Below are 110175 nucleotides of genomic sequence, written 5' to 3'. Positions count from 1 at the left end.
CCCTACGAGGAGCGGGTGGGTTTCCGAACATCTCCTTGCCTTGGCACATGTTCGGCCATGGCGGTCACATCTCGCGACCGGCAGGGCCTGTATGCCTCAATTACAAAATGCGGGTCGCCGATCCGATGCAGCAGAACCTCGACGCAAGTAATTTCAAGTGCATTATCGATCCGGTCGAGGTCACGAAAGTGGGCGTGCATCACTTCCAAACACGTTCCTACGGCGACAGAACCGCAAATGATGCGGGGAAGGTGGTATCAAAGAAGAAGCGGAAGGCTGCCGAATTTTACTCAGCGGAGTTCGTACAGCTCAACCATTATTACGCGAAGTCGATCGAGGAGCTGAAGGAAAAGACAGACAGAGGCTGGTCTTTCGACGGATCTGCAGAGAAATACCGCAACAAGGTCGCTACCACCATCAAGTATATTGAATCCAACGTCGTCGAAGACCGCAGCATGCTCGAATTCATCGACCAAAATGGAATCGACCTCGGTCAGTGATTTGAGCCGCGCGGAATGAAGTAAGCGTCAGATCGGAGTTCAGGCTTGCAAGATAAAGCGATGACAACGTCGAACACGACCTGCGTATGGGCGGTGGCGGAAAGCAAGGCGGGAACGCTTACGCAGTGCCTTGGCGTTGGAAAAGAGTTTCACCGGGAACCCGTGGTCAAATTGATCAGTCGGGCCCGCGGCCTGAGGAAGCTGTTCGAACCCAGACTCTTTCGCAAAAAGGAACAGCGTCCCGAGTTGGTAATCTCCTGCGGTTTTCGGGCTGAGCCGGCAGTGCTTGACATTAAGGCGGCCTATGGCGGCAAACCTCTGACCGTGCACCTCCAACGTCCGCGCATCGAAGGATATGATCTCGTTTTCGTCTCTCGTCACGATTGGGTCGACGAATTGAACGAGCGGCCGAACTATCATTCAATGGTCGGAGTACCGCATCAGATTACCTGGGCGCGGTTGGCGCCTCTCAGGGATGCCGCGCGCAGACGACTCTCGCCGGACGGACGCCCAATAGCCGCCGTCTTCGTAGGCGGCTCGAATGGCGCATATGTATACGACGACAGAACCCACCAGAATATAAGAAGCGCCATCGAGCAATTGGAGAAAGAGGGTTGGCGCATCGTTGTGTCGGTCTCGCGCAGATCTGAAGACCACACGCAGCAGGCCCTGTCGGCACTCAACAGCGAAAACATCGCCGTGTGGGACAGGCGAAGCGAAAACCCATATCTCGACTACATGGCCGCCGCCGACGCGTTCTTGATCGCAAAGGACTCGATCACAATGCCCTGCGAGGCACTGGCGACGGGCAAGCCGGTCTTTACACTTGACTTAAGTCCAGTTGTAGGCCCGCGGCTGGACAAGTTCGAGCGCTATCACCGGGACCTGCATGAGACACTGCGGCTAACGCGGCCGTTCGAAGGAAAGCTCGAATCCTACAGCTACGAGCCTCTCGACGAAACGCGCCGGATCGCCTCGGTAATCCGTTCGCAGCTCTACCGCCCGTAGGACGCTGCTGCAAAGTGCTACAGCGTCCTTTGTGCGTCCGAAAGGAGCCGCACGCTTATTCGCGCCAGTGCTCGGCCACCCAAGGCGTCGGACGAATATAGTGTCGGAGATATTGCAGCGCGCCTTTGTTCTTTCGTTGTTTCGTATCGAAGATGCCCGCTATGTGTTTGAAAGCCGTCTTGCGGGGACCCTTGGTTCCATATCGCCCCTCGATCGCATGCTGTGGATGCAGGCCTCGCGGGAAAATAACGACACGTGCATCGCTCGGCAGACGTGGGGCAAGAAAGTAGTTGAGTGGGAATGGCCAACGGCAGTCCTGGCGAAAATGGAGAACCCATTTTCGTGGGAAGAATGTTATGCCCCCGGGGGCGTTGCGGCTTACGAAGCGCTGCTCGTAACGGTACTCGTCGGCTACACCCTGTGGATCTGATCGAAATTTTTCCTGCAGCGGCACGAGCTTCCCAACGGGAAAGCGGAAGAGCGACGTTTGCCCGAGGCGCTCAAAGGGCGTGGTTTGATTTCTCGCCATGACGATGTCATCCGCCTTGCCAATGTCAAAAAATGCGTCGAGCGAGGAAACGATCACGAGATCCAGATCGAGAAAAAGAACTGGACCTCTCAGCTTTCCCAGCGTTGCCCCCCAGAGTCGGGCCTTTGGCCAAATGCCTCTGGTATTTGTAGGCATGTTCGCCACGTCGAGCGGTGGCAAGTCTTCGCAAAGTATTTCGGAGTGCAGACCTGCACGGTTGTCGGTAAAGCAAGTGAAGGTGAATGGCGGCGTAATGTTGCGAGCCACCATCGCGTAAAGTCTATTTATGAATGGGGCTCCATACTTCGTTCCCCAATTGATGCAGATCACTTGCTTAACGCCGCCGCTGGCTGCCAAAACATTCGTGGTCATTTGCTCCATTCCTCGCCTGCTGCGCATTTCTGCAGAACCGGTTCTTCGCGTGCTCTTTCAACGACGCCGAGGCGGCCGCAGTGGGTGTGTACGAGCGACTTGCATGACGTAATTACTTGCCAGCGGCGCCCCCGCCAAGTCTGAGTGTTTCCGATCAACTGAGCATTCGCCGTCACAGCATGCGCGAGATAGAGATAAGCACCCAGATCACTGTTACCACCGCCCAACATCGCCTGCGACGCTGCCCGGCTTGGCCTGAAGCCAGGACTCATTATGCGGGTGGGGAACGAGCATCTGGGGCGCTTCATCCGGGACCAGCGCCTGGCGCGTGGCGTCGCATCAACAGACATACCCGATGGCTGACTGACAGCGGAGAGATCGGCTCGCCGTCGCTGCCGCAATACGAGCGAGTTGCCATATCACATTGTTATATGATGCGAAGTCAAACATCATGCCGGACGGTTGAATTCGCAAAACACAACATGCCTGCGCCATGTCCCGGATCCTGATCATTGTCGGACTTGTTATCGTCGCGGTCGGTATTCTCTGGCCGTGGTTGACGCGCATTGGCCTGGGCCGGCTGCCCGGCGATATTCTGATCCAGCGAGAGAACTTTACGATTTATGTTCCCATCACAACCGGGCTGCTTTTCGGCATTGTGCTTTCGGCGATCCTCTGGTTCCTCAATCGCTAGGGGACAGAGCGACTGACGCCGAACGGGCCGACGTTCCCTCGCTCGACGGCTGGCGACGCGGTCCTGAGTCAGGCCATTCCTCTGGCATTGCGGCGGACCGTCTGGGGCGGTTGCCCCAGGACCCGGACAAAGGCCCGGCGCATTCGCTCCCGGTCGGCAAAGCCGGCCTCGCGAGCGATCACATCCATGGGATGACGCCCTTCTTCCATCATGACGCGTGCAGCCTCGACACGGAGATGCTCGACGGCCTTCGCCGGCGACTGGCCCGTTTCCGCACGAAATGCGCGGCTGAACTGACGCGGGCTGAGGCGGGCGGCATCGGCGAGCTCCTCCACCGACAGCGTGTTCCGCAGATTCCGCCGGGCATGGCTGAGCGCGCTCTGGATCCGATCCGACTTCGGATCGAGTTCGAGCAGCGTCGAAAATTGCGACTGGCCCCCGGCCCTTCGATGATAGACGACCAGTTTCCGCGCGACGGCGCGCGCCACGTCCTGACCGTGATCCTTCTCGACCATGGCAAGCGCAAGGTCGATGCCCGCGGTCATTCCCGCCGAGGTCCAGACCGGCCCGTCTATCAGGTAGATCCGGTCTTCCTCCACCTTCAGATCCGGGAAGCGATTTTGCAGGTCGCGGGCGAAGTACCAGTGGGTGGTTACGCGTCGTCCCTTGAGAACGCCCGCATCCGCGAGGACGAAGGCGCCGGTGCAGGGCGCGGCGATGCGGCGCGCCGTTTCCATCGAATGCCGGACCAAGGCGACAAGGCCGGGCGACGAAGGCTCGATCTCGGTTCCGGCGCCGAAAACGACCGTGTCGAACGTCGCATCGCCGAACGCCTCTGTGTCGACGCTGAAGCCCGCCGACGAGCGCATCGGTCCGCCTTTCTCCGAAAGCAATGTGATCGCGTAAACGGGTGTGCCAAGATGGATGTTCGTCACCTCGAACACCGTCAGGACGGACAGGCTCATGACCTGAAATCCGGGAAAGACCACGAAACCGAGACGATGCATCGGGATTCTCCTGCATGTCCTAAAAGGTGGTGTATACGATCTTCAGGACTTGACCGGAAGAGCCTGTACGAAGCGAACAGACGCACGCCCGGCTAATTGCCTGCCCGGCAACGGTCTAGCCGGATGCCGCTCGAATTCAGCGACCAAACTCGAGAGTGGTCACCGACGCCATCATCGCTCGACCAGCGCCTTGAGCCGCGTCAAGGCCTCGTCCCATTGGGCGGAAACCCTGTCGAGATACGACCGTGCCTCGGCTACCGGCTCGGGGCGGTAGCCGAACTGGCTTTCGCGGCCGACGCGGACACTTGCCACGAGACCGGCGCGTTCCAGCACGTGCAGGTGTTTGGTCACGGCCTGCCGCGTCAGCTTCGTGTCGGTCGAAAGCGTGGCGATCGACCGCGTTTGGCCATCGCTGAGCTTCGTCAGAAGCGAAAGGCGGGTCGGGTCGCCGAGCGCGGCGAAGACCTCGACGGGGCCGGGATCGCCAAGCTCAGGCTTCGACATAGGTCTTGATGTTTCCCGCCTGAATCTCCCATCCGCCTTCATTGCCGCGCAACGCTTCCATGCGGCGATCCTCCGGCAGCGTCTCGAAACCGGACTCGACGATGGTCAGGCGCGTGCCCTTCACCATCGGTTCAAGGCGGAATTCCACGAGCGTGGTGGGTGACGTCGAGAGATCGGCGTCGGGATTCTCCGCATGCGGCCATCGGAAGGAAAACAGTGTCGGCGCCTCCATCCGCTCCGTCACAGACCTCCACTTTGTGCCCTCATGACCGGGATAGGTCATTTCGCCGGTTGTTTCTTTTCCGACGGCGAAGGGCCCGTCGAGCCTTACCCGGAACCATTCGCCGAATGCCGTGTGGTCCGTGAGCGCATGCCAAACCTTTTCGACTGGCGCGTCCATTTCGATACTCTTTTGAATGCGATCCGTCATGATGCAACCTCCAGGTTGCCAATATCTTCGCAGGTCGAAACGAAAAAGGCAACCGAAAGGTTGCCTTTTATCCGTATGTGCGCTGTCTGGTGGCCGTTGTGCTCAGTCGGCTGCTTCGTCCGGCCGCACCGTCAGCCGGTTCTCGACGCTCGTGACGCCGATGACCGAGGCGGCGGCCTCTCCGGCGCAGGCAATGTCTGCCTCTTCGGCGACATTGCCGGAGAGCACGACCATGCCGCCAAGCGCCATGACAGAAATCCCGCTCGTGTCCACGAAGGTTGCGTAGCGAATGAAGCGCAGTACCTTCTCGGCCAGATCGTCATCCGTCAGATGCGGATCGTCGTCGCGATGCGAATAGAAGGACTTATCTGTCGCCATCAGCGTTTTCCCGTCGTCTTTCGGAACGCTTGCGCCGGCGGAATGTTCCGCCTGCAATATCTCCCGGAGCCGGTGCCGCGGCCTGTCCCGGAATGTGCCCTTGAGAGTGTGCCCTCACGAATGCGCCCTTGCCTCGATCGATCGAACGGGTCTATGCCTCTAGCACCCACCCAAGGCTCACCATGTCCGATATTTTCCTGAATGTTCTCCCGATCTTCGTTCTGATTCTGACCGGCTGGCTGGTCGTGAAGCTCGGTTATCTGAAACCGGCCGTCGGCGATGCGCTCGGCGACTTCGTCTTTCGCGTCGCGGTGCCGGTTCTTTTGTTCCGTACGATCGCCGAGGCCGATTTCAAGGAGGGCTCGCCCTGGCCGCTCTGGGTCGCCTATTTTTCCGGCGTCGCCGTGACCTGGACGGTCGGCCATCTGGCGGCGACCTTTGCCTTCGGCCGCGATGCGCGCATGGGCGTGCTCGCGGGTGTGTCGTCGGCCTTCGCCAACACCGTGTTCATCGGGCTGCCCCTGGTGTCGCGCGTGGTCGGCGAGGATGGGGTCGTGGCGTTGTCGATCCTGCTTTCCGTCCATCTGCCCGTCATGATGATCGCCGGCACGGTGTTGATGGAGCGTGCGGACCGGAAAACGAGCGGCAGGCCGGGGCAAAGCCCCTTGAAGCTGCTTGCCGGCGTCGCGCGCAATCTCGTTCGCAATCCCTTGGTGATCGGTCTCGCCTTTGGCGCACTCTTTCACCTCCTGGAGCAGCCGCTTGGGGGACCGGCGAAGGCCGTCGTCGACCAGCTCGCCGGCACGGCGGCGCCAGCCGCGCTCGTGTCGATCGGCATGGCGCTCGACAAATATGGTCTGGCCGGAAATACCGGTCTTGCGGCCGTCACCAGCACGCTGAAGCTGCTTGTGCTGCCGGGGGTCGTCTTTGGCGCCTGTCATCTGCTGGGGCTCAACGAGAGTTGGACGGCCGCGCTCGTGCTGACCTCCTCCGTCCCGACCGGCGTCAATGCCTGGCTGATCGCCAATCATTTCAACGTCGGTCATGCGCTCGCCTCGTCGACGATCACGCTGACGACGGCGCTGGGCGTGCTGAGCGTTTCGGCCTGGGCCTATCTGCTGATGTGACCCGGAAAAGAAAAAGCCCGGCCAAAGGCCGGGCTTCCAAAATCAGATCTCTCGTCTGGCGACTTGGAGCAATTCCGTAACGGCTTTCCGCCCGGAACTGCGTCGTTTCAGAGAGTTAGTTCGCCGGTGCGGGTGCCGGGGCCTGACCTTCCTGAGCGGTCTGACCTTCCGCGGGCTTTGCTTCGCTGGAGCCGGAATCGCCGGCTGCTGCCGGGTCCGGAAGCGGTGCAGGGCTATCGGCCTGTTCGCGCAGCCAGGCGATCAGGTTGGCGCGCTCGTCGCCTTTCTTGAGACCGGCAAAGCCCATGGCCGTACCCGGGACATGTTTCTTCGGTGCTTCGAGGAAGAAGCTCAGGTGGTCATAGTCCCATACGACCTTGCCGCCTTCGGCGAAGGTCTGCATGCCGGCGGAATAGCTGAAGCCCTCATGCGACGCGACCGGGCGGTTGATCACGCCCCAGAGATTCGGGCCGACCTTGTTCGCTCCGCCCTTCTCGATGGTGTGACAGCTCGCGCATTTCTTGAACACGGCTTCGCCGGCAGAGGCATCGGCCTTGGCAAGCAGCGCCGCGATCGGTTCGGACTGCGCCTCTTCGGCGCCGGCACCGCCGGCTTCGGTCGCGGTTTCCTCGGCGACAATGGCGAAGCCTTCCTTCTCGGGAGCTTCGGAATGGAAAATGCCTTCCGATGCAATGGATACAGACATCAGAACGAAGACCGTACCCAGCAAGGCACCCACGCCCATGTTCACATATGAATTCATCTGCAAACGCTCCCTTTGCCACCGGCGTCAACAAAAACCCGGCCCATCTTGAAATCGCGCGGAACCTATGTCTTTTGGCTCTACGTTGCAACAGAGATTATGGCCCCTGAAGTGAGACTTTTTGACACTTTCAGCGGGGTTTTTTAAGGCTAGACAATGAATCGCGGAAATTCTGCCAAAGCTCTCGTGCTCATTCCTGCGCGGATGGCGTCCACACGCCTGCCCGGCAAACCTCTGGCCGACATTTGCGGCTTGCCGATGATTGTGCAGGTGGCCAAGCGCGCCGCCGAGGCGGACGTCGGGCGAATCGTCGTCGCCGTTGACCACCGCGACGTGTTCGAAGCGGTCAGCGATGCCGGTTTCGAGGCGATCATGACGCGGGTCGACCATCAGTCCGGCTCGGACCGTATCCATGAAGCCCTGCTGAAGGCGGACCCCGACGGGAATGCCGAGATCGTGATCAACGTTCAGGGCGACCTGCCGACGATCGAGCCCGGCCCGATCCGCGCGGCGCTCAAGCCGCTCGAAAACGCCGCGACCGATATCGCGACGCTCACCGTCGAGATCACCGATGAGCATGAAAAGGCCAATCCCAATGTCGTGAAGGTTGTCGGCTCGCCGATTTCCGAGAGCCGTCTGCGCGCTCTCTATTTCACCCGCGCGACCGCACCGCACGGCCCCGGCCCGCTCTACCATCACATCGGCCTCTACGCCTATCGGCGCAAGGCGCTTGAAACCTTCGTGTCGCTGAAACCTTCGGTCCTCGAAAAGCGCGAGTCGCTCGAACAATTGCGGGCGCTCGAGGCAGGGATGCGCATCGACGTCGAGGTCGTCGACTCGGTCCCCCTCGGTGTCGACACGCCGGAAGACCTCGAAAAGGCCCGCCGCATTCTCTCCGTGAAAGCCTGAGAAGGAATTCGAAAAGTGACCGTCAAGACCAACAGGATTTCCTTCCAGGGCGACTTCGGTGCCAATTCCGATATGGCTTGCCGCGACATGTTCCCGTCGATGGAACCGCTGCCGTGCCAGACCTTCGAGGATGCCTTCGTGGCGGTGGAGAACGGCGACGCCGATCTCGCCATGATCCCGATCGAAAACACCATCGCCGGGCGTGTCGCCGACATCCATCACCTGCTGCCGGAATCGCGCCTGCACATCGTTGGCGAATATTTCATGCCGATTCGCTTTCAATTGATGGTGCTGCCAGGCGTCTCCCGCGAAGAGATCCGTACGGTGCACAGCCATATCCATGCCCTTGGCCAGTGCCGCAAGATCGTTCGCGCCAACGGCTGGAAGCCGGTGGTCGCGGGTGACACGGCCGGTGCGGCAAAGCTGGTAGCGGAAACCGGCGACCGCTCCATGGCGGCCCTGGCTCCGCGCCTCGCCGCCGACCTCTACGGACTCGACATCATCGCCGAGAACGTCGAGGACACCGACAGCAACGTCACTCGATTCGTCGTGCTTTCGCGGGAAGAGCAGCGGATCGCGCGGACCTCGGACGATGAACTGATCATCACCACCTTCGTTTTCAACGTGCGCAATATTCCGGCCGCGCTCTACAAGGCGATGGGCGGCTTTGCCACCAACGGCATCAACATGACGAAGCTCGAGAGCTACCAGCTCGGCGGCAAGTTCGTCGCCACCCAGTTCTACGCCGATATCGAGGGCCACCCGGACGACACGCCCGTCCGTCATGCGATGGACGAGCTGCGCTTTTTCTCGGAGAAGGTGCGCATCCTCGGCACCTACCGGGCACATCCGATGCGCGGCGTACTCTAAGCGGACCATCGCGCCCGTCAGGCGATATCGGGGTGTAGAGCTGGCTCGATGCCTGCCCCCTTGACTTGTGATGATCCGGACTGCGCCAGGATTTTGGCAATCGAGGGCCCGCGGACGGAAAGATGGCGAAATTTCGTTAACTGGCTACGCGTCTGGTGCATGCCTAATTTGCAATCATGGAACTACTTAAATCTTAGGCAAATGCCTATTTGACCTTCATCAAGATATGGAGTGTCAAAGATGAAGATCCGCCAGAAGATCATGGAATACGCAAAGATGCGCCGCGCTGTCCGCGAGCTGAACGCTCTCGACGACCATGTGCTGAGCGACATCGGTATTTCCCGTTCTCAGATTCACGCTGCCGTTTACGGTCGCTAATAAAATGCCGCGCGCCAAGGCAGGCGGGCGGCGCTCTGGATGTTTCCTGAAATCGGAACCGATTTCAGGATGGAAACATGCAGCATTCAAAGCGACTTTGTGCGTCTGAAAGGACGCACGGCGCTGCAAGTCTTCCACACCCCGCCGGCCTCCCGCGCGGGGTGTGAGTGTTTTTATACCTCAGAACCGCCGTGCCCTTTTGGGCTTGTCATTCGTCGTAAAGACAGACCCGGGCGATGTCCGTCCAGATCGAGGGTGACGAATATGTCAGCAGTAGTCGCGCCCGCGCTTCAGCTCCGTTCCGGCCAGGCAAGCCAGTCGCGCATCAGCTGATGGGCGATGGCGCCCTTCGGCGGCGGAATGTGCTCGTCGCCGGTGTCGGCCACGCCGGTCGTGCGTTCGAGCATCGCTTCGGTCTCCGCCCGCGTGAACCAGCGGACGTCTTCGAGTTCCTGCTCGTCGCGCTTGATCACGGTCGATTTCGCTTCCGCGTAGCAGCCGATCATCAGCGAATGCGGCAACGGCCAGGGCTGCGAGGCGTGATAGCGCACCCGGCCGATGCGGATGCCGGACTCCTCCCGCGTTTCGCGGCGTACGGCGTTCTCGATCGTCTCGCCCGGCTCGACGAAGCCCGCGAGGCAGGAATACATACCCGGCACGAAATGCGGGCTGCGGCCAAGCAGGCAGAGATCGCGCTCGAGATCGATCGCCAGCATGATGACGACAGGATCGGTGCGGGGAAAGACCATGTGGTTGCAAGCCGTGCACACGCGACGGTAACCGCCCGCCGCGCCGTCCATCGGCCCGCCGCAGCGGCCGCAAAAGCGGTTGTTGGCGTTCCACACGATCAGGCTCGATCCCTGTGCGAACTGGCCGAGCAATTCTTCGGGCAGCATCTGCTGCCGGTAGAGCATGCGCGCGTCGGCAATCTTGAACGGCCCGGGCAGCGTTTCCTCGGTCAGCCCTGACGGCACGGCCAGCCGCGGCTCGCCATTCGGCAGGTATCCGAGCAGGATCGCCTCGTCGAGCGCCGGCTCCAGACCTTCGAGTTCATAGGGTGCGAAGAGCGGATCGATGATCTTCTCGTCGTGCTTGACGATCAGCTTCGCGCCGGAAAAGGCGAGGAAATGCGCGCCCGGATGTCTCGACGCCACCTCGACGCAATCGTCTGGGCGGTGCTCGGATTGCCGGTCCAGGTGGTTTTCCGCAAAGGCGACGAGGGTGCTCGGCTCCGGATGCGGGCTTCGAAGGTCAAAAATTGTTTTCGTCATCTTCAGAGATTTTCCAGAATGCGTGCTGTGAATGCCTGATGCTCGTCCGCCGGCCACGGCTCGGCCTTGCCGAAGCCCCACACCGGCCCTGGCCAGTTCGGATCGCCTTCCCGGCGGGCTATGATATGCACATGAAGCTGCCGGACGATATTGCCGAGCGCGCCGATATTGATCTTGTCGGCGGCTGTGACCTTTTTCAGCGCGGCTGCCACCATGTTGGTCTCGAAGGTCAGCATCGTCTGGTCGAGCGGCGTCAGCTCGAAAGTCTCTGAAATGTCGGGGCGCTGGGGAATGAGGATCAGCCACGGCCAACGGCGGTCATTCATCAGCCGCAATTGGCAAAGACCGATTGAGGCGATCGGTATGCCGTCGCGCTGAAGTCGCTCGTCGAGAGGAAAGGTCGTCAACAGGATATCCTCGGCTGGAGCGGGATGAGGAAAGTGTGTTCGGTTTTCCGCCCGCATCCCGCGTCAACTCTTTAGAACCAAGCACCTTTATGATTTTGGGCCGTTTTCGACCCAGAATCATCGTGATCCAGGGCGCGGATTCGCCCTTGTTTTGCATATCGATACCAGTTTTTTGAAGGCTTGGCTTGCATTTGCTTTCGATATTGCCGATATGAAAGCCGGGAGGTTGGTGGTGGACGAGCCACTCGCCAACCGGGTCAGGTCCGGAAGGAAGCAGCCCTAACGAGCCCCGGCACGGGTCATCGTGCCAGCCTCCCACCTTATCTTCGTGTCTCCGTCCTGTCGGGACAAGAGTTCGAGCAGCGGCAGGGTCGATGAGCGACGAAACGTCTTTTTCATCCGAACAAAAGCCAGCCGCCTACCGTGTTCTGGCGCGTAAATATCGGCCCAAGGACTTCTCCGATCTGATGGTCGGGCAGGAGCCGATGGTGCGTACGCTCACCAACGCTTTCGAGACCGGCCGGATCGCGCAGGCCTATATGCTGACAGGTGTCCGCGGCGTCGGCAAAACGACGACCGCCCGGATACTGGCGCGCGCGCTCAACTATAAGACCGCTGAGATCGACAAGCCGACGATTGATCTGCGCGTGCCGGGCGAGCATTGCCAGGCGATCATGGACGGCCGCCATGTCGACGTGATCGAGATGGACGCCGCGTCGCACACAGGCATCGACGATATCCGCGAGATCATCGAGCAGGTGCGCTACCGCCCGGTTTCCGCCCGCTACAAGGTCTATATCATCGACGAAGTGCACATGCTCTCGACGCAGGCCTTCAATGGCCTGTTGAAGACGCTCGAGGAGCCGCCGGAGCATGTGAAGTTCATCTTCGCGACCACCGAAATCCGTAAGGTTCCGATTACTGTCCTGTCGCGCTGCCAGCGCTTCGACCTGCGCCGCATCGGGGCGTCGGACCTCGTCGGTCTCTTCTCCACGATCCTGGCCAAGGAAGGCGTGCCCTTCGATCCCGAGGCGCTGGCCATGGTCGCGCGCGCGGCCGAAGGCTCGGCACGCGACGGCCTTTCCCTGCTGGACCAGGCGATCGCCCACGGCGGAGGCTCGGTGGAGCTTGAAACCGTGCGTTCCATGCTCGGACTTGCCGACCGTGCCCGCATCGTCGATCTTTTCGAGCATATCGTCAAAGGCGACGTGACGGCGGCGCTTCAGGAGTTCGCTGCGCAATACGAGGCGGGCGCCAATCCGACTGTCGTGCTTACCGACCTTGCCGATTTCACCCACCTCGTCACCCGGATGAAATATGTTCCCGACGCAGCCAGTGACCAGTCGCTGAGCGAGATAGAGCGCGTGCGCGGCGCCGAATTCGCCGGCAACGTCGCGGTGACCGCGCTTTCGCGCATCTGGCAGATGCTTTTGAAGGGCATTCCGGAGGCGGAAAGCTCGTCGCGCCCCGCCGGTGCCGCGGAAATGGTGCTGATCAGGCTCGCCCATGCGGCCCATCTGCCGTCGCCGGAAGACGCTGCACGCCGGCTGCTGGAGCTTTCGGACGGCGAGGGAGCCGGCGATCGCCCCATGCCACGCAGCAATGGCGGCGGAAATCAGGCCCAGGCAGGCCCCTCCACGCAGGCGCGTTCCGTTGAGACGGCGCCCGTTCACCGATCGTCGGGCAATGGCGCCACCATGCTGCGTGCCGTGCCGGATGCAGCGCCTCAGCCGATGAGTGTCGGCCGCATCGAGGAGCGGCCCGCGCCGGTGAGCGCCGCAAAGCCGCAGCCGAAGGTTCCGGTCAACTCCATCAGCGACATCGCCGATCTCTGCGGGAAGAACAGGGACATCAAGCTGAAGACGCTGGTGCGCGGTTTCCTGAGGCTCGTCCATATCGAGCCCGGCCGGCTCGACGTCAACGTGCCGGACGACGCGCCGAAAACGCTGCTCGGCGAGCTCGCCGTCAAGCTCAAGGAATGGACCGGCATTCATTGGGTCGTCAGCTATAGCCGCGAGACGGGCGAGCCGACATTGATCGAGGCGGAGCAGCGCGCGCAGGAGCAGCGGGTCAACGACGCCCGCCAGGACCCGGATGTCGCGGCAATTCTCGCGCGCTTTCCGGGCGCCAGGATCACCGACGTGCGCATCCGCGCGGCGGAACAGGAAATCGAAAGTGTCGCTCCGGCAGCGGCCGAATCGGAAGACGGCGATATCGTCCCGGGCGACGACATCGAATAATCCACTACTGCGCCGTGCCTCTTTTCAGACGCACAAAGGTCGCTGTAGCGCTTTGAAATCGCTGCATGTTTTGAGTCGGCTCCGATTCTAGGACACGCAGTAGCTTCTTGGAAGAGAATACGAAGGACAGGAGACGACGATGCGCGACATCATGGGCATGATGGGCAAGGTCAAGGAAATGCAGGCCAAGATGGAGAAGCTGCAGGCGGAGATCGCCGCGCTCGAAATCGACGGGACATCCGGCGGTGGCCTCGTTACCGTCCGTCTCGATGGTAAGGGCCATATGAAGAGCCTGAAGATCGATCCTTCCCTCTTCAAGGAAGACGATGTCGAGATCCTCGAGGATCTGATCGTCGCCGCGCACAAGGATGCCAAGGACAAGGCCGAGGCCGTACAGGCGGAAAAGACCCGCGAATTGACCGCTGGCCTGCCGATTCCGCCCGGCATGAAGCTGCCCTTCTGATTAAGCGGCTCTTCTAAGTATGCGGCTACGGTACTCCGCCGAGCGGGTGGTGGCACAAGCAAAAAGCGTGCTACCTTGCCGGCCCACAGCGCCGCCCGCCCTAATCAGGCGCGCAAGGAACATTGTAACACTTTGAATTGCTGCATGTGTCCTTGAATCGGCTGCGATTTAGGGAATGCAGGAGGGAGCAACAGGCCGTGAGTCTTGCGTCACTGCTCGTCTTTGCGGGAGCGTTGCTGATTGCAGCCGGATCACCGGGGCCGAGCATCGCGGCGCTTGTCGCCCGTGTGCTTTCCAAGGGGGCGCGCGACGTGCTTCCCTTCCTCGCCGCCATGTGGATTGGCGAGGCGATCTGGCTTTCCTTCGCCGTTGCCGGCCTTGCGGCGATCGCCGAGACCTTCCACTGGATGTTCGCCGCAATCAAATGGGCGGGTGTGGCCTATCTTCTGTTCCTCGCCTGGAAGATGTGGTCGGCTGAGCCGGAACTGCCGGGCGACAACCTGCCGGAAACCCGGTCGGCGTCGAAGCTCTTCTTCGCCGGCCTCACAGTCACGCTTGGCAATCCCAAGATCATGATGTTCTACGTGGCGCTGCTGCCGTCGATCATCGATCTCGGTTCGGTCACTTTCCTCGGCTGGACGGAACTGGTGGCGACAATGTTCGTCGTGCTCGTCGCGATCGATCTCGGCTGGGTGGTGATGGCCGCCAAGGCGCGCCAGTTCCTGAGAAGCCGCCGTGCGGTCCGGATCGCCAACCGCGCCAGCGCCGGCACGATGGCCGGCGCTGCGGTCGCAATCGCCGTGCGCTGATCGGCGTCAAATCGATTCCGTTCGCCAATGAATTGAGCTAAAAGCCCGGCATGGCAAAGCGAGTCACCGGCCCCGAAATCGAAAAACTCATCCAGCTTCTGGCGAAAGTGCCGGGCCTCGGCCCCCGTTCCGCCCGCCGGGCGGCGCTGCACCTCGTCAAGAAGAAGGAGCAACTGCTCGGACCGCTGGCCGAAGCGATGGGCGAGGCGCATCGCAAGGTCCGCGTCTGCTCCTGCTGCGGCAATGTCGACACGATCGATCCCTGCACGGTCTGCACAGACGAGCGGCGCGACCAGTCGGTTATCATCGTCGTCGAGGATGTCGCCGACCTCTGGGCGCTGGAGCGCGCAGGAGCGATGAATGCCGCCTATCACGTGCTCGGCGGCACGCTCTCGCCGCTGGACGGCATCGGACCGGACGACCTCAACATCAAGGGCCTGGTGGACCGTGTAGCAAAGGGCGGCGTGCGAGAGCTGATCATCGCTGTCAATGCGACGGTCGAGGGACAAACGACGGCCCACTACATCACCGACCAGCTCGAAGGCATGGATTTGAAGATCACCCGTCTTGCCCACGGCGTTCCGGTCGGCGGCGAGCTCGACTATCTTGACGAGGGAACGTTGACGGCCGCCTTGCGGGCGCGCACCACAATCTGACGCTGTGCGCCTCGTGCGCGACACCTCATTTCAGGAAGCCAGATGCTGAAACTCCTTTCTGCCTTGATCCTTTCTCTTACCTCTTTTGCCGGTCTTTCCTTCGCGGCTTCGAAAGCCGACGTGGAGGGGCAGTTCCGGCAATGGCTGCAGAACGACCTCTGGCCCGAGGCGCAGAAATCCGGCATCTCGGTGACATCCTTCAAGGCGGCCTTTGCCGATGTGACGCTCAATTGGGATCTGCCCGACCTTGCGCCTCCCGGTTTTCCCAAGGCGAAGGAGCGCAAGCAGAGCCAGGCGGAATTTTCGTCGCCGGGCGCCTACTTTTCGGAGAAGCGACTGCAGGGATTGGCGGCGACCGGCCGAAGCCTCGCCTCCGCCCACGCCCCGACCTTGAAGCGCATCGAACGCACATACGGCGTTCCCGGGCCGATCGTACTGGCCATCTGGGGTCGGGAATCCGGCTTCGGGCGGGCGAAGATCCCGCATCCGATCATGGACGTCCTGGCGACCAAGGCCTTCATGTCGACGCGGCCCGAGCTTTTTCGGCGCGAACTGATTGCCGCGCTGCACATTCTCGAAAGCGGCGACGTCCGGGAGACGCAGATGCGCGGCTCCTGGGCCGGCGCCATGGGCCAGCCGCAATTCCTGCCGTCGAGCTTCCTGAAATATGCCGTGGATTTCGACGGCGACGGACGCCGCGACATCTGGAATTCGGTGCCGGACAGCCTGGCTTCGATCGCCAACTACCTTTCGAAGAAGGGCTGGCAGGGCGGTCGTGACTGGGGCTTTGAAGTCCTGATCCCCGAGGGCGTTTCCTGCGCCCAGGAAGGGCCGGATCTGGCGCGCCCGATCACCGACTGGGCCGGCATGGGCATCGCCCGCATCTCCGGCAAGGCTTTTCCGCCGGCGGAACGCTCGGCGTCCGGCATGATGCTGGTGCCGGCCGGGATCCATGGACCGCAATTCATCGTCACGCCGAATTTCTACGTGATCAAGGAATACAATAATTCGGATCTCTACGCGCTCTTCATCGGCAACCTGGCCGATCGCATCGCTTCCGGCGCCGGCGCCTTTCGGGGAGAATGGGGTGCTGTCGGAAACATGCTGCGTTCCGACGTGCTGGCGATGCAGAAGGCGCTCGTCTCTAAGGGCTACGACGTCGGCAAGGTGGATGGCCTGCCGGGCTATAAGACGCGCCGGTCGCTCGGCGACTGGCAGGCGAAGAACGGCTTGTCCGCCACCTGCTTCCCGGCTGCCTCGCTGAAGGCGCAGCTGCGCTGACTTTGGGTCTCGTGGTGAAAACTGGACCCTTCGGCCCGACGCAGACTCTGCTTTGGGTGGACAGTCGCCCTCTGGTAAACCGTACTAGGCGGACGCTTGTCGCACGATCTTCGCGACGAAATCAGATTTGCCGCCAGTGTAGAATTTCCAGTCGCCGTTTGCCTCCGCTGCCAGTTTGCGCTTCAAAGCGGCATATTCGGCAGCGTCAACCGGATGAGCACGGAGCCAATCGCGAAATAGCATGCGTTTGAAGTGCGTGGGGTTCTCCGGCCCGCAGAGATAGAGCCGAGTGCCATAGGAGCCGTGGCCTGAGGTGAAGGTCCACATACCATCACTGTATGGATCGCCGTGGAAGGTAAAGTCGGAGCACACCTTCACTCGCTCGACTGCCTCGACAACCATCGCATTGCTGCGAAGCACTGCGTCGATGTCAATTTTGGGCTTCGCACAAAGGCCGACGACCGATGTGCTCCCGACATGGTGAATCTCATCCACCATGCCACCGATCAGTTCCATGATCCGACTCTTTCCCTCCTCAAATAGACCGGGCCATGCTGGGTTGTAATCAACAATCTCTATCGCTCTCATCGGTGCAGTCACTCGGTTCGATTTTGATTGTAGAATGCCTGGTTGCTGGGTGGGGATGTCCTAAGGGCAAAACCGGAATTTCCTCCCCGGTACTAAGTGCGAGATTTTCGTATCCGCACCTCAATGCATTTCGACCGGCCGCTTGTACCGCTCATAGTGTTCCGGAACGATGGTCTGCCGTTCGATCATCCGATGGACGCGCGGCGGAGCGGTGCCCCGGTGCAGCGCCGTCAGCTTGTCGCCGACCGCCGCGTCGGCCTGCGTGCGCCGCTGGTTGTGGCGGACATATTCGACCCAGGTCGGCACATGATAGGTCTCGGTCCAGGTCGTCGGGTTTTCGAGGTCGCGCATCAGCGCCCAGTGCCCCGCGCCGTCGCGGATGCGGATGCGCCGGCGTTCCGCCATGGTCGTCAGGAATTCGGGGATGTCAGGTTCGTGGATCTCGTAGTCGATCATGATGACGATCGGGCCGCTGCGCGGCTTGAGATCGAGTTCGAGCGGCGGCTCGTTGAAACGGTTGAGCGGGTCGAGGTTCAGCGACCTGAATTCCGGCAGGGCGAAACGTAAGCCGACGGCCGCTCCGGCAAGCATGAGGAGACAGGAGCCGATGAGCGCGTTGGCGGCCCCGTATTGCTCGGCGGCAACGCCCCAGAGCCAACTGCCGCCGGCAATCCCGCCGAAGGTCATGGTCTGGTAGAGGGAAAGCGCCCGCCCGACCACCCAGCGCGGAGTCGAGAGCTGAACCGTGGTGTTGAACAGCGACAGCGCCAGCACCCAGCAGGCGCCGGAGACGGTGAGGCCGAGCGAGGTCAGCCACGCCTCAGTGCTGATCGCCGTAATCGCCGCGCTTACGGCAAAGCCGGCGAAGGCGTAGCGCACGATCGCCTCGCTTGACAGGTGTTCGCGAAGCCTGGCGCTGAGGAGCGCGCCGCCGATCGCGCCGAACCCGAAGGCACCAAGCATGATGCCGTAGGTGAGCGGACCGCCGCCGACCAGATCGCGGGCGACAAGCGGCAGCAGCGCGAGGATGGCGCTTGCCGACAGGCCGAAGACGAAGCCTCGCAGCAGGACCTTGCCGATGTTGGGCGACATCGCGACGTAGCGAAGCCCGGCCGAAACCGCCCGGCCGAGTGTTTCTCGCGGCAAGGAGTTTTCCGGAATGTCCCGTTTCCAGCGGGCAACGGCGAAGAGGATCGCGAAATAGCTGAGTGTGTTGGCCGCGAAGGCTGCGGCGGCACCTGCGGCTGCAACGATCGCGCCGCCGATCGCCGGACCGACGCTGCGGGTAATGTTGAAGCCCATGCTGTTCAGCGCCACCGCCGCCGGCAGGTCATCGCGCGGCACCATGTCGCCGACCGAAGCCTGCCAGGATGGATTGTTGAGCGCCGTGCCGCAGCCGATCAGGAAAGTGAAGAGCAGAAGGAGCCACGGCGTGATCAGGCCGAAATAGGCGCAGACCGTCAGCACGGCCGAGACGCTGAGCATGAAACCCTGTGCGATGAGCATGATCCGCCGCCGGTCGAAATTGTCGGCAAGCGCACCCGACACCAGCGAGAAAAGCATGATCGGCAGCGCGGTGGAGGCCTGCACCAGCGCCACCATGTTCACCGACTGCGAGATGGAGGTCATCAGCCAGGCAGCGCCCACCGCCTGGATCAGGCCGCCGAAATTGGAGGCAAGACTGGCGATCCAGATGATCCGGAATGTGTCGTGTTTAAAGGGGGCCAGGGGCGACATGCGGTTCGTCACCTCGTCTTCTCTTTCGTTTGACCAAAGCGTAGCGAAGCGGATGCTTCCTTATAGACTGCGAAATGTGGCGTGCCAGCCGCTGAAATTTACAATCGGACCGGAAAGCGACCCCGCTCTCGGCCGCCGTCCCCGGGCCGCGGCCACAAGCCTTGCAATTTGCGGCGATGAAGCGTATATGAGCCTCAAATTCTTGATCGGTTAGATGAAGAGTGGGCCCGACAGGACCCGCTCTTTTTTATTCGCCGGTCCGATGAGGAGACGATCGTTTGTCCGATAAGACAACGGCTGAAAACGCAAATGAACCGCGGTTGATCACCGAAACCGGTCTCGATCAGCGTGTTGCAGACATCATCGAGCCCGTGCTCGTGCAGATGGGCTTCCGCCTCGTGCGCGTCCGCATGTCCGGCCAGAACGGTTTGACGCTGCAGATCATGACGGAGCGCAACGACGGCACCATGACCGTCGAGGATTGCGAAGAGGTTTCCAAGGCCATTTCGCCTGTTCTCGATGTGGAAGATCCGATCGACAAGGCGTATCATCTGGAAGTGTCGTCGCCGGGCATCGACCGCCCGATGGTGCGCAAGTCCGATTTCTTCCGCTGGCAGGGCCACCTGATGAAATGTGAGACTTCGGTGATGGTCGACGGTCGCAAGCGGTTTCGCGGCAAGATCGTGTCGGTGGACGAGGACGGCTTCCGTCTTGAGCGGGACCAGCCCGCCTATGGCGAGGAGGCGGTTGTCGCAATCCCGTTCACGGCGCTTTCGGATGCGCGCCTGATCCTGACTGACGACCTGATCCGCGATGCGCTGACGGCCGACAAGAAGGCGAAGGCGGCGCGCGCCGCCAACGAGAATTTCGAAGACGAAGATTCACCTATCGAATAAGGCAGGGCGCGCTTCAAGGCCCCTGCAACCAGACGGAGACAAGACATGGCAGTCAGTGCTAACCGGCTCGAACTTCTGCAGATCGCAGATGCTGTGGCACGCGAAAAGGTGATCGACCGCGAGATCGTTCTGGCCGCGATGGCGGATGCGATCCAGAAGGCGGCTCGTTCGCGTTATGGCTCGGAATCGAACATTCGCGCGGACATCAATTCGAAGACCGGCGAAATCCGTCTGCAGCGCCTTCTGGAAGTGGTCGAGAAGGCTGACGACTATTCGACGCAGATCCCGCTGGAGCTTGCGCGTGATCGCAATCCCGACGCCAAGATCGGCGATTTCATAGCGGATCCGCTGCCTCCGATGGATTTCGGCCGCATCGCCGCGCAGTCGGCCAAGCAGGTGATCGTGCAGAAGGTTCGCGAAGCCGAGCGTGACCGCCAGTACGAGGAGTTCAAGGACCGCGTCGGCGAGATCGTCAACGGCACGGTGAAGCGCGTCGAATACGGCAACGTCATCGTCGATCTCGGCCGTGGCGAAGGCATCATCCGCCGCGACGAGATGATCCCGCGCGAAAACATGCGCTACGGCGACCGCGTCCGCGCGTTCGTCTACGATGTCCGCCGCGAACAGCGGGGCCCGCAGATTTTCCTGTCGCGCACGCATCCGCAGTTCATGGTCAAGCTCTTCACCATGGAAGTGCCGGAAATCTACGACGGCATCATCCAGATCAAGTCGGTTGCTCGCGATCCCGGCTCGCGCGCCAAGATCGCCGTTGTCTCCAACGACTCGTCGATCGATCCGGTCGGCGCCTGCGTCGGTATGCGTGGCTCCCGCGTTCAGGCCGTCGTCGGCGAGCTTCAGGGCGAGAAGATCGACATCATTCCGTGGTCGCAGGATCCGGCCTCGTTCATCGTCAACGCGCTGCAGCCGGCGGAAGTCGCCAAGGTGGTTCTCGACGAGGATGCCGAGCGCATCGAAGTCGTGGTTCCGGACGAGCAGCTTTCGCTTGCCATCGGCCGCCGCGGCCAGAACGTCCGCCTCGCCTCCCAACTGACCGGCTGGGATATCGATATCCTCACCGAGCAGGAGGAAAGCGAGCGCCGTCAGAAGGAATTCAACGAGCGGACCCAGCTCTTCATGGAAGCGCTTGACGTCGACGAGATGGTCGGCCAGGTGCTCGCCTCCGAAGGTTTTGCCCAGGTCGACGAACTCGCCTATGTAGAGCTCGACGAAATCTCATCGATCGATGGCTTCGACGATGAGACAGCGACGGAGATCCAGACCCGCGCCCGCGAGTACCTGGACAAGATCGAGGCGGAGATGGACGCGAAGCGCAAGGAACTCGGCGTCGCCGATGAACTGCGCACGATCAACGGGCTGACCAGCCAGATGCTGGTTGCGCTCGGCGAAGAGGGCATCAAGACCGTCGAGGACTTCGCCGGTTGCGCCGCCGACGACCTCGTCGGCTGGACCGAGCGCAAGGACGGCGAGACCAAGCGCTTCGAGGGCATCTTCTCGAAGTTCGAGGTAACCCGCGAAGAGGCCGAGGCGATGATCGTCCAGGCGCGTCTGGCAGCTGGCTGGATCACCGAAGAGGATCTGGCGAGCGAGGCGGAAGAGCCGATCGAGGTCGCCGAAGGCGCCGAGCAGGACGCCTGATCACGATGATTGCGGAAACCGATGCTGACACCCTGCCTTCGGACAAGGGTCCGAAGGATCGGAGCGGCAGCAGCCGGACCTGCATCGTCAGCCGCGAGAGCGGGTCGCCTGACGAGTTGATCCGCTTCGTTGCCGGTCCCGACGAGCGCGTCGTGCCGGACCTGAAGCGACAGCTTCCCGGGCGCGGATGCTGGATCAAGGCGGAACGGGCGCTTGTCGAGAAGGCGGTGGCGAAGAAGCTCTTCGCCCGTGCTCTCAAGGCCGACGTCAAGGCGGACGCCGCGCTGGCGGACGATATCGACAGGCTGCTCGCCGAGCAGCTTGCCGGAATGATGAACATGGCGCGCAAGGCGGGCCAGTTCATCTCCGGGGCGACGAAGACGGAACAGGCGGTGCGGGGTCTCGCGGCGCTCGCTGTCTTCCATGCCATCGATGCCGCCGCCGACGGGGTGCGCAAGATCGATCAAGCCCGCAAGGCGATGAGTTTCGTCGCCGAAGACGGAAAGGAAATAGCCGCGTTCCGCCCCTTCACGGGGGCAGAAATGGACGGGCTTTTGGGAAGTAATGCTTTTATCCATGCCGCAGCGCTTGCAGGGCAGGCGGGTGAGGGTGTAGTGAAGCGCGCAATCATGCTCGAAAAGTACCGAGGATCTGTCCCGGTCCGGGCCGAAGGCGGCGCTGGCAAGCCACAGCAATGACACGCGTCACCGGCAAAGGCCGGCATCGCGAGCATTGTTTGAGACAATTTGGAAGACAGGGTCAGGTGTTTCGTATCCGGCCCTGATCGCTAGGAACGGAACGGAATGACCGACAACAAAGACGACAAGACAATCAGCGTAGCGGGCAAGAAGACGCTGACCCTGAAGCCCTCCGGGGTTCAGCAGGGGACAGTGCGTCAGGATATGGGCCGCGGCCGCACCAAGGCGGTAGTGGTTGAAACCAAGAAGCGGCGTCATTCCCGTCCGGAAGACGAACGGCCCATTACGCCCGTCACGCCTGCAGCGCGTGCGCCGGAACAGCGCCCGATGCCGCCGCAGCCGTCCGGCCGCCCGGCGCCGCAGCCGCAACCGCATCAGCCGCGCCAGGAGCAGAACCGCCCGCGCGTCGGCGTTGTGCTGAACGATCTTTCCGCAGGTGAGATGGAAGCCCGCCGTCGCGCCTTGGCGGAAGCCCAGGTTCGCGATGCCGAGGAAGCCAAGCGCCGCGCTGAAGAGGAAGCCCGCCGTCGGCGCGAGGAAGAAGAGCGTGCTGCCCGCGAGCGGGAAGAGGCTGCTCGCCGCGCCGCCGAAGAGGCCGCACGTCCGGCAGTTGCCGCTGAAAAGGTCGAGGAAGCGCAGCCGGCCGCTGCCGCACCGACCGTCACTGCGGAACGCCGTCCTGACAATCGCCCGCAACCACCGCGTCCGGCTCCCGCAGCGCCGTCGGCGCCCGCCGCAGCCGCGCCTCGCGGCCGTCGCGCGGGTGACGAGGAGGTGGAGGAGCGCGGTGCACGCGGCGCCGGTCCCGTGCGAGGCAAGGTCGTGCGTCCGGAACCCGCAAAGCCGGTCACGCGTCCCAAGGGCGATGACGGCCGTCGCCAGGGCAAGCTGACATTGACGGCTGCCGTCGACGAAGACGGCGGTCAGCGCGGACGTTCGCTCTCGGCGATGCGTCGCCGGCAGGAAAAGTTCAAGCGGAGCCAGATGCAGGAGACCCGCGAGAAGATCTCGCGCGAAGTCGTTCTGCCGGAAACGATCACCATTCAGGAGCTGTCGCAGCGCATGTCCGAACGCGCCGTCGACGTCATCAAGTTCCTGATGAAGGAAGGCCAGATGATGAAGCCGGGCGACCTGATCGATGCCGATCTCGCCGAGCTCATCGCCGGCGAATTCGGGCACACGGTCAAGCGCGTTTCCGAATCCGACGTCGAGGAAGGCATTTTCAACATCTCCGACACCGAAGAGAACATGGATTCACGTCCGCCGATCGTCACGATCATGGGTCACGTCGACCACGGCAAGACGTCGCTGCTCGATGCGATCCGCCACGCCAATGTGGTTGCCGGCGAAGCGGGTGGGATCACCCAGCACATCGGCGCCTATCAGGTCGAGCAGAACGGTCAGAAGATCACCTTCATCGACACTCCCGGCCACGCCGCCTTCACGGCCATGCGTGCTCGCGGTGCCCAGGCGACGGACATTGCCGTCCTCGTGGTGGCGGCCGATGACAGCGTGATGCCGCAGACGATCGAGTCGATCAACCACGCCAAGGCGGCCAACGTGCCGATCATCGTGGCGATCAACAAGATCGACAAGCCGACGGCGAACCCGCAGAAGGTTCGCACCGAGTTGCTGCAGCACGAAGTCTTCGTTGAATCGATGGGCGGTGAAGTTCTCGACGTCGAAGTCTCGGCGAAGAACCATACCAACCTCGACAAGCTGCTCGAGGCGATCCTGCTGCAGGCCGAAATCCTCGACCTCAAGGCCAATCCGAACCGGACGGCCGAAGGAACGGTGGTGGAAGCCGAGCTCGATCGCGGCCGCGGTGCGGTCGCCACCGTTCTCGTCCAGAAGGGTACGCTTGCCCCCGGCCAGATCATCGTCGCCGGCGACCAGTGGGGTCGCGTGCGCGCTCTCGTCAACGACAAGGGCGAGCATGTGAAGTCCGCCGGCCCGTCGACGCCGGTTGAAGTCCTCGGTCTGTCCGGTACGCCGGCCGCCGGCGACAAGTTCGCGGTCGTCGAGAACGAAAGCCGTGCGCGCGAGATTTCCGAATATCGCCAGCGGCTTGCGCGTGAAAAGATGGTTGCGCGCCAGTCTGGCTCGCGCGGTTCGCTCGAGCAGATGATGACCCAGCTCCAAACCTCCGGCATGAAGGAGTTCCCGCTGGTCATCAAGGGCGACGTGCAGGGCTCGATCGAAGCGATTGCCGGCGCTCTGGAGAAGCTCGGGACCGACGAGGTGCGCGCGCGCATCGTGCATTCGGGCGCGGGCGGTATCACCGAGTCGGATATCTCGCTTGCCGAAGCCTCGAACGCCGCGATCATCGGCTTCAACGTCCGCGCCAACAAGCAGGCGCGCGATGCGGCCGAACGCGCCGGCATCGAAATCCGCTACTACAACATCATCTACGATCTGGTGGATGACGTGAAGGCGGCGATGTCCGGTCTGCTGTCGCCCGAACGGCGCGAAACCTTCCTCGGCAATGCCGAGATCCTGGAGGTGTTCAACATCACCAAGGTCGGCAAGGTCGCGGGTTGCCGTGTCACCGAGGGCAAGGTCGAGCGTGGCGTGGGCGTCCGCCTGGTGCGCGACAACGTCGTCATCCACGAAGGCAAGCTCAAGACGCTCAAGCGCTTCAAGGACGAAGTTTCGGAAGTTCAGGCCGGCCAGGAATGCGGCATGGCCTTCGAGAACTACGAAGACATCCGCGCCGGCGATACGATCGAGTGCTTCCGCGTCGAACATGTGACGCGCACACTCTGATATCCGTCCGGTTGAGATCGTGCGAGCGCCGACTGAGCTTCGGCGCTCGCGCTTTTTGGAGCGGGACGAGAAGCGCGGGCGGTCTCCGCCCGCATCCCGCGTTTGATTAGATATCGATCCCGTTTGTGATTTTGAGCTAATTCAATCCAAGATCACGACGTGATCCGAGGTAAGCATGATGACTAAATCCACATCCTCCGCTCCTTCCCAGCGCATGCTGCGCGTCGGGGAACAGGTGCGCGCCGCGATCACGCAGGTCCTGCAGCGTGGCGAGGTGCGCGATCCGTTGATCGAAAAGACGGTGATTTCCATTTCCGAGGTTCGCATGTCGCCGGATCTGAAGATCGCTACCGCCTATGTCACTCCGCTCGGCATGACCGATCATGGCGCGGTGATCGAGGCATTGAACCGCAACGCGAAGTTCATTCGCGGACGGCTCGGACCGCAGCTCCGTCAGATGAAATACATGCCGGACGTCCGTTTCAGGGACGACACGAGCTTCGACAACTATCAGAAGATCGATGCGCTGCTGCGCTCGCCCGAGGTGAGCCGCGATCTCGATCCCGATGCCGACGACGAAGAATAGAACAGGCAACGATGTCCAAACCACGCAAACCGAAGGGGCGCCCGGTCTCGGGCTGGCTTATTCTCGACAAGCCGCTCGATTTTGGTTCCACCGAGGCCGTTTCGAAGATCAAGTGGCTGTTCAAGGCGCAAAAGGCGGGCCATGCCGGCACGCTTGATCCGCTGGCCTCCGGCATGCTGCCGATCGCGCTTGGCGACGCGACGAAAACCGTCCCCTACGTGATGGATGGCCGGAAGATCTACGAGTTCACCGTCGCCTGGGGCGAGGAGCGGACAACCGACGATCTCGAGGGCGAAGTCGCCCGTTCGTCTGCTGAACGGCCGACGGAAGAGGCGATCCGCGCGCTGCTGCCGAAATATACCGGCGTGATCAGCCAGGTGCCGCCGCAATTCTCCGCGATCAAGATTGACGGCGAACGCGCCTACGATCTCGCCCGCGACGGGGAGGCGGTCGAAATTCCGGCCCGCGAGGTGGAGGTCTTCCGGCTTTCGCTGATCGGATGCACGCCGCATCTCGCGCACTTCGAGATCGAATGCGGCAAGGGAACCTATGTCCGATCGCTTGCCCGCGATATGGGCCGCGACCTCGGCTGTTTCGGTCATATCGCCTCGCTGCGCCGCACTTTCGTGGCCCCCTTCGGCGAGGACGACATGGTGGCGCTTGCCGATCTCGTTGCGCTGGAGAAGGTCGAGGACGAGGCCGAGCGGCTCGCGGCGCTGGACGATTTCTTGATCGAGACGGGTCAAGCTCTTTCCGGATTGCCGCACATTGCCGTCAGCGATGACCAGGCCCATCGCCTAAAGATGGGCAATCCGATCATCCTGCGCGGCCGCGAGGCACCTCTGCCCACTCCCGAGGCCTATGCGACGGCGCGGGGCAAGCTCGTGGCGATCGGCGAGGTCGCCGAAGGCGAATTCCGACCGAAGCGGGTATTTGCCACGTCTTGAACATGCAACAATTCCAAATGTTACAGCGTCCTTTGCGCGTCTGAAAAGACGCGCGCCGCTGTAGACGGTTTGCGTTTGGCGGAACGCTGACGCATGATCGGCTGGTGACGATTCGATCTGTTCGGCGCAAGCTGCGGATATGGCCATTCGTGGCAGTCGAGGCCAATCCGAGATCGCGATTACGCCATTCGCGTCAACCCGTAGCGGTTGTATGGCCGACGCGTGGAGTGCACGGGACCCTTGTCATGGTCACCGGGGCACGACAACAGACGGTGAGAGGCGGCCCGGGTGACTGAGGTGTCAGGGAAAGACCAGGGAGAAGCTTCGCGCGGCGGCCTGCAGGCTGCGGCGGCGTTCGTTCGGGACCGTCTGCGCCGGCCGTTCAGCTTTTACCTCATCTCGCTGCTGCTGATCGCGATCGTGCCTTCCTTCATCTTCGCTTTCGTCATCTTGAAGCGCAGCGTGGATGCGCAGGAGCAGGTCGTGACATCGCTCCTGAAAGCCTCGACGGGCTCAGTGACGCGCATCGTCGAGCGCGAGATCGAGGGCATGCTGACGACGCTCAAGGTGCTGTCGGCATCGAGTGCGATCGAGCTTCGCGACATGCGTGTCTTCTACGATCAGGCTTCGGTCGCCTTGGCCGACAGCGATTCCGATCTGGTCGTCATAGACAGGAATCACCATCAGAGACTGAATACCCGCCTTCCCTTTGGCGCACCGCTTGGACGGGCATCGGATCCGGAGTCGATCGAACTTGCCTTCAAGAACAAGGGTCCGCTCGTCTCGGGCGTGTTCTTCGACAATACCGACGGGCGATGGGTCTTCAACGTCTATCTTCCGGTGAGCTTACCGACAGGGGAGAGCTATCTGCTGGGCTTGACGCAGAATGCCGCGGGCATGGCCAAGGCCGTCAATCGCAACACGCTGTCGCCCGGCTGGAATGCCGCATTGGTGGACGGCGAAGGCAAGGTGATCGTTTCTTCGGATGCCGCCGTCAAATCGGGCGAAGTGTTCTTCCTGGACAAGCTGCCGGCGATCAGCATCGGCGTCGCCAATATCAGCGAAAACGGCACGGACTATCGCGTCGCGACGGAATTCTCCGTGGTGACCGGCTGGCGCATCGCCGCCTGGGCGCCGCGAGCGGTCGTCGACGCGCCGATACTGTGGTCGTTCTTGTGGCTGTCGCTTGGCGGCATCATCTTCGCGAGCATCGCCGTGGCGGGATCGTTGACCGTCGCCCGCCTGCTCTCGCAAGGGGTGAAGCTGCTTGCCATGGACGCACGACGTCTCGGTGCCGGCGAGCCGATCAAACCACGTCGATACCTGATCACCGAGGTCGAAGACGTATCGAGCGCCCTCGCCAGGGCGGCGGCGGCCCGCAGCAAGGCCGAAGGGGAAATCCGTTTTCTGATGAGAGAGGTCGCGCACCGCTCGAAGAATCAGCTCACCGTCATTCAGTCGATGTTGAACCAGTCCGCCTCTTCCACCGAGAACGCATCGGAATTCGCCGAGGCATTTCGAAAACGTATAGCGGGCCTTGCCCGATCGACCGACCTGATGGTCGCAAACGCCGCCCTCGGCGTGGATCTCCGTGAACTGGCGCAGAACCAGCTGCAGCCGTTTGCACCCGACGATCCGCAACGCATCGTCCTCAGCGGTCCCGCCTTGCGGTTGGAAACACAGGTGGCGCAGATGCTCGGCATGGCGCTGCATGAACTTGCGACCAACGCGACCAAACACGGCGCACTGGCCAACGCGACCGGTGTCATCAGGCTCGATTGGTCGGTGTCGGATGGAATGATCGCCATTCGCTGGCGCGAGGAGGGGGCGGATATCGCCGCGCCGCCCAAGCGAGCACCCGGGCAGGCGCCGGCGCGAACGGGCTTCGGAACGGTCGTGCTCGAGCGCATGCTCGGCATGGCGCTCGGAGCCGAACTCGAAAGGACCATGCACCCCGACGGCATCGAGTGGACCATCCGGATTCCGCGCGGCGGCAGGGACGACGGAGCGGCCGAAACCGGAAATTGACGACGCCCTCAACGCTTGGGTCTCCTGCATGTTTCCTTGGATCCTGGCCGATTTAAGGGTGAAGACAGTCAGCAATTCGAAGTGCCACAACGTCCTTCGCGCGTCGGATAAGACGTGCGGCGCTATAGCCCGTGCCCCCGCGGCAAATCGGCAATTGAAGCATGGCGAGTGCGCTTCGTATCGCGGGTTTCATGACCCTTTCCTTTTCGATACATTTCGTTTATAGGCACGCCAGCGAAAGGCGCTGCCTCTTCGTATTAACGGCCGCGGCTGGACGACATCCCGGCTGCCGGCGACCCGAAATCCTCGAACTGAAAGGATCATCCGATGTCGATTACAACAGAGCGCAAGGCTCAGCTCATCAAGGAATTCGCGACCGCTGAAGGCGACACCGGTTCTCCGGAAGTCCAGGTTGCGCTCCTGACGGAACGGATCAACAACCTGACCGAACACTTCAAGGGCCACAAGAAGGACAACCATTCCCGCCGTGGTCTTCTCGCGATGGTTTCCAGCCGTCGTTCGCTCCTCGACTATCTGAAGAAGAAAGACGAAGCGCGCTACACCAAGCTGATCGGTGCCCTGGGCATCCGTCGCTAAACGACTTTGTCCGGCGGGCCGCTTGCGGTCCGCCGGCTTTTTTTCTACAGCGCCGTGGGTCTTTTCAGACGCACAAGGTCGTTGTAGCACTTTGAAATCGCTGCATGTTTTGTACTTGGATCGGTCGGTTTAAGGAAGCATGCAGCAGGGCGTTTGATCGCCTTGATTATCTCTCCTCGGGCGCCGGAGGCGCAGGACCGGGAGAGAACGTCCAGCGGACCGGATGGGCCGGTATCGCGGATCAACCGATGGCCCGTCATGGGGCAGGATTGCAGGATGCTTCGGCGCCTGCTTGCCGGAGCGCTGCCACACGGGCAGCGCGGCAAAGCGGTAACGAGCCGGTTCTTTTTGAAGCCTCCCGTTGTCTTGCCCGTGATGCGCCACCACCAAGCGGCATTCAGATCATCCGCGCTGCAACAGCCGCGGAAGGTCTCCCGCACACGAAGGACAGAACATGTTCGAGACCCACAAGGTAGAAATCGAATGGGCAGGGCGTCCGCTCAAGCTCGAAACCGGCAAGATCGCACGTCAGGCTGACGGTGCCGTTCTCGCGACCTACGGCGAAACCGTGGTGCTTGCCACCGTCGTTTCGGCCAAGGCGCCGAAGCCCGGCCAGGACTTCTTCCCGCTTACCGTCAACTACCAGGAAAAGACCTATGCTGCCGGCAAGATTCCCGGCGGTTATTTCAAGCGTGAAGGCCGCCCGAGCGAAAACGAAACGCTCGTTTCCCGTCTGATCGACCGGCCGATCCGCCCGCTCTTCCCGGAAGGCTACAAGAACGACACCCAGGTGATCGTCACGGTCATGCAGCATGACCTGGAAAACAATCCGGACGTCGTTTCCATGGTCGCCGCCTCCGCCGCGCTGACGCTTTCCGGCATTCCGTTCATGGGGCCGATCGGCGGTGCCCGTGTTGGCTACATCAATGGCGAATATGTGCTGAATCCGCACCTGGACGAGATGGACGAATCCTCTCTCGACCTCGTCGTCGCAGGCACGCAGGAAGCCGTGCTGATGGTCGAATCGGAAGCCAAGGAGTTGCCGGAAGACATCATGCTCGGCGCTGTTGTCTTCGGTCAGAAGGGCTTCCAGGCGGTGATCGACGCGATCATCAAGCTCGCCGAAGTCGCTGCCAAGGAACCGCGCGAATTCGAACCGGAAGATCATTCCGCGCTTGAGAACGCCATGCTCTCGATTGCCGAAGACGAGCTGCGCAATGCCTACAAGATCACCGAGAAGGCCGCCCGCTACGCTGCGGTCGATGCCGTCAAAGCCAAGGTGAAGGAACACTTCCTGCCGGAAGGCATCGAGAACCCTGCTCACACGGCCGAAGAGATCGCTTCGGTCTTCAAGCACCTGCAGGCCAAGATCGTTCGCTGGAACATTCTCGATACGCAGAGCCGTATCGATGGCCGCGATCTCGTCACGGTCCGCCCGATCGTCGCCGAAGTCGGCATCCTGCCGCGCACGCACGGTTCCTCGCTCTTCACCCGCGGTGAAACCCAGGCGATCGTCGTTGCGACCCTCGGCACTGGCGAAGACGAGCAGTATGTTGATTCCTTGACCGGCATGTACAAGGAAAACTTCATGCTGCACTACAACTTCCCGCCCTTCTCGGTCGGTGAAACGGGCCGCATGGGTTCCCCGGGACGCCGCGAAATCGGCCACGGCAAGCTCGCTTGGCGCGCCATCCACCCGATGCTGCCGACGGCGGAACAGTTCCCCTATACGCTGCGCGTCGTTTCCGAAATCACCGAGTCCAACGGCTCCTCCTCGATGGCCACCGTCTGCGGCACCTCTCTGGCGCTGATGGATGCAGGCGTCCCGCTTGCCAAGCCCGTCGCCGGTATCGCCATGGGCCTCATCAAGGAAGATGACCGCTTCGCCGTTCTCTCCGACATTCTCGGTGACGAAGATCATCTCGGCGACATGGACTTCAAGGTTGCAGGCACCGACGCCGGTATCACCTCGCTGCAGATGGACATCAAGATCGAGGGCATCACCGAAGAGATCATGGGTGTAGCGCTCAACCAGGCGAAGGGCGGCCGTCTGCACATTCTGGGCGAAATGGCCAAGGCCATCTCCGAGAGCCGTGGCCAGCTTGGCGAATTCGCGCCGCGCATCGAAGTGATGAACATCCCGGTCGACAAGATCCGCGAAGTCATCGGCTCGGGCGGCAAGGTCATCCGCGAAATCGTCGAAAAGACCGGCGCCAAGATCAACATCGAGGACGACGGTACGGTCAAGATCGCATCCTCCTCCGCCAAGGAGATCGAAGCGGCCCGCAAGTGGATCCACTCGATCGTTGCCGAGCCGGAAGTCGGCCAGATCTATGAAGGCACGGTCGTCAAAACCGCCGACTTCGGTGCTTTCGTCAACTTCTTCGGCGCCCGTGACGGCCTCGTCCATATCTCGCAGCTCGCTTCCGAGCGCGTCGCCAAGACGACCGATGTCGTCAAGGAAGGCGACAAGGTCTGGGTCAAGCTGATGGGCTTCGACGAGCGCGGCAAGGTTCGCCTCTCCATGAAGGTCGTCGATCAGGCGACCGGCAAGGAAGTCGTCGCCGAGAAGGCCGAGAAGAAGGACGGCGGCGAAGCGGCTGAATAAGCCGGCCCCGCCAAGGTGCTCGGGGGCGCGGAGCGGATCGCTTCGCGCCCCCTTTCTGTAAGCAAAGAACGGATTCGATCCCATGAGCCGCGACGCACTGAAAACCCTGTTCCACCCTTTCGATACCGGTGTCATCGATCCGCCGGGGGAGGGCGAGCGCGTGCTTTTCCTTGGGGCGGAGGCGGGCTACAGGCTGCCGCGGGACTTTTCCGCGTCGATCGCCGCCGTGCAGCCGCTCAAGTCTCTCTATCGCGCGCTGGAAGCGGCGCGTGCCGACGTGACGCCTCTTGCCGAGGGCGAGGGCTATGACGCGGCACTGGTGCTCTGCGGCAAGCACAAGGGCGAGAACGAGGACCGGATCGCCGAGGCGCTTAAGCGCACCCGCGGTGGCGCGCTGATCGTGGTGGCAGGCGGCAAGGAGGACGGCATCCAGCCGCTGCGCAAGAAGATCGGCAAATTCGGCTGGGACGGGGATTCTCTGCCGAAATACCATGGCGTTGCCTTCTGGTTCACGCGGCCTGAAGATGTCTCGGAAGCCGTGTCGGCGCTCGCCAAGGTGCCGGTGCGTGTCGATGGGCTGTTCGAGGCGTCGCCCGGCATGTTCTCCCACGACCGCGTAGATGCGGGTTCCGAGCTTCTTGCCTCCCGCCTGCCCAAAGATCTTACCGGCCATGCGGCGGATTTCGGTGCCGGTTGGGGTTATCTGTCGGTGATGCTCGCCCATGCCTCGCCTGGGCTGAAGGGCATCGATCTCTTCGAGGCGGATTATGAAGCGCTGGAGGCGGCGCGCATCAACATGATGGCGAACGCACCCTCGACGCCGGCCCGTTTCTATTGGCACGACCTGACCACCGAGGAGACGCGCGACAAGTACGACCTGATCGTTATGAATCCGCCCTTCCACGAGGGACATGCCGCAGAACCATCGCTCGGCGCCGCGATCATCAAGTCCGCTGCCAAGGCTCTAAAGCACGGTGGCAAGCTGATGCTGGTCGCCAATCGCGGCCTGCCCTATGAGCAGGTTCTCGCGGAAAATTTCAAGGAGAGCGGCGAGACCTGCCGCAACGCGCGCTTCAAGGTGCTCTGGGCAAAACGGTAGAGCAATTCAGGTCGGCTTGCGCCGCTTTGCAGCGGCGTGCGTGCACAAAGGGCGCGGAGTGCTGCTGTATGTCTGACTCCGATTTAAGGCGTTACGCTAGCGGTTGATCCGGTCTGTCCGGATGGCGTGTCGCTTCCTTGTGACGCGCCGCTTTCCTGTTGCCAGAAAGAACGATCGGGCACACCATGTTGATGTCGGCCATGGTGACCGTAGAGGAGCAGGCTATGGGATTTGGACCCGCTCGACCCCCTATGATGGAAGATGTTGAAGAGGTGATCGCGCGCGATATCAAGAACGCCGAGGGACATGGCGCTACGGCGGAAGTTCCCTTGCCGTTCTTGCGCAGTCTCTATCGCGTGCCGCTGGTGCCGGCAAGACTGAGATACATGCGCGGCGCGTCCACCGTTGTCGGGCTCGCGCTGGCGGCTATCCTGCTGGGATTGGTTTGGGCTTGGACAGCGGCCTGATCCGGGTTGCGACAACCCGGATCGGCTACCTTACTCCGCGTCGGCCGTGCGCAACGCCTCGAGCGTCGGCATCGAGGTGATGTTGTAGCCGGAATCCACATAGTGGATCTCGCCGGTCACGCCGCGCGAAAGGTCCGAAAGAAGGTATAGCGCGGAATTGCCGACGTCGTCGATCGTCACGGTGCGGCGCAAGGGCGAATTCTTCTGCTGCCAGGAAAGCATCGCGCGTGCGTCCGAGATGCCGGCGCCGGCGAGCGTGCGGATCGGCCCGGCGGAGATCGCGTTGACGCGGATGCCGCGCGTGCCGTAGTCGGCGGCGAGATAGCGCACCGAGGCTTCGAGCGCCGCCTTGGCAACACCCATTACGTTGTAGTTCGGCATGACCCGTGTCGAGCCGCCATAGGTCAGCGTCAGCATCGTGCCGCCTTCGCTCATCAGCTCGGCGGCCCGCCTGGCGATCTCGGTGAAGGAGAAGCAGGAGATGACCATGGTGCGGCTGAAATTGTCGCGCGTGGTGTCCGCGTAAAGACCCTTCAACTCGCTCTTGTCGGAGAAACCGATCGCGTGGACGACGAAATCGAGTCGGCCCCAACGCTCCTTGATGGCGGCAATGACCGCGTCGACGGAGGCGATATCCTCGACGTCGCAGGGCAGCAGGAAGTCGGAACCGACCTCGGCGGCGAGCGGCTTCACGCGCTTGCCGAGCGCTTCGCCCTGATAGGTGAAAGCAAGTTCGGCGCCCTGCGCGGCCAGTGCCTTGGAGATTCCCCAGGCAATAGAATGGTTGTTGGCCACACCCATGATGAGGCCGCGCTTTCCGTTCATCAGTCCGTTCATTGTGTTATCCGTTGTAGCGCTGGAAGACGAGCGTGGCGTTGGTGCCGCCGAAACCGAAGGAGTTCGAAAGAACCGTGTCGATCTTTGCGTTGTCGATCCGCTTGCGAACGATCGGTACGCCTTCGAACTCGGGGTCGAGCTCGCTGATATGCGCGCTTTCGCCGATGAAGCCGGCCTGCATCATCAATAGGCCATAGATCGATTCCTGCACGCCGGCAGCACCCAGGGAGTGGCCGGTCAGGGACTTGGTCGACTGGATGTGCGGCATGTTGGTGCCGAACACTTCACGAATGGCGCCGATTTCCTTGGAGTCGCCGACCGGGGTGGAGGTTCCGTGGGTGTTGATGTAATCCACGTCGCCCTTCACCGTGGCGAGCGCCTGACGCATGCAGCGCACGGCACCTTCGCCGGAGGGAGCGACCATGTCGTAACCGTCTGAGGTCGCGCCATAGCCGACGATTTCGGCGTAGATCGTGGCTCCGCGGGCCTTGGCACGCTCCAGCTCCTCGAGCACCAGCACGCCGGCGCCGCCGGCAATCACGAAACCGTCGCGGTTGACGTCATAGGCGCGCGAGGCCGACGACGGCGTCTCGTTGAACTTCGAGGACATCGCGCCCATGGCATCGAACAGGTTGGACATGGTCCAGTCGAGATCCTCGTGGCCGCCGGCGAACATCACGTCCTGCTTGCCCCACTGGATCATTTCCGCGGCATTGCCGATGCAATGCGCCGAGGTCGAGCAGGCCGACGAGATCGAGTAGTTGACGCCATGGATCTGGAACCAGGTCGCAAGCGTGGCCGAGGCCGTCGACGACATTGCCTTCGGGACCGCGAACGGGCCGATGCGCTTCGGGCTCACGTTCTTGCGAGTGACGTCGGCAGCCTCGACGATGGTGCGCGTCGAGGGACCGCCCGAGCCCATGATGATGCCGGTGCGTTCGTTGGTGATGTCGCCGGCCTCGAGTCCCGAGTCCGCGATTGCCTGCTTCATCGCAACGTGGTTCCAGGCACCTCCCTGGGACAGGAAGCGCATGGCACGCCGGTCGACGAGTTCCGTCGGGTCGAGCGACGGCGCGCCCCAGACCTGGCACTTGAAGCCATTCTCGGCGAAATCCGGGGAAAACGTGATGCCCGACTTCGCATCGCGCAGCGACGCGGTGACTTCGTCGGCATTGTTACCGATCGAGGAAACGATGCCGAGGCCCGTGACAACAACCCGTCTCATGGTAATGACCTTTTCTTAAACTTGAACCCGTCCTGGCCTTTTGCGGCTCAGTCGGCCTTTTCCTGGAAAAGACCGACCCTGAGATCGCTGGCCTTGTAGATCACTTCGCCGTCGGCCTTCATCCAGCCGTCGGCAATGCCGAGCACCAGGCGGCCCCGCATCACGCGCTTGAAGTCGATGCCGTATTCGACCAGCTTGTTCTTCGGCGTCACCATGCCTGTGAATTTTACCTCGCCTGTGGAGATCGCGCGGCCCTTGCCGGGCTCGCCGAGCCAGCCGAGGAAGAAGCCGGTCAGCTGCCACATGGCATCGAGACCAAGGCAGCCGGGCATGACGGGATCGCCCATGAAATGGCAGGGGAAGAACCAGAGATCCGGCGTGATGTCGAACTCGGCGCGGACGTAACCCTTATCGTGGGGGCCGCCGGTTTCCGAGATATCGGTGATGCGGTTGAACATCAGCATCGGCGGCAACGGAAGCTGGGCATTGCCGGGGCCAAACATTTCACCTCGGCCGCAGGTCAGGATTTCCTCATAGCTGAAGCTGGATTGTCTGGTCGTCATGAATGGTTGTTTCCCCGATCGACTGAATGTTCTCCGACCTGCTTTAGTGCAAGTTCGGATTAAATTGAAGCGTGGCCTGCGCCAATGGCTATGCCGCCTGTCGCAGATTGCGCTCCCGCGAGACCCCTACAGCGCCGCGTGTCTTGTCAGACGCGCAAAGGGCACTGTAGCACTTTGAGTTGCTGAATGTTTTTATCCTTAAATCGGCTCCGATTTAAGGAAACATGCAGTAGGTTAGTACGGATGCCGGCGGAATGCCGCCTCACATTTTCTCTCATCCGGCCCTTATTGGCGATATCGTTGCGCCGTCGCTTACAATATGAATGTGGGCACGACCAGAGTTAAATGCCAGCCTTCCCCCGCTTTGGGCCGATTTTCAGGCGTTTGCGCCCCTGGAAGCTCGGAATCTATTGAAAGCGGCGCCAGCAGAAGTTATATCGCAAACAGATAATCTGTGAATTTGGCCAGGATACCAAAGCGGCTGCGCATGACGAAAGCACCACAAATGTGTTCGCAGGACAGGCTGCGCAACTCGGGTTTGCGCCCGACGCGCCAGCGTATCGCGCTTGCGGACCTCATTTTCGCAAAGGGCGACCGTCATCTGACCGTCGAGGAACTGCACGAGGAGGCGGTCGAGGCCGGCGTTCCGGTTTCACTCGCGACCGTCTACAACACGCTTCACCAATTCACCGAAGCGGGAATGATCCGCGTGCTCGCGGTCGAAAGCGCCAAGACCTACTTCGACACCAATGTTTCCGATCACCATCATTTCTTCGTCGAAGGACAGAATGAGGTGCTCGACATTCCGGTGAGCAACATCCAGATCGACAATCTTCCGGAGCCTCCGGAAGGCATGGAGATCTCGCATGTCGACGTCGTGGTCCGCCTGCGCCGCAAGTCCGACCGCTAACCCTTTACCTGCTACATCACGTCGCTCGGGTCGCGCCCCGGGCCTGCCCTGCCGGTCGGCAAGGTCCAGCCGTATTTCAGTGCGCCGCCGCGCACCGCGAAGGCGGAGAGCACGCCGAGTGCCGAGGTCGCGATGAGCGGCATGCCGATCATTGTGGCGAACACGAAGGCGCCGGCGCCGACGAGCGCGGCGGTGACATAGACTTCCGGCCTCAGCAACACGGACGGCTCGCCCGCCAGCAGGTCGCGGAGAATGCCGCCGAAGGTCGCCGTCAGCATGCCGGTGACAAGGGCGACGGTCGGCGAACCCGTCGCCGCCAGGCCCTTCGCTGCCCCCATGACGCAATAGGCGGAAAGACCGATCGCATCGAGCCACACCAGCATGCGATAGCGCGAGTCGAAAAGATGGGCCGTGAAGAACAGGATCAGGCCCACCGAGGCGCAAACGAGCAGATAGGTCGGGTTGAGCACCCAGAACACGGGCGTGGCACCCAGGATCACGTCGCGCATCGTGCCGCCGCCGATCCCCGTGACCGACGCCAGGAAGAGATAGCCGATGATATCGAGCTGCTTGCGGGATGCCGAAAGCGCGCCGGTCGCCGCGAAGACGGCCACACCGGCATAGTCGAGGATTTCGAGGATCGGCATGGATGCTCCGCTCTGTGCCGCGTCGATCCGGAATCGATGCGCACCATGATTTTTACCGCAAGCTTCCTAACAAATCAGCGGGCAGCAAGCGTTACTCGGGCGCTGCGTTATCGCGGCAGGATCGTTTGCGTCCGGCCGAGGAGATAGTAGGCAAGCAGTCCCGTCCATTCCTTGGCCGCCGTCGTCGCCAGTTGCGCATTGAGCGAGGGCTGGGTGAAGTCGAAACCGAGCCGCACGTTGCCGCTCGTTCGATAGTCCGCCGGCCAGGGCATCACGTCGATGCCGAACGAACGAAAGAGGCCGATCGAGCGCGGCATGTGGTAGGCCGAGGTGACGAGCGCGCAACGCTCCATCCCATTCGCGTTCAGCAGATCCTTCGTGTTTCGTGCATTCTCGAAGGTGGTCCGCGATTCCTCCTCACGGATCAGGCGGCCGGGGGCGATGTCAAACGCCTCGAAGAAAGTCCTCGAGATCTCGGCGTCGCCCGCATAGCCGCCGCTCAAGGAGCCGTCCCCGCCCGAAACGAGGATGCGCGCGGCAGGATGGGCCTTGGCAAGCCGGACGGTCTCGACGAAGCGCTCCGCTGCCTGGTTGAGTTCGATCCCGCCGCGCCCGGCAATAACCACGTTCTCGAAGGCGCCGCCAAGCACGATGATGCAGGAGAGTTCTGCGGGTTCCGGAGAGGGGCGGGTAAACCGGTCCTCGAGGATCTGCAGGAAATAGGACCCGGCAGTCGTGAACAAGCTGGTGAACAGCACTGTCAGCCCAAGCGAGCCGAAGAAACCGCCGATGCGCCTGCGGCCCCGCAGCGCCAGCAGAAAGCCGATGAGGACGCTGAAGAAAGCGAGCGAAAGCGGCTGGGCAAGGAGCCAGAAGATCTTGGAGGCAAGAAACATGAGGCAACTGTTCTGGCGCCTGGTTAATATTCAGCAAATGCGCGGCACAAGCGACCCGTGATTCCATGGTTCGTCATTTGAAACAGCGCCCTCTTGGAATCGCGCCGGGTGATTACCAATTTTTGCAGATCATCAACAAAGCTACTTTGATTGGAGGGTCAAGGTGGAAATGGATCTGCGCTTTTCAGAACTGGCCATTGGTGACGAAGAAATTGCGATGCTCCAGAGGGTTCATTCACATGCATGCGGCATCAACGATGTGGAGCCCGAAAGCGAGCAGGGATTAGACATCGGGAAGATGCTGTTCAGTTTGTATCAGCAGGGCATCCGCGGCGAGCTGTCGCTGATACAGATGTTGACTGCACGAAAGTACGGCGAAGACTAGCGAGAACGTGAGATTTCCGGCTCCGGGCGAGGCCTGCCGGGGATTGTGCTGGCGGCAGGCCTCTGACCGCTCCCCCTCGTCGTGAGCGGGTGATCGATCAGATCATGATGATGGCGGTGTAGCTCGCCCTGATCGCCTCGGCTCACCCGAACAAGATCCGAACACGATTCCTCGCGCAACGCCCGCCCCTGCGGCTCTACGGATTTGGGCATTCGTCATGGACGACGCAGCCGTTCGGCAAATTGTGTCCGGAGCTCCTGTTGCCCGATGAAGACGTGCAACGTCTTGCGCGGAAACCTAATTGTTTCAGCTGTAATAGGAATTTTGGTGGAGCTAAGCGGGATCGAACCGCTGACCTCTTGCATGCCATGCAAGCGCTCTCCCAGCTGAGCTATAGCCCCATCAGGGTCCGGCAATGCCGGTTCCGGGAAATCGTCGGGCTTTGTGCCCGGCGAGTGGCGGCTTATTACTTCTGCTTTTCGCGGATGGCAAGCCGAAAATTCAAAGCCGGTGCGATTTTATTTCTCGTTCCGGGAAACGCCCCGACCGCGAGGTGTTGCAGCGGGCGGGGCAGCTTTCGTGCGTGTTTTTAAACGCTTAGTGCGGAAATGCGTGCGGTGGTTCTTCCGCCTACGTCCCCGAAACTATCAGACGTCTTCATCCTCGTCGGAGACGCCGATGAGGTCGCTCATATCGTCGTCGTCGTCTTCGTCGTCGGCTTCGAGGAACGTGTCGTCGTCGTCGCCGTCGATTTCGACGTCGTCATCGCCAAGATCCGGCAGGTCGTCGCCGCCCGATGCCTCGTCGTCGGCATCCTCGAGCGAAACGAGTTCGACTTCGGTGTTCTCTGCGTCGACTTCCGTTACGTCTTCCTCTTCTTCCTTCTCGAGCACCTTGGCGACGGAGCTCTCCTCGAAGAAGGACAGCGGATAGGACTTGCCGGTATAGGGGGAAACGATCGGATCACGGTTCAGATCGTAGAATTTGCGCCCCGTTTCCGGGTCGATGCGCTTTGTTCCAAGTTCCGGTTTTGCCACAGTCAAAGCCTCTTGAATGGCCGGACGAGCCGGCTCTTGCCGGTCAGCCGGCGGGTGGAAAGGGTATCAAGCTTATGATGATTAGCCGGTCCCCATAATCGTCTTGACAGCATCTGTCAAAGGCAAACTTCCGTCGCCGGCCGGCCCCTCATTTTCTTCGCGCCGGGAGATGACCCCTTTCACTCTTTATGTTAGGGAGCGCGCCAGATGACGGTTCGTCCGCGCCTGCATTCCGGGTGGGCGATTTGCGGGCCGTCGAAGCCGGATTGTCAGAGGAAAACATCATGTCGCATGGCTTGAGCCCGAAGCCCGCCACCGCACGCAAGTCGTCCGATCTCAAGGGCACCGTCCGCATTCCCGGCGACAAGTCGATTTCGCACCGCTCCTTCATGTTCGGCGGTCTCGCTTCGGGCGAGACGCGGATTACCGGCCTGCTCGAGGGCGAAGACGTGATCAACACGGGCAAGGCCATGCAGGCGATGGGCGCGAAGATCCGCAAGGAGGGTGACACCTGGATCATCGACGGCGTCGGCAACGGCGCCCTGCTCGCCCCGGAGGCGCCGCTCGATTTCGGCAATGCCGGCACCGGCTGCCGGCTGACCATGGGCCTCGTCGGTGTCTATGATTTCGGCTCGACCTTCATCGGCGATGCCTCGCTCACCAAGCGGCCGATGGGCCGCGTGCTGAATCCGCTGCGGGAAATGGGCGTCCAGGTGAAATCGGCCGAAGGCGACCGGCTGCCGGTGACGCTGCATGGGCCGAAGACGCCGAACCCGATCACATACCGCGTGCCGATGGCCTCGGCCCAGGTGAAATCCGCCGTGCTGCTCGCCGGCCTCAATACGCCCGGCATCACCACGGTCATCGAGCCGGTGATGACGCGCGATCATACGGAAAAGATGCTCAAGGGTTTCGGTGCCAATCTGACCGTCGAAACCGACGTAGACGGCGTGCGCACAATTCGCCTCGAAGGCCGCGGCAAGCTGACGGGCCAGGTGATCGACGTGCCCGGTGACCCGTCCTCGACCGCCTTCCCGCTGGTGGCCGCCCTCCTCGTGCCAGGCTCGGACATCACCATCCTGAACGTCTTGATGAACCCGACGCGCACCGGCCTCATCCTGACGCTGCAGGAAATGGGCGCCAACATCGAAGTCATGAATGCGCGCCTCGCCGGCGGCGAGGATGTCGCCGATCTCCGCGTGCGTCATTCGGAGCTGAAGGGCGTCACCGTGCCGGAAGAGCGCGCGCCGTCGATGATCGACGAATATCCGGTGCTCGCAGTTGCTGCCGCCTTCGCCGAAGGCGCGACCGTGATGAACGGCCTTGATGAACTGCGCGTCAAGGAGTCCGACCGCCTTTCCGCCGTTGCCGACGGCCTGAAGCTCAACGGCGTCGATTGCGACGAGGGCGAAGCCTCGCTGGTCGTGCGCGGCCGCCCCGGCGGCAGGGGCCTCGGCAACGCTTCGGGCGGTGAGGTAAAGACCCATCTCGACCACCGCATCGCCATGAGCTTCCTCGTCATGGGGCTCGCTTCCGAACATCCGGTGACGGTCGACGATGCGACGATGATCGCAACCAGCTTTCCGGAATTCATGGATCTGATGACGGGGCTGGGCGCGAAGTTTTCCCTGCAGTAAGTTACATTTGCACCAAATACGTGTACTCGACCTTAAGCTTTCCCTCTTATGGATTCCTTGAATCCAAAGGGGGAAAACGCCTTGTTACGTGACTTAGATTCAGCTGCCTTCGGATCGCTGAAGGATCCGCGCGCGTGACCTCGCTCACTGACCAGGGCCCAAACTGGCGGAAGCTTCCGGATGGAACATATTTTTGGCGAACTCACACGCGTTCCCCAACCCTAAATGTTTCCGAGAAGACCGTTGTGGCAGCCAGAAAGCTGAGAACCTTCGAGCATGTCTTCGCGATGTCGCTCGTTCCGCTTTTGCCGCTTTGGGTATTTTGGTTTGAAGGAAAGGTGAGCATCGGCGTCTCTGCAGCCGCCACGGGCGTGCTGATTGCCGCCAATCTTGCCGTGCATCTGGCTGTGAAACGAAGACTCCGCCTTCTTTTGCGCGACGCCAAGCCGGCGAAGGCGGAATTTGAGTTCAGGAAGATAGGTTTCAATCCCTATCGGAACGTCTCGAACGCAAAGCTGCTTGGCCACAGCCTCTTTTGGGGCGTAGTCTTCGTTGCTTCTCTCTGGATGATCGCGAAGGTGACGTTCGGCCTGTCAAGTCAGCTACCACAAGAGTTGGCCAAACCGGATCAGCTTGCCGCCGTAGCTCTTTTCAGCGCCCTCAATCTCTATGCGGTGACGAAGGAGCGGCGTCGGCGGAAAGATGAAGCGCAGGCGTAATTTCCGTCCCATCATCCGGAAGAAGCCGCCGATCGAAGGGGAGCCGCCGCGGTTCCGCCGCAGTCCCTTGGAGGGCCTGTCCAGGCGGGAGAGCGACCGATATTGGATGGTGCTTTTCGCGCTCGCCCTGGGAGCGCTTCCGGGGTTGATCGCACTTAAGGCGATCGCCGGCCATTGGTGGGTAGCAACATCGGTGGTGTCTCAGCCCTCTGCCTTGCCGCGGCGCTGGTACTGCCATTCGTTGCGGGCCTGCTGGAACTCCGCCGGCTGAGCCGGCGCGGGGCGGCGGTGGTGGCAGCATTTAACGAGCGAGAGACTGTCTACAGCCTCGTTTCGCCGAACCCTGAGGCCGAGCGGATTAGCGCGAGCAGCTGGAAGATTCTCTTCGTCATCGCGGTTCTGCTTCTCCTCATGTTCGGCCTGTGGCACGGGTTGAAAGGCTGCTTGATGGCCTGCCGTCCCGTGAGTGGCCGGTCAGCGCTTACAGGCATCGTCGCTATCGCGTTGCCCACTACATCGACCAGTTGCTTGCACCCTATGTGCCGGATGGCCCGCTCTTTCCGATGCTCCTGATGGTCGGCATCGTCCTGTTGCTGCTCCTGTTTCTGCGCGAGATCTGGCGGCGTTTGAAGGGAAGTTTGAATGTTTGATCACGGATTGAATTGGAAAAGGCAGGAAGACGGCACGATCCTTTACCGGCGCGCACCATCCGACCCGACCTTCGTCATTGACGAGCGCGCGCTCGGCCAGATCTTACGATTCAGGTTGCTGATCCCGCTGATGTCGTTTTTGACGCTGCTTCCTGCCGTATCGCTTGCCGTTTTCGCGAGGCACGGTTACGTCTCGATTGCCGTTCCCCTTGTTGCATTCCTGGGTGGAGCCGTGTTCTCTTATCTTTACTTCAGGTCAGTCGAGCGCAAGATCGAGGCGACGCTTCGCCGTGCCAAGCGATCAGCAGAGGAAATTCAACCCTTCAAGGCTCCTCGCAATGGCCGCAGTTGGGAGACGCTGGACGACGGATCGGTTCACTACTGGCCTCGCGCCGCCACTGAGCCCGTCGTTTTGACCGGCGTGCAGTTTGCGGCTATCGGAAAAAGCAATGGCCACGTTGCCTCGTCGTTATTCGTAAGCCTGCTCGTCGCCGTCCTTATCGATGGTTACCGGTGGGTCGGCGACATGAGCAATGGAACCGCAATGTTGGCGCTATTGGCGATAGCGGGTTTCAATATTCTTTTGGTCGCAAGATTGCGGAGGCAGCGCAGTGCAATATTGGCAAATGTGCCGCGGGCGCCAAACCGAACCGATATCCAGCCACCGCTGGAGGCCACACAACTGATTGGGGTTGTTAATGCAGTGCTCCGGCGGCGGTTGGGCGAGACATCCGGGCGTATGCTCCTCATTCTGATCTGCATCGCCGTCCTAAGTTTTAGGGCTGCTAACGGGACTCTGGTTTCCCTTGCTAATGGTAAGTCCATTTATTGGGCCGACCTTCCTATTCCCGTCGGCCCGATCGTCCCCGCTCTGGTGTGGGGCTGCAGCCTGTTTGCCATAGCTTGGCTTGCCTTGGTGATCATCGGACGTCTGCGAAACGGCCGCGAAAAATAGAACAGCTGCCTGCAAGCGTAGATTCTCCGGCGATTTTGATCTAACAGGCCCGCAGAAAGGATCGCAGGACCAATCATGATCACCATCGCCATCGACGGGCCCGCGGCGGCCGGCAAGGGAACGCTCTCGCGTCGGATCGCCGAGGAATATGGATTTCATCATCTCGACACCGGGCTCACCTATCGCGCCACCGCCAAGGCGCTCCTCGATGCCGGGCTGCCGCTTGATGACGAGGCGGTTGCCGAGAAGATGGCGCGCAATGTCGAACTCGCCGGTCTCGACCGGTCGGTGCTTTCCGCCCATGCGATCGGCGAGGCGGCGTCGAAGATCGCCGTCATGCCGGCTGTTCGCCGCGCGCTGGTCGAGGCGCAGCGCGCCTTTTCGCAGCGGGAGCCGGGAACCGTGCTCGACGGACGCGACATAGGTACCGTTGTTTGCCCCGACGCGGCCGTGAAACTCTACGTGACGGCTTCGCCCGAGGTCAGGGCGAAACGGCGTTACGACGAGATCGTTGCCGGCGGTGGCTCGGCCGATTACGACGCGATCTTCGAGGATGTGAAAAAGCGCGACGAGCGCGATATGGGCCGCGCCGACAGCCCCTTGCGGCCTGCCGAGGATGCGCACTTGCTTGACACTTCCGAAATGAGTATAGAGGCGGCATTCCAGGGGGCGAAGACGCTGATCGACGCGGCCCTGCAAAAGAAGATTTGAAGAAAGCCATCATCGGCTCCTGCCGGATCGCCTTCTTGAAAAGCCTGAAATTCCGTCCACGCGCCGGATTGCTCCTTCAAATGGGGCGGACTGGGTTCAGGCCAGTTTAACGCTAACCCCCGGCGCATGTGCGTCTCTTCAGGAGATGCATCAGGAGATTTTATGTCTGCAACCAACCCCACCCGTGATGATTTCGCAGCGCTTCTCGAAGAGTCCTTCGCCAAGACGGACCTCGCCGAAGGTTATGTTGCCAAGGGCATCATCACCGCGATCGAAAAGGACGTCGCCATCGTCGACGTCGGTCTGAAGGTCGAAGGCCGCGTACCGCTGAAGGAATTCGGTGCCAAGGCCAAGGACGGCTCGCTCAAGGTCGGCGACGAAGTCGAAGTCTACGTTGAGCGTATCGAAAACGCCCTCGGCGAAGCCGTTCTTTCGCGCGAGAAGGCTCGCCGCGAAGAAAGCTGGCAGCGCCTGGAAGTGAAGTTCGAAGCCGGCGAACGCGTCGAAGGCATCATTTTCAACCAGGTCAAGGGCGGCTTCACCGTCGATCTCGACGGCGCCGTAGCCTTCCTGCCGCGCAGCCAGGTCGATATCCGTCCGATCCGCGACGTGACCCCGCTGATGCACAACCCGCAGCCCTTCGAAATCCTCAAGATGGACAAGCGCCGCGGCAACATCGTGGTTTCGCGCCGTACGGTTCTGGAAGAGTCCCGTGCCGAGCAGCGTTCTGAAATCGTTCAGAACCTCGAGGAAGGCCAGGTCGTCGAGGGTGTCGTCAAGAACATCACCGACTACGGTGCATTCGTCGATCTCGGCGGCATCGATGGCCTGCTGCACGTCACCGACATGGCATGGCGTCGCGTCAACCATCCGTCGGAAATCCTGAACATCGGCCAGCAGGTCAAGGTTCAGATCATCCGCATCAACCAGGAAACCCACCGCATCTCGCTCGGCATGAAGCAGCTCGAGTCCGATCCGTGGGATGGCATCGGCGCGAAGTATCCGGTCGGCAAGAAGATCTCCGGTACCGTCACGAACATCACCGACTACGGTGCGTTCGTCGAGCTGGAGCCGGGCATCGAAGGCCTGATTCACATCTCGGAAATGTCCTGGACCAAGAAGAACGTTCATCCCGGCAAGATCCTGTCCACCAGCCAGGAAGTCGACGTTGTCGTTCTCGAAGTCGATCCGACCAAGCGTCGTATCTCCCTCGGCCTCAAGCAGACGCTCGAGAACCCGTGGCAGGCATTCGCGCACAGCCACCCGGCTGGCACCGAAGTCGAAGGTGAAGTCAAGAACAAGACCGAATTCGGCCTGTTCATCGGCCTCGATGGCGATGTCGACGGCATGGTCCACCTCTCCGACCTCGACTGGAACCGTCCGGGCGAGCAGGTCATCGAAGAATTCAACAAGGGCGATGTCGTCCGTGCTGTCGTTCTCGATGTGGACGTCGAGAAGGAGCGCATCTCGCTCGGCATCAAGCAGCTCGGCAAGGATGCGGTCGGTGAAGCTGCCGCTTCCGGCGAACTGCGCAAGAACGCCGTCGTTTCGGCCGAAGTCATCGCAGTCAACGATGGTGGCATCGAAGTGAAGCTCGTCAACCACGAAGACATCACTGCGTTCATCCGTCGTGCGGATCTGTCGCGTGACCGTGACGAACAGCGTCCGGAGCGCTTCTCGGTTGGCCAGGTTGTTGACGCCCGCGTCACCAACTTCTCCAAGAAGGACCGCAAGATCCAGCTGTCGATCAAGGCTCTGGAAATCGCGGAAGAGAAGGAAGCCGTCGCTCAGTTCGGTTCGTCCGACTCCGGCGCTTCGCTCGGCGACATCCTGGGCGCCGCTCTGAAGAACCGCCAGACCAACGAATAATCGTTGCTGAACTGGAAATAACGAGCCCGCGGAGAGCGATCTCCGCGGGCTTTTTCTTTGAGCGGGCGAAGAAAGGGAGCTAGCCGAGATCGCCGAGCTTTCTGTAGAGGCCGTAGGCGTCGATTGCGGCGGGTTCGTCTCCCGGGTCTTCCTTTCCGTCATCTAGGCTTCCTTTTGCCGGCGCTTCGCGATCATCCTCGCTATCCTCTGCGTCCGCTCCGGTGTCGCTCTCGCCGTCGCCGGCCTGTTCGCGCCGGTCGGTCGTGTCCGTTGCGTCGTCGACCTCCACCTTCGCAGGAGGATACGGGACCATGGCGAAGGGTATCGCCTCCCGGGGAAGTCCGCTTTCGACGAGCCTGGAGAGCATCTGCTGCATGGCCGGATCATTGCCGGGGTTTTGACCCCGAGCTTGCATCGGCGAACGTTGCGCTTCCTTGTCGGGCTCGTCGGTGGGGGCGTGGTCGGCGATTGGGGCTTCGGTCCCGTTACGGGAGCGGATGCCGGCGTCCCGTGAACGTTCCTCCGGGTCACTCTTGGATGGCGCTGCGGCTGTCTGCTGCCGAGTGTCACCGTTTTCCGGTTCCGCCGCCGGCCTTCCACCTTCGTCGACGAATTCCGGAAGGGCTATGCCGTCGCGGATGATCACCTTCATGGCGTCGGCCAAGGAGCGTGCGGACTGGCCACTTGGTTCTCCGCGTGAAGCCCGAGGCTGCGTCTGCTGCCGGCCGTCTTCCGTGTCGGGCAGGGGACGGCCGTAGGTGCCGTCCGCCTCGAGCCCGTCATCGTATCCAGTTTCATCGGCCCCCTGCTCAAGCAAGCCCGTCTCGGTGTTGTTTCCCACTTGTTCGGTGTCGTCCGGTTGGGTGGCGAGGGGCATATCGGACGGAGTGGGCTCGGGATTCACCGGCCCGCCAGCCAAGCTCCGGGGCTCCGCAGCGCCACCTCTGGTGTCTGCTCCCTCGCTTTCTGGCTGCGGCAGCGGGAGTGCCGTATCCAACGCGGCGAGTTCACGCTGCGCGAGATCGCCCCCAAGCGCCGCCGTCGCTTCCCTGTTCGCAGCGGCTGAGAATTGGGGTGGGCGCGCGCGTGACTCCGAAGCCTTCGAAGGTCGTCCTGTCTCGGCCGCGTCTTCAGGCATCTCGTTCATTGCGCCTTGAAGCATCGCCGCGACCGGCCCCCCTTCTTCGTCGGCACTGAAGGTCTTCTTCAAGATCGATTGAAGCAATACGAGGTCGCTCGATGCGGACGCCTTTATCGCCGCGAACTGGGGCGGAACGGCGGTTTGCACCGGCAGGTTGCGGATGGCGGTCGCGTCCTGCGGCTGAGGTGAAGAGGGCATTGCGCTCGCGGCTATCGATGCGGATGCTTGGCCCCGGTTCGACACTGCGGTCAGGACGGCGATGCGGTGCGCGAGGCTACGCCCGCCGAGTTGCCGCTCCAGGAGCAGCCGCTCCGGCATCGGCATGGATTCGAGAAAGCCGATCAGGCGTTTGACGAAATCGCGGCCGCTTTCCTGCGGCAAGGGTGGAAATTTGAGGATGCGCGCGAGATCCTCCATCAGCCGCACCAGCGCGTCCCTGGACAGAACCTCCTTGCCGGACAGATGACGGCCGAGCGCATCGAGAATTTTCTGGATCGCCTCGGCGCGCTGACCTGACGGAAGTGCCGCATGGCGGGCCTGCGCGGTGCTTTCGTCGCGTGGGCCGGCCGCATTTCTGATCGTGAGAATGGGCAGCATCCTGGTTTCCACTTCGCCGCAGCAATGTCATATCTTTCAAGCGGCGCCTCGCACCTCTTCGGATGCGCAAAGGTCGCTGCAGTCACCCCGATGCTGGCGGACTTTCATGATTGCTGTCGGAGAGCGCCTCATGCGCGCAACGGCCGGTCGGCCGGGCCAGCCACGGCTGGCCGTGGATAATTGGGGCATGATCGCAAAGACTAAGCTGAAGAAGTTTATGAAATCTTAACCATAGTGCCGACGAGCCGGGAGCCGCGGGCCACTTGCGTGAAGACCATTGCCGGTCCATGCTGCCCCTACAGCGCCACGCATCCGACCGGACGCGCTAAGGTCGCTGTAGCACTTTGAATTGCCGCATGTTTTGTCCTTAAATCGATTCCGATTTAAGGAATCATGCAGTAGCCTTCACGGAGCTGCCAATGACATTTCGCCCACCGCAATCGCTGAGCCGATTCGATACCGTCAGAGGCGGTGTGAACGTGCTCGAATATGAGCTGATGGCGGAGCGTGCGGACGCGCTGGGTCGTCATGGCTTGAAGGTGGAGAAGGCACTTGCGGCGCTGAATGGCTACGATGCCAGCAAGCACGGGCCGTCCGCCCGCCAGAGGCTTCTCGACGAAGCGGCCGATGCCGTCTGGGCTTTCCTGATCCAACGCGAGATATGCGGCCTGCGCGACAGTCGAGATGCGGTGCGCCGCTACGGCATTCCGAAGGAGGTCATGGCTCGTGTCGGGATCGTCAGGAAGCGATGATCGGGCCAGGCGCGTCAGAAGCAATCATATTGCCGATCGGCTCGATGCGACCATCATTGTGATCCAGTCAACTTGCGCCTGATGAAATCGTAGATGCCGTCCTCGTCGACGTGAAGAACGAACAGATCCCGGGCCTCCGTCGCCCGCTGGGTTTGCTGTGAGCCGTCCTCGTGGAGTGCTGCCATGAGGCTCGCTTCTTCCTCCGTGATGCCGGCATTGTCGCGCTCGCTGCCTTGGCTCTCCAGCGTGGCCTGCCGGTGGTCGCTACCGTCGTTTCGCGCCTGGGTTTCGGCGACCTCGGCGCCAGCGGCGAGAACCGTCAGCATCTCGGTCGCATCGACGCCTTGCCCGTCTGGCGGGGTCTTCCCGGCGTCGATGTCGGCGGCAACCTCGTTCCGCTTCTTTACAGCCTCGTGAAGCTCCTTGACGTCGTCGAGATTGTCCTTCGCCTCCAGCGCGCGGATCGCCTTTTCGCGCTCGGCATGGGTTTCCTCATCCTCGACGCGCGTCGGATCGCTTTCGGTCCGTTCAAGTTTCAGTTCCTCAAGCGATTTCGGATTGGCGGCATCCTCCAACCGCTGCAGGACCTTCGCCGTTTCGATGGCGGTGAGACCTCCATCTTGCGTCTTGGTTTGCAGCGCGGCCTCAAGCTTGTCGTCTTCCGTGCCATAGGGGTTCTTGATCGCGGCCAGGACTTCCGCAAGCGAGAGGTCGAGCGCGTCGAGGCCGAGCGTCTTCTCGACCATGCGGACCTGCTCGGGTTGCAGGCCGGAGAGCGCCTCTTCGAGTTGGCGGCCATAGGCATAGGCGGATTGACCATCCGCGCGCTCAAGGTCGAGGAGTTCGCCTAGCTTGCCGATCAGTTCCAGCTTGAGCTCGGTGACGTCGACCACGGCGCGATTGAAGAAGTGGTTGTTGATCTTGTCGTTGGCAGCCTTCTGCGCCTCGTCCGATTTGATCCGCGCCTTGAGGATCTTGTCCTCCTTGGTGGCTCTTGCCTTTTCCTCTTCCTCTGCGCGACGCTTTTCGATGTCCTCGATGATCGAACCCACGAGGGTGGTCGAGACGGTCGCGCTTGCCTGCTGTGTCGGAAGCAGCATCGTTTCAATCCGCCATCTGATTGTACCGGTCTGAAACGATAGGCGGCCGAAGTTAACTGCGCCTTAATGATGTCAGTGTTCAGGAAGCGGCACAGCGCGGGATGTGCGGCATGCGCGACAGTGCCGCGATGCGCAGCTACGGCCTTCCGAAGGCGGTCACGGCCAGCCTCGGATCGCCGGAAGGCGATAGGCCCGCGCTTCTGCGATGCCCGACGCGGCAGTCTGCCCGTTCGTAGCTTCAAAAACCAAGGAGGCCCGGCGAAAGCTGCGGCCGCGCCTCGTTCGAGCGAGCCTTACCAGCCCGGGGCGAAGCCCCCATAATAGCCAGGCCGGTAATACCGATGGCCGTAATAACCGGGGCCGTGGTATCGGTATGGATAGTAGCCGCGATTATATCGGTAGGGGTAGTAACCGGGGTAATAGCCCGGACCGTAATAGCGGGTCCCGTAATAATACCGGTTCCCGTAGTAGTAGCGCCGCGGATAGTATCCGGGGCCCGGCCCGAAATAGAAGCTGATGCCGGCCCGGCGATAGCCGGGATGATAGCCCGGCCAGCCGCCGTAATAGCCACCCCGCCAGCGCGGATAATAGCCCCGGCCGCGATGGGTGACGGTCTGGACATCTGCGGCTGACCCGATATCGAGCACCGGACGCGGCATGGCCTGGGCCGGCGCGACAGGGGGGATCATGGAGGCGGCCGCCAGCGCGCAGCTCATAACGAAATTCCGAAATCCCGTCATTTTTTCCTCACTTTCCGAAAGACGTGCTTTCCGGTTTGTCCCTGCTCCATAAACGTTTGTCTTGTTTGGTTTATTCCGTGACGTCGGATCGCGCGCACGCGTGCGGAGCCGCCGGATTTCCGCGCCGATCAGCCGTCGGAGGAAGCATGCGCCTCACTGGCACTCATGTCACTGAAATTCTCGCCCTATCTTTACGGGTTGAACTAACCCGACCGGACCGCGGAAGGCGGGGCTCGACGAGGCGGCGCCACTCTCCGGTGCTTTTTCGCGTCCGGGCGTGAAAACTTCAAAATGCCTGTTGACACTTCGCCCCCGGCCTTTTACATGCCGGTCCGTCGCCCAGATGGCGGAATTGGTAGACGCGCAGGTTTCAGGTACCTGTGCCGCGAGGCGTGGAGGTTCGAGTCCTCTTCTGGGCACCATTTCCGATTTCAGACTGCCTCTCGCGGTCGTGAAACGCAAAAAGAGCCCGGTTATCCGGGCTTTTTTGTTGCCTGCGAGTTGGACTTGCCGCTGATGCCCAGAGCATCCCGCTTTCGGGTAGAGTCACTGAAAGCGGATAAGATGCTCTAGAATCAAAGTGCTAGAGCGTCCTTTGTGCGTTCATCTGAACGCACGGCGCTCTAGGCTGCAGTTCCGGTTTGCGCTTCCACCCTTTTCACTTCGACGACGGGACTCGCACTCAGGACCTCGTAGACGTCGAGGGCCGTGGCCCGTCCCTTGGCCTGCGCTGCGCCGAGCGGGCGGAATGCGATGACGTCCTTGCATTGGGCAACGACCGCGCCGCTCGCCATGATCGCCGTGGCGAAATCCTTGTTCATGCCCTCAAGCCGGGAGGCGACATTTACCGTGTCGCCCATCGCCGTATATTGCAGCCGCTCCTTCGCGCCGACGCTGCCGACAACCGCCATCCCGGTATGAATTCCGAAGCGCGTGCGGAATTCTGGTAGGCCCCTTGCTCTTTGTTTTTCGTTGAATGCCCGCAGCCTTTCCTCAACGGCGAGGGCGCAGCGACAGGCATGTTCGGCATGTCGTTCGTCGGCGACCGGTGCGTTCCACATGGCAAAGACCGAGTCGCCGAGGAACTGGATGATCGTGCCGCTGTGAGCGTCGACCATCTCGCTGAAAATATCGAAATATTCCGAAAGCATTGCCACCACGTCCTCTGGAGCATGGCGCTCGCTGATGGTGGTGAAATCGTAGATATCGGTGAAAAGCGCCGTCACCTCCTGGCGCCAGGCGGCGCGGCCGCTGAATTGCCCGGATTCGACGCCCCGGCGCACCAGTTCCTTGGGCACATAGAGCGCGAAAGTGGAGATCGCGTCGCGGGCCTTGTTCATCGCGCCGTTCAGCGTCGAGATTTCCGTGACGCGCGAGGGCACGTCGATCGGTGTCGTGAAGTCCAGATCCTGCAGGCGGTTGGCACTGGCGGTCAGCTGATGGAGGGACTTCGTAATCAGGTGCGCGAGAACGAGTGCGCTGAGGACGGCGAGCACCACGACGGCACCCGAGACCGCGAGGCCCTGGAGCAGGACGGAGTTGGCGGTCGCCATCAGTTCGTCAAGGGGGGCGGCGACGACGACCCGATGCCCGGAAAGCAGCAAGGCCGACGCCAGCGGCGTCACCATGACAAGATAAGTGCGATCGCCGACGTCGACGAAGCTCGCCTTGCCCGGGGGAGGGGGGTTGAGCCGGATGCTTTGGACGAGGGAATCGTGTTGCGGCGCAGCGACCGGGTCATATTTCTGTTTTGCCGCCATGATACGCCGCATCATGGCGGGATCAGAGTGGATGATCGGCCGTCCGACCGCGTCGAGGATGAATGAAACGGAACCGTCGGTGAGCCGCTCGCGCGAGAGGAAGTCGGTGATCGTGTCAAGAACGACGTCCGCGCCGATGACGATTTTTCCGTTTCCGTGATGGGCTTGCGATATCGTCATTCCCAGCTTGCCGGTCGTGGCCATTTCGTAAGGTCCGATCGACACGGGAGCTTTCCCGTCGACAGCGGCCTGATACCAGGGGCGGGTTTGCGGGTCGAAGCCGGTCGGTGTCGCTCGGCGCTCGGCAAAGTGTATGCCGGCTGCATCGAGGAACAGGAGGCGGTTGACCGGCTTTCCTTCGCCGTCTTTTTCCATCGAGCGCACGGCAAGCATCGCGCCGCGTGGCGCATCGAGCGCCATGCGCCACGCGGGCATTGCCAGATCGACGACTTGGAAGAACCTGCCATCGGGATAGCCAACATAGATCCCGTCGATATGCGGAGACCGCATGATGCCTTCGCGCAGAATCGCGATCTTGTCGTTCTGCCGTTCCGGCGGCGGCACAAGGAAGGAATTGGCCACCGATGCGACAAGGCCGACCAATGCCGATGTGTCACCCGAAAGGACCCCGAGCCGGTCGACGAGACGACTGACGAAGGCGCGCATGCTGGCTTCGGCATCTTCGATCGCGGCATTGCGCGACCGGCGGTAATCAAGGCCGACCAGCGTGGCGGATACCACGATGAGCATCGCAACCATCACGAGGGCAAACAGGGATCGGAGAGAGTGCGTCCAGATCGCGGGGTGCCTGTTCTCGTCGGAGCCGCGCATGCGTTTTCCCGTCTGTAAGTTCGCCGCCAATCTTTGCAGTATTGCACGGCGTTTGCATAGAACTTGTTAATTGGCGCGGCAGCCGTAGGGGAGAGACGCGGGTTGGATCCGAAACGTAAGCAATTGCTTACGTGGAGATCGCGTGGGACAGCCGGTTAATAGCCCAAACCCCGCTTCTGCCGCTCGAGTGAGGGCGGCAATCGACTTCCCCGAAAAGCCGGGCCGTCGCCCTCGCGGCACTTGTAGACCGTGTCGTAGCCCGGCCCGCGCGAGGACTCGAATGGCGCCCAGCGGTCGACGAAGACCTGCTCGCAAGCCACCCTCGGCGGATCCCGCAGCGGATCCTCGGCCCGCACGCCCGGAAGGTCATAGTAGGCTTGAGCCAACTGCGGCGCGCGTTGCGTCGCGAGCGCAGCGCCCGTCGAAACGCTCAGGAGGAAGGCGGTGGAGGCAGGCACCAGGACGGATCGAAGCGAAATCATGCTCTCGGGGCTTTCTCGGGAAGGGGATCGGCAGGGCCGCACGGGAGAATGTACGGTATTGCCTCTGGCAAACTTGCGCTATAGGCCAACTGTGTTCCAATTCACTTGCTAAATTCATCTGGGGATTTTCGATGGCGAATACAATAAGGTTCCACGAAGGCGATATTTCCGCGGCCGATGCCGCCCGCTACACGGGCGCTATCGCGATCGACACGGAAACGCTGGGCCTTGTCCCACGCCGCGACCGCCTTTGCGTGGTGCAGCTTTCACCAGGCGACGGCACTGCTGACGTGATCCGCATCGCCGCCGGACAGAAGCAGGCGCCGAACCTTGTTGCCATGCTCGCTGACCCGACGCGCCTGAAGATCTTCCACTTCGGACGCTTCGATATCGCCGTGCTTTTCCACACCTTCGGCGTCACGACGACCCCGGTCTTCTGCACCAAGATCGCCTCACGGCTGACGCGCACTTATACCGATCGGCACGGGCTCAAGGACAACCTGAAGGAAATGCTCGACGTCGATATTTCCAAGCAACAGCAGTCGTCGGACTGGGCAGCCGACATCCTCTCGCCGGCACAGCTCGAATACGCCGCTTCCGACGTGCTTCACCTCCATGCGCTGCGCGACAAGCTGATGGCGCGTCTCTTGCGCGATGGCCGCATGGAGCATGCCGAAGCCTGTTTCACCTTCCTGCCGACACGCGCCAAGCTCGACCTGCTCGGCTGGGAAGAAACGGACATCTTCGCCCATAGCTGACGTTTACGGCATCAGCCACAGGACGATGGCATAGCGCGCCGCCTTGCCGATCGTCACGAAGATCAGAAACAGCGTGAGCGGCGTCCTTAGCAGGCCGGCGGCAAGCGTCAACGGATCGCCGACGACTGGCAGCCAGGAAAAAAGCAAGACGGGCTGGCCGTAGCGCCGGAAGAGCGCCTCGGCTCTTTTCCGCGCCGTCGCCGAAACCGGAAACCCAGCGGCGGTTCTCAAAACGAATGAGAAAGCGGCCAAGGCCGAAGTTGACGGTGGCGCCAAGCACGTTGCCCGCGGTCGCTGCCAGGAAGAGGGCGGTGCGGCTTGTCTCGCCCGCAAGCGCCGCTGCGACGATCGCCGCTTCCGAAAGACCGAAGAGCAGCGTCGCCGAGAGGAAGGCCGCCGCAAAGACGCCGGAGATGATGCCGAAGTCCAGGCTCAGCTCCTGTCGACGTGGCCGAGATCGCGCTCCGGCTCGATCACGTCGCGGATTCGCTGCTTCAGTTCCTTCGGCCCGGGGAAACCGCCATCGCGCTTGCGCTCCCAGACGAGCTCGCCATCGACACGGATCTCGAAATTGCCGCCGGTACCGGGGATAAGCGCGACTTCGCCCAGCGTATCAGCAAAGGTCGACAGCAGCTCCTGCGCCATCCAGCCGGCGCGCAGCAGCCAGTTGCACTGGGTGCAATAGAGGATCGTGACGCGGGGTTTTTCGCTCATCTCAGGTTTCCTATTCGCGCATGCGCTCAAACCATATCGGTGCTTCGGGGTGGTAACAACCGGCCTTTCACGCTCTCTTCACATACATGTTAACTTTAATAGTCATGTTTTTATCGATGGAACCTTGTATTGCGAACGCCAGCCGGCAAGAGAATTGCTGCAGTGCAACGAGTCCAGAGGAAATCATGACCGACACCACCGCTACGACAGCCCGCCCGCGCGCGATCCTGCCGGCACTCGAAAAGATCTACCTGCCGCTCGACACCTTCGCCGAAACGCTGCTGCGCGTGCTTGCGGGCGCTCTGCTCGTCACCCACGGTTACGGCAAGATCCTCGATCCCTTCGGTGCCGTTGGCATGGTGGAAGGGCTGGGCTTTTATCCCGGCGCCTTCTGGTCGCCGCTGCTCGCCGCCACCGAATTCTTCGGCGGCATCTTCATCGCCATCGGCCTGCTGACCCGCCCCGCTGCCTTCGCGGCGACGATCGTGCTGCTGGTCACCGTCTATTTCCACGGCATCGTGCAGGGCCAGGGGCTCGGCGGTGCCGAGAAATCGATCCTCTGGGCCGCGATCACATTCTTCTTTGCTGTCCGTGGCGCCAACAGCCAATCGGTCGATGCCAGGTTCGGCAAGCAGTTCTGATCTCTTAGACCGTGACGCGGCCCGCTTGCCGGCCGCGTCCCTCTGCCCCCTATAGCACCGCGCGTATATTCAGGTGCGCATTAACCTGCATGACGAAGGTTCACGGCGCCACGCCGCGGATCGTCATGCGGTGCACCTTTCCCGCCCGATCGACCCAATCGATCGACTGCCCGACGGAAAGACCGATCAGCGCCGCGCCGATCGGCGTCAACACGGAAATCCGGCCCGCTTCGATATCGGCCTCGCCGGGATAGACCAACGTCACCTCCTTGGCAAAGCCGTTGTCGGCATCGAAGGTGACGGTCGAGCCCATCTGCACGCTGTCTTTCGGCAGATCACGCGTGGCGATGCGCGCCCGTTCGAGCTCCGAAAGCAGGGTTTCGGCGACATCGGGGATGCGGTCGAAAGCCGATGAGGCGAGTGCGGTAAGGCGCGCGTGGTCCTCGGCGTTGATCACGATCGGTGGAAGTTTCTTGCGGGTTGCTTTGTCCGCCATGACGATATCCGTGCTTGGGCGCATGGTCGCCTACCGCATGTTTCCTTAAATCGGAGCCGATTCAGGGATAAAGACCTGCAGCAATTGAAGGTGCTACAGCGTCCTTTGCGTGTCTGATAAGACGCGCGCCGCTGTAGAGGCGCCATGATCGCGATTGTTCCTGTGAGATGTTTGCGCTCGCCGCATTGAGGCCTGCGGAATGGCCGCAGAACGTTTGATGCGAAAGGCTCCCCTTCCCCGGAGAGCGCACGCATCCGGGCCGGGGTCAGGTTCCTGCGATAGGGCAGACCCGGAAGGAACAGCGGAAATGGATCGCAAGCGTCAGCATGGGCGGAGAGTCGGAAAGTTCGACGGCTAAGTCAAGGCCGGATGATCGCCTCTTGAACGGTGGTGTCGGCCGTGTTCATTGTTGCTCGCTGACAGGCGGCGGGGCCGGTCTGGCGCCCGGCGAAGTGATCGACCGATCCTCGGCCGCCGCTGGGCAGCAAGGTGGCTTCGTGATGGAGGAGATTTGGCTATGAGCGAAGCGATCGAAGGCGGCTGTTTTTGCGGACGCATCCGCTATCGGCTGAGGGATCGGCCGATGTTCGTCCATTGCTGTCACTGCAGCGATTGCCAGCGGCAAACGGGCAGCGCCTTCGTGCTGAACGGCATTCTGGAGGCGGAAAACGTCGAACTCCTCCGAGGCGAGCCGGTCATGGTCACGCTGCCGACCTCGAGCGGCCGCCCGCACGACGTCTATCGCTGCGCCGATTGCCAGTCGGCGCTCTGGAGCGATTATGGCCGGCGCAAATGGCTCTCCTTCGTCCGTATCGCAACACTCGACCGGCCATCCGACTTTCCGCCGGACGTGCACATCTATACGCGCTCGAAACTCGACTGGGTGCCCTTTCCGGACGGCGCCCAGGTTTTCGACGAATACTACGACATGCAGGCGCTGTGGCCGAAGGAAAGCCTGGCGCGGCGGGACCGGGCGCATGCCAAGGCGAAGGGATAGGACATCGATGACAGAAATGGCTGTGACGCAAAGCGAGCGCGAAAAGATGGCCGCGGGCGCATGGTACTGCTGTGTCGACCCGGAACTCGATCAGTTGCGCAATCACGCCCGCAAGGCAGTTCACCAGCACAATTCCATGCTGCCGGACGCGCGCGGCAGCATGGCCCCGGCCCTGAGAGCGCTCTTTGCCGGCGTGGCTGAGGACGCTTTCGTCGAGGCGCCGTTCCATTGCGCCTATGGCATGAATATAACGCTCGGCGCCCGCGTCTACCTGAACGCCGGCTGCACCATCCTCGACACCGCTCCCGTCGTCATCGGCAGCGACACGATGCTGGGACCGGGCGTACAGATCTATTGCGCCGAACACCACAAGGATCCGGCGCTGCGCCGTAAGGGGCTGGAAATCGCCCGCCCGGTTACGATCGGCGAAAACGTCTGGATCGGCGGCGGCGCCATCATCCTTGCCGGCGTGACGATCGGTGACGGCGCGATCGTCGGAGCAGGCGCGGTGGTGACGCGCGATGTGCCAGCGGGTGCGACGGTGGTCGAGAATCCGGCGCGGGTTCTGCGGTGAGATCCGAAGAAAAGAACAGGAGGGCTTTGTCGATGGCCGATAACGTGGTGATACAGGTTCGTCCGGCGCGCGCCGGGGATGTGCCGGCGCTTTGCGCTTTTCTGAACGAGATCATACGGATCGGCGGCACCACCGCCCACGAAGTGCCGTTCACCGACGAAAGCTTTGCCGCGCATTTCCTGACAAGTCCGGGCTTCGTCAGTTGCTATGTTGCCGAGGATGCCGATGGCCGGCCCTGCGCCTTTCAGGGATTGGAACGCTGGGATGGCCTCCCGGATGGTTGGGTGGATATCGGAACCTTCGCCCGTCCTCACGCGAAGGTTCGTGGCGCCGGAACGGCGCTTTTTGCTGCCACGAAGGCGCATGCGCACGCCGCGGGCTTCCTGGCAATCAACGCGACGATTCGTGCGGACAACACCAGCGGATTGGCCTACTACGGCAAGATGGGCTTCGTCGATTACAAGGTCGACAAGGCAGTCCCGCTGAAGGATGGTCGGCCCATGGACAGGATATCGAAGCGCTATTTGCTCGGGGAAGCTTGAGCGTCTCTGAGAGGCGAGCGCTGTTGCCGGCGCTATTATGCCTCGCATCAACGCTCACTCGTCGCCCATCTTCAAGGCCGCGATAAACGCTTCCTGCGGGATCTCCACCTTGCCGAACTGGCGCATGCGCTTCTTGCCGGCCTTCTGCTTTTCCAGAAGCTTTCGTTTGCGGGTAGCGTCGCCGCCGTAACACTTGGCGGTCACGTCCTTGCGCAGTGCCGAGATGGTTTCGCGCGCGATCACATTGCCGCCGATGGCGGCCTGGATCGGGATCTTGAACATATGCTTCGGGATCAGCTCTTTCAGCTTCTCGCACATTTCGCGGCCGCGCTTTTCCGCCGCCATGCGGTGCACCATCATCGACAGCGCGTCTACCGGCTCGCCGTTGACGAGGATAGACATCTTCACGAGGTTGCCTTCCCGGTGATCGGTGATCTGGTAGTCGAAGGAGGCGTAGCCCTTGGAAATCGACTTCAGCCGGTCATAGAAATCGAAAACAACTTCGTTGAGCGGCAGGTCGTAGGTCAGCATTGCCCGGCTGCCGACATAGGTGAGCTCGACTTGGATGCCGCGCCGATCCTGACAGAGCTTGAGGATGCCGCCGAGATAATCATCGGGCGTCAGGATCGTCGCGCGAATCCACGGTTCGTGGATTTCGGCGATCTTGACGACATCCGGCATGTCGGCGGGGTTGTGAAGCTCACGCTCTGAGCCATCGTTCATGAACAGCTTGTAGACGACCGATGGCGCGGTCGCGATCAGATCGAGATCGAATTCGCGCTCCAGCCGCTCCTGGATGATTTCAAGGTGCAGAAGGCCGAGGAAGCCGCAGCGGAAGCCGAAGCCGAGCGCGGCGGAGGATTCCATTTCGAACGAGAAAGACGCGTCGTTAAGGCGCAGCTTGCCCATGGCGGAGCGCAGGTCCTCGAAATCGGCGGCGTCGACGGGAAACAGACCGCAGAAGACGACGGGCTGGGCCGGCTTGAAACCCGGCAGTGCCTTGGCCGTCGGCCGCTTGTCCTCGGTGATCGTATCGCCGACGCGGGTATCGGCCACTTCCTTGATCGAGGCGGTGATAAAGCCGATCTCGCCGGGACCGAGCGAATCCATCGCAACCATCTTCGGCGTCAGCACGCCGACGCGCTCCACCTGGTATTTCGCATCCGTTCCCATCATGCGGATGGTCATGCCCTTTTTCAGGGTTCCGTCGATGACGCGCACCAGAACCATGACCCCGAGGTAGGCGTCATACCAGCTGTCGACGAGCAGCGCTTTCAACGGAGCGGTGTCGCCGCCTTCGCTCTTCGGCGCCGGCAGCTTGTGCACGATCGCCTCGAGTACGTCCGGAATGCCGAGTCCGGTCTTTGCCGAGATCAATACGGCATCGGACGCATCGATGCCGATCACTTCCTCGATCTGCTCCTTGATCCGCTCGGGCTCGGCCGCCGGCAGGTCGATCTTGTTGAGCACGGTGACGAGCTCATGGTTGTTGTCGATCGCCTGATAGACGTTGGCGAGCGTCTGCGCTTCCACGCCCTGGCTGGCATCGACGACGAGCAGTGAGCCCTCGCACGCCGAAAGCGAGCGCGAGACTTCATAGGCGAAGTCGACGTGGCCGGGCGTATCGATGAGGTTCAGCACATAGGTCTCGCCGTCATTGGCCTTGTAGTGCAGGCGCACGGTCTGGGCCTTGATGGTGATGCCGCGCTCTCGCTCGATATCCATGCTGTCCAGCACCTGCTCGGACATTTCGCGCTCGGCAAGGCCACCGGTCGACTGGATCAGCCGGTCGGCGAGCGTCGACTTGCCATGGTCGATATGGGCCACGATCGAGAAGTTGCGGATGTGCGATAGGGGCGTCTTGGAAGATGTTGTGCTCATGGGCCGCATATAGCAGCGCGATCAGGCGGCGCAAAGCGGGAAATGAAGACTTCGTTCACTATAGTCCGGCGGCCGCGCACGCCTATTCGGACCGCGTTTCCGCCTCGATCAGCGCGCCGGCGTTCGGCACCTGCGCGCTCTTGAGTTCGAAGCCTTCGCAGAGCTGCGGCGGAACTCTCTTGCGGCTGCCGAGGCGCAGGAACACGAAAACCGCGTAGAGGACCGCCACGGTCATTGCAGCGTAGATGAATGTGTGCTGCCCCAAGGCGGGCGTAAGCATGGTAACGAGCATCGGCACGATCGTTGCGGCAGTCGACCAGGCGACGAGCATGGTGCTGGCGAGCGGCACGAAATCGGCCGGATCGGCGCGGTCGTTGGCGTGCGCATTGGCGATCGAGTAGATCGTCTCGACGGCGCCGGCGAAGAGCGCGAAGACCAGCATCAGCAGGATGAGATTGGCGAAGGAAACGCTAAGTGCCGCGAAACCAGCGGCGACGATCAGCGCGCAGGTGGCGATCAGCACGATCCGGCGGTCGATCCGGTCGGAGAGTGCGCCCATCGGGTACTGGATGAAGATCAGCCCGAACTGCATGACGAACATCAGCGCCGCCACGTCCTTCTGGCTGACATCGTTGGCGGCAGCGTAGATCGGCGTGAAGCCCTGCACCACCATGGAAAGACCCCCGGCGGCAAGCACGCCGACGAAGGCGACGGGAGAATTCCGCCACGCCATCGGAATGTCGATGCTGACATTGGCGGGCGCTGGCGGCGTCGGCAGACGGGTGAGGCCGACCGGCAGGATCGCGATGGTGGTGAAGAAGATCGTGATGATCGGTGCAAGGTTGCCGTCCGCCGGGATCTGGCCGAAGAGCCAGGCGCCGGCACCGAGACCGATCACATAGGCCATGTAGAACATCGCCATCGCCTTGCCGCGCCAATGGTTTTCGCTGGCGTGGTTCAGCCAGCTCTGGCTGATGATGAAATTCGTATTGCCGGCGGCGCCGTAGAGGCAGCGCGCGAACACCCAGAGAATCGGATGGACGCCAAGGCTGATCATCAGTGCCGCGAGAATGACGAGAGCCATGGAGCAGGAGAAGGCGCGGGCATGGCCGACGCGGCGGATGAGCGGCCCGGCGATCACGCAGCCGACGAGCCCGCCGAAGGCGATGGCGGTGACCGCGGCGCCCGGGACCCAGTCCGGCGCCTCGGACCGCGTCAGCACGAAGGGGACATAGGCGAGCATCATCCCATTGCCGATTGCGACTGCCGTCATCGAGATGACGATGCTGGCGATCGACGTGAGCGACGAAGGGGATTTGTGCCTGGGTTGCGCGACGTCCATGCTGCCCCTCTGAAAAAGAGATTTCTAAACTATTGAAGAAGAACGCTTTTGCGAATTGAATGTTCGTCCGCACCATAGCGCCGGAAGTGTCGCCGCGTTGTCGTCAAAGCGGCATGGGCGAAATTTATTTGATGGTCCCCCTACGGCTTGACTCCACTATATGGGAAATGCAATCTCAGATAATGGAAAATATAAACGATCCTCTCGAACATGCCATTGGCGAGCGGGTGCGGCAGCTGCGAACCGAGCAGGCGCTAACGCTGGATGACCTCGCGACGCGCTCCGGCGTCAGCCGGGCGATGATCTCGCGCATCGAGCGCGGCGAGGCGAGCCCGACGGCACAGCTCCTGGCGAAGCTTTGCAGCGCGCTCGGGACGACGCTCTCGGCGCTCTTCGCCTTCGATGTCAAAGATAGTTCGCCGATCGCCAGAAGGGCAGAGCAGCGACTCTGGCGCGATCCCGAAAGCGGTTACCTGCGCCGGTCCGTTTCGCCGGAAGGCGTCGGCTCGCCGGTCGATATCGTCGAGGTCGAATTTCCGCCCAGGGCCCGCGTCGTCTTCGAGCGCCAGCCGGCGGACCGTGGCATCAGCCAGCACCTCTGGCTCTTCTCCGGACGGCTCGAACTGACGATGGAGGACGGCTCCCATCTGCTCGAGGCGGGAGACTGCCTCTTCATGGGACTGGAGGAGGCCCATGTCTTTCACAACCCCTATGAGGAGCCGGCCCGCTACGCCGTCATTCTCTGCCGCACCAAGGTTTAGCCATGCCCGAGATAAATATCCGCGTGCTCTGCGAAGAAGAAACCCGCGCCGCCCTGCCGGCGCTCGCCGAGATCCTTTCCGACTGCGTCGAGGGCGGCGCATCGGTCGGGTTCATGCAGCCGTTTCCGCCAAAGGATGCCTCGCCCTTCTGGGAAGGCGTCGCCGCCGCGGTTGCCCGGCACGACGTCGTGCTCATCGTTGCCGAGGTCGACGGCCGCACGGTCGGCACGGTACAGCTTGGGATCGGCACGATGCCCAACCAGCCGCACCGCGCCGACGTCAAGAAGCTGCTCATACATCGGGACGCCCGCGGTCTCGGTCTTGCGCGTCGCCTGATGGAGAGAGCGGAGATCGAAGCGATGAGGCGCGGCAGACGGGTGCTGGTGCTCGATACGGCCACAGGCGAGCCGGCGGAGGCGATCTATGAGCGCTTCGGCTGGCTGCGCGCCGGCGTGGTTCCCGACTATGCGCTGATGCCGGACGGCCGCTATTGCGGCACGACTTTCTTCTACAAGCATCTCGCGCCTTACTGCATGATTCCTTAAATCGGAATCGATTTAAGGACAAAATCATGCAGCAATTCAAAGTGCTACAGCGACCTTTGCGCGTCCGATTGGACGCGCGGCGCTGTAGATCATTTCATTGCTTTGATCGCCCGGCTTTGCATCCGGACCGATTTCGACGGCTGCAAGCGGCTGTGGCTGCTTCCTGCCGGCCCGCCGCTCACGAAACGAAGAAGCTGGAAAGTCCCTGGCCGGCCGCAAGGGCTGCATAGGCGAGCACGGCGAAATAAATCGTCGTTGCGACCAGGAAAAGATAGCCGCCGGCCACCATCAGGCCGTCGCGCTGGATGATGCCCAGCGACAAGAGCAGGATCGCGATGCCGGGCAGCGTGTTCGACAGCGGGATCAGGCCGAGCGGAAACATCAAGAGCACGCCGCCGGCCATGATCATAAGGCCGTTGAAGCGGTTCATGACTGCGCCCTGCGTCAGGAAACGCAGTCTCGGCCGCACGAAGCGGTCGAGCTTTGAAACGAGCGCCGCCCCCTTCTTCAGGGTCGGCACGAGCTTTTCGGTTTCGATCTGACGATCGAGAATGCGTTGCGGCAGCCAGGGCAGGCGGTTGAGGGTGATCGCCAGCGAGATAAGGATGATCGCGGCCCCAAAGACGGTGCTGACGCCGGGAATCGAAACGGGAATCAGGAACGGCAGCGTCAGCAAGGCGCAAAGCAGCAGAAAACCATGCTCGCCGATCTCGATCATCAGCTCGCGGAGCGTGATCGTATTGCCTTTGATCGAGGCGATCATGTCGTTCAGCGTGTCGCTGAGATTGCGTTCCGTGTCGCCGAACTCGACCGCCATGCTTGTCATCCCCGCTTCTGTCGCCCTTGCAGCACCGTGCGCCGTTTCAGAGGCACAATAGAACGCTATAAGGCTTTGAACTGCTGCATGGGCTTGTCCTAAATCGGTCCGATCCAACAAACCATGCAGCGGGCCCGTATAGCACGGGCATGTGAAGGATCGGTTATCCGGTGCTCTGGACAGCAATATGGCGGCGTTCGGCCATTTTGTCGGGCTGCCGCGACCGTTGCCGGCGTGCAACATAAAGGTGCATTCCGCCGGTTGCAGCGCGAACGGAATGCCTCTTCATCTTCCTGCCTTAATCGATAGTATGAAGCACCTTCAGCACCAATGGGGACAATCGATTCGATGATCAAGAAATGCGCCATCCTGGCCATTGCGGCCGTGTACCTTTCCGGATGCACCACCACCGATCCCTATACGGGAGAGCAGAAGATGTCGAATACGGCGGGCGGTGCGCTGATCGGCGCGGGCCTTGGCGCCGCAACCGGCCTTCTGGTCGGCGGCAGCGCCGCAGGACGGCGCGATGCCGCGCTTGTCGGCGCCGGTATCGGCGCGCTCGGCGGCGGCCTGGTCGGCAATTACATGGACCAGCAGGAATCGGAACTGCGCGCCCAGCTGCAGGGCACCGGCGTCTCGGTGACGCGTGCGGGCGACCGCATCATTCTCAACATGCCGTCGAACATCACCTTTGCGACCGACCGCGACCAGGTGATCCCGCCCTTCTACCCGACGCTCGACTCGGTCGCGATCGTGTTGCGCAAGTTCAACCGGACGCTGATCGACGTCGACGGCCACACCGATTCGACCGGCAGCGCCGCCCACAACCAGGGTCTCTCGGAGCGCCGCGCGGCGTCCGTTGCCAACTACCTCGGCAGCCGCGGCATCGACCAGCGGCGCATCTCGACCATGGGCTATGGCATGGAACGGCCGATCGCTTCGAACGCCACCGAGGCCGGCCGCGCGCAGAACCGTCGCGTCGAAATCTCGATCGCGCCGATCAAGAGCTGATCCGCGAAATCACGGATACGAGAAAGGGCCGCCGGCATGCCGCGCGGCCCTTTGCTCGATCGGGGCATCGCAGGCAGTGCGGACGTGTCAAAACCAATAGCGAAGCAGGCGCCCCATCGGCGGTAGCATCGGGGTCATCTTCAGCATCTGAAGCGCGATCTGCATAGGCGGCGACATGCGCGCAATCGCGGCATTGCTCCAGCTCGCATGGTCCTCCGCCAGCGTCAGGCCCGGTACCTGCCGCTCGATTTCCGCCGGATCGTCGAGCGCCCAATGAAGATCAGCGCCGGTCGCACGAATCGCGGGGTTGAGGCTCAGCAACCAGGTCATGAGCCGGCTATAGGCATCGAAGGCGATCTCGCCGGATGGGAAATGGCCGACGAGCCTGCGCAGAAGCAGCGGCACCTCGTTCTGCCCCAGATAGGGCAAAACGCCCTCGGCGACGATCAGCGCCGGCCTGTCGGATGGACATTGGCAGAGCCACGTCTCGCTGGTGATCGAGGACGAGATCATGGCATAGTTCTCGCGGCAGCGGTAAACACGCCGCCTCAGCGCGATAACGTCGGGAAAATCGACGTCGAACCAGTGCACCGGTGGTTTCGGATCGACGCGAAAGACGCGGCTGTCGAGGCCGCAGCCGAGGTGCAGGACGGTCGCATCCGGATGCCGGTCGAGGAAGGCTGTGGTCCAGCGATCGAGCAAATAGGCGCGCAGCGCGATCGCGATCGTCATGTCGTGGCCGACCTTCAGGTGCGTAAGGTCCTCGCCAATGCGCGCGAGCGCGGCGGCGGCGAAATGGTCATGGAGGACGGAGTCCGGCATGGCGCTCTCCTCCGCCTTCGCCCGGAGCGTGATCAGCGGCGTTGCCTTGACGCCAGTGAAGCAAATCTCCGGTGCCATGGCTCTCTCCAACGACATCGACGGGCGATGAATTCGATCATCTCCGCAGAAGGCCTCGCAAACCGGAGCTGCGCGCGGCGAGCGCGCATCCCCGCAATGTTCGAGTTCCGACTCTAATCCATTTCTTGGTTCAGCATATGTCGATTTGCGGTTTCACGACCGGCCCTTACGGCAGCGATAATGCCCAAGGCGGGTGCGAGTGCGAAGAGCCCGAAGAGCCAGATCGCGGCCGAGGTGGCGCCTTGCGCCGTGCCCTCGTCGATACCGGCAAGGTTGGCCGTCATGCCGGCGAGTGCTGCGCCGAGAGATGCGGCGAAGAGCTGAACCGTCGTGATCGCCGCGGACGCCTTTTCCTCTTCACCGGCTGGCGCCGCGCCGTAGACGGCCGTGACGATGTGCGGCCACGCAAGCCCGATGCCGAAGCCGACAGCTGCGATGCCGAGGCAAAGCGGCAAGGCGATCGCGGCGAAGCCGGCAGAGATGACCGGCATGAAAGAGGCGATCGTCAGGAGGCCGGCGAGGCCGAAGACAGGGCCGACGGCGATCGTCTTGCGTGCGCGGCCGCCTTGCCAATGGGCGCTCGTCATCGATCCAGCCGTCCAGCCGAGCGCCATCAGCGCAGCGATATAGCCGGCAACCAGGGGAGACCGCCCGTGCAGTTCCTGCAGCAGATAGGGAACGTAGATCTCCGGCTGCATGCCGATCATCGCGAATGCAATGGTCCCATAGAGCGCGGCGAGCGGCGTGCGAGGGTCGAGGGCGCCTTTCGGCAGCAGCCTCGCGGCCGCGCGACGTTCGCTGGCGACAAGCATCGCAAAGAGCACGAGCGCAACACCGACACCGGCGATCTGTTCGCCGATCGCCGTGCGGGTTCCGCTCACCGACAGCACCAGAACGATGCCGATGAGAAGGGTGAGTTGCATCAGCGGTAGTGGACCGCGGGTGCCCGATGTCCTCCGCGGCAGGGTCGAGAGGGCGAGGACCGCGAGCAGTGCCGTCAAGGGCATGAGCGACCAGAAGGCTGTCCGCCACGCGCCATATTCGGCGAACACACCGCCAACGGCGGGACCGATGAGCGTCGCCGTGCCCCAGGTGGCGGATATAAGCCCGATCGCACGCGCCCAGAGCGTCGCCGGAAAGACCATGCGGATGACGCCGTAGGCAAGCGCGTAGAGAAGTCCGCCGCCGAAGCCCTGGATGGCGCGGCCGGCAAGCAGCAATGCCATGTTTGGTGCAACGGCGCATGTGAGCGAGCCAATCCCGAAGATCAGCGCGCCGACCGCATAAGCGCCGCCGGCACCGGCCCGATCGAGCAGCCGCGCCGAGAGCGCCGCACCGAGAATGGACGCGGCGACGAAGAGCGTCGTGCTCCAGGCATAGTAGTCGAGCCCGCCGATGTCCCGTACGACCGATGGCATGACGGTCGTTACGATATAGATGTTGAGCGCATGCAGGGCGACGCCGCCGCTGAGCACAAGCGAATGGATGGCGTTCCCGCCGGAGAAAAGCGTAATCCACCCCGCGTCGGACGCGGCCGGAGCGTCTTTTGTCTTATCGAGCATGTCTGAGCCTCGTTGATCGGCGGCCATTTCAGTGAACGGCCGTTTCGTCGAGATGGGCGAGCTTGTCCGGATTGCGGACGATGAAAATATCGGAAACCCGACCTTTGTCGTCATAGCCGAAGGAAACCGTCGCGGCGACGTCGTCGCCGCCTTCGCTCCGTAGCACGATGCCGCGTCCGCCGTTGAGCTGTGCGGTTTCCCACCGGTAATGCGACCAGTATTCGGTCAGGCGCTCGGCAATGAAGGTCATGACGGTTTCCTTGCCGGAAAGGGTGGCGAGTACCGTTGCTGCCTTGCCGCCGCCATCCGCGGTCAGCTTCACGTCGGCTGACAGCAGTGCCGAGAGACCGGCGAGATCGCCGCCGTGAATGGCTTTGTGGAAGGCGGTGAGCAACGCGTCCTGCCGTTCGCGCGGCGTCGTATGTCGGGTTTGAGCCACGCCGATATTGGATTTTGCGCGCGAGACCAGCTTGCGGGCGGCTGCCTCCTGCATGTCGAGCGTTTCGGCAATCGTGTCATAGGATTGACCGAAGATCTCGTGCAGCAGGTAGGCTGCCCGCTCCTTGGGCGTCAGCCGTTCGAGCATCAGCAGGAATGCGGTCGTGAGCGAGGAAGTGAGCGCTAGTTTCTCCTCAACATTGTCGTCGCTTGCGGTGTGGATCGGTTCCGGCAGCCACGCGCCGACATAGTCGACGCGTTTGCGATGGGCGGCCTTGAGCAGGTCGAGGCAGCGACGTGTGCAGGCGGTGGTGAGCCAGGCCGACGGAGTTTCGATCGCAGAAAGATCGGCCGCCTGCCACTTCAGGAACGTGTCCTGCACGGCGTCCTCGGCGTCGGCGCGCGAGCCGAGAATGCGGTAGGCAAGGCCGAGGAGGCGGGGTCGCGCCTCATCGAACATGCCGCTCTTGTCGTTGCGAACCATGTCAGTGCCTCGAAATCTGGATGCGGTTCCAAAGGTTGATCATCGCCACGGTCGAGGTGATGACGCTGATCTCGTTGTCGCTGAAGTGCTCGCGAAGACGGGCGCGCAAGCTTGCGAAATCCGTCCTTGGTTCGAGTTCCGTCAGGGCTTCGGTCCAGGCAAGCGCGGCTTTTTCGCGCTCGGAAAAATCGCCGACCTGATCCCAGACGACGATGCGGTCGAGCCGTTCGCTCGTCTCGCCATCGGCACGGGCCTCCTTCGTGTGCATCTTCACGCAGAAGCCGCAGCGGTTGATCTGGGAGGCGCGAAGCTGGACCAGATGGTGGATCATCCGGTCGAGGCCATGGCTGTCCATTTTGTTGTGCACGTCGGCGAGCGCGCCGAGCACGTCCGGGATCTCCTGTTCGTAACGGACGGCTTTTCTATCGGTCATGGTCTGTCTCCATTTGCTCAGTCAAATGATGCTTGCGATCAGTTGACGATTGACCATGGACGCCTGTGACGTGGGTACTGCATGATTCCTTAAATCGGAATCGCTTTCAGGACAAAATCATGCGGCAATTCAAAGTGCTGAAGCGATCTTAGCGCGTCCGATCGGAACGTTCGGCGCTGTAGAGATCGTTTCGGGAGGTCATCCGCTCGGCGGATAAGCGTGCTCGTTTCCGCGGAAGTCGGTGACCGTGTAGCAACCGCCGCCTTCTGCCGCGATCGTGCTTGCGCCGACGACCGCCTTGCCGTGGCCGCCGGGGATATCGAGGATATAGGTGGGTTGGCAGAGCCCGGAGACGCGGCCGCGAAGCGCCGCGACGAGCGCCTGGCCCTCCTCGATCGTCAGCCGGAAATGGCTTGTGCCGGGGGCAAGATCCGGGTGATGCAGGTAATAGGGCTTGATCCGCGTCTCGACGAAGGCGCGCATGAGCTCCGCAAGCACGGCCGCGTCGTCGTTGACGCCCTTGAGGAGCACCGACTGGCTCACCATGACGATGCCCGCATCGATGAGACGCGCAGAAGCGGCGCGCGCCTCGGGCGTCAGCTCGCGCGGGTGGTTGGCGTGGAGCGCCACATAGGTCGTCTTGCCGCTGGCCTTCAGCGCCTGAACGAGCTCGGCATCGACGCGCCCCGGTTCGACAACGGGCACGCGGGTGTGAAAGCGGACGATCTTGACGTGGTCGATCGCGCCAAGTCGCTCCATGATTTCGTGTAGCCGGCGCGGCGACAGCACGAACGGATCGCCGCCGGTGAGGATCACTTCCCAGATCTCCGAGTGTTCCGCGATGTAGGTTATCGCCGCATCGAGCTCGGCAGGCGTAATCGTACCGAGCCCCTGTGGCCCGACCATTTCGCGGCGGAAGCAGAAGCGGCAATAGACCGGGCATACATGCACGGCCTTGAGCAGCACGCGGTCCGGATAGCGATGAACGATCCCGGAAACCGGACTGTGCGCACCGTCTCCGATCGGATCCGCGCGCTCTTCAGGCGTTTGCGTGAGCTCGGCTATATCGGGTACGAACTGCCGAGCGATCGGATCACCCGTGTCCTGGCGGTCGATGAGGTCGGCAATTGTTGGACTGATCGCGACCGCATAGCGCGAGGTCACGCGCGCTACCGCTTCTTCGGCCGCCGGTGCGACAAGGCCGGCGTCGACCAGTTCGCGAGCCGTTCTGATGGGGCGCCCGGCGGTCATGCGCTTGCCTCCGCGACCGGGGCCCATAGCACCTGATCGATGCGCGAAGCCCCCGTCGCCAGCATGACCAGGCGGTCGAAGCCGAGCGCGATGCCGCTCGCCTCGGGCATGATGGCGAGAGCCGACAGGAAGTCTTCGTCGAGCGGATAGGTCTCGCCATAGACGCGCGCCTTTTCCGCCATTTCGAGTTCGAAGCGTCGGCGCTGCTCGGCGGCATCCGTCAGTTCGCCGAAGGCATTGGCAAGCTCGACGCCGCAGACATAGAGTTCGAAGCGTTCGGCGACGCGGCGGTCCGGTGCTGTCGGCCTGGCAAGCGCCGCCTCGGCGACCGGATATTCGTCAAGGATCGCCGGCCGGCCGAAACCGAGATTGGGCTCGACCTTTTCCACGAGCACACGGCTGAAGAGGTCAGCCCAGGTGTCGTCGTCGGCAACGCGCAAGCCCGAAACCCTCATGGCCGCGGCCAGCCGGTCCCGATCGGTCGCGCCGTTCCCGGCGATCGACGCTAGCAGGTCGATGCCTGCGAAGCGCTCGAACGCTTCGGCCAGCGAAAGCCGCTCCGGTTCGAGAAAAGGATCGGTGGTCCTGCCCTGATAGGAGAGGGATTGCGTGCCTGTCGTCTCGGCGGCAAGCGCGAGGATTTCGGCACAGTCGCGCATCAGCGCCTCATAGCTCTCACCGGCGCGGTACCATTCGAGCATGGTGAATTCGGGATGATGCAGCGGCCCGCGCTCGCGGTTGCGATAGACATGGGCAAAACAGGCGATCCGCTTTTCACCCGCAGCCAGCAGTTTCTTGCAGGCGAATTCAGGCGAGGTGTGGAGATAGAGCGGCTGGGCGGCGCCGTCGTGGCCGAACGCCTGCGTTGTAAAGGCATGCAGATGCGCCTCGTTGCCCGGAGATACTTGCAGGCTCGCCGTGTCGACCTCGACGAAATCCCGTTCGTCGAAGTATCGCCGCAACGCCGATTGGATCCGGTTGCGCCCGATCAGAAACGGCCGCCGGTCGGCATGGACATCCGGTGTCCACCAGGGAGAAGCATGCGGCATGATCGGTCGGTCCAAACTTTCTTCGTGTGCCAAGTTTCTTCGCGTACCAGTTTCTTCGCGTCATTGCCGGCGCAGGCTGGCTATTTGCGCGAAATTAGGGTAGTTGCGGCGCGAAATCTAAGTTTTCGCGTCCTTTCAGGGCCGGGTTTCCCGGCTCGCCGTGTCGCGCATACCTCTGTTACAAGGAAGACTAATGGTCAAGGTCATCGCTTCTTCTGTCCGCAAGGGCAACGTTCTCGACGTAGACGGCAAGCTCTATGTCGTGCTTACCGCACAGAACTTCCACCCGGGCAAGGGCACGCCGGTCACGCAGGTCGACATGCGCCGCATTTCCGATGGCGTGAAGGTTTCCGAGCGCTACCGCACGACCGAGCAGGTCGAGCGCGCCTTTGTCGAGGACCGCGAGCACACCTTCCTTTATGAAGATGGCGAAGGCTTCCACTTCATGAACCCGGAGACCTACGACCAGCTCGTCATGTCGGCCGAGGACATCGGTGATCTGAAGGCCTATCTCCAGGAGGGCATGGCCGTGATGTTGTCGATCCATGAAGGCATCGCGATTGCCATTGACCTGCCGCGTCACGTCATTCTCGAAATTACCGAGACCGAACCGGTGGTCAAAGGCCAGACGGCTTCCTCTTCCTACAAGCCGGCCGTTCTTTCGAATGGCGTCCGCACCCTGGTGCCGCCGCACATTCAGGCTGGCACCCGCGTCGTCATCGCGACCGAAGACGGCTCCTACGTCGAGCGCGCCAAGGACTGATCTGGGTCCTGACGGAGATCCAAACGGGGGCGGTGGTCGATGACTGCCGTCCCTGTTTTCGTTTCCGGTGCGTAGCTGCAAATTCGGCGCGCATTTTATTAGCGCGATGCTAGGATGCCGCCCTCTGGAGCGGGATAAGAGGCGCGGCACTGCATGTTTCCACTATCGCATATGATGAAGGCGTTCATTCGCAAGGGCAGCCTGACGGTGATCGATGCCGAGGGCAAACGCCATGTCTTTGCCGGCGAGCCCGGGCCGAGCGTGACAATGCGGCTGACGGACAAGCGGCTTTATCGAAGCCTGGTTTTCAATGCCGAGCTCGCTGCCGGCGAGGCCTACATGGACGGCACGATGCGCTTCGAGGAGGGCTCGACGCTTCGGGACTTCCTCACGCTGTTCTCGATCAATCGGTTATCGCTCGGCTCCTATCCGATTCAGAAGGTGCTGCGGGCGATCAAGATGCGCTTTCGCAAGCGCCAGCAGGCGAACCCGAAGGGCAAGGCGCAACAGAACGTCGCGCATCATTACGATCTCGGCAATGATTTCTACAAGCTCTTCCTTGACGAGAACATGCTCTATTCCTGCGCCTATTTCCGCGATCCCGAAGAGACGTTGGAGGCGGCGCAGCGCAACAAGCTCAGGCTGCTCGCCGCGAAGCTTTGCCTGAAACCGGGGATGAAGGTTCTCGACATCGGCTGCGGCTGGGGTGACCTGGCGCTCTACCTGGCCGCGCTCGAAAACGTTGAGGTGCTGGGGGTGACGCTTTCGAAGGAGCAGCAGGCGCTGGCCTCGGAACGGGCCCGCGCAGCTGGCATGGCCGATCGCGTGCGTTTCGAGCTGAAGGACTACCGCGACGTTCATGGCCCCTTCGATCGCATCGTCTCGGTCGGCATGTTCGAGCATGTCGGCGTTCACCACTACGACGAATTCTTCAAGAAGCTGAATGCTTTGATGCCGGATGACGGGCTCGCCGTGCTGCACTCGATCGGACATATGAGCCCGCCCGGCATGGCGAGCTCATGGCTGCGCAAATACATCTTCCCCGGGGCCTATTCGCCGGCGCTCTCGGAGGTATTCACGGTCGTCGAGCAGAACAGCCTGTGGGTGACCGATCTGGAATTCCTGCGCGTTCACTACGCTACGACGCTGGCGCACTGGGGCAAGCGCTTCGAGGAGAACCGCGACAAGGTGATCGCGATGTATGACGAGCGCTTCGCCAGGATGTGGGAATTCTACCTGATCAGCGCGGAGATGATGTTCCGCACGGGCAGCCAGCTCGTATTCCACATGCAGCTGTCGCGTTCGCGCGACGCGGCCCCGATCGTGCGTGACTACATCACCGATCAGCAGCGCGCCTATATCGAACGGGAAAAGACACTCAATCTCTCGATCTGACGCAGTTCCTTCGACTGCGGTTGTTGCGAAGTCCAGGGCGCGCGTGCCGCGCTCTTGACGCGCGCAGCCGTGCTTTCTATTTTAGAATTATTCTAAAGAAGGTTATTGCAGATGCTTTCTCGCCTTTTCTCCCGGTTCAAGCGCCCGTTTCTTTCCCTGAGCGAGCAGGAGATCCTCGCTCTGGCGATTTCATCCGAGGAGGACGACGGCCGCATCTATCTTGCCTATGCGGATGCGCTGCGCGAAAAATATCCGCATTCCGCCAAGGTCTTCGAGGAGATGGCCGAGGAGGAGAGCCATCATCGCCAGGCACTGATCGACCTTCATGTCGCCCGCTTCGGCAGCCGTATCCCGCTGATACGGCGCGAGCATGTGCGCGATTTCCCCGAGCGCAAGCCCGATTGGCTGATCGCCGAGATGCCGATCGAAAAAGCGCGCGACGAAGCGGAAGCAATGGAGGAGACAGCCCACCGTTTCTACGTGCAAGCCGCAGCGCGAACGCAGGATGCGGCAACGCGCAAGTTGCTCGGCGACCTGGCGATTGCCGAGAAATCGCATGAATCGCTCGCCCGTCGGCTTGGCGAGAAGCATACGCCCGAGAATGTGCGCGATGAGGAAGACCAGACATCGCGCCGGCAGTTCATCCTCACTTACGTACAGCCGGGGCTTGCGGGACTGATGGACGGCTCGGTCTCGACGCTGGCGCCGATCTTTGCCGCCGCCTTCGCGACCCAGGATACCTGGCAGACCTTTCTCGTCGGCCTTTCGGCCTCCGTCGGCGCCGGCATCTCAATGGGTTTCACGGAGGCCGCCCACGACGACGGCAAGTTGTCGGGACGCGGTTCGCCGGTCAAGCGCGGACTTGCCTCGGGCATCATGACGGCGCTGGGCGGGTTGGGTCACGCGCTGCCCTATTTGATCCCGCACTTCTGGACGGCGACCGTGACCGCGGCCGCAATCGTCTTCTTCGAGCTTTGGGCGATCGCCTTCATCCAAAACCGTTATATGGAAACGCCCTTCCTCAGGGCGGCCTTCCAGGTCGTCCTTGGCGGCAGTCTGGTGCTCGCCGCCGGCGTCCTGATCGGCAACGCCTGATGGACATAAAATCTGACGGAAATAAAAAAGGGCCGTAAACCGGCCCTTTTTCGAATAGCTTGTCCTGACTGGTCAGTTGCCGACCGAACCGACGACGACCTCGGCGCCGTTGTCGATGGTCACCCAGCGGCCGCTGTTATAGGACGCCTGGCGCTTGAGATAGCGATAGGGCGTTTGAGTCCAGAGTCTTACCCTGTTTTCAAGATTATCGAGAATGAAGTCGCCCTGCGCCGTGCGGACGGTAAGGACCGCGTGACCCTCTCCGTCGGGCTTGCGCACGACGGTCATCAGCAGCTGGCTTGCGGGAAAGCCGCGCTTCATCAGCCGACGGCGCTTTTCAAGCGCGAAATCTTCACAATCGCCAACGGTGGTCGGGTAGGACCAGACCTCGTCCCTGCCATGAATCTGCTGATCGATCACGGGCGTGATCTCGCGGTTGACCGCCGCATTGACCTGGCGGATGACAGCCCAGCCCCGATCGGTGACGCGTGGCGCGACCGTCGTCTTGGACCGAGCGCGGCACTCGCCCCGATATTTCTGGCAAAACTCGTAATGCCCGATCGGCTGGGAGGTTACCGAGCCGGTCTGCATCCATGGAGTGGATCCCGCCTGGGCGGGAATTGCCGTGTTTGCTGAAATGAAAACTGCGCAGAACGCCGCAATACTAGCCTTAACCCCTGTCCAAGACGCCATACAGATCCCCTGCAACGCGGAGTGTCGGGCTCTTCCAGTCCAGACCTATCCGCGCAATCCTGAGTTGACGACAGCTTTCGTGGATATCCCCGTGCGCTGCTCTAATCGTTAACAAAGAGTTAATATTGTTGCTTCGTTGGAGTCAATGATCCTGATTCGCGGATCGGCCGTTATGGTTAAAATCGCCCGGAAAACGGCGGCAATGATGCTTGCGCCGCAACGGTTTTGCGCGGGTGCATTGGAAAGATGATGGGGTATTGCGCGTCGCGCGGCTGTCAGCCTTGCGTGAGCATGTCGCCGATTGCCTGTTTCAATTTGGCAATATCCTCGTCGCGTGAGAGCCGGTGATCGCCGTCGCGAATGAGAGTCATCACGACATCGTCCGCGGGCATGTGCTCCATCAGCTTCAGCGCATGCGTGTAGGGGACATCGGGATCGCGCATGCCCTGGAGGATATGGACCGGGCAGTCCGTTTCGACGGGGCCCGACAGCACGCGATTGGCGCGGCCGTCCTCGATCAGCGCCAAGGTGAAGACATTCGGCTCGGGGCTGTACTGCGACGGCTCCTCGAAATAGCCGCGTTCGGCAAGCGAGGCCTTCTCCGCGACGGTGAGATTGGGTTCGATGAGCTCAGCCGTGAAGTCCGGTGCGGGCGCGATCAGCACGAGACCTGCGACGCGGCCCTTGTTGCCGCGGCGTTTGAGTTCCTGAATGAGCCGCAAGGCGATCCAGCCGCCCATCGAGGAGCCTATGAGGACAACCTTTCCAGGCGCCGCGTGGTTTATCACGGCAAGGCTCTCCTCGATCCAGCGCGAGATCGTGCCGTCCCGGAAGTCGCCGCCGGACGAGCCGTGGCCGGAATAGTCGAAGCGAATGCAGTCCGATCCGATCGCGCGCGCATAGTGCTCGACCTCGACGGCCTTGGTCCCGGTCATGTCGGAGCGATACCCGCCGAGCCAGACGAGCGTGGGGCGCTCGGAGCGCGGCTCTGCGCGAAATATCCGCATGGCGATGGAGCGTGCGGCCGCACCGTCGCCCACCTCGATCCACGTGATTTCCGTTTCGGCTGGCGCTGTTGACATCGGATATCCTCTAGAAAGACGACAGGGCGGCAGATTTCCTTCTAAAACAGATTCGCCTATGCTTCGACAGAGGGTGATTTTCCTTGCGAGCCATGCTATTGACTCTGGCGCCGCAATTCACACATTGCCGTCGGTGACAGTTTCAAGCGCTTCGTTTGAGATCGCGCTGACCGTTCAAGCAGACCATATATACGTCAATAGCTCGAGGAGAGTACGACCATTCGCAGACCGTTCAAAGCGGACGCCCCGGTTAAAGAGGGGCCGCGCTCAAACAAGGAAATCCGGGTCCCCCGGGTTCAGCTTATCGATGCCGAAGGCCAGAATGTCGGCGTCGTGCCGATCGACCAGGCACTCCGCATGGCGGATGAAGCCGGTCTTGATCTGGTAGAGATCGCACCGAATTCCGAACCGCCGGTGTGCAAGATTCTTGATCTGGGCAAGCTGAAATACGCCAACCAGAAGAAGGCCGCGGAAGCGCGCAAGAAACAGAAGATCGTCGAGATCAAAGAAATCAAGATGCGTCCGAACATCGACACCCACGATTACGAGGTGAAGATGAAGGCCATGAACCGATTCTTCGAGGAAGGCGACAAGGTCAAGGTGACGCTGAAGTTCCGTGGCCGTGAAATGGCCCACCAGGAACTCGGCATGAAGCTTCTGCTGCAGGTGAAGGACGACACCCAGGCGATCGCCAAGGTGGAAGCCGAGCCGAAGCTTGAAGGCCGACAGATGATGATGGTGCTCGCACCGAAGTGATCGGGCGCGCCCACGGAAAAATGGAAATGACGGGAAGCCGCCGCTTGAGGCGGCTTTTTGTTTGACTGGCATGCCCCCGGCGGGCTGGCTGCCGAGCCAAGCGCCACGGCTTCGGGCCGCGCCCGGCTTCTTCGTTTGCCGGCTTGCGTTTTTCAGGACGTGCGGTTATAAGCCCCCGTCCGAACGGTCCGGCAGGGCATGCCGTGGCCGTTCTTAACGCTGGAAATGGGCCTCGTCTGCCTGTTTCGCACTATTAAGAACAATGGAGTAGCAAAATGCCCAAGATGAAGACGAAATCGTCTGCCAAGAAGCGGTTCAAAGTCACCGCTACCGGCAAGGTTAGAGCTGCTGCTGCTGGCAAGCGCCACGGCATGATCAAACGGTCCAACAAGTTCATTCGCGACGCGCGCGGAACCATGGTTCTCGCCGAAGCTGACGGCAAGAAGGTCGTCAAGAACTATCTGCCGAACGGTCTCTGAGACGTCGGGCATATTGGATACTTAAGGAGATCATGACATGGCACGTGTAAAACGCGGTGTGACCGCCCACGCCAAGCACAAGAAGACGCTCAAGGCCGCCAAGGGTTTTTACGGCCGTCGCAAGAACACCATCCGCGCCGCCAAGGCAGCGGTGGACCGTTCCAAGCAGTACGCCTATCGCGACCGCAAGGTTAACAAGCGCAATTTCCGCGCCCTCTGGATCCAGCGCATCAACGCTGCCGTCCGCGAGCACGGCCTGACCTATGGCCGCTTCATCGACGGTCTCAACAAGGCCGGCATCGAAGTCGACCGCAAGGTTCTGTCCGACATGGCGATCCATGAGACGGCAGCATTCGGCGCGCTCGTCGAAGCCGCCAAGAAGGCGCTCGCCTACCTCAAGGAAGCCGGCACGGCAAACGAGTTTGAAAGCGCTGTCCGTTAAGCCAGCGTTTTCCCAAAACCGTTCTTGAAATTAGTTGGGAAACCCGCGCTGGCAGGCTGGCGCGGGTTTTTCTATTCGGCTCGCCAGCCGGATCGCAGCCACGGTCGACCTCTCCGACCGACGCCGGGTGCGATCACATTGCTGAAGAATTGAACCGATATACCGAACCATTCCCGCATCGAGGCAGGACAGAATGAGCGAACTGGAAACATTGGAACGGATTTTGCTGGCGGAGATCGATGCCGCCGCCGACGAGGGGGCGATCGAGGCGGTGCGCGTGGGGGCGCTCGGCAAGAAGGGCTCGATCTCGGAACTGCTGAAGACGCTCGGGGCGATGAGCCCGGAGGAACGCCAGACCCGCGGCGCCCGCATCAACGCGCTGAAGAACACGGTGACCGAGGCGATCTCCGCCCGGAAGCTCGCCTTGAAGGATGCGGCAATCGCCGAGCGGCTGGCGCGTGAAACGGTGGACATCAGCCTGCCGGTCCGCTCCTCCCCGTCCGAGCGCGGCCGCATCCATCCAATCAGCCAGATCGTCGACGAGATCACTGCGATCTTCGGCGACATGGGTTTCTCGATCGCCGAAGGGCCGGATATCGAGACGGACTATTACAACTTCACGGCGCTCAATTTCCCCGAGGGCCATCCCGCCCGCGAGATGCACGATACCTTCTTCTTCCAACCGGATGAGAAGGGAGAGCGCAAGGTGCTGCGCACCCACACCTCGCCGGTGCAAATCCGCACGATGGAAGCGCAACAGCCGCCGATCCGCATCATCATCCCCGGCAAGACCTACCGGCAGGATTCGGACGCCACCCACTCGCCGATGTTTCATCAGGTCGAGGGCCTGGTGATCGACAAGACGGCGAATGTCGCCAACATGCGCTGGGTGCTGGAGGAGTTCTGCAAGGCCTTCTTCGAGGTGGATCAGGTGACGATGCGTTTCCGCCCGTCCTTCTTCCCCTTCACCGAACCGTCGTTCGAGGTCGACATCCAGTGCGACCGCTCCGGCCCGATCGTCAAGTTCGGCGAAGGCACGGACTGGATGGAAATCCTCGGCTGCGGCATGGTCCATCCAAACGTGCTGCGCGCCGGCGGTCTCGATCCGGACGAGTATCAGGGCTTTGCCTGGGGCATGGGTCTCGACCGCATCGCCATGCTGAAATACGGCATGCCGGACCTTCGCGACTTCTTCAACGCCGACGTCCGCTGGATGACCCACTACGGCTTCCGCCCACTCGACATGCCGACGCTCTTCGGCGGCCTCTCCGCTTGATCGCGCGCTGATATTTTTGGGACACAGGTGAAATCATGAAATTCACGCTTTCCTGGCTGAAGGACCATTTGGAGACCGACGCCTCGCTCGAGGAGATCTGCGCGCGGTTGACGATGATCGGGCTGGAGGTCGAGGACGTCGACGACAAGGCGGCGTTCAAGCCCTTCGTCATCGCCAAAGTCGTCTCCGCCGAGCAGCACCCAAACGCCGACAAGCTGAAGGTGCTGATGGTCGACACCGGTAACGGCCAGCCGGTGCAGGTCGTCTGCGGTGCGCCGAACGCGCGCAAGGGCCTTATCGGCGCCTTCGCGGCCCCCGGCACCTACGTGCCCGGCATCGCTGTCACGCTGTCTGTCGGCAATATCCGCGGCGTTGAAAGCCGCGGCATGATGTGCTCGGAAAAGGAATTGGAGATTTCCGATGACCATACCGGCATCATCGATCTGCCGGAGGATGCTCCGATCGGCACGAGCTATGCCGCCTACGCCGGGCTCGATGATCCGGTCATCGAGATCAACCTGACGCCGAACCGGCCGGATTGCACCAGCGTTCACGGCATTGCCCGTGACCTCGCCGCCTCCGGTCTCGGCACACTGGAAGCACGACCGGCACCGTCCTTTGCGGTCGCAGGCGAAACGCCGGTGAAGGTGAGACTCGATCTCGGCGAAGACAAGCATCTTTGCCCTGGCTTCGCGCTCCGCCTCGTGCGCGGCGTCAAGAACGGCCCGAGCCCGGCATGGATGCGCCAGCGGTTGGCCGCCATCGGCCTGCGGCCGATCAACGCACTGGTCGACATCACCAACTACCTGACCTTCGACCGGGGCCGGCCGCTGCATGTTTTCGATGCGGCCAAGGTCACCGGCAATCTCACCGTTCGCCGGGCGAAGGACGGCGAAAGGGTGCTGGCGCTCGATACGCGCGAATACGCGCTGTCGCCGGCCAATGTGGTGATCGCCGACGAGGACGGCATCGAATCGATCGGCGGCATCATGGGCGGCGAGCACTCCGGCTGCGACGAGGCGACCACCGACGTGCTGATCGAATCGGCGCTCTGGGATCCGATGAACATCGCCAAGACCGGCCGCACGCTCGGCATCATCACCGATGCGCGCTATCGTTTCGAGCGCGGCGCCGATCCGGAATACATGGTGCCGGGCCTTGAACGAGCTACGGAACTGGTGCTGGAGCTTTGCGGTGGAACGGCTGCCAAGCTCGATGTCGTCGGCTATGAGGGGCATGCGCCCAAGGTGGTCGACTTCCCGATCTCGGAGGTGAAGCGGCTGACCGGTCTTGAGGTCTCCACCGAGGAAAGCGTCTCGATCCTCACCAAGCTCGGCTTCGGCGTGGAGGGGGCCGGCGAGCGTCTCCGCGTCACGGTCCCATCTTGGCGCCCGGACGTCGACGGCAAGGCGGATCTCGTCGAGGAGGTCATGCGCATCCATGGCGTCGACAACATCGTCGCCGTGCCCCTGCCGAGCCACAATGCCGTCAACGGCAAGATTCTGACGACGCTGCAGATCCGCACGCGTCAGGCCAAGCGCGCGCTCGCAAGCCGCGGCATGCTCGAAGCCGTCACCTGGTCCTTCATCTCGGAAGAGCAGGCGAAGCTCTTCGGCGGCGGTCAGCCGGCGCTGAAGCTTGCCAACCCGATCGCCGCCGATATGTCCGACATGCGGCCTTCGCTGTTGCCGGGGCTTCTGACCGCGGCGCAGCGCAATGCCGACAAGGGCCATGGCGACGTGGCGATTTTCGAGGTCTCCGGGACCTACGAAGGCGACACGCCGGACGCCCAGCGCCGCGTTGCAGGCGGCGTCCGTCGCGGTACGGCGTCGCTGAACGGCGCCGGCCGGCTCTGGTCGAATGCGGCGAAGGGCGGCGGCAAGCCGGTCGATGTCTTCGACGCCAAGGCCGATGCCATCGCCGTGCTCGAGGCTTGCGGCGTGCCGATGGGCAATGTCCAGTTCGAGGCCGGTGGCCCGGCCTGGTATCACCCCGGCCGTTCCGGCACGATCAAGCTCGGTCCGAAGATCGTTCTCGGCAGCTTCGGCGAGTTCCACCCGAAGACGCTCGATGCGCTCGACGTATCGGGCGCGCTTTGCGGCTTCGAGATCTATATCGACGCCATGCCTGAGCCGAAGAAGAAGGCAACGCGCACCAAGCCGGCGCTGGAGCTTTCGCCGTTCCAGGCGGTCAAGCGCGACTTCGCCTTCGTCGTCGACAAGACGGTCGAAGCGGCGGCGATCCTCAGGGCCGCATCCGGTGCCGACCGCAAGCTGGTGACCGGCGTTAACGTCTTCGACGTGTTCGAGGGAGCCTCCCTTGGCGAGGGCAAGAAATCGGTGGCGATCGAGGTAACGATCCAGCCGGTCGAACGCACGCTGACCGACGAGGATTTCGAGGCGCTGACGGCAAAGATCATTGCCAATGTCGCGAAGAGCACCGGCGGCGTGCTTCGCGCCTGACGGAAAGACGAAAGACCGCTGCCCAGGCAGCGGTATTTCGCATGGCAAGCAATCAAGCGATCGGCTGCACCAGCTCCGTTGCGGGCGGATCGCTGCCGCGTAGTCTCAAAGAGTTAGATCATTTCGCCGTTTCAATGAAACAGTGAAAGGATCTAGGAGTGCGCGTGCCAGACCTTGTTGACGATAAGCCACCGTCCATCGATCTTCAGCAGCGAGAGATAGTCCGTATAGCGGGTGCCGGCGAATTCATCGACGACTTTCACGCTCGCCGCGTCGCCGGTGATCTGGATCATCTCCACATCCATGAGCGGCTGTGTTTCCGGCGGTGCCGAGCCCTCCTTCAGGATCGTCGCGATGAAGGCGTCGCGGGTCAGCCATTCGACGGCGCCATCATAATTGCCGACGATCGAAGCGTTCGGGTGAAAGGCCTTGCGCAGAGCCGCCTCGTTGGCGAATGCCATGCCGTCGACGTAAAGATGCACAACCGCGCTGATCGCCTGCTCCTCGGACATTCCTCGTTCCTCCTTCTTTGGGCCGACAGCCTATAGGTAGGGCATCGCAGGCGAAATGCGATGCCCGAAATGCCCTTGTGTGTTCACGAACACGCGGAAGTCGAGTGTGCCTTACCGGTTCGTCAGCGCCAGCGATGCATCGCTGTAGCGCTTGCCGGCAACTAGGCCCGGCGACAGTACCTCGCCGAGTTTGGCGAGCTCGGCCTTGGAAAGCACGGTATCGGCTGCGGCGACATTCTCTTCCAGATGCCGGATCTTGCGGGCACCCGGAATCGGCACGATGAAATCGCCCTGGTTGATGACCCAGGCGAGTGCGAGCTGTGCGGCGGTGATGCCTTTTTCCGCAGCGAGCGTTTCGAGCGTTGCGACCAACGCCGCGTTGGCGCCCAGGTTTTCCCCCTGGAAGCGCGGCAGCGATCGGCGAAAATCGTCGGCGGCGAGATCATCGACCCTGGCGATCTTGCCGGTCAGCATGCCGCGTCCAAGCGGACTGTAAGGAACAAAGCCGATTCCGAGTTCGCGGCAGGTGGCAAGCACCTCCTCTTCAGGGTCGCGCGACCACAACGAATATTCGCTCTGCACCGCCGCGATCGGGTGAACGGCATGGGCGCGGCGGATGGTGGCGGCACTCGCCTCCGAAAGGCCGAGCGCACGCACCTTGCCTTCCTTCACGAGTTCCGCCATGGCGCCGACCGTGTCCTCGATCGGCACGCTCGGGTCGATGCGGTGCTGGTAATAAAGATCGATGACATCGGTCCCTAGCCGTTTCAGCGATGCCTCGGCGACGGCTCGAGCATTTTCCGGCCGCCCGTCGACGCCCTTGATCGCTTCGGCCGCCGGTTTGCCCGGCTCGATGCGGAAGCCGAACTTCGTCGCGATGGTCACCCGGTCGCGCTTGTCCTTCAGCGCTCTGCCGATAAGCTTCTCGTTTTCATAGGGACCATAAACTTCGGCCGTGTCGAAGAAGGTCACGCCGAGTTCAACGGCACGATGGAGCGTGCGGATCGACTCCTGCTCGTCCGCCTCGCCATAGGCGAAACTCATGCCCATGCAGCCGAGGCCGATGGTGGAGACGGTCAGTTCATTTCCAAGCTTGCGGATTTTCATGGGAGATCCTTTTCAGGCTTCGACGCCGGTTCCGGCCGAGGAGGGCCGCTTGCGGCTGGCGTCGAAAGAAGCGGATGGTCATCGGTGGTGTCGCGCCCGCACCGGGGCCGACGACTACGGAGGATAGGACCGTCACACGCGGCTGAAAATCTCTGTCAATTCTCACGGGTTGTTCTATCATTTCGATCAATGAACCGGACCCAGCTTTCTCAACTCGCCGTCCTTTCCGCCGTCGCCGCGCACGGCAGCTTCCGCGCCGCCGCCAAGGAACTCGATGTCGCTCCGTCCGCCGTCAGCCATGCGGTCGCCAGCCTCGAGGCAAGCCTGGGTGTGCGATTGCTCTCGCGCACCACCCGCAGCGTCGCGCCGACCGAAGAGGGGCGACGGCTCCTGGAGCGGTTGCGCCCCGCGCTCGAGGAAATCGCCCACGCGCTGGAAGCCGCGGCGGAGGCGCGCGAGCGACCGGCGGGAAACCTGCGCATTACCGCGCCGCGCTTTGCCGCCGATCTCATCCTTGCGCCCCGGCTGGGCGCGTTTCTTGATCGCTACCCCGACATTGTGCTCGAAATCGCCAACGAAGACGGCTTCACCGATATTGTCGAAGAGGGTTATGACGCGGGCATCAGACTTGGCGAGAGCCTGGAGGCCGACATGATCGCCGTAAGGGTCGGTCCGGACCTCACAAGCGCCGTGGTGGCGGCGCCATCCTATTTCGAACGCCATGGAAGGCCTGCCCATCCGCGCGAACTTGCCGGACACCGCTGCATTCGCCGTCGCTTTTCGAACGGCACGCTCTATCGTTGGGAATTCGAAAAGGAGGGCGAGGAGATAACGGTGTCGGTGGCTGGCCCCCTGATCCTCGGCGAGGATCGGCCGATCATCAAGGCCGCGCTTGGTGGCGCGGGGCTTGCCTATCTCTTCGAGTCGCGCGTGAGCGAGGAGATCGCGGTGGGACGATTGGAGCGCGTGCTCGAAGATTGGTGCGCGCCCTATGCCGGCCCCTACCTCTATTATCCAAGCCGTCGCCAGATGCGCCCGGCGCTGAGAGCCTTCATCGATTTCTTCCGGCATGTGGAGTAAGGCGGCCGGCCGAGAGAGACCGGCCGCCGCTCAAGCAAATTCCAGGAACGCCTGCAACGGCGTTCCGCCGGGAACTGCGCTGTGTCGAAGAGCTAGATCACGCGGCTTTCTTGTTCGCTTGCGCCATGGCTATTTTCGTGAGGTCCTCGTCGGTGACGATCTCTTCCTTAAGCGTAGCGTCGAGAAGCGAAACTGCATCCTTCAACCCGATGGTCTTGGCCCAGGTCTTCAGGGTGCCGTAGCGCGATATCTCGTAATGCTCGACAGCCTGGGCGGCGGAGATGAGGCCGGCGTCAAGCGCGGGAGTGCCCTTGAACTCGTCCATGATCTCTTCGCCTTCGGCGATGATGCCCTCGATCGCCTCGCAGGTTTTGCCCTGTGCGCGTTTGCCGATCATGTCGAAGACCTGCTGCAGCCGCTCCACATGGGTTTCCGTCTGTTCCTTGTGCTTCTCGAAAGCGGCCTTGAGTTCCGGTGCCTGTGCGCCGCGTGCCATCTTTGGAAGCGCCTTGAGGATCTTCCGCTCGGCGTAATAGATGTCCTTCAGGGTATCATGGAAGAGATCGTCCAGTGTCTTTTCCTTGGCCATATTTCGGCATCCTTTCCGGTGGTGGTTTTTGATAGCGCCAACGAAACACTGTCGAACCGCGTTTGTTCCGGGCAGGCAGACTTACCGCGTAGATGTGTTCCTCACGTCGAATATCCGGAGAGACCGGCTTTCTCACAGTCTCGGGAATCGGGTGGCCGCCTGGTGCCGGATCTGGGATTCCTTTGCCGCTATCGAGAAAGGAATCCATTATGCCAAGACTTGAAGGAAAGGTCGCGATCATAACCGGGGCGAGTTCCGGTATCGGCCGCGCTGCCGCCGTACTTTTTGCCCGTGAGGGCGCAAAGCTTGTCGTTAACGCGCGGCGCGAGCATGAACTTACGCTGCTCGCTGAGCAAATTGCCGACGAGGGCGGAGAGGCCGCGACCCTCGCCGGCGATGTCCGTGACGAAGCCCTGAACAAGGCGCTTGTCGATCTGGCGATCCGCCGCTTCGGTGGTTTGGATGTCGCATTCAACAATGCCGGGGGGCTGGGTGCGATGGGCGAACTCCCGTCGCTCTCCGTCGAGGACTGGCGAGAGACGCTCGACACGAACCTGACGAGTGCTTTCCTTGCAGCCAAGCACCAGCTACCGGCGATAATTGCCCGTGGCGGCGGCTCGCTCGTGTTCACGTCGAGCTTCGTTGGACAGACGGCAGGTTTTCCCGGCATCGCCGCCTATGCGGCGAGCAAGGCTGGTCTTGTCGGCCTGACGCAGTCGTTGGCAGTCGAATTCGGAGCGCGAGGAGTTCGCGTCAATGCGCTGCTGCCGGGCGGGACCGACACGCCGTCCAACCATGCGAACCTGCCGGGGGCTGCTCCGGAAACGCGAGGCTTCATCGAGGGCTTGCACGCGCTGAAACGGATGGGCCGGCCGGAGGAGATCGCCGAAGCCGCGCTCTATCTGGCGTCCGACGCTGCGAGCTTCGTCACCGGAGCGGCGCTGCTCGTCGACGGCGGCGTCTCGATAAACCGGACCTGATCTTGCAATCATGCCGCGCATGGGCACAGTGCTGTCTCGCGATGAAAGGGAGGAGTCGAGCATGCGGAAACCCGGATCGATGAAATCGCTCGAAGATCTCGGCCGTGTCCGGCTCTCGCAAAACTTCTTCCTGCGGGATTTCCTGCATTCGGAGATTGCCGATTTCTATCGCATTCCGAACATCCCGGACGATCCGGATCTTGCCATCGAGGCGGGGAGGAAGCTCTGCGAGGAACTGCTTGAGCCGCTGCAGGCGACCTTTGGTCGCCTGCACATTCGTTCTGCCTATCGGAACCGGGCGGTCAACGCCTTCGGTAACGCTAACAAGCTCAATTGTTCCACCAACGCGGCAACTGCCGCCGACCACATATGGGACATGCGCGATGCCGATGGATGCATGGGCGCTACCGCTTGCATCGTCATTCCGTGGGTTTGGGATCGGGAGCGTGACGGCGGCGGCTGGCAAAGCCTTGCCTGGTGGATCCACGACCACTTGCCTTATGCGTCCCTCTGCTTCTTTCCAAAACTCTGGGCCTTCAACATCCAGTGGCACGAGAGGCCGCGCCGGACGATTAGAAGCTATGCCGAGCCGCGCGGGCTGCTGACGAAGCCGGGCATGGCCAACCACGAGGGCAGCCACGCGCATCTCTATCCCGGGTTTCCGCCGGTCGCACCGGTGACGTCGTAATCCGCTCGCCTCACCCTTCGCCTTGTGGGAGTGGGAAGGGGCTTTCTCGTCTACCGTCCCCACGATCCCGACCGCTAGGTGTCGCCCGCTTCGCTATGCGCTCACGTCGTTCAATTTGCCGATCGCCTCCTCGGAAAGCTTGAGCTTTGCCGACTTTACGAGGCTTGCCAGTTGATCGAGATTGGTTGCGCTGGCGATCGGCGCGGTCACGGCTTCGCGTGCGACGATCCAGGCAAGCGCGATTTCGGCCGGTTTCGCCCCGGTTTCCTCGGCGATTTCGTCCAGGACGCCGAGGATGCGCATGCCGCGCCCGTCGAGATACTTTTCAACGCCACCGCCGCGGACCGAGCCTTCGAGATCCTTGTGCGAGCGGTATTTTCCGGAAAGGAATCCCCTTGCCAGGCTGAAATAGGTGATGACGCCGATTTCCTCCGCGATTGAGAGATCGCGCAACGGGCCGTCATAGGAGGCCCGGTCATAAAGATTGTATTCCGGCTGGAGCACGTCGTAGCGCGGCAGTCCCTTTGTCGCCGAGACGTCGAGAGCATCGCGCAATTGCGCGGCGTCGAGGTTCGATGCGCCGATGGCGCGAACCTTGCCCTCGGCGAGAAGCATGTCATAGGCGGCGAGCGTTTCTTCGTACGGCGTCTCCGGATCCGGCCAATGCGAGAGATAGAGATCGATATGGTCGGTCTGCAGGCGACGGAGTGAATCCTCGACCCCCTGCATGATCCAGCGCCGCGAAAGGCCTTTCCGGTCCGGCCCCAGTTCGGACCCGACCTTGGTGACGATGACGGCATCGTCGCGCGCATGTGCTGACTGCTTCAGCCATTTGCCGATGATCGTTTCGGATTCTCCGCCCTTGTTTCCGGGCGCCCATGACGAATAGACATCCGCCGTATCGACGGCGTTGAAGCCGGCTTCGAAGAAGGCATCGAGCAAGGCGAAGGATGTCTTCTCATCCGCTGTCCAGCCAAAGACGTTGCCGCCGAAAACGAGCGGCGCAATCGAAAGGCCGCTGCGGCCAAGTCTGCGCTTTTCCATGGTTTCGCTCCACAAGGTTGGATGAAAACAAGTTTGCGATCGGGAGGATTGCGGGCTGAAAGATAAGTCACCACGGCGCAGAATGACACCTGCCAGAGCACGATGATTTTGGGTCGAGGCCGACGAAAATCATAAACGTGATCGATTTTAATCGGTTAGCGCGGGAATGCGGGCGGAAACCGCGCACACTTCTCCTCATCCCGCCGGGGCTGTTTTCTGCGCATCGCATGGTTGCTAGGTACGTACCTCGGGGCTAGTGTCGGCGCAGCCAAGAAGGAGTCTATCCATGCTGCGTTTCGGAATTCTGTCGACGGCCAAGATCGGCCGTGAACTTGTCGTGCCTGCCATTCAGGACGCGGAAAACTGTGTCGTCACGGCAATCGCCAGCCGCGATCTCGCCAAGGCGAGGGCGATGGCCGACCGCTTCTCCGTGCCGCATGCGTTCGGATCCTACGAGGAAATGCTGGCATCCGATGTGATCGACGCCGTCTACATTCCGCTGCCGACTTCGCAGCACGTGGAATGGACCATCAAGGCCGCCGATGCCGGCAAGCACGTGCTCTGCGAAAAGCCGATCGCGCTCAAGGCGGAGGAGATCGACACGCTGATCGCGGCGCGCGACCGCAACAAGGTGCTGGTTTCGGAAGCTTTCATGGTGACCTACAGCCCGGTGTGGCGGAAGGTGCGCTCGCTCCTTGCCGAGGGCGCGATCGGCAAGCTCCGGCATGTCCAGGGGGCGTTCACCTATTACAATCGCGATCCCGGCAACATGCGCAACGTCCCGGAACTCGGCGGCGGCGGCCTGCCGGATATCGGCGTCTATCCGACGATCACGACGCGTTTCGTCACCGGCAAGGAACCGCTTCGCGTTCAGGCCACTACCGACCGTGACCCCGAATTCGGCACCGACATCTATTCGAGCGTGCGCGCCGACTTCGGCGATTTCGAGCTGAGCTTCTACATCTCGACCCAGCTTGCTGCCCGCCAGGTCATGGTCTTCCACGGCGACAACGGCTACATCGAGGTGAAATCGCCCTTCAATGCGGACCGGTACGGCCGCGAGGAAGTGGAACTGACCAACCAGAACCACGCCCAGTCGCAACTCTTCCGTTTCCAGGATGCGCGCCAATACAAGCTCGAGGCCGAGGCCTTCTCGCGCGCGGCACTCGGTCAGCCTGAGGAAGTGGTGGCACTTGAGAACTCGCGCCTCAACCAAGGGTTCATCGACGCTATCTACCGCGCGAGCGAAAAGGATGGCTGGGAAGCGATCTGACACGAAGACATTAGCCGGCGAATGATGGCCCGCCTTGAGCGGGCCATTTGCCGGAAGCGTTCCACTCAGCGGCTGATCATGGACCCAATTACCTCCGAAGTAATGGATTTTGCGCTTCCATCGGGCCAATCTGCCGGCGCAACGGAGGAAAGGGTTCATGGAATTCGGCCGTCACCTGAAGGAATGGCGCGGGCATCGCCGCATGAGCCAGCTTGATCTCGCCGTCGCCGCGGGGATTTCGGCGCGCCACCTTTCGTTCCTGGAAACCGGCCGCTCGAAACCCTCCGAGGGGATGATCCTCCGGCTGGCGTCGGTACTCGATATCCCTGCTCGGGACCAGGGCATGCTCTTTACTGCGGCCGGTTACCGGCCGCGGGTGGCGACGCGCCCTGCCACCGCGCTTGACGCGATGCCTGCCGCCGTCGCAAGCGCGATCCGTCTGATGCTCGATCGCCATGCTCCCTATCCCGGCCTTGTCTTTGACCATGAATATACCGTCCTGCTTAGCAGCCCCGCATTTGCCGCGCTCGCGGAGGCCGCAGAGATTCCCGTCAACCCCGGCCAGAACTTCCTCGACGCCTTCCTCGGATCGGAGAGCATCCGCGCGCTCGTCATCAACTGGGAGGCAGCCGCCGCGGACTTGGTGCAGAGGGTGCGTATGGAGGCATGGCTGCAGGGGCCGCGCAGCCCCTTGCAAAGACGACTGGAGCGGCTTGTGGCCGATCCGGCGGTCGCCCGGGCAATCGAGAATTATCCTGAGACCGACCGGCTGCCCGTGCTGCCGATCGAACTGCGGCTCGGCGCGACCGAATTGCGCTTCATCACGACGCTTTCAACCTTCGGCTCCACACAGGACGCGCTGGTGGAGGGTGTCCTGATCGAATCCTTCTTTCCGGCCGACGACCCAACGCGACGCTTCTTCGAGCAGCAGGGCTGATGATCGGCGAAGCCAGGATGCGTTTCCCGGACGCGAGTCAGGAATTTATGACGATCATGCCGCCGATGATGAGCGCGGCGCCGGCGGCATACCGAATAGTAAGGGTCTCGCCGAGAAAAAAGGCGGCAAACAGTGGCACGAAGCAGAATGTCAGCGCCATGAAGGAATAGGCGAGCGTCAGCGGCACGGACCTCAAGGTGAAGATCCAGATGATCGTACCGAGGCCATAGAGGGCCAGCGCCGTCAGCAGTATTGGATTCGACACAAGCGCCGCCAGGCTCCGAAAGTCGAAGCCGCCTGTTTCGGAGCTTGTCAGCTTGAACAGGATCTGCCCGGTCGAAATCAGGATCGGTGTGAAGATCAGGCCGAACCAGACGGCCGGCGCGAGATTGAAAGCGGTCATTCCCCCGACCTCACGCCTTATCTTCGCGGTAGAAAATGTCGCGCCCGATGTCGACGCACTCATGTCGCTCGGGCACCGGATGCATCGCCCGCAGGAAAGAATGCGTATAGGGGAAGAAGTTGAAATGCGGGTTGAACGTATAGCGGTATTCCCGCTCGCGCGGCACAACGATGATCACCCGCTGCCGTGCGATGCGCCGGAGCTCCGATATCGCTCGGCGATAGTCGAGGATATGCTCGATCACGTGGGTGCAGACGACCGTATCGAACTCTCCATCTGAAAACGGCAGTTCCTCGATCTTGGCGGCAACAAATTCGACGTTGTCGATGGCCGAGGCATCGTCGATGGCGAAATCAACGCCGGAAAGCCGCTCGAGTTTCGGATTGGCGCTTCTGATCCGCTTGAGGAGGGCGCCGGTTCCGCAGCCGACGTCGCAGACGCTGGTACCGCGGATCTCGGCCGTGATCTTGCGGATACAGGCCTCGGAATTGTCGGTCCCTTCATGCACGCGCGGATGCTGCCGGTAGAGCTGTTCGTACTCCGCGGCCGAGAGGAAGGGCGCCCGTTCGCGAAAGCGCGCGAGATGGGCGATATGGTCGCCCCAGGCAAGACTCGCCATCCCTTTGAAGAGGCGGGAATCGCGCAGTATGGGAGGAATGACGTCTTCGATGACGAAGCGTATGCGGTTTGTCGTCTCCCGATTCATCGGCAATGTCCCTAATAATCAGGCGGCAGCTTTCCTGCCCCGCCGCTTTGGCAGCGCGACAGGTGAGGCTTGCGATTTTTTGCCGCCGTGCGATTTTTGCCGGGCGATCGTCATGTAGTGGATCCGCAACTGCTCCGTTCGAGCGCGCGAGACGGAATCGAGAATGAGGCCGGCAGTAAGCAGCATTATCGCAACCAGGATCAGGGCCATCGAAAAGACCCAGGTCGGCAGGCGCGGCACGAGGCCGGTTTCAAAATATTCGATGAGCACCGGCGCCATGAATATGAGGCTTGCTGTCAGGAACGCCGCGCTGATCAGGCCGAAAAACGCGAAAGGCCGCGTCTCCTTCATCAGCATCGCAAACATCCAGAGGATCTTGGCGCCGTCCTTGAACGTCGAAAGCTTCGAATGCGAGCCCTCGGGCCGCCGACCATAGTCGAGCTCGAGCTCATTGACGGGCAATTTGAGCCGCGATGCGTGCACGGACATTTCCGTTTCGATCTCGAAACCGTTGGAGACGGCAGGAAAACTCTTCACGAAACGGCGCGAAAACGCCCGGTAGCCGGAGAATATATCGCTGAAATCGGTGCCGAAGATCGAACGATAGAGACGATTGAAGATGCGGTTGCCGAAGGCGTGGCCCTGACGTCCAGCTTCCACGCGGATATGCCTGCGGGTTCCGACAACCATGTCCGCCTGCTCGGTCAGGAGCGTGCGAATGAGGTCTTCGGCATCGGCGGGCGAATAGGTGCCGTCCCCATCGGCCATGACGTAGATGTCGGCATCGATATCGGCGAACATCCGGCGGACGACATGGCCCTTGCCCTGGCGGCGCTCGCGCACGACCGTAGCTCCGGCGAGCATCGCCTGCAGGGCGGTCCCGTCGATCGAATTGTTGTCATAGACATAGATGTGCGCGGAAGGCAGCGCCGCCCTGAAATCGCGTACGACCTGACCGATCGTCGATGCCTCGTTGTAGCAAGGCAGGAGGACGGCAATGTCTAGCTGATCGGACATGGGTCGCTGATCCGGTGGCGGGAACTGACGCGATCCTACACGCGGTGCGGTTAACAAGACGCTATGCGTGTCGGAGCTTCGAGACGATCCGGCAGCGCCGGCTTTACGCTTTCTTGATCGGCGCCCGCTAGAATCGCGGCGTATTTCAAGCAGAACCCGTGACGCGGTTCTTCGCAATCAATTTGATCGATCATGCAGCGCTGCTGGGACCGGTTTCCATCCAAAACGCTGCCGTGATCCCGGCGGCGGGTAGACAGTCCGATGGCAGAGACAGTTGGGACATCACTTGCGTCGCATGAGCACGCCGGCGCAAAGCACTCTCCTTTCTGGTCGCGACTGCCGGCGATGGTATTCGCCTACTCCCTGCCGGTGATCGCTTTTCTCATCGTCAAGATGTTGCTCGCCGAAGACTATGTGGGCCGCGACAACGACGACGTAATGCGACTTGTCCAAGTTCACGACCTGCTGGCCGGTCAAAGCTGGTTCGACCTCACCCAGACGAGGCTCGGCCTTGATGGCGGCACGTTGATGCACTGGTCACGTCTCATCGATCTGCCGCTCGCGGCGATCATTTCCCTTTTCGAACCGTTTGCAGGTGCCGAGCGAGCAGAAATGATCGCCTTGGCGATCTGGCCGCTCCTGCTGGTCATACCATTGCTTGCCGCCATGGGTTTGGCAGGCTGGCGGATAGGTGGACCGCAATGCATGCATTTCTGCCTCGGATTCGCGGCGATCTTCGTTGCCACCAGCAACCGCTTTCTGGCGGGTGCGATCGATCACCACAATGTCCAGCTCGTTCTGGTCGCGACAATGGTGGCAATGTTGGTCGATCAGCGATACAGGGCGACAAACTTCGCGATCGCCGGTGCTGCCGCTGCCTTGGCAGTCGCCATCGGCGTCGAGACGACACCCTTCGTTGCGGTCATATGCCTCGTCGTCGCCGTCATATGGGCGTGGGAGGGGCAGGTGTTTGCTGCCGCGGCCGCCGCTTTCGGCGCGACTCTGGCTGCAACCGTCAGCGCTGCTTTCTTTCTGACCGTATCGCCGCATCTCTATCGCGCGGTGACCTGCGATAGCCTCTCGATCGCATTCTACGCCCTGTCGGCGACGGGCGGCGTCTTGCTCGCCGGCGCAGCGCTCGTTGCAAGCCGTCTTCAGCGACCCGCGCGATTTGCGGTTCTCTCCTTCAACGGCGTCGTGATCGCGGGCGTGCTTCTGGGTCTTGCGCCGGAGTGTCTGCGAAATCCGCTTGCCGATCTCGATCCGTTGCTCCGCGAGCTGTGGCTGGATCGCGTCACCGAAGCGCGATCGTTCCTGTTCATCGCCGAGTCAGATCCGGCCAACCTTGGCACCTTCTATGCTGCAGGGCTTCTTGCCGTAGGACTTTGCTTATGGCGCATCTGGCGAGGCGAACGCACCGGCCTGTCCCTCATCCTGCTGGCGGTGGTTCTCGTCAATTGGGGCATTGCGCTGATGCAGGTTCGTGCAGCCGTCTTTGCAAACCTGCTTTCGATTTTGCCGATTTCGCTTCTGCTCGTCGATCTAAGGTCGAAATCGATGCGGGAAGCAGGAGCTCCATTGGCATCCGTGATCTATCTCACCGCTGCGCTCGTTTCCGTTCCCGCTGTGTGGGCGGTCGCGGGTGAGCTGGCGGTTAACGGTGTGGTCCAACTGGCGGGCAATGCCACCGGCGGGCCGAAGGGTGCGGGGCATTGCTATTCGTCGGCGGCTATGGCGGATCTGCAGAAGATCGAACCCGCGACCCTTGTTGTCGATCCGTCGAACATGGGCGCTTCGATCCTGCGGTTCACCGAACATCGCGCCTTGAGCGCGCCCTATCACAGAAATCCGCAAGGCATGTTGGCGGAACTCCGGATCGGATTGGCGACGCCGGATGAGGCGGCGCGGATGCTGAAGGCATTGGGCGACCCCTTGCTGGCCTTCTGTGCCGACGATCCGCAGACGCGGATGATCACAAAACGGGCGCCCGAGGGGCTTTATGGTCGTCTCGTCTCGGGGGACGTACCGGATTTCCTTGAGCCATTGCCGGTCACGGCGGGAACGGGCGTGAAACTCTTCCGGCTCAAGGCGGATGTTCTACCGCAAGTCGCAGAATAATCCGCGATTGACAGAAAAATGGTAGATAGCGGCGAGCGGCTGCTGATCTTCGGGGCGCCGTCGGTTACAAAGGTCGCATGAACTCGTTCTTCGATTCCGCTTCGCCGTCCAATCTCGCCGAATATTCGGTCTCGGAACTTTCCGGCTCGATCAAACGCACGGTCGAGCAGGCGTTCGATCAGGTTCGCGTGCGCGGCGAGATTTCCGGCTATCGCGGTCCGCACTCTTCGGGCCACGCCTATTTTTCGCTGAAGGATGATCGCGCCCGTATAGACGCGGTCATTTGGAAAGGCGCGTTCTCGCGGCTGAAGTTCCGCCCGGAAGAGGGCATGGAGGTCATCGCGACCGGCAAGGTCACGACCTTCCCAGGCTCGTCCAAATATCAGATCGTCATCGAATCGTTAGAGCCGGCGGGCGCCGGCGCGCTTATGGCGCTCATCGACGAGCGCAAGCGCAAGCTTGCCGCCGAAGGTCTGTTCGACGCCGGGCGCAAGCGGCCGCTGCCCTTCATGCCGAAGGTGATCGGCGTGGTGACGTCGCCGACCGGCGCCGTCATCCGCGACATTCTCCACCGCATTGCGGATCGCTTCCCCGTCCATGTCGTCGTCTGGCCGGTGCGCGTTCAGGGCGACGGCTCCGGTGACGAAGTGGCGGCAGCCATTCAGGGTTTCAACGCGCTGGCGATCGGCGGACCGATCCCGCGCCCGGACGTGCTGATCGTCGCCCGCGGCGGCGGCAGTCTCGAGGACCTCTGGAGTTTCAACGACGAGGTCGTCGTGCGCGCCGTGGCGGCGTCCGATATCCCGCTGATCTCGGCCGTCGGTCACGAGACCGACTGGACCCTGATCGACTATGCCGCCGATCACCGGGCGCCGACGCCGACCGGTGCCGCCGAAATGGCCGTGCCGGTGAAGGCGGACCTCGAAGCGGAGGTGTCGGCGCTGTCGGCGCGACTGAAGGCGGCGGTCGCACGACAGATGGAGAACCGCCGGCAGGAGCTGCGCTCGCTTGCCCGCGCGCTGCCTTCGCTCGATCAGTTGCTGGCGCTGCCGCGCCGTCGTTTCGACGAGGCATCGGCGGGCCTTGGCCGTGGCCTGCAAATGAACACCACCAACAAGCGCCGTGCCTTCGAGCGCACCGCCGCGCATCTCCGGTCGGATCTCTTGACGACGAGGATCAGCGATCGTCGCCGGCATCTCTCGGAGGCGATCAACCGGGCCGAACGGATCGTCGAGCGCCAGGTCCATCGTGGCCAGTCGCGTGTCTCCGCCGCCGACGCTTCGCTTCGCGCCCTGCCGTCGCGGCTCATCGGACAGATCCACCGCGCGTCGGATCGCGTCGCAGGCTTTCGCGCACGGTCTGACGCCGCTATCGCCGGCGAGATGCGGAGGCTGAAGGGCGTGCTCGTCGCGCAGGACCGCGTGCTGCAATCGCTGTCCTATCGCAACGTGCTCAAGCGCGGCTTCGCGCTGGTGCGCGATGGGGCGGGCCGGCCGGTGAAAGAGGCCGCAGCGGTCGAGCCCGGTATGGCGCTCTCGCTGGAATTCGTCGATGGCAGCGTGTCGGCGGTCGCAGGCGAGGGCGGCGCGCCCCCTTCGCCGCAAGAGCCGAAGAAGCGTTCGCCACGGTCGCCTCAGCCTGCTTCCGGGCCGCCCAAGCAGGGCAGCCTGTTTTGAGCGGGTTGGGAAGAAGTGCCCGCGGTTTTGTGACCGCATCCCGCCGCAGCTATTGGATCGATGCCGATGCATATCCTGATGGTGCTCGCCCATCCGCTCGAGGACAGCTTTGCGGCAAGCGTCGCGCGCGTGGCCAGGAAAGCGCTTGAGGGCAGGGGCCACACGGTCGACCTGCTCGACCTCTATCGCGAGGGCTTCGACCCGCGCCTGACTGTTACGGAGCGCGGCAGCTATTTCCACGAGCACTATGATGCCTCGGATGTCTCGGCGTGGATCGCGCGGATCAAGGCGGCGGACGGGCTGGTGCTCGTGTTTCCGCAATGGTGGTTCAATTTCCCGGCAATCCTCAAGGGCTTCTTCGATCGCGTCTTCGCACCCGGCGTCGCCTTCGATCATGATCCGGCGGGCGGGAGGATTGTCCCGCGGCTCGGCAATATCAAGCTGTTCTGGGCGCTGACCAGCACCGGTTCACCCTGGTGGGTCGTGCATCTTTACATGGGCAATCCGGTGAAACGACTGCTCAAGCGCGGCATCGCCGCCTTCTGCGGCAAGAGTCTCGACTTCCGCATGATCAGCATGCACGACATGGACCGGGCGACGCAGGCGAAGCGCCAGCGCCATCTCGAACGCGTACGCGCTTTGGTGAGCCGGATCTAGAGCAGGATGAGAAGAAGTGCGCGCGGTTTTTCGGCCGCATCCCGCTCCGGAGGTGATTTCATTCGAATGTCGCCAGGAATTTCCGGAGCAGCCCGTTGAGCGCTTCCCGTTCTGCGGGCTCAAGACCGGCGACCAGGCGCTGCTGATTGGTGACATGGGCCGCCGCCGCTGCGTCAATACGTTTCAGGCCCTCCGGCGTGAGCGCGATGATCACGCCGCGCCGGTCTTCCGGATTGTCGAGCCGCTCGACGAGGCCGGCCTTCTCGAGTTGGTCGATACGATTGGTCATCGTGCCCGAGGTGACCATGGTTGCCGCAAGTAGTTCGCCGGGGGAAAGCTGAAAGGGGGGGCCAGAGCGCCGGAGCGTCGCCAACACGTCGAAGCTCGCCGATGTCAGGCCGTGATCGCTGAAGATCTTTTCCTGCTCCCCCGCAACATGCGCCCTAACCCGCGCCAGGCGACCGAGAAGACCCATCGCCGAAACGTCTAGCTCCGGCCGCTCCCGGCGCCACTGCGCCAGGATCTTGTCCACGTGGTCCTTATCGAGCTCTTCCATATCGATCCGCAACAGCGAGGCAGCGCCGAACCTTTTCCGCCCAGTCATATCCGCTCTAATCTCCAGATATCTTGACGTCAAGATAATTGCGGCTAAAATGGCGATATCTTGACGTGAAGATACTTGAGATAAAGAGACATGAACACGCGCAGCTTCGACATCGGCCTCACGGCCGTAGCACCGGCCATCTGGGGAAGCACCTATCTGGTCACCACGGAATTCCTGCCATCCGGCTACCCGCTGACGGTTGCGATGCTCAGGGCTCTGCCGGCGGGACTCATTCTTTTGCTCATCGTCCGGCAAATGCCGAAGAGGAACTGGTGGCTGCGCAGCTTCGTACTCGGCGCGCTCAACTTCTCCTTTTTCCAGGCGATGCTGTTCGTCTCGGCCTACCGTCTTCCCGGTGGCGTCGCCGCGACCGTCGGCGCCATCCAACCACTGATCGTCGTCGTGCTCTCCCGCGTGGTGATCGGCTCGCCGATCAAGGTGCTGAGCGTCGTCGCCGGTGTCGCCGGCATGGCCGGCGTTGCCCTTCTGGTGCTGACCCCCGGGGCCGCGCTCGATCCGATCGGGATCGTCGCCGGGCTCGCCGGCGCCGTTTCGATGGCTTTCGGCACGGTGCTCAGCCGTCACTGGGCGCCCCCAGTCTCGCCGCTGACCTTTACTGCCTGGCAACTCGCGGCAGGCGGCTTGCTGCTGGTTCCCGCGGTGCTTCTTTTGGAACCATCCTTGCCGCCGTTAAGTGTCGCGAATGTCGCCGGTTTCGCCTATCTCGGCCTGATCGGCGCCGCCTTCACCTATCTTCTGTGGTTTCGCGGGCTCTCGCGGCTTGAGCCGTCAGCAGTTGCGCCGCTCGGCTTCCTCAGTCCGGTCGTGGCGATCCTGCTCGGCTGGGGCGTGCTCGACCAGCAACTGACAGTCGCCCAATCGGCCGGGATCGCCGTCGTGCTCGCGAGTGTATGGCTCAGCCAGCGGGCTCAGGTGGTTCGGCGTGCGTGACCAGCGGCGGCGCGTTCCGCCGCGGCTCTCAGCCCTTTGGCAATGGGCGTGCGGATATCCGCTGCGGCCATGGTCTCGAGCCCGGCGGCGGTCGTTCCGGCATAGCTGACGAAGGTCTCGACAATTTCGGCCGGGGTTTGCTCGGCCTCGGCAAGAAGCGTGCTGCCGCCGAGAAAGAGCCGCCGGACGGCCCTTTCCGCCGTTGCGGGCGCTATGCCGCCGTCGGCGACCGCGCCGCGGATCATCGCATCGGCGAAGGCGGCGAGAAAGGCAGGGCCGGATCCCGTCAGCGCCGTGAAATAGTTCAGCTCCGCCTCGCTGCCTACGCGCAGGGCCTCTCCCGAGGAGGCGAAGAACCGCTCGGTGAAGAGGCAGTCTTCGGCGGTTGCGTCCTGGCTTGCAAACCAGGGTGTGAAGGAAAGTCTTTTCTCCGCGCAGGCATTGGGCATGGCGCGGATCACGCGCCTCGTCCGGAAGCGTGAGGCAAGTTCGGCGCTGGTCACCATCGCCATCACCGAAATGACGAGCTTGCCGGAGAGGTCGAGGCGGATTGCATCGAGGTCCTGAGGCCTGACCGAAAGAAGCACGATGTCGGCCGCAGCGGCCAGCGCGGCATTATCGTTTGTAAAATGAACGCCCGGCCAGGCTTCGAAACCCTCCGCCCTGCCGCTGCGCGAGGAAATGACAAGCGCATCCTCCTGAACGACGCCGTCCGCAAGCACTGGGCGAAGCAGTGCTCCGCCCAGCCAGCCGGCGCCGCCGATGACGCCGAGTGTCGTCAAGCCCACTCGCCCTTCCGCATGACCGGCACGCGGCTGCCGTCCGCCCGTACGCCGTCGATATCGATCTTGTCCGAACCGATCATCCAGTCGATGTGGATCAGGCTCGAATTGCCGCCCTGCGCCCGGATCTGTTCCTGATTGAGGTTGGCGCCATCGAGGAAGCACTTCGAGTAGCATTGGCCGAGCGCGATGTGGCAGGAGGCGTTCTCATCGAAGAGCGTGTTGTAGAAGAGGATGCCGCTCGCCGAGATCGGCGAGGAATGCGGCACCAGCGCCACTTCGCCGAGCCGGCGGGCGCCCTCGTCGGTGTCTAGAACCTTCTTCAGCACTTCCTCGCCGCGCGAAGCCTTGGCTTCGACGATCCGTCCGCCCTCGAACCGCACCTGGATATTGTCGATCAGCGTGCCTTGGTGCGATAGAGGCTTCGTGCTCGATACATGACCTTCGACGCGCAGCGCATGCGGCGTCGTGAACACCTCTTCGGTCGGGATGTTCGGGTTGCAGGTGATGCCGTTCTTGGCGGTCGAGGCGCCGCCATGCCACTCGTGGCCATCCGCAAGCCCGACGGTGAGATCCGTGCCCGGGCCGGTGAAATGCAGCGCGGCAAAGCGTTCGCCGTTCAGCCATGCGGAGCGCCTGTTGAGGTTGGCATTGTGCTCCTTCCAGGCTGCGATCGGATCATCGACGTCTACGCGCGAGGCCGCGAAGATCGCGTTTGCCAGCTTTTCGACGGCTACCGTTTCGGGATCGTCCGGAAACATTTGCTTCGCCCAGGCCGGGTTCGGATAGGAGACGATGTTCCAGTTGATGTCGAAGTTGGAGATCTTTTCGAGCGCCGGCTTGTAGGCGATGGAGTTCGCCTTGTTCGCCCGGGCGACCTTCGCCGGATCCTGCGCCGAAAGCATCATCGGGTTGTCGCCGGCAATGGCGAGCCGCGCGGCGCCGCCGGCATAGGCCTTGGCCATGCCTTCGTAAAGCCAGTCGCTTGCGCGATCGAAGCTCTCGTCCGGCGCATGGGCGTAACGGGCAAGCGTACTTTCCTCATCGGAATAGAACGTCGTCACCAAACCCGCGCCGGCCATATAGGCATGCTTGGTGATGAGGCGCACGAGCGGCAGCGCCGCGATCGGCGCGGTCACCACCAGGTCCTGGCCCCTCTGGAGCTGCAGGCCGACCTTGACGGCGACCTCCGCGAGCTTTTCGAGCTTCACGGGATCGACGGGATTTCTTGCGGATTGAAGGGGGGCGTTCATCGCGGCTCCTGCTGTCCTCTCGCGCCGTTTCCCAGGACCGGCGGCAATCGCCGGTGGAAACGAGCGCCTGGCTTACGGTTACCGTCGCCGTCTTGCGCGTCCAGGACGCGCGCGATCGAGCGGCGCGCCCGTTTTAGACCGGTTCAGCCGAAAACAGAAGGCTTTTGCCACTGCATGTTTTCTTGGCCGTAGCCGATTTAAGGATAAAACATGCAGCAGTTCAAAGTGCTACAGCATCATTTGCGCGCCTGAAAAGACGCGCGGCGCTGTGATCGCCGCGTCACGCGGCGGTGCGTCCGGACCGGAGAAGCGCCGCTTCGTGCTTCCTGAGGAACTCCATCAGCCGCTGCGGATAGTCGGCGGTCACCGCGGCCTTCACGCTTGCCCGTGCGGCAAGTGCCTTTCTCCACGCGGCGACGCGCGGCAGTCCGTCGAAGATGCCCATGTCCGATATCGTGTCGAACACATCGAAATAGCGGAAGATCGGCGCGAAAACGGCATCGACCAGACTGAAATTGGGGCCCGCAAAAAATGGGCCGTCGCCGAGTTCTGCCTCGATCGTCGCGAATTTAGCCTTGAGCACGCCTCGTTTGGCTTCCAGCGTCTCGGTGTCCTGGGTGGTTTCATAGACCCAGAGATCGGAAAGAATGGCCGAGCCGAACTCCATCCAGCCGCGATGGCGCGCCCGTGTCAGCGGGTCGGCCGGGTGCAGTTTCGGTCCTGGCTGGGTCTCTTCCAGATATTCGCAGATAACCGAGCTTTCGAAGAGGATCGCCTCACTCCCATCCTGGGGAATTCGGAGAAGCGGGACCTTGCCGAGCGGCGAGATTTTCAGAACCCAGTCGGGCTTGTCGGCGAGATCGATATAGACACGTTCGAACGGTACGCCTTTTTCGGAGAGCGCGATCGCGGCGCGCTGAACATAGGGGCAGAGGTGGTGGCTGATCAGGGTCAGTGGCGCGGTCATCGATAATCTCCCTGCTGAGTCATGTAGATGCAATTGCATATATAATGCCCCGCTGGATCCGTCAAGATGTATGCAGTTGCATCTATGTCAGGCAATCAAAGGAGCGACGATCGTCTTCAGCGCCGCCCGCGCGTCCGTCGGTGCAAGCCGCACCTGCAGCCCCCGCTGGCCGCCGTTGATGTAGACCAGCGCTTCGCCAAGCGCTGCTTCCTCGATCGCGGTCGGAACGCTCTTTCTCTGGCCGAAGGGACTGATGCCGCCAACATGATAACCGGTCAAACGCTCGGCCTCGGCGGGCTTCATCATATTCGCCGACTTGCCGCCGAAAGCGGCTGCCAGTTTTTTCATGCTGACTTCCCTGTCGGAAGGCACGATGCAGCAGACCGGCTTGCCGTCCACTTCTGCCATCAGCGTCTTCAGCACACGGGAAGGATCCTCTCCAAGCGCCTCGGCCGCATGAAGGCCGACGCGCTCGGCACCGGGATCGTAGTCGTAGCTGTGCACGGTGAACGAAACGCCGGCTTTTGCGAGCGTCTGAGTGGCGCGGGTCGTCTTGGACATGGCGTACCTCTTAAGCGCCGAAGCGAGCTTCGTAGAGTTCCGGCTTGAAACCGATCAACAGTTTGCCATCGGTATCGAGCACCGGGCGCTTGATCATCGACGGCTGCGTCAGCATCAGCGCAATGGCCTTTTCCGCCGTCATGTCCTGCTTGTCTGCCTCCGGTAGATTGCGGAAGGTCGTGCCCGACCGATTGAGCACCGTCTCCCAACCGAATTCGTCGCACCAGCGCCTGAGATGCGCACGATCGATTCCCTCGGCCTTGTAGTCGTGGAACCTGTAGGCGACGCCGCGGCCTTCGAGCCAGCTGCGTGCCTTCTTCATCGTATCGCAGTTCTTGATGCCGTAGATCGTAACCGTCATTGCCAACTCCAGCGTTATCGGCCAGACACATAGCCCGACACGCTTTGCGAGAAAAGCCGCCGAGCTTCAGGTCACTCCGGCGTAGCGCCCGGGCTTGTGGTTGATCGCGAGTATCATGTTGACGACGGCAGCACCGATGATCGAGAGCAGGAGGTTGGCCGGCGGCAGCACGAAGACAGCGGCCGCAAGGATCGACAGATCGAGGGCAAACTGGAAATAGCCGGCGCGGATTCCCCACTTCTCCTGCAGGTAGATCGCCAGGATATTGATGCCACCGAGACCGGTGCGGTGGCGGAAGAGAACGAGTAACCCCATGCCCATCAACCCGCCGCCGACAACGGCGGCGTAGACCGGATCGATCCGCGCGAACTCCACCCACTGAGCCGTCAGCCGGGAAAAGAGCGAGACGAGGCTGACGGCGAGAAAGGTGCGCAACGCGAACGGCCAGCCAAGCCGCCGGACGGCAAGAACGTAGAAGGGCAGGTTAACGAGCGAGAAGACCAGCCAGAACCCGGCTCCAGTTGCGTATTGCAGCAGCAGGGCGAGGCCGGCGGTACTGCCGGTCAGAAGCACCGCCTTGCTGTAGATCACGACGCCCAGCGAAACGATCAGCGTGCCGGTGACGATCGCGAGCCCATCCTCATAGAGCCTGTGACGTTCCACTGGCGCGTCGATGCCGACCTCTCCCTCGACCTTCATTTCTCCGCCGGCTCCGTCAGAGGCTCGTGAAATTGTGGACGACGCCGGCGACCTCCGCCGTCTTCAGCCCGGCGATATTGATGCGGCCCGACGTCGGCATGTAGATGCCGTGCTCGCTTCTCAGCCGCATGACTTCCGCTTCCGAGAGCGGCAGCATCGAGAACATGCCTTCTTGGTCGGCGATTGCGCCCAGCGCCTGCCAGCGCGTTCTGAGCCCTTCGGCAAGCGCCCGGCGGATGCCCGTCATGCGCAGGCGCATCGCCTCGAGTTCCTCCGCCCAGTCGCGGGCGAGGTCGTCGTCGGCCAGAATTGTGCGCACCACGGCCGCGCCATGGTCTGGCGGCATGGAATAGCTCGTGCGGGCAAGCCCGGCGAGATTGGACCGCACCGTGTCGGCGGAGGCCGGCGAGGCGGTGCGTGCATAGATGGCGCCGGTGCGTTCGCGGTAGAGCCCGAAGGATTTCGAGCAGGAAACGGCAATGAGCGCCTCCGGAACGACGTCCATGAGATGCCGGAGGCCGGCCACGTCCTGATTGAGGCCGCGGCCGAAACCCTGGTAGGCGAGATCGACCAGCGGCAGGAGACCCCGCTGCGCGACGATTGCGGCAATCTCCAGCCATTGCGCCTCGCTCAGCGCTCCGCCGGTCGGGTTATGGCAGCTTGCATGCAGCAGGACGGCGTCGCCGGCCGCCGCGCCCTCAAGCGCACTGACGAGATTGTCGAAGAGCACCGTCTGCGTGGGAATGTCGAAGAAGTCGTATGTTGCCGTTTCGAGACCCGCCGCCTTGAAGATGGCCGCGTGGTTTGGCCAGCTCGGCAGGCCCAACCAGATCCGTTTGCCGCCCAGGCGGTGGATGAGGTCGGCCGCGAGCCGCAATGCGCCCGAGCCGCCAGGCGTCTGCACGCTTGCGATATGGCTCCGTTCCACCGTGTCGCCGCCGACGAGTGTCCAGAGATGATCGAGGAAGAGGGCATCCCCCTCGGGCCCGACATAGGCCTTGGTGTCCTGTGTTTCCAATAGCCGCTTCTCCGCTGCCTTCACGGCCCGGAAGATCGGCGTATGGCCGGTTTCGTCACGATAGACGCCGACACCAAGGTCCACCTTGCCGGGGCGATCGTCCCTTCGGAAGAGGCCGATCAGGGCCAGCAACGGGTCGTCGGGTTGACGGGCGAGAGCATCGAACATGCCAAATTCCCTCTGGTTCTAACGATCGGGAGATAGTTGTTTTAGGCAGGCGGAAAGGCAAGCCGCATGAGCGGCCTGTTGGTTCTCTCTATAAAATGGTCTTGAAGCAAATTCGATGCTATATTTGCTCCTTCTACAGAGATCGCTTGCAGGTTTTTGCGTGAAGGCGGAAAATCCCTCTTCAAGATTGCGTAACTCTGTGGTTGGGGCGAATTGGCGATGGATCGCGGAAAAACGGAGCTGGATGCGATCGATCGGCGGATTATCCGCCTGCTCGTCGAGGACGCATCGAGAAGCAACAACGAACTGGCGGAAAGGGTCGGCCTCTCGCCGGCACCATTGTCACGGCGGCTGGCGCGTCTCTATGCTGCGGGCATCATCCGCCAGACGGTCGTGATCGATCCCAAGGCCGCCGGCATCGGCTTCCAGGCATTCGTCGAAGTGACGCTGGAGCGCACCGCCAGCAAGGTGGGACAGCGTTTCATCGAACTGGTCTCGCGGATGCCGGAAGTGGTCGAATGCCACACGGTTGCCGGCGACTTCGATTTTCTGCTGAAGATCGCCGTGCGGGACGTCGCGGACTACAAGCGCCTGCTCTGGAGCGAGTTCGAGCAGATCGCCGAAATCAAGACGCTTCGTTCGACGATCCTGCTCGATAGTCCGAAAATAAAGACCGCCGCCGTGTGATGCGAGGAAAAACGTCGCGCACTTCTCCTGGAATTGCCCTTAGGCTTCCAGCGTACCGGGCTTGCGAGCCGCGCCCGACGGTTGCCCGCAGGCGATCTTCATGAGGTCGGACCGGCGGCGTGCGAAACGCGCCGAGACGCGGGTGACGACAAGGCCGTTCTGGGGCGCTCTTACCTCGACCGCGCCGTCCGGCATCCCGGGTCTGGCAATGATCGTTGCGACCAGGTCTCCCGCCTTCACGCTTTCTCCGATATCGCGGTGGAACAGGATCGCGCCGGCTTCGGGCGCGCGGATGATCTCGATGTTGTCGAGCGGCGCGACCTTGCCGGCGAAGGCCGGAAGATCAGTGCGCGCGCCGGCGATGACGCCTCGCCCGAGGAGAAACTGCCACACGCCTTCGGCATCCTTCCGGGCAGTTTCCGGATAGACGTCGCGCGTGCCGCGCAGCTCCACCGTCACGGAAAGCCTGCCGGGCAGGGCCGTCTTCTTCCGGCCCTCGGTCTCGTTTTTCCAGGCATGGCACACAGCCTCCTCGAAAGCGGAGCTTTCTCCGTCGGAGAGAAACACGGCCTTCATGTCGAGGGCGGTGGCAAGATCTGCCGCTTCTGGCCAGAAAGCCTCGTCGATATAGGCGTATTGCAGCCCTTCATCATCGCAATGGAGGTCGAGCACCAAGTCGGCGCCGAGTGCCATATGGAGCAGATGCCGCTTCAGCCTGTCCATTGCCGAGTGGCGGTCGAGGTCATCGAGCAGCTTGTCCCGCCCGCCGAGGGAAATCAGCGGGAAATCGCGGTTGAAGTTGGTGCGGGAGCCGAGATCGAAGCGACCTTGCAGTTCGCCGAAATGCGATTGCGCCGAACCGATCGGGTTTGCTTGCGGAACGACGGTGATATCGCCGAGGATCGCGCCGTCGGAATTCGCCTGGCGCAGCTTCTCCAGGAGGAAATGCGAGAGCACCGTGCCCGGCAGTTCGTTGGCGTGAAGCGCCGCCTGGATATAGACCCGGGGGGCTTCGGGCCTGCTGCCCTTGAACCGGAAGACCGGCAGCCGCCATTCGACGCCCGGCGTGTCGCCGGCGATGATGATTTCCGAAATTTCCACTTTGCCTCGTCCTCAAGATTTGGGGCGACGCCCCTACCGGATGTGCTTATGTGCTGCCGGGGCCTGCCGTGCAAGCCAGGATGGCGAGCAGACCTTGACGCGCGCCGCAGATCAGGCGGCGAGCGGCCAACGGCGAAGATGACGGTGACGGCCTCGGCCATAAAGACTGTGCACGAGGACGATATCGCGCACCGTCCAGGTGACGGGCTCGAGGTGGACCTCCGGTACGGCGTAGTCGTCATAGAACAAGGTCAGATGCGGCTCGAACGGTCGGCTGGAGCAATCCAGCGAGCCGATGATCTGCCTGTGAATGGCCTGAAGCGCACCAGCGCCTTCGCGACACCTCATGACGAGCGCGCGACTGCTTCCTGTCCGGAAGCTTGCCGCCCGGTCGAACGTCACGTCAAACGGCGATGCCGAGATCCTGTTGCCGATGCGGCAAGCGGCCGAAACGGCAACCTCCGGCAGGCCGCTGAAGCGACCGAGACCGACAAGTGAAACGTGAAGCCGCTCCGGCGGGTAGAGCCGGCCGGACAGGCCATATTTCTTCTTCAGCCGGCGGCCGGCCTCGACCAGGCGTTCTGCCGCAGCCGGCTCCGGCAGAACCGCAAAATAGAGGAGATCGGTGGCGACCGGTGCCGTCCTTGTATCGAAGCCGAGCGAAAGCTGATCCATCCCGTCCTCCCAAGGGCGTCGAAGCCAGCGGCTGGCGCCCGAACTGCTCTGTGGATATGAATATAATCCTAATCTCCGGGTGCTGCCAAATCCGAAGAAGCGGTAAGTCGAGCGCAGCAGTTCGGCGCCTCGAGCTATGGCCCTATTCTTGGCAGCTAGGCTGTCGCGGGCTGCGCAGAAGGCTTCTTTCGAATCACATCCCTCACGGGCGGTCAGTCTGCTTGTCCTGCCTTGGTCGAACACCGTTCAAAAAGATCTCTACGGCGGAAGCGACTGCCACCCGCGATTCCTCGTCTGACGGCGACGGGCGGATTCCAAGAATGACCTGAAGAAGATTGTCGCGGATCATGCCTACAAAGTGCCCGGCCACGCGGAGGCAATCAGCCGTCCGAATTTCTCCTCGTTGCCTGGCGACTTCAAGGACCTCGGCGAGCCGGGACGTGGCCCGGCCCGGTCCCTGTTCATGGAACGACTTTACGAGATCAGGGAAGCGATTGGTCTCGGTGATGGCAATTCGGTAGATGCCGATCAAGGTTGGCGATTTGTAAAGCTCCATGAGACGCCGACCAAACGCTGTCAACGTCTCCTCCAGGTCGTGCCCTTCGATTTCCTCGATTGCCAAGGTCGACAGCACCTTGTCTGCGTTTTCGGCGACGATGGCCGCGAACAGGCCCTCCTTGTTGCCGAACTCATTGTAGATGTTGCGCTTCGATCCGCCGGCACGCTCGATGATCGCGTCGATGCTTGTCGCCGCGTAACCTTGTTCGAAAAAGACCTCGGCGGCCGCTTGAAGAAGGATCTCTCGGCGACGTTTCGTACGCCCTGACTTTGCTGCAACCACGGCCTTCTAGCCTCTCATCAAAATCCACCCTCTTGACTGGTAACGTCCGTTACCATATGTGTCAATGGTAACGCACATTACCGGAGGGCGTCGTGGCGCAGATCAACAGGAAAAAGATCATCGGCTTGCTGCTGTGCCTCGGCGCCGTAATAGTCGTGGCTGCCGGATGGGCTCAGGCTCGCTCGAGCGGCGAAATCTCGACAGATAACGCTTACGTTCGCGGGGACGTGACCTCGCTCGCCCCAAAGGTAGCGGGCTACGTCACGGCCGTGGAGGTCGAGGACAACCAAACCGTCCGGGCGGGTGACATCCTGTTCCGGATCGACGATCGAGACTACCGCGCGCGGCTTGCGCAAGCAGTGGCCAATGTCGAAGCTGCCCAAGCTCGCCTCACCAATGTCGATGCGGAGACAGAGCTTCAGCATACCCTCGTTCGACAGGCTGAGGCCCAGAGACGTTCCGCCGTGGCCGAGATGAACCTCGCGATCAAAGCCTACGACCGCCGCCGCGAGCTTATCCGCAGCAATACAATCAGCCAGGCCCACGTCGATGAAAGTGATGCGGCACGATCGAGAGCCGAGGCGGGCGTGGCGGCCGCCTCGGCAACGGTCGAGGCTCAGCAGCAACGCATCGCCGTCCTTGCCGCTCAGCGCGAAGCTGCCGTTGCCGCCGTGGCGCAGGCACAGGCCGCGCGCGATCTGGCCCAAATCGATCTCGATAGCACCGTCGTCCGTGCGCCTGTCGGCGGCGTTGTCGGCAACCGCCAGGTCCGCATCGGCCGGCTTGTCGCGCCAGGGGCTTCCTTGCTCGACATCGTTCCGGTCAACTCTGTGTGGATCGTGGCGAATTTCAAGGAAACCCAGCTCGAACATATCCGGTCCGGTCAGCGCGTCCGCATCACCGTCGACGGCTACCCGAACGATAGGCTTGAAGGCGTGGTTGACAGCTTTGCGCCCGGCAGTGGCTCTGCCTTCAGCCTGCTCCCCGCAGACAATGCAACAGGAAACTTCGTTCGCGTCGTCCAGCGCGTTCCGGTGAAGATCCGGTTTGCCAGCAATCCGTTGGCCGGCCGGCTCGTGCCCGGCTTGTCCGCGCGTGTCGAGGTCGATCGAGAAAGCGGCTTTGCGACGACGAAATCGCCAAGCTAATTGCTCGTGACGGCGGCGTGTTGAGGGAAAGAGACGGAACGATGATCGCAGAATGCGGCAGATCCGGATCGCCGCCCGGTGCTAGCGGCGGCTCCATTAGTACGGCGGCCACGATCGAACTGATCGAATGGCTGGTAGGGGATGAATGCCACGAACTTGACGACGCGGGTCTCGCAGCAGGGTTCGGACGGCGCCTCCGAGCGGCCGGTTTACCAATCGACCGGCTGACGCTCAATTTGAGAACGCTGCACCCGGAAATTCTCGGCCGCAGCGTGGCCTGGGCACCCAACGAAGCCGTGGAGGTTCGGGACAGGGAGCACGGCACCGAAATTTCGCCGGGCTTCGCAGGCAGCCCGCTCCGTCGCGTCATGGAGACGCGCAAGCCAGTGATCGTGCGTCTCGATGGCTCCATCGACCCAGCATGGGTCCATACGGACCTCTTTCACGGACGCGGTCTCATCGAATTCGTCATCGTCCCGCTGTGCAACGCCGATGGCCTGGTCAGTGCCGCAACCTTCTCGACGACATGCCCGATCGGCTTTGCCCCGTCAGAGCTGGCTGCGTTGGACCGGATCGTTCCAGCTCTGCGCAATGCCTGCGAGCTGCGCACTCTCAGGAGAGTCGAGTTGACTCTGCTCGATACCTATGTTGGCGCGACGACAGCGCGGCGCGTGATGGCGGGCCGCATCCGCCGTGGCGAAGTCGAAACGCTTGAGGCCGGATTGATGCTCTGTGATCTGCGTGGCTTCACGGAGCTGTCTAACCGATTGCCCGCAGAGCGGGTGCTCGAACTTCTCAACGCCTACTTCGATCGCGTCGTGCCGGCAATTGCCGATGCGGGCGGTGAGGTGATCAAGTTCATGGGCGATGCGGCGCTCGCCTTTTTTCATCGCGATAGTCCCGCCGCGTCCTGCTCTGCCGCCTTGCAGGGCTCACTAAGTGCGTTGGAAGGCTTGGGTCGGTTCGCGGCACCCGATGCTGAACTCCATGCCGGCATCGCGCTGCACTACGGAGAGGTCGGTTACGGCAACATAGGCTCGGGCCGGCGGCTAGATTTCACGGTGATAGGGCCCGACGTCAATCTGGTGAGCCGGATTCAGGCCGTATGCAGCGCGACCAGCCGTCCACTCCTGATGTCCAAGCGATTTGCGATGCTCCTCAATCCCGGAACGGCGATTACGGCTGGCCGGTATGCACTCACGGGATTTGTCGAGCCGGCGGAACTCTATTCGCTCGCTGGCAGCTTTGCTCAACGGTGGACTCCAAATGGGACGTAAGAAGGCCAGCCTCCAATATGCCGAAGTGCATGTCGAGATTGATCGAGGGAGTGGCTCATGACCACAGCCATCGCCACTGCGCCGAGCCGCGACAGACCAGCGACAGGAGCGCTTCTCGTCGCCGGCATAGTGCTTGCCACGCTGACGGAGGCGATCGCCAGCACCGTGCTTTCGCTCGGCCGCGGCGATATCATCGGCGACACCTATGCAACGCCAGATGAGTTCGCCTGGCTGGATATCGGATACACCGCGCTCAAGCTCATCGGATTCATGGCCGCCCCCTTGCTGATGAACCGTGTCAATCCGCTGAACCTGATCATCGGCTCAACGCTCATCATGGGCATGACGTGCGGCATTGCCGCCGTCACGGCTCGGCTGGACCTGCTGATTGCGCTTCGACTTGTTCAGGGTTTCTCCGGCGGCATCCTGCTTGTCGGCGGCCAGGCGACCATTTTTTTCGCCTATCCGCGATCCCGCCAACCGATCCTTCAAGCCCTGTTTGCCATGGGGTCGGTTGTCGCCCCGGCGACAATCGCCCCGGCCCTTCAGGGGTGGTTGCTCGATAGCCAGTCCTGGACATGGATCTTCTTCAGCATTGTTCCGGTGGCCTTGGCGGCCGCGGGAGTTCTGCTGATTGCGGACAGCCCGATGTTTGCCAAGGCCGCGCAACGTCCGTTTGATTGGATCGGCTTCTCGCTGATCTCCGTCGCGCTTTTCTGCCTCACCTATGTCTTCAGCCAGGGCAGCCGATGGGACTGGTTCGAGGAACCGCGCATTCTGTGGCCGACCGTGGTCGGTGCAGCCGCGCTGCTGGCATTTCTCGCCCAGCAGGTACTGGCCAAGGGCCAAGGTCTGCTCGACTTCACCCTGTTCAAATCGGAGGATTTCTGCTTCGCCTTCGTCGTCAGTTTCGTCGCCGGCGCCGCTTTGTTCGGGAGCGCGT

Annotated in this window: 114 protein-coding genes, 2 tRNA genes, 1 other RNA gene and 1 pseudogene (2 of these 118 running past the window's edge); 63 read left to right on the top strand and 55 right to left on the bottom strand. The window is 62.1% G+C overall.

Going from position 1 to position 110175, the window contains the following annotated elements:
* Positions 1-500: the 3' portion of a glycosyltransferase family 92 protein gene (locus ILFOPFJJ_RS14955; protein WP_173511299.1), read on the top strand. The gene continues 415 nt to the left of window position 1, outside the view; the window shows 500 of its 915 coding nt (coding positions 416-915); the start codon falls outside the window, past its left edge; it ends in the stop codon at positions 498-500.
* A 60-nt stretch (positions 501-560) separates the two neighbouring features.
* A complete protein-coding gene (locus tag ILFOPFJJ_RS14950; RefSeq protein ID WP_173511298.1) occupies positions 561-1508 on the top strand; it encodes a mitochondrial fission ELM1 family protein in 948 nt (315 codons plus the stop codon).
* A gap of 55 nt (positions 1509-1563) precedes the next feature.
* On the opposite strand, the gene ILFOPFJJ_RS14945 is transcribed toward ILFOPFJJ_RS14950, so the two are convergent.
* Complete coding sequence (locus ILFOPFJJ_RS14945) at positions 1564-2409, bottom strand: glycosyl transferase (RefSeq protein WP_173511297.1); 846 nt, start codon at positions 2407-2409, stop codon at positions 1564-1566.
* Between the two features lie 493 nt (positions 2410-2902).
* On the opposite strand from ILFOPFJJ_RS14945, the gene ILFOPFJJ_RS14940 reads away from it, so the two are divergent.
* Positions 2903-3103 carry a DUF2905 domain-containing protein gene (locus ILFOPFJJ_RS14940; protein ID WP_173511296.1) on the top strand — a complete coding sequence of 67 codons (201 nt, stop codon included), beginning with the start codon at positions 2903-2905 and terminating at the stop codon, positions 3101-3103.
* A 68-nt stretch (positions 3104-3171) separates the two neighbouring features.
* Here ILFOPFJJ_RS14940 and ILFOPFJJ_RS14935 read toward each other — a convergent pair whose 3' ends face one another.
* The 4 genes from ILFOPFJJ_RS14935 to ILFOPFJJ_RS14920 all read right to left on the bottom strand — a co-directional run bounded on the left by ILFOPFJJ_RS14935 (position 3172) and on the right by ILFOPFJJ_RS14920 (position 5422).
* Entirely contained in the window at positions 3172-4110 is a 939-nt protein-coding gene (locus tag ILFOPFJJ_RS14935; RefSeq protein WP_173511295.1) for a GlxA family transcriptional regulator, read from the bottom strand.
* A gap of 171 nt (positions 4111-4281) precedes the next feature.
* Entirely contained in the window at positions 4282-4614 is a 333-nt protein-coding gene (locus tag ILFOPFJJ_RS14930; protein WP_173511294.1) for an ArsR/SmtB family transcription factor, read from the bottom strand.
* Positions 4601-5044 (bottom strand): SRPBCC family protein, encoded by a 444-nt coding sequence (locus tag ILFOPFJJ_RS14925; RefSeq protein ID WP_173511293.1) that lies wholly within the window; start codon positions 5042-5044, stop codon positions 4601-4603. Before ILFOPFJJ_RS14925 ends, ILFOPFJJ_RS14930 begins: the two co-directional genes overlap by 14 nt.
* Before the next feature lie 102 nt (positions 5045-5146).
* Entirely contained in the window at positions 5147-5422 is a 276-nt protein-coding gene (locus ILFOPFJJ_RS14920) for a BON domain-containing protein (RefSeq protein WP_173511292.1), read from the bottom strand.
* 182 nt (positions 5423-5604) lie between these two features.
* Between ILFOPFJJ_RS14920 and ILFOPFJJ_RS14915 the strand changes: the two genes are divergently transcribed.
* Positions 5605-6549, top strand: coding sequence for an AEC family transporter (locus ILFOPFJJ_RS14915; RefSeq protein ID WP_173511291.1), 945 nt, complete (start codon positions 5605-5607; stop codon positions 6547-6549).
* Between the two features lie 115 nt (positions 6550-6664).
* Here ILFOPFJJ_RS14915 and ILFOPFJJ_RS14910 read toward each other — a convergent pair whose 3' ends face one another.
* Positions 6665-7312, bottom strand: coding sequence for a c-type cytochrome (locus ILFOPFJJ_RS14910; protein ID WP_173511290.1), 648 nt, complete (start codon positions 7310-7312; stop codon positions 6665-6667).
* Between the two features lie 156 nt (positions 7313-7468).
* On the opposite strand from ILFOPFJJ_RS14910, the gene ILFOPFJJ_RS14905 reads away from it, so the two are divergent.
* The 3 genes from ILFOPFJJ_RS14905 to ILFOPFJJ_RS14895 all read left to right on the top strand — a co-directional run bounded on the left by ILFOPFJJ_RS14905 (position 7469) and on the right by ILFOPFJJ_RS14895 (position 9469).
* Entirely contained in the window at positions 7469-8221 is a 753-nt protein-coding gene (locus ILFOPFJJ_RS14905) for a 3-deoxy-manno-octulosonate cytidylyltransferase (RefSeq protein ID WP_173511289.1), read from the top strand.
* Between the two features lie 15 nt (positions 8222-8236).
* Entirely contained in the window at positions 8237-9091 is an 855-nt protein-coding gene (locus ILFOPFJJ_RS14900) for a prephenate dehydratase (protein WP_173511288.1), read from the top strand.
* Positions 9092-9331: 240 nt separating this feature from the next.
* Complete coding sequence (locus tag ILFOPFJJ_RS14895; protein ID WP_173511287.1) at positions 9332-9469, top strand: DUF1127 domain-containing protein; 138 nt, start codon at positions 9332-9334, stop codon at positions 9467-9469.
* A 290-nt stretch (positions 9470-9759) separates the two neighbouring features.
* Here ILFOPFJJ_RS14895 and nudC read toward each other — a convergent pair whose 3' ends face one another.
* Positions 9760-10740 (bottom strand): NAD(+) diphosphatase, encoded by a 981-nt coding sequence (gene nudC / locus ILFOPFJJ_RS14890; protein WP_173511286.1) that lies wholly within the window; start codon positions 10738-10740, stop codon positions 9760-9762.
* A 2-nt stretch (positions 10741-10742) separates the two neighbouring features.
* A complete protein-coding gene (locus ILFOPFJJ_RS14885) occupies positions 10743-11204 on the bottom strand; it encodes an HIT domain-containing protein (protein ID WP_173511285.1) in 462 nt (153 codons plus the stop codon).
* A gap of 164 nt (positions 11205-11368) precedes the next feature.
* Here ILFOPFJJ_RS14885 and ffs point away from each other — a divergent pair.
* The 6 genes from ffs to ILFOPFJJ_RS14855 all read left to right on the top strand — a co-directional run bounded on the left by ffs (position 11369) and on the right by ILFOPFJJ_RS14855 (position 16596).
* Positions 11369-11466, top strand: an RNA gene (ffs, locus tag ILFOPFJJ_RS14880) — signal recognition particle sRNA small type.
* A 55-nt stretch (positions 11467-11521) separates the two neighbouring features.
* The gene (locus tag ILFOPFJJ_RS14875) at positions 11522-13387 is read left to right on the top strand and encodes a DNA polymerase III subunit gamma/tau (protein ID WP_173511284.1); all 1866 of its coding nucleotides are present in this window, start codon (positions 11522-11524) and stop codon (positions 13385-13387) included.
* Positions 13388-13526: 139 nt separating this feature from the next.
* Positions 13527-13850: a YbaB/EbfC family nucleoid-associated protein gene (locus ILFOPFJJ_RS14870; RefSeq protein ID WP_173511283.1), complete on the top strand. Its 324-nt coding sequence runs from the start codon at positions 13527-13529 to the stop codon at positions 13848-13850.
* 197 nt (positions 13851-14047) lie between these two features.
* Positions 14048-14659, top strand: coding sequence for a LysE family translocator (locus ILFOPFJJ_RS14865; RefSeq protein ID WP_173511282.1), 612 nt, complete (start codon positions 14048-14050; stop codon positions 14657-14659).
* 50 nt (positions 14660-14709) lie between these two features.
* Positions 14710-15315, top strand: a complete 606-nt coding sequence (recR, locus tag ILFOPFJJ_RS14860; protein WP_173511281.1) for a recombination mediator RecR — start codon at positions 14710-14712, stop codon at positions 15313-15315.
* A 42-nt stretch (positions 15316-15357) separates the two neighbouring features.
* On the top strand, positions 15358-16596 hold the full coding sequence (locus ILFOPFJJ_RS14855; protein WP_173511280.1) for a lytic murein transglycosylase: 1239 nt from the start codon (positions 15358-15360) through the stop codon (positions 16594-16596).
* An 84-nt stretch (positions 16597-16680) separates the two neighbouring features.
* Here the strand turns inward: ILFOPFJJ_RS14855 and ILFOPFJJ_RS14850 are convergent, their stop codons facing one another.
* Together ILFOPFJJ_RS14850 and ILFOPFJJ_RS14845 are read right to left on the bottom strand one after the other, a co-directional pair.
* Entirely contained in the window at positions 16681-17184 is a 504-nt protein-coding gene (locus tag ILFOPFJJ_RS14850) for a GrpB family protein (RefSeq protein ID WP_173511279.1), read from the bottom strand.
* A 120-nt stretch (positions 17185-17304) separates the two neighbouring features.
* Complete coding sequence (locus tag ILFOPFJJ_RS14845) at positions 17305-18921, bottom strand: MFS transporter (RefSeq protein WP_173511278.1); 1617 nt, start codon at positions 18919-18921, stop codon at positions 17305-17307.
* Positions 18922-19199: 278 nt separating this feature from the next.
* Between ILFOPFJJ_RS14845 and rimP the strand changes: the two genes are divergently transcribed.
* From rimP to ILFOPFJJ_RS14790, 11 genes are all read left to right on the top strand, one after another.
* Positions 19200-19817 carry a ribosome maturation factor RimP gene (rimP, locus tag ILFOPFJJ_RS14840; protein ID WP_173511277.1) on the top strand — a complete coding sequence of 206 codons (618 nt, stop codon included), beginning with the start codon at positions 19200-19202 and terminating at the stop codon, positions 19815-19817.
* A 45-nt stretch (positions 19818-19862) separates the two neighbouring features.
* A complete protein-coding gene (nusA, locus tag ILFOPFJJ_RS14835) occupies positions 19863-21473 on the top strand; it encodes a transcription termination factor NusA (RefSeq protein WP_173511276.1) in 1611 nt (536 codons plus the stop codon).
* A 5-nt stretch (positions 21474-21478) separates the two neighbouring features.
* On the top strand, positions 21479-22171 hold the full coding sequence (locus tag ILFOPFJJ_RS14830) for an RNA-binding protein (RefSeq protein WP_173511275.1): 693 nt from the start codon (positions 21479-21481) through the stop codon (positions 22169-22171).
* 105 nt (positions 22172-22276) lie between these two features.
* On the top strand, positions 22277-24937 hold the full coding sequence (gene infB, locus ILFOPFJJ_RS14825; protein ID WP_173511274.1) for a translation initiation factor IF-2: 2661 nt from the start codon (positions 22277-22279) through the stop codon (positions 24935-24937).
* 178 nt (positions 24938-25115) lie between these two features.
* A complete protein-coding gene (gene rbfA, locus ILFOPFJJ_RS14820; RefSeq protein WP_173511273.1) occupies positions 25116-25523 on the top strand; it encodes a 30S ribosome-binding factor RbfA in 408 nt (135 codons plus the stop codon).
* A gap of 11 nt (positions 25524-25534) precedes the next feature.
* Positions 25535-26470 (top strand): tRNA pseudouridine(55) synthase TruB, encoded by a 936-nt coding sequence (truB, locus tag ILFOPFJJ_RS14815; protein WP_173511272.1) that lies wholly within the window; start codon positions 25535-25537, stop codon positions 26468-26470.
* Positions 26471-26758: 288 nt separating this feature from the next.
* Positions 26759-28498 (top strand): sensor histidine kinase, encoded by a 1740-nt coding sequence (locus ILFOPFJJ_RS14810; RefSeq protein WP_173511271.1) that lies wholly within the window; start codon positions 26759-26761, stop codon positions 28496-28498.
* A gap of 327 nt (positions 28499-28825) precedes the next feature.
* The gene (rpsO, locus tag ILFOPFJJ_RS14805) at positions 28826-29095 is read left to right on the top strand and encodes a 30S ribosomal protein S15 (protein WP_173511270.1); all 270 of its coding nucleotides are present in this window, start codon (positions 28826-28828) and stop codon (positions 29093-29095) included.
* A gap of 454 nt (positions 29096-29549) precedes the next feature.
* Entirely contained in the window at positions 29550-31703 is a 2154-nt protein-coding gene (gene pnp, locus ILFOPFJJ_RS14800; protein WP_173511269.1) for a polyribonucleotide nucleotidyltransferase, read from the top strand.
* An 82-nt stretch (positions 31704-31785) separates the two neighbouring features.
* Entirely contained in the window at positions 31786-32802 is a 1017-nt protein-coding gene (locus ILFOPFJJ_RS14795) for a class I SAM-dependent methyltransferase (RefSeq protein WP_173511268.1), read from the top strand.
* Between the two features lie 254 nt (positions 32803-33056).
* A complete protein-coding gene (locus tag ILFOPFJJ_RS14790; protein WP_173511267.1) occupies positions 33057-33269 on the top strand; it encodes a hypothetical protein in 213 nt (70 codons plus the stop codon).
* Positions 33270-33299: 30 nt separating this feature from the next.
* Here ILFOPFJJ_RS14790 and fabI read toward each other — a convergent pair whose 3' ends face one another.
* The 3 genes from fabI to fabA are packed head-to-tail and all read right to left on the bottom strand — an operon-like array spanning position 33300 to position 35894.
* Positions 33300-34106, bottom strand: coding sequence for an enoyl-ACP reductase FabI (fabI, locus tag ILFOPFJJ_RS14785; protein WP_173511266.1), 807 nt, complete (start codon positions 34104-34106; stop codon positions 33300-33302).
* Between the two features lie 4 nt (positions 34107-34110).
* Positions 34111-35331, bottom strand: coding sequence for a beta-ketoacyl-ACP synthase I (gene fabB, locus ILFOPFJJ_RS14780; RefSeq protein WP_173511265.1), 1221 nt, complete (start codon positions 35329-35331; stop codon positions 34111-34113).
* A 47-nt stretch (positions 35332-35378) separates the two neighbouring features.
* The gene (fabA, locus tag ILFOPFJJ_RS14775) at positions 35379-35894 is read right to left on the bottom strand and encodes a 3-hydroxyacyl-[acyl-carrier-protein] dehydratase FabA (protein ID WP_173511264.1); all 516 of its coding nucleotides are present in this window, start codon (positions 35892-35894) and stop codon (positions 35379-35381) included.
* A 487-nt stretch (positions 35895-36381) separates the two neighbouring features.
* Between fabA and irrA the strand changes: the two genes are divergently transcribed.
* Positions 36382-36804 (top strand): iron response transcriptional regulator IrrA, encoded by a 423-nt coding sequence (gene irrA, locus ILFOPFJJ_RS14770; protein ID WP_173511263.1) that lies wholly within the window; start codon positions 36382-36384, stop codon positions 36802-36804.
* 11 nt (positions 36805-36815) lie between these two features.
* Here irrA and ILFOPFJJ_RS14765 read toward each other — a convergent pair whose 3' ends face one another.
* A complete protein-coding gene (locus tag ILFOPFJJ_RS14765) occupies positions 36816-37451 on the bottom strand; it encodes a trimeric intracellular cation channel family protein (protein ID WP_173511262.1) in 636 nt (211 codons plus the stop codon).
* A 107-nt stretch (positions 37452-37558) separates the two neighbouring features.
* Complete coding sequence (locus ILFOPFJJ_RS14760) at positions 37559-38347, bottom strand: YdcF family protein (RefSeq protein WP_173511261.1); 789 nt, start codon at positions 38345-38347, stop codon at positions 37559-37561.
* Positions 38348-38516: 169 nt separating this feature from the next.
* Between ILFOPFJJ_RS14760 and ILFOPFJJ_RS14755 the strand changes: the two genes are divergently transcribed.
* Positions 38517-38732 carry a hypothetical protein gene (locus ILFOPFJJ_RS14755; RefSeq protein WP_173511525.1) on the top strand — a complete coding sequence of 72 codons (216 nt, stop codon included), beginning with the start codon at positions 38517-38519 and terminating at the stop codon, positions 38730-38732.
* Positions 38733-39057: 325 nt separating this feature from the next.
* On the opposite strand, the gene ILFOPFJJ_RS14750 is transcribed toward ILFOPFJJ_RS14755, so the two are convergent.
* Together ILFOPFJJ_RS14750 and ILFOPFJJ_RS14745 are read right to left on the bottom strand one after the other, a co-directional pair.
* Positions 39058-39133 (bottom strand) — tRNA-Ala (locus tag ILFOPFJJ_RS14750).
* Between the two features lie 246 nt (positions 39134-39379).
* The gene (locus tag ILFOPFJJ_RS14745) at positions 39380-39769 is read right to left on the bottom strand and encodes a TIGR02300 family protein (RefSeq protein WP_026186625.1); all 390 of its coding nucleotides are present in this window, start codon (positions 39767-39769) and stop codon (positions 39380-39382) included.
* Between the two features lie 284 nt (positions 39770-40053).
* Here ILFOPFJJ_RS14745 and aroA point away from each other — a divergent pair, with 284 nt between their 5' ends.
* Positions 40054-41406, top strand: coding sequence for a 3-phosphoshikimate 1-carboxyvinyltransferase (aroA, locus tag ILFOPFJJ_RS14740; protein WP_173511260.1), 1353 nt, complete (start codon positions 40054-40056; stop codon positions 41404-41406).
* Positions 41407-41540: 134 nt separating this feature from the next.
* Entirely contained in the window at positions 41541-42125 is a 585-nt protein-coding gene (locus ILFOPFJJ_RS14735; RefSeq protein ID WP_173511259.1) for a hypothetical protein, read from the top strand.
* Between the two features lie 201 nt (positions 42126-42326).
* Here ILFOPFJJ_RS14735 and ILFOPFJJ_RS14730 read toward each other — a convergent pair whose 3' ends face one another.
* The gene (locus tag ILFOPFJJ_RS14730; RefSeq protein WP_173511258.1) at positions 42327-42554 is read right to left on the bottom strand and encodes a hypothetical protein; all 228 of its coding nucleotides are present in this window, start codon (positions 42552-42554) and stop codon (positions 42327-42329) included.
* Between ILFOPFJJ_RS14730 and ILFOPFJJ_RS14725 the strand changes: the two genes are divergently transcribed.
* The 4 genes from ILFOPFJJ_RS14725 to rpsA all read left to right on the top strand — a co-directional run bounded on the left by ILFOPFJJ_RS14725 (position 42548) and on the right by rpsA (position 46310).
* The gene (locus tag ILFOPFJJ_RS14725; protein WP_173511257.1) at positions 42548-42775 is read left to right on the top strand and encodes a hypothetical protein; all 228 of its coding nucleotides are present in this window, start codon (positions 42548-42550) and stop codon (positions 42773-42775) included. The two genes, ILFOPFJJ_RS14730 and ILFOPFJJ_RS14725, sit on opposite strands and share 7 nt — an antisense overlap.
* Complete coding sequence (locus ILFOPFJJ_RS14720) at positions 42768-43730, top strand: hypothetical protein (protein ID WP_173511256.1); 963 nt, start codon at positions 42768-42770, stop codon at positions 43728-43730. Before ILFOPFJJ_RS14725 ends, ILFOPFJJ_RS14720 begins: the two co-directional genes overlap by 8 nt.
* Positions 43731-43802: 72 nt before the next feature.
* Positions 43803-44441: a (d)CMP kinase gene (gene cmk, locus ILFOPFJJ_RS14715; protein ID WP_173511524.1), complete on the top strand. Its 639-nt coding sequence runs from the start codon at positions 43803-43805 to the stop codon at positions 44439-44441.
* Between the two features lie 162 nt (positions 44442-44603).
* The gene (gene rpsA, locus ILFOPFJJ_RS14710) at positions 44604-46310 is read left to right on the top strand and encodes a 30S ribosomal protein S1 (protein ID WP_173511255.1); all 1707 of its coding nucleotides are present in this window, start codon (positions 44604-44606) and stop codon (positions 46308-46310) included.
* Between the two features lie 79 nt (positions 46311-46389).
* On the opposite strand, the gene ILFOPFJJ_RS14705 is transcribed toward rpsA, so the two are convergent.
* A complete protein-coding gene (locus tag ILFOPFJJ_RS14705) occupies positions 46390-48048 on the bottom strand; it encodes a hypothetical protein (protein WP_173511254.1) in 1659 nt (552 codons plus the stop codon).
* Between the two features lie 419 nt (positions 48049-48467).
* Between ILFOPFJJ_RS14705 and ILFOPFJJ_RS14700 the strand changes: the two genes are divergently transcribed.
* A complete protein-coding gene (locus tag ILFOPFJJ_RS14700) occupies positions 48468-48800 on the top strand; it encodes a DUF6665 family protein (protein ID WP_173511253.1) in 333 nt (110 codons plus the stop codon).
* A gap of 53 nt (positions 48801-48853) precedes the next feature.
* On the opposite strand, the gene ILFOPFJJ_RS14695 is transcribed toward ILFOPFJJ_RS14700, so the two are convergent.
* Positions 48854-49900, bottom strand: a complete 1047-nt coding sequence (locus ILFOPFJJ_RS14695) for a hypothetical protein (RefSeq protein WP_173511252.1) — start codon at positions 49898-49900, stop codon at positions 48854-48856.
* A 293-nt stretch (positions 49901-50193) separates the two neighbouring features.
* Complete coding sequence (locus ILFOPFJJ_RS14690; RefSeq protein WP_246299614.1) at positions 50194-50616, bottom strand: BA14K family protein; 423 nt, start codon at positions 50614-50616, stop codon at positions 50194-50196.
* 361 nt (positions 50617-50977) lie between these two features.
* Between ILFOPFJJ_RS14690 and ILFOPFJJ_RS14685 the strand changes: the two genes are divergently transcribed.
* Positions 50978-51062: transfer RNA gene (locus ILFOPFJJ_RS14685), tRNA-Leu, on the top strand.
* A 201-nt stretch (positions 51063-51263) separates the two neighbouring features.
* On the opposite strand, the gene ILFOPFJJ_RS14680 is transcribed toward ILFOPFJJ_RS14685, so the two are convergent.
* Both ILFOPFJJ_RS14680 and ILFOPFJJ_RS14675 read right to left on the bottom strand, forming a co-directional pair.
* The gene (locus ILFOPFJJ_RS14680; RefSeq protein ID WP_210267417.1) at positions 51264-53231 is read right to left on the bottom strand and encodes an adenylate/guanylate cyclase domain-containing protein; all 1968 of its coding nucleotides are present in this window, start codon (positions 53229-53231) and stop codon (positions 51264-51266) included.
* A gap of 155 nt (positions 53232-53386) precedes the next feature.
* Entirely contained in the window at positions 53387-53713 is a 327-nt protein-coding gene (locus ILFOPFJJ_RS14675; protein WP_173511250.1) for a hypothetical protein, read from the bottom strand.
* Between the two features lie 131 nt (positions 53714-53844).
* Between ILFOPFJJ_RS14675 and ILFOPFJJ_RS14670 the strand changes: the two genes are divergently transcribed.
* A complete protein-coding gene (locus ILFOPFJJ_RS14670; protein ID WP_173511249.1) occupies positions 53845-54471 on the top strand; it encodes a ribonuclease D in 627 nt (208 codons plus the stop codon).
* Positions 54472-54474: 3 nt separating this feature from the next.
* Here ILFOPFJJ_RS14670 and ILFOPFJJ_RS14665 read toward each other — a convergent pair.
* Positions 54475-54820 (bottom strand): annotated as a pseudogene (locus tag ILFOPFJJ_RS14665) (YqaA family protein).
* An 83-nt stretch (positions 54821-54903) separates the two neighbouring features.
* Positions 54904-55185, bottom strand: coding sequence for an Rdx family protein (locus ILFOPFJJ_RS14660; protein WP_026622927.1), 282 nt, complete (start codon positions 55183-55185; stop codon positions 54904-54906).
* Positions 55186-55370: 185 nt separating this feature from the next.
* On the opposite strand from ILFOPFJJ_RS14660, the gene ILFOPFJJ_RS14655 reads away from it, so the two are divergent.
* The gene (locus tag ILFOPFJJ_RS14655) at positions 55371-55826 is read left to right on the top strand and encodes a DoxX family protein (protein WP_173511248.1); all 456 of its coding nucleotides are present in this window, start codon (positions 55371-55373) and stop codon (positions 55824-55826) included.
* A 100-nt stretch (positions 55827-55926) separates the two neighbouring features.
* Here the strand turns inward: ILFOPFJJ_RS14655 and rnk are convergent, their stop codons facing one another.
* Positions 55927-56322 carry a nucleoside diphosphate kinase regulator gene (rnk, locus tag ILFOPFJJ_RS14650; RefSeq protein ID WP_173511247.1) on the bottom strand — a complete coding sequence of 132 codons (396 nt, stop codon included), beginning with the start codon at positions 56320-56322 and terminating at the stop codon, positions 55927-55929.
* 517 nt (positions 56323-56839) lie between these two features.
* Here rnk and ILFOPFJJ_RS14645 point away from each other — a divergent pair.
* Genes ILFOPFJJ_RS14645 through ILFOPFJJ_RS14635 form a run of 3 tightly spaced genes read left to right on the top strand, consistent with a single transcriptional unit; the run spans position 56840 to position 58435 of the window.
* Complete coding sequence (locus ILFOPFJJ_RS14645; protein ID WP_173511246.1) at positions 56840-57319, top strand: GFA family protein; 480 nt, start codon at positions 56840-56842, stop codon at positions 57317-57319.
* Positions 57320-57341: 22 nt separating this feature from the next.
* On the top strand, positions 57342-57893 hold the full coding sequence (locus ILFOPFJJ_RS14640; protein WP_173511522.1) for a sugar O-acetyltransferase: 552 nt from the start codon (positions 57342-57344) through the stop codon (positions 57891-57893).
* A 32-nt stretch (positions 57894-57925) separates the two neighbouring features.
* A complete protein-coding gene (locus tag ILFOPFJJ_RS14635; protein ID WP_173511245.1) occupies positions 57926-58435 on the top strand; it encodes a GNAT family N-acetyltransferase in 510 nt (169 codons plus the stop codon).
* 54 nt (positions 58436-58489) lie between these two features.
* On the opposite strand, the gene lepA is transcribed toward ILFOPFJJ_RS14635, so the two are convergent.
* Positions 58490-60316: a translation elongation factor 4 gene (gene lepA, locus ILFOPFJJ_RS14630; RefSeq protein ID WP_376741414.1), complete on the bottom strand. Its 1827-nt coding sequence runs from the start codon at positions 60314-60316 to the stop codon at positions 58490-58492.
* Positions 60317-60398: 82 nt separating this feature from the next.
* Positions 60399-61658: an MFS transporter gene (locus ILFOPFJJ_RS14625; RefSeq protein WP_173511243.1), complete on the bottom strand. Its 1260-nt coding sequence runs from the start codon at positions 61656-61658 to the stop codon at positions 60399-60401.
* A gap of 182 nt (positions 61659-61840) precedes the next feature.
* Between ILFOPFJJ_RS14625 and ILFOPFJJ_RS14620 the strand changes: the two genes are divergently transcribed.
* Positions 61841-62419 carry a helix-turn-helix domain-containing protein gene (locus ILFOPFJJ_RS14620; protein ID WP_210267415.1) on the top strand — a complete coding sequence of 193 codons (579 nt, stop codon included), beginning with the start codon at positions 61841-61843 and terminating at the stop codon, positions 62417-62419.
* Positions 62420-62421: 2 nt separating this feature from the next.
* Positions 62422-62964: a GNAT family N-acetyltransferase gene (locus tag ILFOPFJJ_RS14615; RefSeq protein WP_173511241.1), complete on the top strand. Its 543-nt coding sequence runs from the start codon at positions 62422-62424 to the stop codon at positions 62962-62964.
* A gap of 178 nt (positions 62965-63142) precedes the next feature.
* Here the strand turns inward: ILFOPFJJ_RS14615 and ILFOPFJJ_RS14610 are convergent, their stop codons facing one another.
* A complete protein-coding gene (locus tag ILFOPFJJ_RS14610) occupies positions 63143-63781 on the bottom strand; it encodes an exopolysaccharide biosynthesis protein (RefSeq protein WP_173511240.1) in 639 nt (212 codons plus the stop codon).
* A 348-nt stretch (positions 63782-64129) separates the two neighbouring features.
* Between ILFOPFJJ_RS14610 and ILFOPFJJ_RS14605 the strand changes: the two genes are divergently transcribed.
* A complete protein-coding gene (locus ILFOPFJJ_RS14605) occupies positions 64130-64792 on the top strand; it encodes a YiaD family glycine zipper/OmpA-like lipoprotein (RefSeq protein ID WP_173511239.1) in 663 nt (220 codons plus the stop codon).
* An 87-nt stretch (positions 64793-64879) separates the two neighbouring features.
* Here the strand turns inward: ILFOPFJJ_RS14605 and ILFOPFJJ_RS14600 are convergent, their stop codons facing one another.
* From ILFOPFJJ_RS14600 to epmA, 6 genes are all read right to left on the bottom strand, one after another.
* Positions 64880-65692 (bottom strand): class I SAM-dependent methyltransferase, encoded by an 813-nt coding sequence (locus ILFOPFJJ_RS14600; RefSeq protein ID WP_173511238.1) that lies wholly within the window; start codon positions 65690-65692, stop codon positions 64880-64882.
* A 113-nt stretch (positions 65693-65805) separates the two neighbouring features.
* Positions 65806-67254 carry an MFS transporter gene (locus ILFOPFJJ_RS14595; protein WP_173511237.1) on the bottom strand — a complete coding sequence of 483 codons (1449 nt, stop codon included), beginning with the start codon at positions 67252-67254 and terminating at the stop codon, positions 65806-65808.
* A gap of 28 nt (positions 67255-67282) precedes the next feature.
* On the bottom strand, positions 67283-68176 hold the full coding sequence (sigJ, locus tag ILFOPFJJ_RS14590) for an RNA polymerase sigma factor SigJ (RefSeq protein ID WP_173511236.1): 894 nt from the start codon (positions 68174-68176) through the stop codon (positions 67283-67285).
* A 1-nt stretch (position 68177) separates the two neighbouring features.
* Positions 68178-68609 (bottom strand): carboxymuconolactone decarboxylase family protein, encoded by a 432-nt coding sequence (locus ILFOPFJJ_RS14585; RefSeq protein WP_173511235.1) that lies wholly within the window; start codon positions 68607-68609, stop codon positions 68178-68180.
* A 198-nt stretch (positions 68610-68807) separates the two neighbouring features.
* Positions 68808-69860, bottom strand: coding sequence for a lysine-2,3-aminomutase-like protein (locus ILFOPFJJ_RS14580; RefSeq protein ID WP_173511234.1), 1053 nt, complete (start codon positions 69858-69860; stop codon positions 68808-68810).
* Positions 69857-70909: an EF-P lysine aminoacylase EpmA gene (gene epmA / locus ILFOPFJJ_RS14575; protein WP_173511233.1), complete on the bottom strand. Its 1053-nt coding sequence runs from the start codon at positions 70907-70909 to the stop codon at positions 69857-69859. The genes ILFOPFJJ_RS14580 and epmA overlap by 4 nt, the downstream gene beginning before the upstream one ends.
* 193 nt (positions 70910-71102) lie before the next feature.
* Here epmA and efp point away from each other — a divergent pair, with 193 nt between their 5' ends.
* From efp to mbfA, 3 genes are all read left to right on the top strand, one after another.
* A complete protein-coding gene (gene efp, locus ILFOPFJJ_RS14570; protein ID WP_028002239.1) occupies positions 71103-71672 on the top strand; it encodes an elongation factor P in 570 nt (189 codons plus the stop codon).
* 153 nt (positions 71673-71825) lie between these two features.
* Positions 71826-73067, top strand: a complete 1242-nt coding sequence (locus ILFOPFJJ_RS14565) for an SAM-dependent methyltransferase (protein WP_173511232.1) — start codon at positions 71826-71828, stop codon at positions 73065-73067.
* A 111-nt stretch (positions 73068-73178) separates the two neighbouring features.
* Positions 73179-74162, top strand: a complete 984-nt coding sequence (gene mbfA / locus ILFOPFJJ_RS14560) for an iron exporter MbfA (RefSeq protein WP_173511231.1) — start codon at positions 73179-73181, stop codon at positions 74160-74162.
* 72 nt (positions 74163-74234) lie between these two features.
* Here the strand turns inward: mbfA and ILFOPFJJ_RS14555 are convergent, their stop codons facing one another.
* A complete protein-coding gene (locus ILFOPFJJ_RS14555) occupies positions 74235-74855 on the bottom strand; it encodes a transglutaminase-like cysteine peptidase (protein ID WP_173511230.1) in 621 nt (206 codons plus the stop codon).
* Between the two features lie 275 nt (positions 74856-75130).
* The gene (locus ILFOPFJJ_RS14550; protein ID WP_173511229.1) at positions 75131-75937 is read right to left on the bottom strand and encodes an alpha/beta hydrolase; all 807 of its coding nucleotides are present in this window, start codon (positions 75935-75937) and stop codon (positions 75131-75133) included.
* A gap of 219 nt (positions 75938-76156) precedes the next feature.
* On the opposite strand from ILFOPFJJ_RS14550, the gene infC reads away from it, so the two are divergent.
* The 5 genes from infC to pheT all read left to right on the top strand — a co-directional run bounded on the left by infC (position 76157) and on the right by pheT (position 81352).
* Complete coding sequence (infC, locus tag ILFOPFJJ_RS14545) at positions 76157-76693, top strand: translation initiation factor IF-3 (RefSeq protein WP_136506618.1); 537 nt, start codon at positions 76157-76159, stop codon at positions 76691-76693.
* Between the two features lie 275 nt (positions 76694-76968).
* On the top strand, positions 76969-77172 hold the full coding sequence (gene rpmI, locus ILFOPFJJ_RS14540; protein ID WP_026613581.1) for a 50S ribosomal protein L35: 204 nt from the start codon (positions 76969-76971) through the stop codon (positions 77170-77172).
* Between the two features lie 37 nt (positions 77173-77209).
* Positions 77210-77614, top strand: coding sequence for a 50S ribosomal protein L20 (gene rplT, locus ILFOPFJJ_RS14535; RefSeq protein ID WP_136506619.1), 405 nt, complete (start codon positions 77210-77212; stop codon positions 77612-77614).
* Positions 77615-77807: 193 nt separating this feature from the next.
* Positions 77808-78890: a phenylalanine--tRNA ligase subunit alpha gene (pheS, locus tag ILFOPFJJ_RS14530; protein ID WP_173511228.1), complete on the top strand. Its 1083-nt coding sequence runs from the start codon at positions 77808-77810 to the stop codon at positions 78888-78890.
* A gap of 35 nt (positions 78891-78925) precedes the next feature.
* Positions 78926-81352 (top strand): phenylalanine--tRNA ligase subunit beta, encoded by a 2427-nt coding sequence (pheT, locus tag ILFOPFJJ_RS14525; protein WP_173511227.1) that lies wholly within the window; start codon positions 78926-78928, stop codon positions 81350-81352.
* 152 nt (positions 81353-81504) lie between these two features.
* Here pheT and ILFOPFJJ_RS14520 read toward each other — a convergent pair whose 3' ends face one another.
* Together ILFOPFJJ_RS14520 and ILFOPFJJ_RS14515 are read right to left on the bottom strand one after the other, a co-directional pair.
* Positions 81505-81864 (bottom strand): nuclear transport factor 2 family protein, encoded by a 360-nt coding sequence (locus ILFOPFJJ_RS14520; RefSeq protein ID WP_173511226.1) that lies wholly within the window; start codon positions 81862-81864, stop codon positions 81505-81507.
* A 111-nt stretch (positions 81865-81975) separates the two neighbouring features.
* On the bottom strand, positions 81976-82971 hold the full coding sequence (locus tag ILFOPFJJ_RS14515; RefSeq protein WP_173511225.1) for an aldo/keto reductase: 996 nt from the start codon (positions 82969-82971) through the stop codon (positions 81976-81978).
* Positions 82972-83160: 189 nt separating this feature from the next.
* Between ILFOPFJJ_RS14515 and ILFOPFJJ_RS14510 the strand changes: the two genes are divergently transcribed.
* Complete coding sequence (locus tag ILFOPFJJ_RS14510) at positions 83161-84051, top strand: LysR family transcriptional regulator (RefSeq protein WP_173511224.1); 891 nt, start codon at positions 83161-83163, stop codon at positions 84049-84051.
* Between the two features lie 97 nt (positions 84052-84148).
* Here the strand turns inward: ILFOPFJJ_RS14510 and ILFOPFJJ_RS14505 are convergent, their stop codons facing one another.
* Complete coding sequence (locus ILFOPFJJ_RS14505) at positions 84149-84640, bottom strand: YciE/YciF ferroxidase family protein (RefSeq protein ID WP_173511223.1); 492 nt, start codon at positions 84638-84640, stop codon at positions 84149-84151.
* 209 nt (positions 84641-84849) lie between these two features.
* Between ILFOPFJJ_RS14505 and ILFOPFJJ_RS14500 the strand changes: the two genes are divergently transcribed.
* Together ILFOPFJJ_RS14500 and ILFOPFJJ_RS14495 are read left to right on the top strand one after the other, a co-directional pair.
* Positions 84850-85620 (top strand): SDR family oxidoreductase, encoded by a 771-nt coding sequence (locus ILFOPFJJ_RS14500; RefSeq protein WP_173511222.1) that lies wholly within the window; start codon positions 84850-84852, stop codon positions 85618-85620.
* 61 nt (positions 85621-85681) lie between these two features.
* Positions 85682-86308, top strand: coding sequence for a hypothetical protein (locus tag ILFOPFJJ_RS14495; RefSeq protein WP_173511221.1), 627 nt, complete (start codon positions 85682-85684; stop codon positions 86306-86308).
* 93 nt (positions 86309-86401) lie between these two features.
* On the opposite strand, the gene ILFOPFJJ_RS14490 is transcribed toward ILFOPFJJ_RS14495, so the two are convergent.
* On the bottom strand, positions 86402-87352 hold the full coding sequence (locus ILFOPFJJ_RS14490) for an aldo/keto reductase (RefSeq protein ID WP_173511220.1): 951 nt from the start codon (positions 87350-87352) through the stop codon (positions 86402-86404).
* Positions 87353-87638: 286 nt separating this feature from the next.
* On the opposite strand from ILFOPFJJ_RS14490, the gene ILFOPFJJ_RS14485 reads away from it, so the two are divergent.
* Positions 87639-88625, top strand: coding sequence for a Gfo/Idh/MocA family protein (locus ILFOPFJJ_RS14485; RefSeq protein ID WP_173511219.1), 987 nt, complete (start codon positions 87639-87641; stop codon positions 88623-88625).
* A gap of 157 nt (positions 88626-88782) precedes the next feature.
* Positions 88783-89562 (top strand): helix-turn-helix domain-containing protein, encoded by a 780-nt coding sequence (locus ILFOPFJJ_RS14480; protein ID WP_173511218.1) that lies wholly within the window; start codon positions 88783-88785, stop codon positions 89560-89562.
* Positions 89563-89599: 37 nt separating this feature from the next.
* Here the strand turns inward: ILFOPFJJ_RS14480 and ILFOPFJJ_RS14475 are convergent, their stop codons facing one another.
* The 3 genes from ILFOPFJJ_RS14475 to ILFOPFJJ_RS14465 are packed head-to-tail and all read right to left on the bottom strand — an operon-like array spanning position 89600 to position 91688.
* Positions 89600-89965 carry a DMT family transporter gene (locus ILFOPFJJ_RS14475; RefSeq protein WP_173511217.1) on the bottom strand — a complete coding sequence of 122 codons (366 nt, stop codon included), beginning with the start codon at positions 89963-89965 and terminating at the stop codon, positions 89600-89602.
* A 10-nt stretch (positions 89966-89975) separates the two neighbouring features.
* The gene (locus ILFOPFJJ_RS14470) at positions 89976-90671 is read right to left on the bottom strand and encodes a class I SAM-dependent methyltransferase (RefSeq protein WP_173511216.1); all 696 of its coding nucleotides are present in this window, start codon (positions 90669-90671) and stop codon (positions 89976-89978) included.
* An 18-nt stretch (positions 90672-90689) separates the two neighbouring features.
* Positions 90690-91688 (bottom strand): glycosyltransferase, encoded by a 999-nt coding sequence (locus ILFOPFJJ_RS14465; protein ID WP_173511215.1) that lies wholly within the window; start codon positions 91686-91688, stop codon positions 90690-90692.
* Positions 91689-91949: 261 nt separating this feature from the next.
* On the opposite strand from ILFOPFJJ_RS14465, the gene ILFOPFJJ_RS14460 reads away from it, so the two are divergent.
* The 3 genes from ILFOPFJJ_RS14460 (at position 91950) to ILFOPFJJ_RS14450 (ending at position 96139) form a co-directional block, all read left to right on the top strand.
* On the top strand, positions 91950-93806 hold the full coding sequence (locus ILFOPFJJ_RS14460) for a hypothetical protein (RefSeq protein ID WP_173511214.1): 1857 nt from the start codon (positions 91950-91952) through the stop codon (positions 93804-93806).
* 77 nt (positions 93807-93883) lie between these two features.
* Positions 93884-95482, top strand: coding sequence for an exodeoxyribonuclease VII large subunit (gene xseA, locus ILFOPFJJ_RS14455; RefSeq protein WP_173511213.1), 1599 nt, complete (start codon positions 93884-93886; stop codon positions 95480-95482).
* Positions 95483-95548: 66 nt separating this feature from the next.
* Positions 95549-96139: an NAD(P)H-dependent oxidoreductase gene (locus ILFOPFJJ_RS14450; protein WP_173511212.1), complete on the top strand. Its 591-nt coding sequence runs from the start codon at positions 95549-95551 to the stop codon at positions 96137-96139.
* 58 nt (positions 96140-96197) lie between these two features.
* On the opposite strand, the gene ILFOPFJJ_RS14445 is transcribed toward ILFOPFJJ_RS14450, so the two are convergent.
* Positions 96198-96695, bottom strand: coding sequence for a MarR family winged helix-turn-helix transcriptional regulator (locus ILFOPFJJ_RS14445; protein ID WP_173511521.1), 498 nt, complete (start codon positions 96693-96695; stop codon positions 96198-96200).
* A gap of 138 nt (positions 96696-96833) precedes the next feature.
* Here ILFOPFJJ_RS14445 and ILFOPFJJ_RS14440 point away from each other — a divergent pair, with 138 nt between their 5' ends.
* On the top strand, positions 96834-97694 hold the full coding sequence (locus ILFOPFJJ_RS14440; protein WP_173511211.1) for an EamA family transporter: 861 nt from the start codon (positions 96834-96836) through the stop codon (positions 97692-97694).
* Here the strand turns inward: ILFOPFJJ_RS14440 and ILFOPFJJ_RS14435 are convergent.
* From ILFOPFJJ_RS14435 to tatA, 7 genes are all read right to left on the bottom strand, one after another.
* Positions 97673-98482, bottom strand: a complete 810-nt coding sequence (locus ILFOPFJJ_RS14435) for a pyrroline-5-carboxylate reductase family protein (protein ID WP_173511210.1) — start codon at positions 98480-98482, stop codon at positions 97673-97675. The two genes, ILFOPFJJ_RS14440 and ILFOPFJJ_RS14435, sit on opposite strands and share 22 nt — an antisense overlap.
* Entirely contained in the window at positions 98473-99729 is a 1257-nt protein-coding gene (locus tag ILFOPFJJ_RS14430) for an aminopeptidase (RefSeq protein WP_173511209.1), read from the bottom strand. Before ILFOPFJJ_RS14430 ends, ILFOPFJJ_RS14435 begins: the two co-directional genes overlap by 10 nt.
* Positions 99730-100009: 280 nt before the next feature.
* Positions 100010-100696 carry a glutathione S-transferase family protein gene (locus tag ILFOPFJJ_RS14425; protein WP_173511208.1) on the bottom strand — a complete coding sequence of 229 codons (687 nt, stop codon included), beginning with the start codon at positions 100694-100696 and terminating at the stop codon, positions 100010-100012.
* 87 nt (positions 100697-100783) lie between these two features.
* Entirely contained in the window at positions 100784-101257 is a 474-nt protein-coding gene (gene ybaK / locus ILFOPFJJ_RS14420; RefSeq protein ID WP_173511207.1) for a Cys-tRNA(Pro) deacylase, read from the bottom strand.
* Between the two features lie 10 nt (positions 101258-101267).
* Positions 101268-101618 carry an ArsC family reductase gene (locus tag ILFOPFJJ_RS14415; protein ID WP_173511206.1) on the bottom strand — a complete coding sequence of 117 codons (351 nt, stop codon included), beginning with the start codon at positions 101616-101618 and terminating at the stop codon, positions 101268-101270.
* A 66-nt stretch (positions 101619-101684) separates the two neighbouring features.
* Positions 101685-102317, bottom strand: a complete 633-nt coding sequence (locus ILFOPFJJ_RS14410; protein ID WP_173511205.1) for a YitT family protein — start codon at positions 102315-102317, stop codon at positions 101685-101687.
* A gap of 16 nt (positions 102318-102333) precedes the next feature.
* Entirely contained in the window at positions 102334-103503 is a 1170-nt protein-coding gene (tatA, locus tag ILFOPFJJ_RS14405; RefSeq protein WP_173511204.1) for a tyrosine aminotransferase, read from the bottom strand.
* 219 nt (positions 103504-103722) lie between these two features.
* Between tatA and ILFOPFJJ_RS14400 the strand changes: the two genes are divergently transcribed.
* Complete coding sequence (locus ILFOPFJJ_RS14400) at positions 103723-104190, top strand: Lrp/AsnC family transcriptional regulator (protein ID WP_173511203.1); 468 nt, start codon at positions 103723-103725, stop codon at positions 104188-104190.
* Positions 104191-104229: 39 nt separating this feature from the next.
* Here ILFOPFJJ_RS14400 and ILFOPFJJ_RS14395 read toward each other — a convergent pair whose 3' ends face one another.
* From ILFOPFJJ_RS14395 to ILFOPFJJ_RS36225, 3 genes are all read right to left on the bottom strand, one after another.
* Entirely contained in the window at positions 104230-105291 is a 1062-nt protein-coding gene (locus tag ILFOPFJJ_RS14395) for a succinylglutamate desuccinylase/aspartoacylase family protein (protein ID WP_173511202.1), read from the bottom strand.
* A gap of 111 nt (positions 105292-105402) precedes the next feature.
* A complete protein-coding gene (locus ILFOPFJJ_RS14390) occupies positions 105403-105966 on the bottom strand; it encodes a 2'-5' RNA ligase family protein (RefSeq protein WP_173511201.1) in 564 nt (187 codons plus the stop codon).
* Positions 105967-106168: 202 nt separating this feature from the next.
* Positions 106169-106807 (bottom strand): TetR/AcrR family transcriptional regulator, encoded by a 639-nt coding sequence (locus tag ILFOPFJJ_RS36225; protein ID WP_173511200.1) that lies wholly within the window; start codon positions 106805-106807, stop codon positions 106169-106171.
* Between the two features lie 92 nt (positions 106808-106899).
* Here ILFOPFJJ_RS36225 and ILFOPFJJ_RS14380 point away from each other — a divergent pair, with 92 nt between their 5' ends.
* The 3 genes in view from ILFOPFJJ_RS14380 to ILFOPFJJ_RS14370 are tightly spaced (at most 57 nt apart) and all read left to right on the top strand, a layout consistent with a single transcriptional unit that may run on beyond the window.
* Positions 106900-107955, top strand: a complete 1056-nt coding sequence (locus ILFOPFJJ_RS14380) for an HlyD family secretion protein (protein WP_173511199.1) — start codon at positions 106900-106902, stop codon at positions 107953-107955.
* Positions 107956-107996: 41 nt separating this feature from the next.
* Positions 107997-109232 carry an adenylate/guanylate cyclase domain-containing protein gene (locus ILFOPFJJ_RS14375; RefSeq protein ID WP_173511198.1) on the top strand — a complete coding sequence of 412 codons (1236 nt, stop codon included), beginning with the start codon at positions 107997-107999 and terminating at the stop codon, positions 109230-109232.
* Positions 109233-109289: 57 nt separating this feature from the next.
* Positions 109290-110175, top strand: partial view of a DHA2 family efflux MFS transporter permease subunit gene (locus ILFOPFJJ_RS14370; RefSeq protein ID WP_173511197.1) — the 5' portion only. The gene runs 776 nt beyond the window's last position; only the first 886 of its 1662 coding nucleotides appear in the window; the start codon lies at positions 109290-109292; the stop codon falls past the right edge of the window.

The sequence above is a fragment of the Sinorhizobium psoraleae genome (genome assembly GCF_013283645.1).
Taxonomy (GTDB): domain Bacteria; phylum Pseudomonadota; class Alphaproteobacteria; order Rhizobiales; family Rhizobiaceae; genus Sinorhizobium; species Sinorhizobium psoraleae.
This window is presented reverse-complemented; position numbering and strand designations above follow the sequence as displayed.

Bases quoted from the DNA above. Each gene is read 5' to 3' on its own strand.
- ILFOPFJJ_RS14950 (WP_173511298.1), top strand. From the start codon at position 561: ATGACAACGTCGAACACGACCTGCGTATGGGCGGTGGCGGAAAGCAAG.
- ILFOPFJJ_RS14945 (WP_173511297.1), bottom strand. From the start codon at position 2,409: ATGACCACGAATGTTTTGGCAGCCAGCGGCGGCGTTAAGCAAGTGATC.
- ILFOPFJJ_RS14940 (WP_173511296.1), top strand. From the start codon at position 2,903: ATGTCCCGGATCCTGATCATTGTCGGACTTGTTATCGTCGCGGTCGGT.
- ILFOPFJJ_RS14935 (WP_173511295.1), bottom strand. From the start codon at position 4,110: ATGCATCGTCTCGGTTTCGTGGTCTTTCCCGGATTTCAGGTCATGAGC.
- ILFOPFJJ_RS14930 (WP_173511294.1), bottom strand. From the start codon at position 4,614: ATGTCGAAGCCTGAGCTTGGCGATCCCGGCCCCGTCGAGGTCTTCGCC.
- ILFOPFJJ_RS14925 (WP_173511293.1), bottom strand. From the start codon at position 5,044: ATGACGGATCGCATTCAAAAGAGTATCGAAATGGACGCGCCAGTCGAA.
- ILFOPFJJ_RS14920 (WP_173511292.1), bottom strand. From the start codon at position 5,422: ATGGCGACAGATAAGTCCTTCTATTCGCATCGCGACGACGATCCGCAT.
- ILFOPFJJ_RS14915 (WP_173511291.1), top strand. From the start codon at position 5,605: ATGTCCGATATTTTCCTGAATGTTCTCCCGATCTTCGTTCTGATTCTG.
- ILFOPFJJ_RS14910 (WP_173511290.1), bottom strand. From the start codon at position 7,312: ATGAATTCATATGTGAACATGGGCGTGGGTGCCTTGCTGGGTACGGTC.
- ILFOPFJJ_RS14905 (WP_173511289.1), top strand. From the start codon at position 7,469: ATGAATCGCGGAAATTCTGCCAAAGCTCTCGTGCTCATTCCTGCGCGG.
- ILFOPFJJ_RS14895 (WP_173511287.1), top strand. From the start codon at position 9,332: ATGAAGATCCGCCAGAAGATCATGGAATACGCAAAGATGCGCCGCGCT.
- nudC (WP_173511286.1), bottom strand. From the start codon at position 10,740: ATGACGAAAACAATTTTTGACCTTCGAAGCCCGCATCCGGAGCCGAGC.
- ILFOPFJJ_RS14885 (WP_173511285.1), bottom strand. From the start codon at position 11,204: ATGCGGGCGGAAAACCGAACACACTTTCCTCATCCCGCTCCAGCCGAG.
- ILFOPFJJ_RS14875 (WP_173511284.1), top strand. From the start codon at position 11,522: ATGAGCGACGAAACGTCTTTTTCATCCGAACAAAAGCCAGCCGCCTAC.
- ILFOPFJJ_RS14870 (WP_173511283.1), top strand. From the start codon at position 13,527: ATGCGCGACATCATGGGCATGATGGGCAAGGTCAAGGAAATGCAGGCC.
- recR (WP_173511281.1), top strand. From the start codon at position 14,710: ATGGCAAAGCGAGTCACCGGCCCCGAAATCGAAAAACTCATCCAGCTT.
- ILFOPFJJ_RS14855 (WP_173511280.1), top strand. From the start codon at position 15,358: ATGCTGAAACTCCTTTCTGCCTTGATCCTTTCTCTTACCTCTTTTGCC.
- ILFOPFJJ_RS14850 (WP_173511279.1), bottom strand. From the start codon at position 17,184: ATGAGAGCGATAGAGATTGTTGATTACAACCCAGCATGGCCCGGTCTA.
- ILFOPFJJ_RS14845 (WP_173511278.1), bottom strand. From the start codon at position 18,921: ATGTCGCCCCTGGCCCCCTTTAAACACGACACATTCCGGATCATCTGG.
- nusA (WP_173511276.1), top strand. From the start codon at position 19,863: ATGGCAGTCAGTGCTAACCGGCTCGAACTTCTGCAGATCGCAGATGCT.
- ILFOPFJJ_RS14830 (WP_173511275.1), top strand. From the start codon at position 21,479: ATGATTGCGGAAACCGATGCTGACACCCTGCCTTCGGACAAGGGTCCG.
- infB (WP_173511274.1), top strand. From the start codon at position 22,277: ATGACCGACAACAAAGACGACAAGACAATCAGCGTAGCGGGCAAGAAG.
- rbfA (WP_173511273.1), top strand. From the start codon at position 25,116: ATGACTAAATCCACATCCTCCGCTCCTTCCCAGCGCATGCTGCGCGTC.
- truB (WP_173511272.1), top strand. From the start codon at position 25,535: ATGTCCAAACCACGCAAACCGAAGGGGCGCCCGGTCTCGGGCTGGCTT.
- rpsO (WP_173511270.1), top strand. From the start codon at position 28,826: ATGTCGATTACAACAGAGCGCAAGGCTCAGCTCATCAAGGAATTCGCG.
- pnp (WP_173511269.1), top strand. From the start codon at position 29,550: ATGTTCGAGACCCACAAGGTAGAAATCGAATGGGCAGGGCGTCCGCTC.
- ILFOPFJJ_RS14795 (WP_173511268.1), top strand. From the start codon at position 31,786: ATGAGCCGCGACGCACTGAAAACCCTGTTCCACCCTTTCGATACCGGT.
- ILFOPFJJ_RS14790 (WP_173511267.1), top strand. From the start codon at position 33,057: ATGGAAGATGTTGAAGAGGTGATCGCGCGCGATATCAAGAACGCCGAG.
- fabI (WP_173511266.1), bottom strand. From the start codon at position 34,106: ATGAACGGACTGATGAACGGAAAGCGCGGCCTCATCATGGGTGTGGCC.
- fabB (WP_173511265.1), bottom strand. From the start codon at position 35,331: ATGAGACGGGTTGTTGTCACGGGCCTCGGCATCGTTTCCTCGATCGGT.
- fabA (WP_173511264.1), bottom strand. From the start codon at position 35,894: ATGACGACCAGACAATCCAGCTTCAGCTATGAGGAAATCCTGACCTGC.
- irrA (WP_173511263.1), top strand. From the start codon at position 36,382: ATGACGAAAGCACCACAAATGTGTTCGCAGGACAGGCTGCGCAACTCG.
- ILFOPFJJ_RS14765 (WP_173511262.1), bottom strand. From the start codon at position 37,451: ATGCCGATCCTCGAAATCCTCGACTATGCCGGTGTGGCCGTCTTCGCG.
- ILFOPFJJ_RS14760 (WP_173511261.1), bottom strand. From the start codon at position 38,347: ATGTTTCTTGCCTCCAAGATCTTCTGGCTCCTTGCCCAGCCGCTTTCG.
- ILFOPFJJ_RS14755 (WP_173511525.1), top strand. From the start codon at position 38,517: ATGGATCTGCGCTTTTCAGAACTGGCCATTGGTGACGAAGAAATTGCG.
- aroA (WP_173511260.1), top strand. From the start codon at position 40,054: ATGTCGCATGGCTTGAGCCCGAAGCCCGCCACCGCACGCAAGTCGTCC.
- ILFOPFJJ_RS14720 (WP_173511256.1), top strand. From the start codon at position 42,768: ATGTTTGATCACGGATTGAATTGGAAAAGGCAGGAAGACGGCACGATC.
- rpsA (WP_173511255.1), top strand. From the start codon at position 44,604: ATGTCTGCAACCAACCCCACCCGTGATGATTTCGCAGCGCTTCTCGAA.
- ILFOPFJJ_RS14705 (WP_173511254.1), bottom strand. From the start codon at position 48,048: ATGCTGCCCATTCTCACGATCAGAAATGCGGCCGGCCCACGCGACGAA.
- ILFOPFJJ_RS14700 (WP_173511253.1), top strand. From the start codon at position 48,468: ATGACATTTCGCCCACCGCAATCGCTGAGCCGATTCGATACCGTCAGA.
- ILFOPFJJ_RS14695 (WP_173511252.1), bottom strand. From the start codon at position 49,900: ATGCTGCTTCCGACACAGCAGGCAAGCGCGACCGTCTCGACCACCCTC.
- ILFOPFJJ_RS14690 (WP_246299614.1), bottom strand. From the start codon at position 50,616: ATGAGCTGCGCGCTGGCGGCCGCCTCCATGATCCCCCCTGTCGCGCCG.
- ILFOPFJJ_RS14680 (WP_210267417.1), bottom strand. From the start codon at position 53,231: ATGCGCGGCTCCGACGAGAACAGGCACCCCGCGATCTGGACGCACTCT.
- ILFOPFJJ_RS14675 (WP_173511250.1), bottom strand. From the start codon at position 53,713: ATGATTTCGCTTCGATCCGTCCTGGTGCCTGCCTCCACCGCCTTCCTC.
- ILFOPFJJ_RS14670 (WP_173511249.1), top strand. From the start codon at position 53,845: ATGGCGAATACAATAAGGTTCCACGAAGGCGATATTTCCGCGGCCGAT.
- ILFOPFJJ_RS14660 (WP_026622927.1), bottom strand. From the start codon at position 55,185: ATGAGCGAAAAACCCCGCGTCACGATCCTCTATTGCACCCAGTGCAAC.
- ILFOPFJJ_RS14655 (WP_173511248.1), top strand. From the start codon at position 55,371: ATGACCGACACCACCGCTACGACAGCCCGCCCGCGCGCGATCCTGCCG.
- rnk (WP_173511247.1), bottom strand. From the start codon at position 56,322: ATGGCGGACAAAGCAACCCGCAAGAAACTTCCACCGATCGTGATCAAC.
- ILFOPFJJ_RS14645 (WP_173511246.1), top strand. From the start codon at position 56,840: ATGAGCGAAGCGATCGAAGGCGGCTGTTTTTGCGGACGCATCCGCTAT.
- ILFOPFJJ_RS14635 (WP_173511245.1), top strand. From the start codon at position 57,926: ATGGCCGATAACGTGGTGATACAGGTTCGTCCGGCGCGCGCCGGGGAT.
- lepA (WP_376741414.1), bottom strand. From the start codon at position 60,316: ATGAGCACAACATCTTCCAAGACGCCCCTATCGCACATCCGCAACTTC.
- ILFOPFJJ_RS14625 (WP_173511243.1), bottom strand. From the start codon at position 61,658: ATGGACGTCGCGCAACCCAGGCACAAATCCCCTTCGTCGCTCACGTCG.
- ILFOPFJJ_RS14620 (WP_210267415.1), top strand. From the start codon at position 61,841: ATGGAAAATATAAACGATCCTCTCGAACATGCCATTGGCGAGCGGGTG.
- ILFOPFJJ_RS14615 (WP_173511241.1), top strand. From the start codon at position 62,422: ATGCCCGAGATAAATATCCGCGTGCTCTGCGAAGAAGAAACCCGCGCC.
- ILFOPFJJ_RS14610 (WP_173511240.1), bottom strand. From the start codon at position 63,781: ATGGCGGTCGAGTTCGGCGACACGGAACGCAATCTCAGCGACACGCTG.
- ILFOPFJJ_RS14605 (WP_173511239.1), top strand. From the start codon at position 64,130: ATGATCAAGAAATGCGCCATCCTGGCCATTGCGGCCGTGTACCTTTCC.
- ILFOPFJJ_RS14600 (WP_173511238.1), bottom strand. From the start codon at position 65,692: ATGGCACCGGAGATTTGCTTCACTGGCGTCAAGGCAACGCCGCTGATC.
- ILFOPFJJ_RS14595 (WP_173511237.1), bottom strand. From the start codon at position 67,254: ATGCTCGATAAGACAAAAGACGCTCCGGCCGCGTCCGACGCGGGGTGG.
- sigJ (WP_173511236.1), bottom strand. From the start codon at position 68,176: ATGGTTCGCAACGACAAGAGCGGCATGTTCGATGAGGCGCGACCCCGC.
- ILFOPFJJ_RS14585 (WP_173511235.1), bottom strand. From the start codon at position 68,609: ATGACCGATAGAAAAGCCGTCCGTTACGAACAGGAGATCCCGGACGTG.
- ILFOPFJJ_RS14580 (WP_173511234.1), bottom strand. From the start codon at position 69,860: ATGACCGCCGGGCGCCCCATCAGAACGGCTCGCGAACTGGTCGACGCC.
- epmA (WP_173511233.1), bottom strand. From the start codon at position 70,909: ATGCCGCATGCTTCTCCCTGGTGGACACCGGATGTCCATGCCGACCGG.
- efp (WP_028002239.1), top strand. From the start codon at position 71,103: ATGGTCAAGGTCATCGCTTCTTCTGTCCGCAAGGGCAACGTTCTCGAC.
- ILFOPFJJ_RS14565 (WP_173511232.1), top strand. From the start codon at position 71,826: ATGTTTCCACTATCGCATATGATGAAGGCGTTCATTCGCAAGGGCAGC.
- mbfA (WP_173511231.1), top strand. From the start codon at position 73,179: ATGCTTTCTCGCCTTTTCTCCCGGTTCAAGCGCCCGTTTCTTTCCCTG.
- ILFOPFJJ_RS14555 (WP_173511230.1), bottom strand. From the start codon at position 74,855: ATGGCGTCTTGGACAGGGGTTAAGGCTAGTATTGCGGCGTTCTGCGCA.
- ILFOPFJJ_RS14550 (WP_173511229.1), bottom strand. From the start codon at position 75,937: ATGTCAACAGCGCCAGCCGAAACGGAAATCACGTGGATCGAGGTGGGC.
- rpmI (WP_026613581.1), top strand. From the start codon at position 76,969: ATGCCCAAGATGAAGACGAAATCGTCTGCCAAGAAGCGGTTCAAAGTC.
- rplT (WP_136506619.1), top strand. From the start codon at position 77,210: ATGGCACGTGTAAAACGCGGTGTGACCGCCCACGCCAAGCACAAGAAG.
- pheS (WP_173511228.1), top strand. From the start codon at position 77,808: ATGAGCGAACTGGAAACATTGGAACGGATTTTGCTGGCGGAGATCGAT.
- pheT (WP_173511227.1), top strand. From the start codon at position 78,926: ATGAAATTCACGCTTTCCTGGCTGAAGGACCATTTGGAGACCGACGCC.
- ILFOPFJJ_RS14520 (WP_173511226.1), bottom strand. From the start codon at position 81,864: ATGTCCGAGGAGCAGGCGATCAGCGCGGTTGTGCATCTTTACGTCGAC.
- ILFOPFJJ_RS14515 (WP_173511225.1), bottom strand. From the start codon at position 82,971: ATGAAAATCCGCAAGCTTGGAAATGAACTGACCGTCTCCACCATCGGC.
- ILFOPFJJ_RS14510 (WP_173511224.1), top strand. From the start codon at position 83,161: ATGAACCGGACCCAGCTTTCTCAACTCGCCGTCCTTTCCGCCGTCGCC.
- ILFOPFJJ_RS14505 (WP_173511223.1), bottom strand. From the start codon at position 84,640: ATGGCCAAGGAAAAGACACTGGACGATCTCTTCCATGATACCCTGAAG.
- ILFOPFJJ_RS14500 (WP_173511222.1), top strand. From the start codon at position 84,850: ATGCCAAGACTTGAAGGAAAGGTCGCGATCATAACCGGGGCGAGTTCC.
- ILFOPFJJ_RS14495 (WP_173511221.1), top strand. From the start codon at position 85,682: ATGCGGAAACCCGGATCGATGAAATCGCTCGAAGATCTCGGCCGTGTC.
- ILFOPFJJ_RS14490 (WP_173511220.1), bottom strand. From the start codon at position 87,352: ATGGAAAAGCGCAGACTTGGCCGCAGCGGCCTTTCGATTGCGCCGCTC.
- ILFOPFJJ_RS14485 (WP_173511219.1), top strand. From the start codon at position 87,639: ATGCTGCGTTTCGGAATTCTGTCGACGGCCAAGATCGGCCGTGAACTT.
- ILFOPFJJ_RS14480 (WP_173511218.1), top strand. From the start codon at position 88,783: ATGGAATTCGGCCGTCACCTGAAGGAATGGCGCGGGCATCGCCGCATG.
- ILFOPFJJ_RS14475 (WP_173511217.1), bottom strand. From the start codon at position 89,965: ATGACCGCTTTCAATCTCGCGCCGGCCGTCTGGTTCGGCCTGATCTTC.
- ILFOPFJJ_RS14470 (WP_173511216.1), bottom strand. From the start codon at position 90,671: ATGAATCGGGAGACGACAAACCGCATACGCTTCGTCATCGAAGACGTC.
- ILFOPFJJ_RS14465 (WP_173511215.1), bottom strand. From the start codon at position 91,688: ATGTCCGATCAGCTAGACATTGCCGTCCTCCTGCCTTGCTACAACGAG.
- ILFOPFJJ_RS14460 (WP_173511214.1), top strand. From the start codon at position 91,950: ATGGCAGAGACAGTTGGGACATCACTTGCGTCGCATGAGCACGCCGGC.
- xseA (WP_173511213.1), top strand. From the start codon at position 93,884: ATGAACTCGTTCTTCGATTCCGCTTCGCCGTCCAATCTCGCCGAATAT.
- ILFOPFJJ_RS14450 (WP_173511212.1), top strand. From the start codon at position 95,549: ATGCATATCCTGATGGTGCTCGCCCATCCGCTCGAGGACAGCTTTGCG.
- ILFOPFJJ_RS14445 (WP_173511521.1), bottom strand. From the start codon at position 96,695: ATGGAAGAGCTCGATAAGGACCACGTGGACAAGATCCTGGCGCAGTGG.
- ILFOPFJJ_RS14440 (WP_173511211.1), top strand. From the start codon at position 96,834: ATGAACACGCGCAGCTTCGACATCGGCCTCACGGCCGTAGCACCGGCC.
- ILFOPFJJ_RS14430 (WP_173511209.1), bottom strand. From the start codon at position 99,729: ATGAACGCCCCCCTTCAATCCGCAAGAAATCCCGTCGATCCCGTGAAG.
- ILFOPFJJ_RS14425 (WP_173511208.1), bottom strand. From the start codon at position 100,696: ATGACCGCGCCACTGACCCTGATCAGCCACCACCTCTGCCCCTATGTT.
- ybaK (WP_173511207.1), bottom strand. From the start codon at position 101,257: ATGTCCAAGACGACCCGCGCCACTCAGACGCTCGCAAAAGCCGGCGTT.
- ILFOPFJJ_RS14415 (WP_173511206.1), bottom strand. From the start codon at position 101,618: ATGACGGTTACGATCTACGGCATCAAGAACTGCGATACGATGAAGAAG.
- ILFOPFJJ_RS14410 (WP_173511205.1), bottom strand. From the start codon at position 102,317: ATGAAGGTCGAGGGAGAGGTCGGCATCGACGCGCCAGTGGAACGTCAC.
- tatA (WP_173511204.1), bottom strand. From the start codon at position 103,503: ATGTTCGATGCTCTCGCCCGTCAACCCGACGACCCGTTGCTGGCCCTG.
- ILFOPFJJ_RS14400 (WP_173511203.1), top strand. From the start codon at position 103,723: ATGGATCGCGGAAAAACGGAGCTGGATGCGATCGATCGGCGGATTATC.
- ILFOPFJJ_RS14390 (WP_173511201.1), bottom strand. From the start codon at position 105,966: ATGGATCAGCTTTCGCTCGGCTTCGATACAAGGACGGCACCGGTCGCC.
- ILFOPFJJ_RS14375 (WP_173511198.1), top strand. From the start codon at position 107,997: ATGATCGCAGAATGCGGCAGATCCGGATCGCCGCCCGGTGCTAGCGGC.